79 protein-coding genes, 4 pseudogenes and 1 riboswitch are annotated in these 98673 nt (G+C 39.9%); of the genes and pseudogenes, 68 read left to right on the forward strand and 15 right to left on the reverse strand.

What is annotated here, in order from left to right; genetic code table 11:
* Positions 1–320 precede the first annotated feature (320 nt).
* From OTG27_RS19990 to OTG27_RS20025, 8 genes are all read left to right on the forward strand, one after another.
* Positions 321–1733: an amino acid permease gene (locus tag OTG27_RS19990; RefSeq protein WP_057276002.1), complete on the forward strand. Its 1413-nt coding sequence runs from the start codon at positions 321–323 to the stop codon at positions 1731–1733.
* Positions 1734–1900: 167 nt separating this feature from the next.
* Positions 1901–2356 carry a hypothetical protein gene (locus OTG27_RS19995; protein WP_268937880.1) on the forward strand — a complete coding sequence of 152 codons (456 nt, stop codon included), beginning with the start codon at positions 1901–1903 and terminating at the stop codon, positions 2354–2356.
* Between the two features lie 70 nt (positions 2357–2426).
* Positions 2427–3257, forward strand: coding sequence for a phosphonoacetaldehyde hydrolase (gene phnX / locus OTG27_RS20000; protein ID WP_268937881.1), 831 nt, complete (start codon positions 2427–2429; stop codon positions 3255–3257).
* A 175-nt stretch (positions 3258–3432) separates the two neighbouring features.
* On the forward strand, positions 3433–5196 hold the full coding sequence (gene xsc / locus OTG27_RS20005; RefSeq protein ID WP_268937882.1) for a sulfoacetaldehyde acetyltransferase: 1764 nt from the start codon (positions 3433–3435) through the stop codon (positions 5194–5196).
* 144 nt (positions 5197–5340) lie between these two features.
* Positions 5341–6693 (forward strand): aminotransferase, encoded by a 1353-nt coding sequence (locus tag OTG27_RS20010; protein ID WP_218013328.1) that lies wholly within the window; start codon positions 5341–5343, stop codon positions 6691–6693.
* A gap of 151 nt (positions 6694–6844) precedes the next feature.
* Positions 6845–7573 (forward strand): PIG-L family deacetylase, encoded by a 729-nt coding sequence (locus OTG27_RS20015; RefSeq protein ID WP_268937883.1) that lies wholly within the window; start codon positions 6845–6847, stop codon positions 7571–7573.
* Between the two features lie 54 nt (positions 7574–7627).
* Entirely contained in the window at positions 7628–8680 is a 1053-nt protein-coding gene (locus tag OTG27_RS20020; RefSeq protein ID WP_268937884.1) for a YeiH family protein, read from the forward strand.
* 250 nt (positions 8681–8930) lie between these two features.
* Positions 8931–9638, forward strand: coding sequence for a GntR family transcriptional regulator (locus tag OTG27_RS20025; protein ID WP_106028207.1), 708 nt, complete (start codon positions 8931–8933; stop codon positions 9636–9638).
* A 202-nt stretch (positions 9639–9840) separates the two neighbouring features.
* Here OTG27_RS20025 and OTG27_RS20030 read toward each other — a convergent pair whose 3' ends face one another.
* Positions 9841–10329, reverse strand: a complete 489-nt coding sequence (locus tag OTG27_RS20030) for a divergent PAP2 family protein (RefSeq protein ID WP_034312708.1) — start codon at positions 10327–10329, stop codon at positions 9841–9843.
* Between the two features lie 304 nt (positions 10330–10633).
* On the opposite strand from OTG27_RS20030, the gene OTG27_RS20035 reads away from it, so the two are divergent.
* Positions 10634–10987, forward strand: coding sequence for a hypothetical protein (locus tag OTG27_RS20035; protein WP_268937922.1), 354 nt, complete (start codon positions 10634–10636; stop codon positions 10985–10987).
* Positions 10988–11058: 71 nt separating this feature from the next.
* The gene (locus tag OTG27_RS20040) at positions 11059–12285 is read left to right on the forward strand and encodes an erythromycin esterase family protein (RefSeq protein WP_307730133.1); all 1227 of its coding nucleotides are present in this window, start codon (positions 11059–11061) and stop codon (positions 12283–12285) included.
* 680 nt (positions 12286–12965) lie between these two features.
* Here the strand turns inward: OTG27_RS20040 and OTG27_RS20045 are convergent.
* Positions 12966–13406 (reverse strand): GNAT family N-acetyltransferase, encoded by a 441-nt coding sequence (locus tag OTG27_RS20045; protein WP_095390216.1) that lies wholly within the window; start codon positions 13404–13406, stop codon positions 12966–12968.
* Positions 13407–13529: 123 nt separating this feature from the next.
* Between OTG27_RS20045 and OTG27_RS20050 the strand changes: the two are divergent.
* Positions 13530–13983: pseudogene (locus OTG27_RS20050) on the forward strand (MarR family winged helix-turn-helix transcriptional regulator).
* Positions 13984–14034: 51 nt separating this feature from the next.
* On the opposite strand, the gene OTG27_RS20055 reads toward OTG27_RS20050, so the two are convergent.
* The 3 genes from OTG27_RS20055 to OTG27_RS20065 are packed head-to-tail and all read right to left on the reverse strand — an operon-like array spanning position 14035 to position 18091.
* Positions 14035–15894 (reverse strand): ABC transporter ATP-binding protein, encoded by a 1860-nt coding sequence (locus tag OTG27_RS20055; RefSeq protein ID WP_098185435.1) that lies wholly within the window; start codon positions 15892–15894, stop codon positions 14035–14037.
* Positions 15891–17615 (reverse strand): ABC transporter ATP-binding protein, encoded by a 1725-nt coding sequence (locus OTG27_RS20060; protein ID WP_268937886.1) that lies wholly within the window; start codon positions 17613–17615, stop codon positions 15891–15893. The genes OTG27_RS20055 and OTG27_RS20060 overlap by 4 nt, the downstream gene beginning before the upstream one ends.
* A complete protein-coding gene (locus OTG27_RS20065; protein WP_268937887.1) occupies positions 17612–18091 on the reverse strand; it encodes a MarR family winged helix-turn-helix transcriptional regulator in 480 nt (159 codons plus the stop codon). Before OTG27_RS20065 ends, OTG27_RS20060 begins: the two co-directional genes overlap by 4 nt.
* A gap of 767 nt (positions 18092–18858) precedes the next feature.
* Here OTG27_RS20065 and OTG27_RS20070 point away from each other — a divergent pair.
* The 3 genes from OTG27_RS20070 to OTG27_RS20080 all read left to right on the forward strand — a co-directional run bounded on the left by OTG27_RS20070 (position 18859) and on the right by OTG27_RS20080 (position 21618).
* Positions 18859–19854: a thiamine pyrophosphate-dependent dehydrogenase E1 component subunit alpha gene (locus OTG27_RS20070; RefSeq protein WP_268937888.1), complete on the forward strand. Its 996-nt coding sequence runs from the start codon at positions 18859–18861 to the stop codon at positions 19852–19854.
* A gap of 12 nt (positions 19855–19866) precedes the next feature.
* Complete coding sequence (locus OTG27_RS20075; RefSeq protein ID WP_095679607.1) at positions 19867–20850, forward strand: alpha-ketoacid dehydrogenase subunit beta; 984 nt, start codon at positions 19867–19869, stop codon at positions 20848–20850.
* A 507-nt stretch (positions 20851–21357) separates the two neighbouring features.
* The gene (locus tag OTG27_RS20080; protein ID WP_057275989.1) at positions 21358–21618 is read left to right on the forward strand and encodes a hypothetical protein; all 261 of its coding nucleotides are present in this window, start codon (positions 21358–21360) and stop codon (positions 21616–21618) included.
* Positions 21619–21727: 109 nt separating this feature from the next.
* Here OTG27_RS20080 and OTG27_RS20085 read toward each other — a convergent pair whose 3' ends face one another.
* A complete protein-coding gene (locus OTG27_RS20085) occupies positions 21728–22078 on the reverse strand; it encodes a c-type cytochrome (RefSeq protein ID WP_268937889.1) in 351 nt (116 codons plus the stop codon).
* Positions 22079–22630: 552 nt separating this feature from the next.
* Here OTG27_RS20085 and OTG27_RS20090 point away from each other — a divergent pair.
* From OTG27_RS20090 to OTG27_RS20125, 8 genes and pseudogenes are all read left to right on the forward strand, one after another.
* Entirely contained in the window at positions 22631–22849 is a 219-nt protein-coding gene (locus OTG27_RS20090) for a twin-arginine translocase TatA/TatE family subunit (RefSeq protein WP_063576533.1), read from the forward strand.
* A 13-nt stretch (positions 22850–22862) separates the two neighbouring features.
* Positions 22863–23471, forward strand: a pseudogene (gene tatC, locus OTG27_RS20095) (twin-arginine translocase subunit TatC).
* A 42-nt stretch (positions 23472–23513) separates the two neighbouring features.
* On the forward strand, positions 23514–24278 hold the full coding sequence (locus tag OTG27_RS20100) for a gluconate 2-dehydrogenase subunit 3 family protein (RefSeq protein WP_268937890.1): 765 nt from the start codon (positions 23514–23516) through the stop codon (positions 24276–24278).
* 18 nt (positions 24279–24296) lie between these two features.
* Complete coding sequence (locus OTG27_RS20105; protein ID WP_268937891.1) at positions 24297–26012, forward strand: GMC family oxidoreductase; 1716 nt, start codon at positions 24297–24299, stop codon at positions 26010–26012.
* Positions 26013–26191: 179 nt separating this feature from the next.
* On the forward strand, positions 26192–26455 hold the full coding sequence (locus OTG27_RS20110; protein WP_268937892.1) for a hypothetical protein: 264 nt from the start codon (positions 26192–26194) through the stop codon (positions 26453–26455).
* 129 nt (positions 26456–26584) lie between these two features.
* Positions 26585–27985, forward strand: a complete 1401-nt coding sequence (locus OTG27_RS20115) for an MFS transporter (RefSeq protein WP_268937893.1) — start codon at positions 26585–26587, stop codon at positions 27983–27985.
* A gap of 794 nt (positions 27986–28779) precedes the next feature.
* On the forward strand, positions 28780–29757 hold the full coding sequence (locus OTG27_RS20120; protein WP_063576529.1) for a ring-cleaving dioxygenase: 978 nt from the start codon (positions 28780–28782) through the stop codon (positions 29755–29757).
* Positions 29758–29856: 99 nt separating this feature from the next.
* Positions 29857–30456: a nitroreductase family protein gene (locus tag OTG27_RS20125; RefSeq protein WP_268937894.1), complete on the forward strand. Its 600-nt coding sequence runs from the start codon at positions 29857–29859 to the stop codon at positions 30454–30456.
* Between the two features lie 159 nt (positions 30457–30615).
* Here the strand turns inward: OTG27_RS20125 and OTG27_RS20130 are convergent.
* A pseudogene (locus tag OTG27_RS20130) lies at positions 30616–31896 on the reverse strand (transposase).
* 372 nt (positions 31897–32268) lie between these two features.
* Positions 32269–33612: an aminotransferase-like domain-containing protein gene (locus tag OTG27_RS20135; protein ID WP_268937895.1), complete on the reverse strand. Its 1344-nt coding sequence runs from the start codon at positions 33610–33612 to the stop codon at positions 32269–32271.
* Positions 33613–33727: 115 nt separating this feature from the next.
* Here OTG27_RS20135 and OTG27_RS20140 point away from each other — a divergent pair, with 115 nt between their 5' ends.
* From OTG27_RS20140 to OTG27_RS20270, 27 genes are all read left to right on the forward strand, one after another.
* Positions 33728–34684, forward strand: coding sequence for a DMT family transporter (locus tag OTG27_RS20140; protein ID WP_268937896.1), 957 nt, complete (start codon positions 33728–33730; stop codon positions 34682–34684).
* Positions 34684–35568 (forward strand): DMT family transporter, encoded by an 885-nt coding sequence (locus OTG27_RS20145; protein ID WP_268937897.1) that lies wholly within the window; start codon positions 34684–34686, stop codon positions 35566–35568. Before OTG27_RS20140 ends, OTG27_RS20145 begins: the two co-directional genes overlap by 1 nt.
* A 460-nt stretch (positions 35569–36028) precedes the next feature.
* Positions 36029–37498: a helix-turn-helix transcriptional regulator gene (locus tag OTG27_RS20150; protein ID WP_268937898.1), complete on the forward strand. Its 1470-nt coding sequence runs from the start codon at positions 36029–36031 to the stop codon at positions 37496–37498.
* 1222 nt (positions 37499–38720) lie between these two features.
* Positions 38721–40397, forward strand: coding sequence for a urocanate hydratase (gene hutU / locus OTG27_RS20155; RefSeq protein WP_063576521.1), 1677 nt, complete (start codon positions 38721–38723; stop codon positions 40395–40397).
* Positions 40394–41692, forward strand: a complete 1299-nt coding sequence (gene hutI, locus OTG27_RS20160; protein ID WP_063576520.1) for an imidazolonepropionase — start codon at positions 40394–40396, stop codon at positions 41690–41692. Before hutU ends, hutI begins: the two co-directional genes overlap by 4 nt.
* Before the next feature lie 440 nt (positions 41693–42132).
* Positions 42133–43455: an MFS transporter gene (locus OTG27_RS20165; RefSeq protein ID WP_187049260.1), complete on the forward strand. Its 1323-nt coding sequence runs from the start codon at positions 42133–42135 to the stop codon at positions 43453–43455.
* 442 nt (positions 43456–43897) lie between these two features.
* Entirely contained in the window at positions 43898–44050 is a 153-nt protein-coding gene (locus OTG27_RS20170) for a hypothetical protein (RefSeq protein WP_268565452.1), read from the forward strand.
* A 214-nt stretch (positions 44051–44264) separates the two neighbouring features.
* The gene (locus OTG27_RS20175; protein ID WP_268937899.1) at positions 44265–45650 is read left to right on the forward strand and encodes an MFS transporter; all 1386 of its coding nucleotides are present in this window, start codon (positions 44265–44267) and stop codon (positions 45648–45650) included.
* An 81-nt stretch (positions 45651–45731) separates the two neighbouring features.
* The gene (hutH, locus tag OTG27_RS20180) at positions 45732–47291 is read left to right on the forward strand and encodes a histidine ammonia-lyase (RefSeq protein WP_268565450.1); all 1560 of its coding nucleotides are present in this window, start codon (positions 45732–45734) and stop codon (positions 47289–47291) included.
* 92 nt (positions 47292–47383) lie between these two features.
* Positions 47384–48508, forward strand: coding sequence for an N-methyl-L-tryptophan oxidase (gene solA / locus OTG27_RS20185; RefSeq protein WP_268937900.1), 1125 nt, complete (start codon positions 47384–47386; stop codon positions 48506–48508).
* 261 nt (positions 48509–48769) lie between these two features.
* On the forward strand, positions 48770–49528 hold the full coding sequence (pxpA, locus tag OTG27_RS20190) for a 5-oxoprolinase subunit PxpA (RefSeq protein ID WP_063593195.1): 759 nt from the start codon (positions 48770–48772) through the stop codon (positions 49526–49528).
* Positions 49529–49649: 121 nt separating this feature from the next.
* The gene (locus OTG27_RS20195) at positions 49650–50789 is read left to right on the forward strand and encodes an NRAMP family divalent metal transporter (protein WP_268937923.1); all 1140 of its coding nucleotides are present in this window, start codon (positions 49650–49652) and stop codon (positions 50787–50789) included.
* Positions 50790–50879: 90 nt separating this feature from the next.
* On the forward strand, positions 50880–51671 hold the full coding sequence (locus tag OTG27_RS20200) for a putative hydro-lyase (protein WP_268937901.1): 792 nt from the start codon (positions 50880–50882) through the stop codon (positions 51669–51671).
* A 22-nt stretch (positions 51672–51693) separates the two neighbouring features.
* Positions 51694–52452 carry a 5-oxoprolinase subunit PxpB gene (pxpB, locus tag OTG27_RS20205; protein ID WP_187049262.1) on the forward strand — a complete coding sequence of 253 codons (759 nt, stop codon included), beginning with the start codon at positions 51694–51696 and terminating at the stop codon, positions 52450–52452.
* Positions 52449–53444, forward strand: coding sequence for a 5-oxoprolinase subunit C family protein (locus OTG27_RS20210; protein WP_308789445.1), 996 nt, complete (start codon positions 52449–52451; stop codon positions 53442–53444). The genes pxpB and OTG27_RS20210 overlap by 4 nt, the downstream gene beginning before the upstream one ends.
* Positions 53445–54395: 951 nt before the next feature.
* A complete protein-coding gene (locus tag OTG27_RS20215; protein ID WP_268937902.1) occupies positions 54396–55478 on the forward strand; it encodes a hypothetical protein in 1083 nt (360 codons plus the stop codon).
* A complete protein-coding gene (locus OTG27_RS20220; RefSeq protein WP_268937903.1) occupies positions 55465–57633 on the forward strand; it encodes a molybdopterin oxidoreductase family protein in 2169 nt (722 codons plus the stop codon). Before OTG27_RS20215 ends, OTG27_RS20220 begins: the two co-directional genes overlap by 14 nt.
* A complete protein-coding gene (locus OTG27_RS20225; RefSeq protein ID WP_268937904.1) occupies positions 57634–58194 on the forward strand; it encodes a 4Fe-4S dicluster domain-containing protein in 561 nt (186 codons plus the stop codon).
* Between the two features lie 11 nt (positions 58195–58205).
* Complete coding sequence (locus tag OTG27_RS20230; RefSeq protein WP_268937905.1) at positions 58206–58733, forward strand: Rieske (2Fe-2S) protein; 528 nt, start codon at positions 58206–58208, stop codon at positions 58731–58733.
* Between the two features lie 186 nt (positions 58734–58919).
* Positions 58920–59231 (forward strand): hypothetical protein, encoded by a 312-nt coding sequence (locus OTG27_RS20235; RefSeq protein ID WP_054396283.1) that lies wholly within the window; start codon positions 58920–58922, stop codon positions 59229–59231.
* Positions 59218–59505, forward strand: coding sequence for a hypothetical protein (locus OTG27_RS20240; RefSeq protein ID WP_268937906.1), 288 nt, complete (start codon positions 59218–59220; stop codon positions 59503–59505). The genes OTG27_RS20235 and OTG27_RS20240 overlap by 14 nt, the downstream gene beginning before the upstream one ends.
* A complete protein-coding gene (locus tag OTG27_RS20245; protein ID WP_098864609.1) occupies positions 59498–61003 on the forward strand; it encodes a nitrate/nitrite transporter in 1506 nt (501 codons plus the stop codon). The genes OTG27_RS20240 and OTG27_RS20245 overlap by 8 nt, the downstream gene beginning before the upstream one ends.
* Before the next feature lie 196 nt (positions 61004–61199).
* Complete coding sequence (locus OTG27_RS20250; RefSeq protein ID WP_098864610.1) at positions 61200–61850, forward strand: sensor histidine kinase; 651 nt, start codon at positions 61200–61202, stop codon at positions 61848–61850.
* 89 nt (positions 61851–61939) lie between these two features.
* Positions 61940–62593, forward strand: coding sequence for a response regulator transcription factor (locus OTG27_RS20255; protein WP_034312606.1), 654 nt, complete (start codon positions 61940–61942; stop codon positions 62591–62593).
* Complete coding sequence (locus OTG27_RS20260; protein WP_034312603.1) at positions 62583–63044, forward strand: GAF domain-containing protein; 462 nt, start codon at positions 62583–62585, stop codon at positions 63042–63044. Before OTG27_RS20255 ends, OTG27_RS20260 begins: the two co-directional genes overlap by 11 nt.
* 23 nt (positions 63045–63067) lie before the next feature.
* Positions 63068–64795 (forward strand): sensor histidine kinase, encoded by a 1728-nt coding sequence (locus OTG27_RS20265; protein ID WP_268937907.1) that lies wholly within the window; start codon positions 63068–63070, stop codon positions 64793–64795.
* Positions 64796–65051: 256 nt separating this feature from the next.
* Positions 65052–65807, forward strand: coding sequence for an IclR family transcriptional regulator (locus tag OTG27_RS20270; RefSeq protein ID WP_034312598.1), 756 nt, complete (start codon positions 65052–65054; stop codon positions 65805–65807).
* 217 nt (positions 65808–66024) lie between these two features.
* Here the strand turns inward: OTG27_RS20270 and OTG27_RS20275 are convergent, their stop codons facing one another.
* Positions 66025–67047: an NAD(P)H-dependent amine dehydrogenase family protein gene (locus OTG27_RS20275; RefSeq protein WP_268937908.1), complete on the reverse strand. Its 1023-nt coding sequence runs from the start codon at positions 67045–67047 to the stop codon at positions 66025–66027.
* 705 nt (positions 67048–67752) lie between these two features.
* Between OTG27_RS20275 and OTG27_RS20280 the strand changes: the two genes are divergently transcribed.
* From OTG27_RS20280 to OTG27_RS20300, 5 genes are all read left to right on the forward strand, one after another.
* Positions 67753–69033, forward strand: a complete 1281-nt coding sequence (locus tag OTG27_RS20280; RefSeq protein WP_098936549.1) for an MFS transporter — start codon at positions 67753–67755, stop codon at positions 69031–69033.
* A 363-nt stretch (positions 69034–69396) separates the two neighbouring features.
* On the forward strand, positions 69397–70185 hold the full coding sequence (locus OTG27_RS20285) for an SDR family NAD(P)-dependent oxidoreductase (RefSeq protein WP_268937909.1): 789 nt from the start codon (positions 69397–69399) through the stop codon (positions 70183–70185).
* A 175-nt stretch (positions 70186–70360) separates the two neighbouring features.
* Positions 70361–71155 carry an alpha/beta fold hydrolase gene (locus OTG27_RS20290; protein ID WP_268937910.1) on the forward strand — a complete coding sequence of 265 codons (795 nt, stop codon included), beginning with the start codon at positions 70361–70363 and terminating at the stop codon, positions 71153–71155.
* 67 nt (positions 71156–71222) lie between these two features.
* Complete coding sequence (locus OTG27_RS20295) at positions 71223–71471, forward strand: ferredoxin (RefSeq protein WP_034312590.1); 249 nt, start codon at positions 71223–71225, stop codon at positions 71469–71471.
* 222 nt (positions 71472–71693) lie between these two features.
* Positions 71694–72686, forward strand: a complete 993-nt coding sequence (locus OTG27_RS20300) for an NAD(P)/FAD-dependent oxidoreductase (RefSeq protein WP_034312587.1) — start codon at positions 71694–71696, stop codon at positions 72684–72686.
* A gap of 307 nt (positions 72687–72993) precedes the next feature.
* On the opposite strand, the gene iadA is transcribed toward OTG27_RS20300, so the two are convergent.
* Positions 72994–74166, reverse strand: coding sequence for a beta-aspartyl-peptidase (iadA, locus tag OTG27_RS20305; protein WP_268937911.1), 1173 nt, complete (start codon positions 74164–74166; stop codon positions 72994–72996).
* Between the two features lie 36 nt (positions 74167–74202).
* Positions 74203–75624 carry a YfcC family protein gene (locus OTG27_RS20310; protein ID WP_268937912.1) on the reverse strand — a complete coding sequence of 474 codons (1422 nt, stop codon included), beginning with the start codon at positions 75622–75624 and terminating at the stop codon, positions 74203–74205.
* A gap of 284 nt (positions 75625–75908) precedes the next feature.
* Between OTG27_RS20310 and OTG27_RS20315 the strand changes: the two genes are divergently transcribed.
* Positions 75909–77951, forward strand: coding sequence for a sigma-54 interaction domain-containing protein (locus OTG27_RS20315; RefSeq protein WP_268937913.1), 2043 nt, complete (start codon positions 75909–75911; stop codon positions 77949–77951).
* Positions 77952–78173: 222 nt separating this feature from the next.
* Here OTG27_RS20315 and OTG27_RS20320 read toward each other — a convergent pair whose 3' ends face one another.
* Positions 78174–79085 (reverse strand): LysR family transcriptional regulator, encoded by a 912-nt coding sequence (locus OTG27_RS20320; protein ID WP_268937914.1) that lies wholly within the window; start codon positions 79083–79085, stop codon positions 78174–78176.
* 387 nt (positions 79086–79472) lie between these two features.
* On the opposite strand from OTG27_RS20320, the gene OTG27_RS20325 reads away from it, so the two are divergent.
* From OTG27_RS20325 to ggt, 4 genes are all read left to right on the forward strand, one after another.
* Positions 79473–80447: a TAXI family TRAP transporter solute-binding subunit gene (locus OTG27_RS20325; protein ID WP_095678319.1), complete on the forward strand. Its 975-nt coding sequence runs from the start codon at positions 79473–79475 to the stop codon at positions 80445–80447.
* Between the two features lie 84 nt (positions 80448–80531).
* Entirely contained in the window at positions 80532–81038 is a 507-nt protein-coding gene (locus OTG27_RS20330; RefSeq protein WP_268937915.1) for a DUF1850 domain-containing protein, read from the forward strand.
* Positions 81031–83025, forward strand: a complete 1995-nt coding sequence (locus tag OTG27_RS20335) for a TRAP transporter permease (RefSeq protein WP_268937916.1) — start codon at positions 81031–81033, stop codon at positions 83023–83025. The genes OTG27_RS20330 and OTG27_RS20335 overlap by 8 nt, the downstream gene beginning before the upstream one ends.
* A gap of 218 nt (positions 83026–83243) precedes the next feature.
* A complete protein-coding gene (ggt, locus tag OTG27_RS20340) occupies positions 83244–85319 on the forward strand; it encodes a gamma-glutamyltransferase (RefSeq protein WP_268937917.1) in 2076 nt (691 codons plus the stop codon).
* A 97-nt stretch (positions 85320–85416) separates the two neighbouring features.
* On the opposite strand, the gene OTG27_RS20345 is transcribed toward ggt, so the two are convergent.
* Entirely contained in the window at positions 85417–85764 is a 348-nt protein-coding gene (locus tag OTG27_RS20345; RefSeq protein ID WP_308789446.1) for an SRPBCC family protein, read from the reverse strand.
* Positions 85765–86606: 842 nt separating this feature from the next.
* On the opposite strand from OTG27_RS20345, the gene OTG27_RS20350 reads away from it, so the two are divergent.
* The 6 genes from OTG27_RS20350 to OTG27_RS20375 all read left to right on the forward strand — a co-directional run bounded on the left by OTG27_RS20350 (position 86607) and on the right by OTG27_RS20375 (position 94727).
* Positions 86607–87011, forward strand: coding sequence for a VOC family protein (locus OTG27_RS20350; protein WP_057275944.1), 405 nt, complete (start codon positions 86607–86609; stop codon positions 87009–87011).
* Positions 87012–87558: 547 nt separating this feature from the next.
* Entirely contained in the window at positions 87559–90174 is a 2616-nt protein-coding gene (gene ppsA, locus OTG27_RS20355; RefSeq protein WP_268937918.1) for a phosphoenolpyruvate synthase, read from the forward strand.
* Positions 90175–90612: 438 nt separating this feature from the next.
* Positions 90613–91569 carry a formimidoylglutamase gene (gene hutG / locus OTG27_RS20360; RefSeq protein ID WP_098936544.1) on the forward strand — a complete coding sequence of 319 codons (957 nt, stop codon included), beginning with the start codon at positions 90613–90615 and terminating at the stop codon, positions 91567–91569.
* 321 nt (positions 91570–91890) lie between these two features.
* The gene (locus OTG27_RS20365) at positions 91891–92046 is read left to right on the forward strand and encodes a hypothetical protein (RefSeq protein WP_153246094.1); all 156 of its coding nucleotides are present in this window, start codon (positions 91891–91893) and stop codon (positions 92044–92046) included.
* Between the two features lie 59 nt (positions 92047–92105).
* Entirely contained in the window at positions 92106–92777 is a 672-nt protein-coding gene (locus OTG27_RS20370) for an SOS response-associated peptidase (RefSeq protein WP_268937919.1), read from the forward strand.
* 335 nt (positions 92778–93112) lie between these two features.
* Positions 93113–93220: riboswitch (SAM riboswitch) on the forward strand.
* 190 nt (positions 93221–93410) lie between these two features.
* Positions 93411–94727 (forward strand): Na+/H+ antiporter NhaC family protein, encoded by a 1317-nt coding sequence (locus OTG27_RS20375; protein WP_095678326.1) that lies wholly within the window; start codon positions 93411–93413, stop codon positions 94725–94727.
* Between the two features lie 146 nt (positions 94728–94873).
* On the opposite strand, the gene OTG27_RS20380 is transcribed toward OTG27_RS20375, so the two are convergent.
* Both OTG27_RS20380 and OTG27_RS20385 read right to left on the reverse strand, forming a co-directional pair.
* Positions 94874–95419 (reverse strand): chromate transporter, encoded by a 546-nt coding sequence (locus OTG27_RS20380; RefSeq protein ID WP_226990396.1) that lies wholly within the window; start codon positions 95417–95419, stop codon positions 94874–94876.
* 48 nt (positions 95420–95467) lie between these two features.
* Positions 95468–96097 (reverse strand): chromate transporter, encoded by a 630-nt coding sequence (locus OTG27_RS20385; RefSeq protein WP_240520656.1) that lies wholly within the window; start codon positions 96095–96097, stop codon positions 95468–95470.
* Between the two features lie 244 nt (positions 96098–96341).
* Between OTG27_RS20385 and OTG27_RS20390 the strand changes: the two genes are divergently transcribed.
* The 3 genes and pseudogenes from OTG27_RS20390 (at position 96342) to OTG27_RS20400 (ending at position 98472) form a co-directional block, all read left to right on the forward strand.
* The gene (locus tag OTG27_RS20390) at positions 96342–97220 is read left to right on the forward strand and encodes a LysR family transcriptional regulator (RefSeq protein ID WP_053534783.1); all 879 of its coding nucleotides are present in this window, start codon (positions 96342–96344) and stop codon (positions 97218–97220) included.
* A gap of 238 nt (positions 97221–97458) precedes the next feature.
* Positions 97459–97772 (forward strand): annotated as a pseudogene (locus OTG27_RS26595) (transposase); the annotation flags it as partial.
* A gap of 214 nt (positions 97773–97986) precedes the next feature.
* On the forward strand, positions 97987–98472 hold the full coding sequence (locus tag OTG27_RS20400) for a DUF2975 domain-containing protein (protein WP_268937920.1): 486 nt from the start codon (positions 97987–97989) through the stop codon (positions 98470–98472).
* Positions 98473–98673 lie beyond the last annotated feature (201 nt).

Here is a 98673-nt window from a genome sequence, read left to right on the forward strand (position 1 = left end):
TTTTGTTATTTAAATATTCTGATTTTTAAATTGACTTTAAAAAAATCAGAGTGTATTATACACATAGAAAGTGGTACTGACATCATGACGTTGTGATGTTAGATTCGCTTCGTTTTTCAAAATAGCCTTAAGGAAGGAGGACTAGTGTTATAGAATCTTAAGTTCATAGCGTCATACCCTGTGTTGTTTGAAAATGCCATGTTTCCAGTTCCCACTATCTTTGTGAAAATGTAAAGGACAGGCAGCTGAAAAGCCTGCTTTACATTCAAGTAGCGATTATCTTAGTTGATTCCCCAAATTATTGAAAGTTGGTGGAGGGTATGAAACATCAACAGGAAGAACTGAAACCAGGTCTGAAACAAAGACATTTAACGATGATATCTTTGAGTGGTGTCATAGGCGCTGGTTTATTCGTAGGAAGCGGTATCATTATTGGTCAAACGGGCCCCGGGGCGATATTATCATATGTTTTGGCAGGCTTGATCGTTGTTTTAGTCATGAGAATGCTTGGGGAAATGGCCACAGTGAATCCTAATACTGGATCTTTTGCGGTTTATGCAAGAGAAGGGATAGGTGAATGGGCCGGTTTTACAACAGGTTGGTTATATTGGTTCTTTTGGGTTATCGTAATTGCTTTGGAGGCAACGGCTGGAGCAGCAATCATTCACAGCTGGCTTCCTTCCGTTCCCGTCTGGGTCATAAGTCTATCATTGATCATCCTATTGAAAATGACGAATATTTTTTCCGTGAAATCGTTTGGTGAGTTCGAATACTGGTTTTCAATCATTAAAATAATCAGTATCATACTATTCCTGTGCCTGGGGGTGGCCGTGATATTAGGGTTTATCCCAACGATAAAACCACCTGGCACTTCCAATCTTTTAAACTTTGGCGGGTTTATTCCAAATGGTCTAAGTTCTGTGCTTGTTGGTGTTGCAATCGTTTTTCATGCATTTGTTGGAGTGGAGATACCAGCGATTGCTGCGGGTGAAACCAGTGATCCGGTCAAATCAGTTAGAAGTGCATTGAATAGTGTGGTTTGGCGAATCCTGATTTTCTATATCGGGTCCATCGCCATACTGGTGACGCTATTACCTTGGAATTCGGCTTCTTTGCTGAAAAGTCCATTTGTCGCCGTACTTGAAATGCTGGGAATCCCTTCTGCTGCCTTGATCATGAATATAGTGATTCTCATTGCATTGCTATCCTGTTTGAATTCGGGATTATATACGAGTTCACGCATGTTATTTTCACTTGCACAAAAGGGTGACGCCCCAAAGCTATTTTCTAAAGTGAGCAAGAACGGTGTCCCTATATTTGCTGTAGTCGGCTCTACTATATTCGCCTTTATCAGCACCATTTTCAGTTATGTTTCACCTGATAAAATCTTTTTCTTTTTAGTGAATTCCTCGGGCGGAGTCGGAATTCTTGTTTATCTGGCCATTGCGGTTTCCCATCTCCGATTAAGGAAGAGAATGGAGAAGGAGAATCCTGGAATATTCAAGATCAAGATGTGGTTATTCCCGTATTTGACTTATGCAACCATCATTTCCATGATTTCCGTGTTAATATTAATGGCTTTTATCGATTCGCAGCGTCCGCAGTTCATATTTACCATGCTATTTAGCTTGATCGTTATTTGTTCATTCTTTTTCATTCGGCGAAAAAAAGCGAAGTATTTGGAGAATGAATTAAATATTGCTTCTGGTTCCCCTAATTCTGAAAAGTTTTAGCTTTGGCTCTACACCATTGGTTTAATTTAAGGTTACTTCTATGGAATTCCTCAGACAAAATTCTTCAATTCACTAATCAGCTAGAATATGATTCCAATAGAAAAAGAGAATTGTGCCAATAAGTGCTTGGTGCCATCTGTCTTATAGATCATGAAGGAGGGGTTATATTGAATGTTTACCGTGTAATAACCAGTGGAGTTTTCCTTGGAGCCATATTGCTGTCAGGCTGCGGCAATTCAGCTGAACCGGACGAGGCTCAACAGGAAAAAAGTCCAATCATGAATGAAAATCCGGAATCAAATACGGGTGAAACCCAAAATGCGGAGGTCATTAAAAAAGGTGTCGGCGATGTGATTCATTCCATAAAAGAATTGGAATCAGAATTAAGTGCGGAAGCGGATCCAGAGAGAATTCAAGAAATGGGAAAAGATATGAGTTCTATTTGGGATTCGATAGAAAAGCAAGTGGAAGATGAATACCCGGATTGGTATGAAAGGATTGAGAAAAACCTTTACCCATTAATTGGGGAGTCAGGGAATCCGGAAAAGGACCTTGAAAAGATTAAACGACTCTCTGAAGCTACAAAGGAAGATTTACAGTTATTTTTGGAAGAAGTTAATTGAATTCTCTTTATACCCTGGTTTAGCAAGTTTGGTGATTTTGGAGGAGGTAAGATGAGGAGGGGAGCATAGATTGGAAAGGGCAAAAGAATGCAAAGAGGTTCAAGCAGTGATATTCGATTGGGCAGGAACGACGGTGGATTATGGTTGTTTTGCACCTGTCCAAGCATTTGTCGAGATATTCAGGATAAGGGGGATTGATATTACCGTTAAGGAAGCAAGGGAACCTATGGGTTTATTGAAAATGGATCATATTATGGAACTCCTGAAAATGAAACGAATCTCTAATTTGTGGAGTGCTAAATTCGGGAAAGAACCGGACGAAAGAGATTTAAATTCTTTATATAAAGACTTTGAGGCTTTGCTTTTTAAAGTTCTAAAGGATAACGCCAAGCCAATACCCGGCGTAATTGAATTAGTCAGCCGTTTAAGGCAGCAAGGAATAAAAATCGGTTCGACAACGGGGTATACTCGTGAAATGATTGATGTTGTTAAAGAAGAGGCGGAAAAATGGGGCTATCAACCCGATTCCATCGTTGCTTCCACCGAAGTGCCTACAGGTAGGCCTGCTCCTTGGATGTGCTTTAAGACGGCGATGAATCTCCAAGTGTATCCACTCAGCAAAATCGTTAAAGTGGGTGATACGATCAGTGATATCAAAGAAGGAATTTCTGCGGGAATGTGGACTGTTGCCGTATTGAAAGGCGGCAGTGAAATCGGACTTTCAGAAGCAGAAATCAGTGAAATGGACCCTTATGATCTGCAAAAACGGATGAAAACTGCAGAAAACCGTTTTTTGAATGCAGGTGCCGATTTCGTAATTGATGAAATAGGTGATTTATTGGAGATCATCGATAGAATCAACTACAGATTGACTGAAAAAAAGGATATATTTATTGGTTAAAAAAGAGTCAAATACATGTGTTAGTGCCTATGCTGGACAGAGATTTTAAATTAATTCAAAATATTCAAATTATTTATTGACTGTTAATCATAATGGTAGTATTATACATCTTATAACTGGTACGGACGTCGCAACGTCATTATCAGAAATAAATTTTAATTAAGGAGAATGTGCTATGGTCGAAACAAAAATGTTAAGAGGTACGAAAGTAAAAATGACACCAAGTGAAGCCATCGTTGAGACATTAGTGGCCGAGGGAGTTAAACATATCTCGGGAATTTTGGGATCTGCTTTCATGGATATGCTTGATTTATTGCCAACTGCAGGCATTCGTTTCATTGGTGTCCGCCATGAACAAAGTGCAGCACATATGGAAGATGCTTATTGTCGTGTCTCTGGTGTTGCTGGAGTTGTCATCGGGCAAAACGGACCTGGAATGACGAATATGGTCACCTCTGTCGCAGCGGCCAATCAAGCTCATACTCCAATGGTGGTCATATCACCTTCAGCTGGTACACCAACAGTTGGATGGGATGGTTTTCAGGAATGCGATCAGGTTTCCATCTTCAAGGCAATCACGAAAGAAACAGTTAGAGTGACACACCCAGGCCGGGTCGCTGATTGCCTAAGGACAGCATTTCGGATTGCCTATGCCGAGAGGGGACCGGTTTTATTCGATATCCCTCGTGATTACTTCTATGGTGAAGTGGAAGATCAAATCCTTCAACCACATCAATATCGCGTGGATGAAAGGGGCTGCGGGTCTTCTGAATCCTTGGAGAGAGCGGCAGAAATTTTAGCCGAGGCGAAGTATCCGGTGATCATTTCCGGTAGGGGAACGGTTGATTCAGATGGCATTGAGGAAATTAAGAATATGGCGGAATATTTAACGGCTCCGGTAGCTGTCTCATATATGCATAATGATGCTTTTCCTGCTGATCATCCATTGTCAGTAGGCCCGATCGGTTACATGGGTTCAAAGGCTGCGATGAATACACTTAAGAAAGCGGACGTCATATTGGCGGTAGGCACAAGATTATCGGTATTTGGAACGTTACCATGCTATGACATTGATTATTTCCCGAAAGATGCGCAAATCATCCAAATTGATATTAACCCAAGGCAAATAGCGAGGACGCACCCTGTGGAAGTGGGGATAATCGGAGATGCACGCGAAGCGAGTCGTGAAATCTTGAAACGGTTGAAGGCTGATAAACCAAACCTAAAACAAGAAAAAGAGCGGATAGTAGAAGTTACGAATGAAAAACAAAAATGGGAAGAAGAATTGGTGAATCTTGCGATGATCGATGGAACCCCGATCAATCCGCGTCGGGCCCTATTGGAATTGACAAAAGTGTTGCCTGAAAATGCCATCGTTACTACAGATATCGGTAATGTATCTTCAACTGCAAACGCTTACTTGAAATTCAATCAGGGACGCAGGCATATCGCTGCGCTTACATTCGGAAATACTGGATTTGCTTACCCATCCGCACTAGGTGCCAAATTAGCTGAGCCGAATACGCCTGTTATAGCCATTGTTGGAGATGGCGCGTGGGGCATGAGCTTACATGAAGTGAGCACGGCCGTTGAAGAAAACATACCTGTCATAGCTTGTGTCTTCAATAATAATGCTTGGTGCGCTGAGAAAAAGAATCAGGTCGATTTTTATAATAACCGTTTTGTAGGGGCCGATATCCAAAATCCTGATTTTGCAGAAGTTGCCCGATCAATGGGTGCTGTAGGCATTAGGGTGGAAAAAGCAGACGAGTTAGGCGCTGTCATTGAAAAAGCAATAAAATCAAACAAACCGACTGTCATTGATATACAAGTGGATGGAACACAATTGGCTCCGCCATTTAGAAAAGATGCATTAAAAATGCCTACTAGATTATTGGAAAAATATTCTCATTTAGATCATAAAAACTGGGATAAATAAAAAAAGGTGATAGGACAGCTGCGATGCCCTGATGAACGATTGGGGTCATCGCACCATCACCAATTCGCATAAAAGGATCTGTAACAGCAGGGGAACTTAACTTAGTTGCATTCGATGAAAAATAAGGGGGTTTCAAAAGTGAAGATGGAAACTGAAACGAAAGACCTTGTTCAAATGGATAAAGACCATTTATGGCATGCGATGCATCGCTATAATGAGAAGGATGCTCCCATGATGGCTACAGAAGGATCCGGCTCATGGTTCACTGATACTAAAGGGGATAAATATTTAGATGGTGTCTCCGGATTATGGTGCTTGAACCTTGGTCACGGACGAAAAGAGATTGCCCAGGCAGCCTATGAACAAATGATTAACTTATCTTACTTCCCTTTAACATTAAGTCATAGGCCGGCAATCGAATTATCTGCAAAAATAAGTGAACATTTAAAGGGCCCTTATACAACTTTTTTTACGAACAGCGGCTCCGAGGCGAATGAGACAGCTTTTAAAATAGCCAGGCAATATCATTCCCAAAATGGAAATCAGGGTAAATACAAGTTCATCTCAAGGTATAGAGCTTATCATGGCAATACTTTTGGCGCGCTCAGCGCAACTGCACAGGCTAATCGGAGAGTGAAATATGATCCGGCGGTTCCAGGTTTCCTGCATGTTCCACCCCCGTACAGTTATCGAAGCCCGTTTGGGGAAAACGTTGAAAACTCCGATTTACTTGCAGCTGAATATATCGATCAGGTCATTAACTTTGAAGGAGCTGAAACGGTAGCGGGCGTTATCCTTGAACCATTCATCTCTGGTGGTGGGGTCCTTATTCCTTCAAAAGAATACTTAACGAGGGTTTCGGAAATCTGTAAGAAGCATGATGTTCTATTAATTGTGGATGAAGTGGTTTCAGGTTTTGGAAGAACAGGAAAAATGTTTGGGTTCATGCACTCAGATGGGGTTCAACCGGATATTGTTACGATGGCAAAGGGTTTGACCAGCGGTTATCTTCCACTTGGGGCAACGGCAGTGAATTCCAGGATTTATGAGAAGTTCAAAGACAACGGAAATTTAAATCATTTCAGGCATGTGTCAACATATGGAGGCCACCCTGCATCTTGCGCAGTTGCGCTAAAGAACATTGAAATCTTGGAAAATGAAAACATCGTTCAACGAGTATCTGAACTTAGTGAATCGACACTAAGCGCGCTCTTTGAATTGACAGCCCTGGATAAAGTAGGGGAGGTTCGGGGAGTTGGGTTTTTATATGGCATTGAATTAGTGGAAGATAAAAAGACAAAAACGCCTGTTTCCGAAGAGTTCATGGGTAAAATAATCGGGGCTTGCAAGGCAAAGGGTCTTATCATCGGACGTAATGGTGATACGGTTCCTGGATATGGTAATGTACTCATCATTGCACCGCCTTTATCTTCGACCGTTGAAGATTTACGCTTTGTCATAGAAACGGTTAAATCCGTTTTATGTGAATTATGCTAACCAAAAGATGATTAGCTTTAGGGTGCTATCTATATAGAAGAAAAAAATGAAGATGGGCATGATATGTCTAGCGGATTTGACATCCATGTCCATTTTTTCATATTAAGTCTAACAGTGTGGGAAAACTGGGGAATCCAAAACAGGAGGAAATATGCAATCACAACAAAGGTTATTGGTGGTTCTGGCACATCCCGATGATGAGTCATTCCTGTGTGGGGGAACCATTGCTAAAATGTCTGAGCGAGGTGTTCAGATAACTTTACTATGTGCGACAAAAGGCGAAATGGGCAGACGAATGGGAAATCCCATTGTAACAACAAGGGAGGCATTGCCAAAACTAAGGGTGGAGGAGTTAAAAAGAGCTTGTGAAGAATTGGGGATTAGTGATTTACGATTTTTAAACGTAAGGGATAAAACGGTTGAATTTGAAAGCTTCGATTTATTGGCCGAGAGAATCGTAAAGGTGATTCGTGAAGTTCAGCCGGATGCACTAATTACATTCCATGAGAAATACGGCGGGCATCCAGACCATTGTGCGATTGGCCGTGCTGCCGCATTTGCTTTCTTAAACTCCGGTGATCCCGATTTTTATCCAGATCCATTATTTCCAGCTATTAAGGTTCAGAGTTTGTACTTTGTCCTTTGGCATGCTTTTTATGATGAATGGTTAAAGGAAAACGGGCCGGCCAGTGTCACAGAAGTCAATATAGCAGGGACTTTAAAGAAAAAGATCCGTGCCTTAAGGTCACATCGTTCCCAGACTTTAGCGGTTCCTGAATTGTGGACGAATCAAAATCCAAGCTTGCCTTTTTTAAAGGAATCCGAGTATTTTATCAAAGGGAATTCACTTCCTAATCTAGAAGAAACCGATTTTTTTTAAACAATTGAAAGGATGGGATGATATTTAGTTTATCTGGAAAGGGGGAAGGAATGTATGGAATTAGAAAAATATGAGCCATTGGAAGAAGCACCTCAGGTGCAGCAAAACCCACTTCAAAATAAGGTGCTTTTGTGGCTGAGCGGTATCGCTTTCACTTTTTTCATTGCCATCTTAGGCTTGGGGCTGTCGAAGATTTCAGGATTCGATCGAATCGGTCCACTTGCATGCTCGATCATCATTGCCGTGATATATCGTCAAATTGCGGGATATCCAGAAAAGTTCCGGACGGGAATCGAATTTTCCGCAAAAAAACTTTTGCGTTTTGCCATTATTTTATACGGGTTGAAATTAAATATCGATGTAATTTTCAATCAGGGACTGCCATTATTGTTACGTGACATAGGGACAGTAACATTCGCCATAGTCGTGATGGTCCTGATTGCAAAGTGGATTAAGGCAGATGCTTCCATTTCCCTTCTTCTTGCTGTTGGAACCGGGATATGCGGTGCAGCAGCCATCGCGGCAATATCTCCAATCGTGAAAGCGAAGGAAGAGGATACAGCCATAGGCGTCGGGATAATCGCTTTAATGGGAACTCTTTTCTCCATTGTTTATACACTTTTACGTCCGATCCTTCCGCTATCTGCTTTGGATTATGGAATCTGGTCTGGGATCAGTCTTCATGAAATCGCCCATGTTGCTTTGGCAGGAGCACCGGCTGGTGAAGATGCGCTAGCGATTGCACTCCTCGCCAAATTGGGACGTGTCTTTTTACTCATCCCTTTATGTTTCATTTTTATGTATTGGATGAAAAAGCGAACATCCGGGAAAATGGGCCATGATGCCAAAATTGATTTTCCATGGTTCCTCGTTGGTTTTATAATCATGAGCCTAATAGGAAGTTATGTGTTTGGAAGTTATATTACGGTTTCACCTCTCGTAATGGATGGCATTTCCAAAGCGACTACATTTATATTGACTATGGCCATGATCGGTCTTGGACTGAATGTTAGCCTGCAGGCACTGCGAACAAAAGCCATGCGTCCCCTTTTAGCCATGACCATTACCTCTTTGCTGCTTTCCATAATTTCGTACTTTATCATTTAATATATAAGCTTTCATATATGCCTGAAATGTGATGAAGGTTGCATATAGGATAAGCCCTGAATACATAGAGCTATTCAGGTTTTTTTTATTCACTCGAAGAAAAACGGTATTTGAACGCTGGAAACTCAACATAATCCTAATTTAAGGAAAAAATTGAACGCTGGCATGTTTGAATATTATAACTATTTGGTTTACAATATAAGAACTGATACGAACATTACGATGTCTTTTTCTGTTTGGAGGAAATTTTATGGAGCTAGACTTTAAAAATCCAATCCCTTTACATGCTCAATTGAAAACCATATTGGAAAATCAGATTTTGGAAGGTTATTATAAAGACAAAATCCCGAGTGAAAGGGAACTGATGGATATGTATTCTGTCAGCAGGAGCACTGTACGGGAAGCCGTTTCCATCCTGGTTCGTGAGGGAATATTGGAAAAGAGACATGGGAAGGGAACGTTCGTCTCCCTTAAACCTGTGCAAGAATGGCTTAAGATGATAAGTTTTACGGAAACCACTAAAAGCATGGGGATTAAACTACTAGATCACGGCCGTGTAATGACACCTGAAAATATAGCTGATGCAAATGGGTTTGAGGATGAATCTTACCATATTAAAAGGCTGCGGTTACAGGGGGATGTCCCAATAGCCATTGAATTGCATTATTATTCTTTGGACCTAGGAAAAAAATTGACGAAATTCGATTTAAGTACAACCGTATTGTATGATGCACTCGAAGGTGAATTAAACATTGACTTTTGTGAAGCGGAACAAATCATAACCTGCGGCTTTCCAACAAAAGAAGATGCAGAACATTTGGGTATAGCTGAAACGATGTGCTTACTGATCACAGAACGAATGATTTTTGATTCTGATGGTAACTTAGTAGAATATTATAAAGGGTTATTCCGATCGGATATGTATTCATTCGCAATGAAAATGTCCCGGAAGAGTTGAATTCCACATAAAGTGACCTAAGCCTTTCTAAGAAGAAGAGAGGCTTAGGTCATTTTCAAATCTACCGGGATCCAATAATACGATTTTTATTGGAGAGTATGCCGATGTTAATAACATAGGCATGTTTTAAAATAACCTATTGTTATATTCAAATTATTTAACTTACCTCAAGAGCTAAAGGGTCAAGGCTTGCCCACCTTTTTCAGCCGTTCGGTTTTGAGGGCTTACCATCCTCCAATTTAGCCGAAATAAGCCCAAGGGCAACTCCCAGCAACGCACCTGCTCCCACTTCCACAGGCTGATGTCCGAGCAGTTCATTCAGTTCCTTCTCACGCTCAACATACTCAAAGCTCGGAAACTCTCCGGAAAACTTGGCCATATTATCTTCAAGATCATTCACGAGCTTAGCGATTTCGCCTGTATGGCGGCGAATCCCCTGAGCATCATACATCACAATCACGCCAAACACTGTCGCAAGCGATGTTTCCGTATGCAGCCATCCTTTATTCGCTGCTACATACGCTGCCAGGGCGGCCACCCCCGCAGAGTGCGAACTGGGCATGCCACCCGTTGTGAAAGCCTGCTTCGAGTCCCACTTTCCCGTCAGCTTATAATGCGTTAAAATTTTCAGCCCTTGCGCAATGCCAATCGCCGACAGCGCCGTTAAAATTCCCCGATTCATCTTTTCCATGAGCAACTCCTCCACTCCAGACCAGTCCAACCCAACCCAATCCGGGAATTTATCTTCCCTCTTTTGATACCCCAAAAATATTTTTTATATGCAGCAGTTCATGACGAATGAATCATGATATCACTTTTTGCTGTGTCCGAGTTCAGCTGAAGCATCCTATCCTAGGTGGGTTCAGGCTAATTTTCTTCGGAAAAGGTCACTATTTCATAATAATATTTATAGGATGGGAAGCTTAAGGAAAATATATAACGGAAGATAATTAACATGGTTTTAAGGTGGCAATGGAATGAACAAGATCAAGGATATGAATCCGAAAGAGTTAAAAAAGATCATGACGGTAACCGAGAGAATGTCTTTCACAAAAAACTTCAGGTCCGCTACTGCAGAAGAATGGTTCGTATTCATACCAGGCTTAAATGATCCTGGTACAGGGGGAGCTGCTGGAAAGGCTATCGTTCACTACAACCTATATGGAAACAAAGATATGTTCATTAACACAACGGTCATACTGGATGACCCTGTTCTATTTGAGGAAGAAAATTTTCAGCTGGTTTACTCTATTTGTGATGAACTTATAAATCGTCTAGTGGGATACGCTGATACTTTACTGTCCGTACACGCAGGTTCCAATTCTTATAATGCCGAGTACAAACGATAATGTTCGTAAGATAACAAGGAGGAAAAACGGTGAAACATAATCTTGTTCAGTCAATAGTCGAACAATCAGTCATGCTTACAAGTGAAGCAGATTGGGATAAGCTCATTCAACAAGTTAATAATGCAAAATTTGTTTTGCTGGGTGAGGCATCACATGGGACATCCGAGTTTTACACGGCCCGAGTTGAAATAACAAAAAAGCTGATTCAAGAAAAAGGGTTCACCTTTGTAGCCGTTGAAGGCGATTGGCCCGCTTGCCAGGCAATAAATAGGTATGTTAAAGGCTATGACCTAGTGACTAAATCCGCAAAGGATGTGCTAAAAAGTTTTGACCGCTGGCCGACCTGGATGTGGGCAAACGAGGAAATGATCGACCTGATTGAATGGATGAAAGAATACAATGAGTCTGGGCAAAATCAAACGAAAGTTGGATTTTATGGGATAGATATCTACAGTCTTTGGGAATCCATGGATGAAGTTATCCGTTACTTAAAACAAATTGATTCAACTGACCTTGAAGCTGCCAGACAGGCGTTCACTTGTTTTGAGCCATTCAATCGGAATAACGAGGAGTACGCAGTTTCTGCAGGTATTTTTTCGGAAGACTGTATAGAGGAAGTAGCCAAATTACTGACGACTATTCAACGAAAAAAAGAAAAATACCCCCATCACGAAGAATTGAATTTGAATCTTCAAGTGAATGCATTGGTAGCATACAATGCCGAAAATTATTACAGGACCATGGTCGTCCATGATGATAGATCATGGAATATTCGGGATATGCATATGGTTGATGCACTTAATGAAATTATGGATTTTTACGGCTCTGAAGGCAAGGCGATTGTATGGGAACATAATACCCATGTTGGTGACGCCAGCGCTACTGATATGAAAGATTCCGGGATGATTAATGTCGGCCAGGTCATTCGAGAGCAAAACCCCACTGAAGATGTATTTATCACAGGTTTCGGAACCTACAGAGGAACTGTTATAGCAGCAGAGGAGTGGGGCGTGGATTTCGAAATTAAAACAGTACCCCCGGCAATGAAGGGAAGTTGGGAGGAGGCGATGCACCTTTCGGGGGCTTATGATAAGTTGCTAATTTTCACTGATGAAAATCGTCAGCTATTCCAAGGGAGGATTGGACATCGGGCGATTGGGGTTGTATACAGACCGGAATATGAACAATATGGTAACTATGTACCTTCTGTAATGTCGGATAGATATGATGCTTTTATTTATATTGATGAAACCCAGGCCCTTCACCCGCTCGTTCAAGAAAAAGCACCCGTTCGGTAACAAAAAGACGAAGCCGTTTATGTTATAAACGGCTTCGTCTTTTTGTTCGTGCTTATTCTTAATGCTACCCAATGTTGGTATCGCGACGGAAACCAAATTTATTGGTTTGATCATTTCTATTTTTATTTGAGATTAATGAAAATCTAATGAATCGTTACGTGCAAAGCGATTTAATTTTTAAATTAAAAACCATTTCATAAAGAATGGTTCAGTTAGACAAAAGGGTTCTTTCTAAAAGTAAAATAAAGTTGTTGGAGCGGGTGTTCGAGACTCCTGCGGGAAAAGCGCGTCCAGGGGAGACCCCGTAGGCGCAAAGGCGCCGAGGAGGCTCCCGGACCGCCCGCGGAAAGCGAGTGCCTGGAGTGGAAATCAACGTTCAAATTATACAATCCCCAAAAAAAATCAATTTTCACTGATTTTGTCTACAGTCTGAAACCATTCTATAAGATGGTTTTTATCTTGATATCTATTTACGGATGGACTGGTTTTTTATATAAACTGCCAATTAATAATATGAAGTAATTAAGAATCGGGCCTCCTAAACAGACGGTTAATAAAGTTCCGATACCTATTGTCCACTGTAAGTGATTGCCAAAACCAAGAAGAAAGATAAATGAAGGTTTTTGAATATAGTGTATTCATTCCAGTTTGTTAATGTTTGTTTTACTCACATTTAACACTTATTCGTTAACCAGTTCCTTTATCATTAATAGATGTGGACCGCCATCTTCCATAAAGACATCGGATGAAGTCCGATAGCCGAGTTTTTTATAAAAGCCCTCTGCCTGTGTTTGCCCATGTAATTTAACCTGAGTAATCCCTTGTTCCTTTGCAATGTCTTCCAACGTTTTAAGTATTATTTTACCGAGACCAAATTTACGGTAAGGCTCCAAGATGCAAATTCTCTCCAATTTACCTAACCCATCAACAACTCTCAATCTTCCAGTTCCGACTGGCTTTTCATTATAATAGACTAATATGTGTTCAGATAAAGCATTAAGTGTATCAAATTCATCAAATTCAAATTCTAATAGGAAACCTTGTTCCTCGACAAATACTTCTTTTCTGATATGAAAGGCTATTTTTAAATCATTTTCAGTAGTTATTCTTTTTGAATCCAATGTTCTTCATCCCTTTTCTAGATTTATATAAAAAGACAAGTCATAATAAATGTATATCCTATTTTAGTATAAATGAAATTATTTTTGTTGTAAATACAACAAAAAAAGTCAGGGGCTTTTTGAATGAAGGAAATACTCCGTGAAATTGGAATGATAGCAAGAGCATTGGACTCTATAAGTAATATCGAATTTAAAGAATTTGACCTTACAAAAGGGCAGTATTTGTATCTTGTTCGAATATGTGAAAACCCAGGTATCATTCAGGAAAAGTTAGCAGAAATGATAAAGGTTGACCGAACGACAGCAGCTCGTGCCATTAAAAAACTTGAAATACAAGGGTTAATCGAGAAGAAAAATGATGAGGAAAACAAAAAAATTAAAAAGCTATATGCAACCGATAAAGGTGAAAAAGGTCTATCCTTTTTTGAAAAAAGAAGGGGAGTATACTGACAAGGTTGCGTTATCTGGATTTTCTTTGGACGAAGCGGAAACGATGCTTCATCTTCTTCAAAGAGTCAGAAAAAATATTGAGGTAGATTGGGAGTTTGTGAAAAAGGGAAATAAAAGGGGGTATTGATAATTATAAGAAAGAGGCTCGATTCCGTTTCGGAATCGAGCCTCTTTCTAATTATCCAGCTACATTTTCAGTGAACTGACTATTGTATAGCTCTGCGTAGAAACCATTCTCCCTTAAAAGGTCTGAATGCGTTCCTTTCTCTATCACTTTTCCTTGTTCCATAACAAGAATCAAATCTGCATCCTTAATCGTTGAGAGACGATGGGCAATGACAAAGCTGGTTCGTCCTTCCATCAGTCGGTTCATGGCCTTTTGGATAAAGACTTCTGTCCGAGTGTCCACACTAGACGTCGCTTCATCCAATATCATGATTGGCGGATCTGCTAGAACAGCCCGGGCGATTGTCAAAAGCTGCTTTTGGCCTTGTGAGATGTTCGAAGCTTCTTCGTTTAAGATTGTCTCATAACCATCTGGCAGTGTCCGAATGAAATGGTCGGCATGTGCCGTCCGAGCAGCTGCAAAAATTTCTTCATCAGTTGCTCCATTTTTGCCATAAGCGATATTTTCTTTAATCGTACCATTAAAGAGCCAGGTATCTTGAAGTACCATACCAAAATTCTTTCGAAGATCATTACGTGACATATTCCGTGTATCAAGACCATCAATCGTAATCTTTCCGCCATTGAGTTCATAAAATCTCATCAAGAGATTTATCATGGTCGTTTTTCCAGCACCAGTCGGTCCAACAATTGCGACCGTCTGTCCAGGCAAGACATCGATGTTCATATCTTCAATTAACATTTCTTCCCCATATCCAAAGTCCACATGTTCAAAAGAGACAGCACCATTTGCCCTTTTTATATTAACTGTGGTTTGTTCTTTCATTTCCTCTTCTTCATCAAGTAGTTCAAAAACACGCTCAGCGGCTGCAACCGTCGACTGAATAATGTTAGCGATGTTAGCCGTTTGTGTGATTGGCTGGGTGAACTGCTTTGAATATGTGATGAATGCTTGAATGTCACCAATTGAAATCGAACGTTGCGTTACCAATATTCCGCCAACAACGCTGATGAGGACATAGCTCAAATTTCCGATAAAGAACATTACGGGCATGATGATACCTGATATAAACTGGGCTTTGCTTCCCGCTTTATACAATTCTTCATTAACTTCAGTAAACTGGGCACTCGCCTTTTTTTCATATCCGAATGCTTTAACGACTTGATGGCCGGTATATATTTCTTCAATGTGACCATTTAATTGTCCGAGTTTACGCTGTTGATCGGCAAAATGTTTTTGGGATCTTTTTAAAATAGGCCGGATTGCAAATATTGACAAAGGTAAGCTGATTATCGAGATTAATGTCAATAATGGGCTTATCGAAAGCATCATGATGATAATTCCCACAATCGTTACGATTGATGTGATGAATTGCGTTAAGCTTTGCTGAAGGGTGCTCCCGATTGTATCAATATCATTTGTCATTCGGCTAAGTGTTTCACCGTTTGGACGTCCTTCAAAATATTTGAGTGGAAGTTTCTCGAGCTTTTTGTTCACATCTTCTCGAAGGTCATATACCGTGTCTTGTGCAACACTTGACATAATGTATTGTTGTACATAGCTGAAAAGGCTGCTTAAAGCATAAAGTCCGGCAAGGAGTAGAAGAATCTGGCCAATTTTATCAAAGTTAATAGCTGCTCCTGGTATTCCCTGGAATTTCCCGTAAGCTCCTTCGAATAATTCTGTAATTGCATTTCCCATGATCTTCGGTCCTACAATCATAAAAATCGTACTCATGATTGCAGCTAAGAACACGGAAATCAATCTGTTGCGCCTCGGTTTTAAATAGGTCAATAGACGTTTTAATGTTCCTTTAAAATCTTTTGCTTTTTGACCCATCATCATCATGTTACCGCCACCAGGGCCATGCCCGACCTGACCGCCGCCTTGAGGTTTTTTTTGATTACTCATGCAATTTCCTCCTCTGTGAGCTGTGATAAGGCAATTTCACGGTAAATGTCGTTTGTGCTAAGCAACTCTTGGTGTGTTCCAATGCCTACAATGCGGCCTTCGTCTAACACAATGATTCGGTCAGCGTCAACGACGGTACTGACACGCTGTGCAACGAGAAGTACCGTCGAATTTTTCGTTTCATCTTTCAGGGCTGCGCGAAGGTTGGCATCCGTCTTGTAGTCCAGTGCCGAAAAACTATCATCGAATATATAAATATCCGGTTTTCGAATGAGTGCCCTTGCAATCGAAAGCCGTTGTTTTTGCCCTCCTGATAGGTTTGAACCGCCTTGATCGATTTCTGCCTCATAGCCGCCTTTCATATTGCTGATAAAATCCTCCGCTTGTGCGATCCGAGCCGCATGCTCAACTTCATCTTGTGTGGCTGTTTGTTTTCCAAAGCGAATGTTTTCAGAGATAGTACCTGTAAAGAGGGAGGCCTTTTGTGGTACAAAGCCAATTTTTGAACGGACTTCATCTTGTGATGACTTCCGAATATCAACACCATTGACGCGAATCGTTCCGCTTGAAATATCATAGAAGCGAGGGATCAAATTGATAAGAGTTGTTTTCCCGGAACCTGTTCCACCGATTATTGCTGTGATTTCACCAGGATTTGCTGAAAAACTAATATCCGATAATGCAGGTTCTTCTGCTCCTGGGTAACTGAACGTAACATGTTCAAATTCAAGGGTACCGTGTACACGGTCTGCCTTTTCTGTCCCCTCATCCAGGAATGAAGGTTTCATGTCAAGGACTTCGTTTATCCTTGTTGCCGACACGGCAGCTCGTGGAACCATAACGAACATCATGGAAGCCATAACGAGAGCGAACATAATTTGCATAACATATTGGATAAATGCCATTAAGTCCCCGATCTGCATGCCGCCGTTATCAATACGGACTCCACCAAACCAAATGATACCAACAACCGTCAAGTTCATGACAAGCATCATTACAGGCATCATGAAGGCCATGATTTTATTGACTTTGATTGAGACATCCGTTAATTCTTTATTCGCTTTCTTTAGACGTTCTTTCTCTTGTGTTTCACGATTGAAGGCACGAATGACGCGAATGCCAGTTAAATTTTCTCGTAATACAAGGTTCAACCGGTCTAATCGTTTTTGAACCGTTTGAAAGAGCGGCACACCTTTATATAGAATAAGCAAGATTGACCCAATCAAAAAAGGCATTGTGACAACAATGACAAGTGATAATTTTGCATCCATGGATACAGCCATGATTACGCCGCCGATTAACATGATTGGTGCACTGATAACCATACGAAGCATCATGATAACCACTTGCTGGACCTGTGTTATATCATTGGTCGTACGTGTAATCAATGACGCCGTACCGACTTCATCAAATTCTTGTAACGAAAATTTTTCAACGTGATTAAAGACCTTCAGGCGGAGATCGCGTCCCATTCCCATTGCCGCTTTGGACGAATAGTAACTTGCGATTATGGATGCACAAGCGCCAAGTGCGGAAACCAACAGCATAAAACCGCCGATTTTCCAAATATAAGAAGTGTCTCCTCGAACAACGCCTTTGTCAATAATATCAGCCATTAGTGTAGGCAAAAAGAGGTCCGACATGGACTGAATAAACACCAGACCGATAACTGCTAAAATAATCCACTTATAAACGGATAAATTTTTCAGTATTTTTATCATTTTGTACACTCTCCTTGTTCGGTTGCTTGTGCTTCTAAAAAGTTTGTAATTTGAAGATGTGTTTTTAGCAACTCTTCAAACTGTTCTTCGGAAAGCATTTCAATGGCCGTTTGAAAGACTTGGTGAATGCTTCCTTCGTGAAAATGAATCGTTTTTAATAAATTTTCGCCCTTATCGGTGATTGACAATTGAATCTCACGCCGGTTGCCCTCCATAGGCTCACGATGGAGCAAACCTCCGCGAACCAGACCATCGACCGCTTGGCTCAAGGTGCTTTTTGGAAGAAATGTTTTCTCCCCGACATTTTTTTGGGAGGTCTCTTTGTAAAGGGTAATGGTCATCAAAATGGAATATTGAGGAACTGTTAATCCATTTTCTGCGGCTGTCTTTTGAACGAACCGCATGATATTTTTCTGTACGTTCCAAAATGAACGCAATAGTTGTACGGAACGCATTAATTGTTTTTCATTCTCCACTCAACATCACCATTCTTTCTGTATTGAACTGTTCCATTTCGAACATTTAATTTTATGAATCATTTTAATTTACAGCTATTCTTCCGCTTAGTCAACAAATAAATAAATTCAACACCCCGGCTTTTATCTAGTCTTGGTGCGTATATGGAAATGAGTTAAAGTCAGGTCAGGCCAAAACTGTTAAACCCATTGTATTTTTGTTAAGGCTGTTTTCGCAGACTTTGTTGCTATTTACGAAGTAGTGCAGTGTGGTTGATTTCCCCTCCAGGTGCTCGCTTTCCTTGGTGCGGACGGTGAGCCTCCTCGGCGTAAACGCCTGTGGGGTCTCACCTGTCCCGCAGCTCCCGCAGGAGTCTCGCACTTCCGCTCCAATCAACCTAAAATAGTTTCGTTTTAAAAACAACATTCTTTACGAAAAGAGCCTTTGTTAAAGAAAGGTTTTCTCGTGAAAACAACGATACAAAGTGAAATTAACTTGAAAATGTGAGATGAAAAGTGGTAGGATAATATTGCATTGAGTTAGTACCAGGTAATAATAGTAGATGATAACGCATTTGAGGGTTTTAAATGGCAAGCATGCATACATATAAGAGCTTTCCCTTCCTTAGATACATAACAGGATATAAGTTTGCGAGACAAACAAACAGCTAAAAGAAAGGTTAGTAATTTGTGATATAAAGACCCATATTTATATTGGGTGACAGCGTGAGGAGAACATTCTGGTTTTAACAGAAAACCGTTTTAATTATTAGGAGGGATGATGACATATGGTTGAAAACCGCCATCTACAGGCAGGTCTGAGTGATGAGCAGGTGCTTGAGATGTATAGAATTATGTTGTTGGCAAGAAGAGTGGATGAACGGATGTGGCTGTTGAACAGATCTGGAAAAATTCCATTTGTCGTTTCCTGTCAAGGGCAAGAAGCAGCTCAAGTGGGTGCAGCATTTGCGTTGAATCGTGAAAATGATTATGTCCTTCCTTATTATAGGGATCTAGGAGTGGTGCTCGCGTTTGGGATGACCGCCAGGGATTTAATGTTATCCAGTTTTGCCAAGGCAGAAGATCCAAATTCAGGCGGACGTCAAATGCCTGGGCATTTTGGGCAAAAAAAGAATCGAATCGTGACGGGATCTTCGCCGGTTACGACTCAAGTGCCACATGCAGTGGGGATTGCACTCGCTGCAAAAATGGAAGGAAAAGATATTGTTTCATTCGTTACATTTGGTGAGGGTTCATCTAACCAAGGTGATTTTCATGAAGGAGCGAATTTCGCAGGTGTACATAAACTTCCGGTCATCTTGATGTGTGAAAATAATCAGTATGCCATTTCCGTCCCTATTGAAAAGCAATTGGCTTGCGGGAAAGTGTCCGACCGGGCCATTGGTTACGGCATGCCAGGGGTGACGGTTGATGGAAATGATCCGATCGAAGTATACCGGGTGGTGAAAGAAGCTGCTGAGAGAGGAAGGCGCGGTGAGGGCCCAAGCTTAATCGAAACGGTTTCATACAGGCTTACACCACATTCAAGCGATGATGATGATAGTCAATACAGGTCGCCTGAGGAAGTATCGGAGGCAAAAAAAATAGATTCAATCATTACTTTTGGTGCCTATTTAAAAGCAGTGGGAATCATGGATGATCAAATGGAAAAACAATTGAACGAGGAAATAATGAAAATTGTGAACGAAGCGACGGATTATGCGGAAAATGCTCCATTTGCAAATGAAGACACGCTCTCAAAATACGTTTACGCAGAAAGGTAAGGAGGAAAGAAGATGGCAGTGATATCTTATATAGATGCCGTGATAATGGCGATGCGGGAAGAAATGGAACGTGATTCCCGTGTATTTGTATTAGGCGAGGACGTTGGGGTAAAGGGCGGCGTGTTTAAAGCGACTTCAGGGTTATACGAACAATTCGGTGAACAGCGTGTCATTGATACACCGCTTGCTGAATCCGCAATCGCAGGAGTCGGCATCGGCGCGGCGATGTATGGAATGAGGCCGATTGCGGAAATGCAATTCGCTGATTTCATCATGCCAGCCATCAACCAAATCATTTCGGAGGCTGCAAAAATCCGTTATCGCTCCAATAATGACTGGCATTGTCCTATCGTCATCAGAGCTCCATACGGCGGAGGTGTACATGGGGCGTTATACCATTCACAATCCGTTGAAGCCATTTTTGCGAATCAACCGGGACTTAAAATTGTCATGCCCTCTACACCCTATGACGTGAAAGGATTATTGAAAGCTGCCATTCGCGATGATGACCCGGTCCTTTTCTTTGAACATAAAAGAGCCTATCGCTTAATTAAAGAAGAAGTGCCGGATGATGATTATGTTTTACCGATTGGTAAAGCGGATGTAAAACGTGAAGGCGAGGACGTTACAGTGATCACTTATGGCCTTTGTGTTCATTTTGCGCTTCAGGCAGCTGAAAGGCTGGCCAGTGATGGCATATCCGTCCATATACTTGATTTACGTACCGTTTATCCATTAGATCAAGAAGCCATAATGGAAGCTGCATCTAAAACAGGAAAAGTCCTATTGATTACTGAAGATAATAAGGAAGGAAGCATCATTAGTGAAGTATCGGCGATCATTGCAGAAAACTGCCTCTTCGATCTTGATGCCCCAATCATGAGACTCGCTGGCCCGGATGTTCCTGCCATGCCATATTCACCATCATTAGAGAAATCATTCATGGTGAATCCTGAAAAAGTGGAAAAGGCACTGCGGGACCTGGTTGCCTATTAAATGGTCTGCATGAAGGAACGAACTCTTCGTATCCGTTTAAATTGTTGTTTATATTTGGATTGATCTTAAAAATGAACATAAGTCTAGCAACTATAAAATAGGTTGCCAGGCTTTTTTTTGCGCTGAATAAATCATCTATAGTTAAAAAATAATCCGTTTGATTACGCTAGAGGGAGCATATAAAACCTGTGATTTTTTTGGAATTTTCACTACATGAATATATACTATTGAAAAGAATTCTGGACAATTATCTAATAATAAACTATTGGTATGGTGTTTCAAAGTACATATTATGGAATTGTAATTGTTAATATTAAAGCAAATTTCAGTATATTAGCGATAAATATTGTGTATTTTTAAATGTTGAACGCAGTACAGTGATTGGTGAACATTGAAACTAGCAAGGGACTATTATCTTTTGAAATCTACGGGCGCAGGTAATTTCGTATAAAAAAATCATCATGAAGTATTATATGAAGATAATATATATTTCGAAGGAGGAAAAAATTGAGCGATCATATTAGAAGCGAATTATCATTATTCACCGAGTACCTTGTATCATTATTATTCACAGCTTGCCTTGCGGTTTTTCTCACAAAGTTCACTGATTCATTTCCATGGCTTTCCTTTATTGGTGTTTCCATTGGTCTTGCCCTCATGATTTCCTGTTGGGAACAAAAGAAAAACCAATGGTCTCTTTTTATTACAGGCTTATTATTGAACACTGCTGTTTGGTCTATTGTTTTGAATTGGTCCTCATTTTTTTAAATATATTTATTCCTGAAAATTACAAAACAGCCTGATCCATTTTGATTGGATTTGGCTGTTTTATTTTACGTTTAATTAAGGCCATCGATATAGTTGAAAAATTGCCTCTTCACTTTTTCTGTGCTAACCACTCTGCCACGATTGCAGCTTCTTCGTTTGAAATAACGCCTGCTGGCATTCCATTTTTACCATTTTTAATAATATCCTCTATATCATTTTGTGTATATTTCGCACCAATTTTATTTAAAGCTGGACCAGCTCCTCCTTGTAAATTTTCCCCATGACAAGATATACAACTATTACTCACAATTTCTTCAGGATTACCAGCTGAAGTATCCTGTGTTCCCCCATTTGAATTTGGGGAGGGTGAGGGTTGATGGCCTCTGTAAAAAAACAGTAAAAATATTAAACATCCAGCAAGAACGATACTGGCTCCAGAAGTAAACCAAATTTTTTTCATAAATACCTCCGTATTTAATGTAGCGTGGAGTGAAAATCTTTTTGATAAAAGAACAAAGAACGTTTCTAATATATCTTCTGCATAATAATAGAATCCGTGGAAAATACATAAACCTCTAAGGTCTTATTTTACTCTTCCAAAGTATTTAAGCATTATTATTAATTTATATCTTTCCCCAAAGTTTATTTTTGCATGAATACATTTTAATAAAAGGTAAGATTCTTTTACTCTAACCTCGGGTACCAAAAATTCCTTTATAACATTTCCAACTTTCTGCAAGGTTATTTAATAAAAGTTTATACATATAGTCGAATTACTGAAAAACCCATATGAACTATTTAGAAAGATGAGGAATTTGAATATTGAAAATGTAAACAAAACAGGCATGTCTAAATGTAAGCTAGGTATAAAATGGAGCTGTTTTGTGAATATATGTAAAAGGAATAAAAAAGGCACTTAAACATCCTTTAGTGTGAATAATAACGTTTACTGTAAAGGTTACAAACGGTTTTTAGTAAATGTAACTGATGTTTTTTATGGAGGATTGACGTGATGTTTCAGAATATTGGGATTCCAGGCTTGGTCGTAATACTTATCATTGCGCTTGTAATTTTCGGTCCGAAAAAACTACCTGAAATTGGTCGAGCATTTGGACGGACATTAACGGAATTCAAGGGTGCAACAAATGGATTAATTTCTGATGAAGATAAACAGGAAGAGAAAAAACATGAGTTATCGATTGCTGAAAAGAAGATGCTGGATAAACAGTAGCGTCCATAGTGGTATGCAGGTGGGCATTTTTCATATAACTGGAGGTGGCCACCTTGGAAAACAAAGATATCTCATTGAACATCTTGATGAAACTCGGCAACGAATGATTTCGTTGGTGCGATAGTTTTTGTTGAAGACATAATTAAAGATCTTGGGAGCGATTTAGCTATCCTGGGACCAAGTGATATTTTATGGGTGTATACGATTATTTCGTGTGTTTTTGCCATTGCGGCTACGATTCCTGTAGTTGCCTATCAGACTTGGGAATTTATAGCATCTGCCCTGACAAAAGAAGAACGCAAAGTGACTCAAAACGTTTATCCCAGGATTATTCATTTGTTTATTGTCGGAATCTCTTTTGGATACTTTTTGTTATTATCCATTGTGCTGGAATTTTCAACAAATATGTCAGCAGTGATTAGGAATTCTCAATCCAGTAAGGTTGGCAAAAGCGTGGAGATTATCCTATTTTTTTCTGGTAGTCGTATCAATTATGATTACTCCTCCGGATTTCATATTGGATATACTCGTCATTATTCCTTTACTGGTTCTTTACTTATTAAGTGTCACCATATCCAAGATTGCTTATAAGAAAAAGGTAGTAAGCGATGCATCAATGTGATAAGAAAATTCACACCTTGATTATGAAATAGGAGGTTTTTTTTTGTCGGACAAAGAGAAAAGTCAAATAGAAAGACAAGGTAGTACGAGACGTACCTTTTTAAAGAATTCCGGTTTAGCTGTTGGAGGGCTTATTTTAGGTGGAGCAGTTGGAAGCATGTTTGATAGAAATTCGGAAAGTGGTGTGAAAACAGAACAGAAGAGTCAAACTCAAGCTAATAATCCGAATGAAGCCCTGATGTTTTTTTATCCAGAAGAATATCAGACGACAGCGGCAGCTGCAGAACGCATTTTCCCAAAGGACGATCTTGGACCAGGTGCTATGGAATTAAATGCGGCGATTTATATTGACCATCAACTCAACAGTGGGTGGGGCGTAAATGAAAAGGATTATAAACTTGGACCCTATTATAAGCCAGAGCCAACACAAGGTGAACAGAATAAACTTTACCGAAAAGATTTGTTCCGGCTAGGCTTAAAAGAATTGAATACATATAGCTACAAAAACTATAAAAAGAAATTTACAGAATTAGAGGCTAATGAACAGGATGAAGTGTTAGCTGCGTTCGAGAAAGGTAAAGCAAGTTCGCTTTCTGGTGCATCTTCATCGGCATTTTTCCAATTGTTAAGAACTTTGACCATTGAAGGTGTTTATGCAGATCCATTGTACGGAGGAAACAAGGAAATGCTAGGCTGGCAGATGCGAAAGTATCCTGGTTCCCGGATGAGTTATACAAAAGAAATCCAAAGTAAAGAATTTTTAAAGCTAGATCCAAATAGCCTTCAAAGTCATATGAAACATTCATGATAGAAAGGGATGAAAAACATGGCAAAAAAACTACCTAAGGTACCCGTCGTTGTTGTCGGGATGGGCTGGGCTGGAGGTATTATTGCCTCGGAATTAACAAAAGCAGGAATCAAAGTCGTTGGACTAGAGCGCGGGAAAGAACGGGATATGAGTGATTATTTAATGGTGCATGACGAACTGCGTTTCCAACATCGTGAAGAGTTAATGCAAGATTTATCAAAAGAAACTATTACTCATCGTAATAACCAAAAAATGAGAGCACTCCCTATGCGTAATTATGGAACTTTTATCGTAGGTGAAGGTCTTGGAGGAGCTGGTAGTCACTGGAATGGACAGACCTACCGTTTTCTTCCATATGATTTTGAAATTAAATCACTAACTGAAAAAAGGTATGGTAAAAATAAAATTAAATCAGACTATCCGATTCAAGACTGGGGCATTACATATGACCAAATCGAACCATATTATGATACTTTTGAAAAAATGGCAGGAATATCTGGGGAAACTGTTAAGTTATATGGAAAACGCTCAAATCCTTATCCAACAGGACCGATGATAAAAACACCTGTATTAGCGGAATTTGAACAAGCAGCGAAGAAGCTTGGCTACAAACCATATATGATCCCATCTGCAAATCTATCAGAGAATTACGAAAACCCTGATGGTATTTCACGTTCAGCCTGTCAATATTGTGCATTTTGTGAAAACTTCGGTTGTGAGTATGGTGCAAAAGCAGATCCAGTTGTTACGGTCATTCCTGTTGCCAAAAAAACTGGTAACCTTGACCTGCGGACATACTCAAACGTCACCCGTATTTTAAATGATGGTACGAAAGCGACAGGTGTTATTTATGTAGATACCTTCACGGGTGAAGAATTCGAACAACCGGCAGAAGTAGTGGTCTTAGCGAGTTATGTATTTAATAATGTTAGACTTTTACTTAATTCAAATCTTGGAGTACCCTATGATCCAAAAACCAGAAATGGTGTAATTGGTAAAAACTATTGCTACCAAGTGAGTTCAGGATATTCAAGCCTTTATTATAATGACCGTGAATTCAATATATATGGAGGTGCAGGTGCATTAGGCATTGAGATTGCAGAATTTACAGGTGATAATTTTGACCATTCGGATGTAAACTTCCTTCACGGAGCAGGAATTCGTACAACCCAGTATGGGAATAGACCTATAGCTAATAATAACTCACCAATCGGAACACCTTCATGGGGTGCGGAATTTAAAAAGCAATCAATCAAATATGCCAATAGCATCCTGCAAGTCAAATCACAGGGTGCAAGTATGCCACACATACAAAACTACCTTGATCTGGATCCTACTTATAAAGATGTATACGGTATGCCTTTATTACGGATGACATATGATTATACTGCCCAAGACCGTGAGTTAGTAAAATACATGGCGAAAGTAACAAGATCGATTGCTAAAAAAATGGGTCCTGATCATATTGATACGGTTGCTGAACAAGCAGATTTTAACGTAAACACAGATACGAATACGCATAACACAGGCGGCGTCATCATGGGGGCTGATCCAAAAAATTCAGCAGTTAACACTTACCTGCAAATGTGGGACGCTGAAAATGTATTTGTTGCGGGTTCTTCAGCATTTCCTCATAATAGTTCGTTCAACCCAACTGGTACTTTAGGTGCCTTTTCATATAGAGCAGCAGAAGGGATTGTAAAGTACCTTAAAAAAGGTGGTTCCCTCGTATAAGACAGCTTTTCCTTTGACCTAAAAATAACATGACCTGTTCCCACAATAATTGGGGGCAGTTTTTTAATTTTAGGATGCTAAAAAAACAAACATGCATGGGCTCCATTTAAGACTAAGGGTATCGTTTAAGGTACATATTAAACTTAATACCAAAAACTTAAGATAAGGGGGTTTATAAAATGAAAGGCAAATGGAAAATCACTATTTTATCCGCATTACTTTCGGTAAGTTTTCTGTCAGCATGTAACGCCGGTAATAACGACTTTAATGATCAAGAGGAAGTAGATTATCGTCCTGTTCGAAATGACACGGACACGAATCCAAATAATAATGATGATGATGATAATCGATCATTCAAGCACGATGAAAACCCTGATCAAACGGATAAACAAATGGAAAAAGGCAATAACCTTGAATTTAATAAAACGAGAGGCGATTTATAGAACCTCTAATAAGAAGACAATATTTTATTTGGGATACCATTGGAAAAACGCCCAAAATCCGATTTTCCTCCCGTTTGACTTTACTTCTCATTCTTGCATAAATGTATTCCATGGAGTTGACATGATAAAATGAAATTTAACAAGAAAAAAATCAACGTTGTAGATATTCAAAAAGCGAAGAAAAGCGTGTTTGCTACAGGGGTAGGAAATGCTATGGAGTGGTTTGATTTTGGCTTATATTCCTATTTGGCTGTTATCATTAGTCAAAACTTTTTTAGTGCTGTTGAGAATGATGAGCTAAAATTAGTGTTCACCTTTGCAACGTTTGCGATTGCCTTTTTAATGCGCCCAGTAGGGGGTATCATATTTGGTAAAATCGGAGATAAATTAGGTAGAAAAGTCGTTTTAACAACCACGATTATTTTGATGGCTTTTTCAACATTACTAATCGGTTTATTACCTACATATGATCAAATCGGTATATGGGCACCTATACTCTTATTAATAGCTAGAATTATTCAGGGTTTTTCAACAGGTGGCGAATACGCTGGTGCAATGGTTTATATTGCAGAATCTTCTCCAGACAATAAACGCAATTTGCTTGGAAGTGGATTGGAAATTGGTACGCTAATTGGTTATATATTAGCTTCATTACTTGCCAGTACACTCTTTATCACTCTTTCCGATCAACAGATGGCCTCATGGGGTTGGAGAATACCGTTCCTACTGGGCTTACCTTTAGGGCTTATTGGATTGTACTTAAGAAAAAGTTTAGAAGAATCACCGATTTTTGAAAATGAACTTTCTGATGATGAAGGCCAAGATGAAAGCTTTGTATCTATTTTCAAAAATCACAAAAAGGATATTCTTGTATGTTTTGTAGCTGTTGCATTCTTTAATATTACAAGCTATATGCTATTATCATACATGCCTTCTTATTTAGATGAGATTATTGGATTATCCAGTACAGTAGGAACCCTATTAATTACGATACTAATGATTATTATGGTGCCACTTACTTTAATGTTTGGAAAGCTCAGTGATAAAATTGGAAATAAGACTGTTTTCTTAATCGGTTTAGGCGGTTTAAGTCTATTGTCTGCACTTGCTTTTTATTTAATAAACTTGAATGCTTTAGTATTTATTTCGTTAGGTGTTCTAATTCTAGGTGTTCTGCTTTCAATTTATGAAGGCACAATGCCTGGATCGTTACCAACCATGTTCTATACTGATATTCGATATCGAACATTATCGGTGACCTTTAATGTCTCGGTTTCAATATTTGGTGGAACTACCCCTTTAGTTTCCACATGGTTAGTTCACAAAACGGGGAATAACTTAGCACCTGGTTTCTATCTAACAGCCGTGAATATTATCGGGTTTTTAGTGATATTATTCTTGTTCAATAGTACTTCAGGAAAATCGCTAAAAGGATCTTACCCAACAGTAGCTTCAAAATCTGAATTTCAAGAAGCTGTTGAAAATCCAAAAGATTCCCTATGGTGGAAAACGGAACAAAGAGAAAAATAAAAAAAGCACACATCCAATGGGAGGACTACTCGAAATACAGGCACTCAAACATGAGCGTCTGTATTTCGGGTTTTGTGCTACTCACGAATAATAAAGTTGTTTAAAAATAGAAAGAAGAAGGAAAGCGATAGAGTTATTTAAAGAAATGGGTTACGAATAAGTTTCCTTTTCTCTTAGGGAACTGCTGGACAATTACCCAATTATCACCTGGGGCACATTGATGCTAATAAGGTAGAAGAGGTAGCGGGATTTTAACAGCTCCTATTATGCTTTTGCTGATGGATCAAAAGGAATTTTTACAAGAGGTTCGCTTTGATCATTTAAAGGATGAACAGATTTACGAGATGTATACTCGATAAACCCTTAATTTATGAAAAGATGTGAAAGGATATTTTGAAAATTAGGGAATGATGCCATAAAACAACGGTTCTATACCTTAAGCTTATTGGTACGGAACTAGAAATAATAGATATACAAAATACTGTCTTTGTTTATAGCTATAGACAGTAACCCATATACAGAATGGTCTATATTTTAAGGAAAATTGACTGTGGGTTTTTTTGCCCTGTAATTATTTCGACATTGAGATATATTGATTTGAGACAATGTTGTTGACAGTGAATAGTATTCATGATAAATTATCTTTAAGTAAAGATATATTAATTCAAGATAATGAGAAATACCTAATCAAACCCCTATAATGAATAGCCACTCTTTTTGAAGGAAAAATATAGGGGATTAAGGAAAACGTTAAATATCCAAAAATTGAATCGTTTTAATGGGAGGAATAATGTATGAATGGTTTAAAAGGTATACACCACGTAACGGCCATAACAAGTAGTGCTGAAAAAAATTATGAATTTTTCACAAATATATTAGGCATGCGTTTAGTCAAGAAAACCGTTAACCAAGATGATATCCAAACCTATCACCTGTTTTTTGCCGACGATGTTGGCGGTGCGGGTACTGACATGACATTCTTCGATTTTCCTGGAATTCCAAAAGGGGTGCATGGGACTAATGAGATCTCTAAAACATCCTTCCGTGTACCGAATGATGCGGCATTGGAGTATTGGGTTAATCGCTTCGACCGTTTAGAAGTAAGTAATACAGGAATCCAAGAACAATTTGGTAAAAAAACCATTTCGTTTGTGGATTTTGATGATCAGCAATATCAATTGATCTCAGATGAAAATAATGAAGGGGTTGCAGCTGGAATTCCTTGGCAAAAAGGACCGATTCCTCTGGAACACGCTATTACAGGATTAGGACCAATTTTCATTCGTATCGCCAACTTTGATTACTTTAAAGAAATGATGGAAAAAGTCCTATTATTCAAAGAAATAGACAATGAAGGGTCATTTCACCTATTTGAAGTAGGGGAAGGCGGGAATGGTGCACAAGTGATCGTCGAGCATAATTCGACCCTTCCTCAGGCTCGGCAGGGTTTTGGGACTGTTCACCATACAGCCTTCCGTGTTGAAGACCGTTCCGTTCTGGAAGAATGGATCAAACGAATGGAAAGCTTCCAATTTCATACGTCCGGTTATGTCGATCGTCACTTTTTTGAGTCGCTTTACGTACGAGTGGCACCGCAAATTTTATTCGAGTTTGCCACGGATGGTCCTGGATTTATGGGGGATGAGCCGTATGAAACGCTTGGGGAAAAGTTATCCTTACCACCGTTCTTGGAACCGAAAAGGGATCAAATCGAAAAGTTGGTCCGTCCCATTGATACAGTAAGAAGCACCAAGGAATTCATTAAAGAATAATTGCGAATGATATATTGGTTTATGCCCATACTAAAATAGGTAGAAATAAAAAATGGAATAATCATTTGAAATAGAAAAAATGTTCTGGAGGAATGAATCATGACAAAAGACTTTTACACGGCCATTAAAGAAAGACGTTCATATTATGCAATCAATAAAGAAGTCCAAGTATCGGATGAGAAAATTAAAGAAATAGTTGAATTTGCGGTAAAACACACGCCATCGGCTTTTAATTCCCAATCCTCCCGCCTTGTTGTTTTAACAGGATCGGCACATGATAAATTATGGGATATTACGACGCAGGCTTTAAGGAAAGCGGTTGGTGAGGGGGATTTCTCTGGCACTCAACAAAAAATGGATTCCTTCAAAGCCGGATATGGGTCAATATTATTCTTTGAAGATGAATCTGTAGTGAAATCACTTCAAGAACAATTTGCAACGTATGCCGATAACTTCCCAATCTGGTCACAACAAACATCAGGCATGCATCAATTAGTTGTTTGGACGGCACTTGAAGCAGAAGGATTGGGAGCAACTTTACAGCATTATAATCCTCTAATTGATGATGAAGTGAAAAAAGAATGGAATGTTCCAAGCAATTGGAAATTGATTGCGCAAATGCCATTTGGAAATCCAACAGCTCAACCGGGTGATAAAGAATTCAAACCACTTGAGGATCGTATCAAATTTTATAAATAAAGAGTACCGATAAGAGAAACTTTGTTGAGAGCCAATTCTAATTGGCTCTTCAGTTTGTAGACAAAAGGGGTTCGGAATTAAAATATTCTGAACCCCTTTTGAAATCCCCTTTGAATTTTCGCCTAAAGTTAAGAGATTGCGGCTCTACAAGCCCACATGTTAGGCCATTTTTGGACCTCGCCATGTCCAATTGGCCATCTTCTTTAAATGAATGGCAGTGAAAGTTAGTGTCGCCTGCACTGACAATTTTTTAAGTCCCCTTAAAGTAGTCCAACGCATACCATGCTTTTCTTTTGCATCTGCGAATATACGCTCAATCGTTTCTATACGTTTTGCATATATAGGTTTTACATCTTGATGATGACGCAGATGATCTGCTTCTTCCACATGTGTTTGCCAGATATGCCATGTCACCACTTTTTGACAGTCTTTGCTTTCTGTACACCGAGATAAAAATGTGCATGTTGTACAAATATGTTTTGGCGATTTGTACTCGCAATAGCCCTCTTTATTTGTTGTTGAGTACTTTAAAGTTTCGCCCGAAGGGCAAAGGTAACAATCAAAGTGTTCATCGTATACATTGTCCTGTTTGCGGAAAAACCCTTCTTTGGTGCGAGGACGTGTATAAGGTAAAGCCGGTATGATTTCTTTGTTAAATAGGTAGCTTATAATCGCTGGTGTTTTATAAGCTGCATCTGCGGCAAAGGCTTACGATTTTCCAACTTTCTCAATCACTTGTTCAACTAGTGGCTCTAAGGTCTGGACTGTCATGTGTATTTCCAGGTGTTACGATCATTCCCAATACAAAACCGTTGCGGTCTGCGGCCGCTTGGAATGAATAGTCAAACTTTTTTGTTCGGAAATTTATCTGGTGGAAAAGACTTTTTTCCATGGTTTTCACGATCTTGATTGATTTGAAGACTTCCTTGATACGCTTGAGTTTCTTTACGAACGATTTTCTTTTCAAATTTCCGTTTATTCGCACTGGCTTTCACATGTGTGGAATCCACGAAAACGTGTTCAGCACTTATTAACTTTTTATTAGCAGCTGTTATTAAAATGCGATAGAAAATCTTCAAACAGGTCTGTATCTTTAAAGCGTCGCTCATAATTTTTCCCGAACGTGGAGTAGGAGGTACTTTATCATGGAAACCATAGCCTAAGAACCAACGGTAAGCCATATTGGTTTCAACTTCTTCAATCGTTTTACGCATGAAACGCATACCGAAGGTATATTGAATGAAAGTCAGTTTAACTAAAATAACTGTATCAATACTTGGGCGTCTTAACTCTGAATACCATATCTTTCACCAAGTCATAAATGAAAGTGAAGTCAATGGGAGCCTCCATTTTACGAACCAAATGGTTCGGTGGCACCAGTTGATCTAAAGTAAACATTTCAAGTTGATCTCGCTGAATAGAATCATGTTTAGAAAGCATCCTCATCACCTCAAGTTTTAATACTTCTATTTTAAAACAAAAATGAATCCAGGCAAAAGTGTTCTAGCTAAAAGGTAAGACAAAGTTGATTGGAGCGGGTGTTCGAGACTCCTGCGGGGAAAGCGCGTCTAGGGGAGACCCCGCAGGCGAAAGCCGAGGAGGCTCCCCGACCGCCCGCGGAAAGCGAGTGCCTGGAGTGGAAATCAACGTCCAAATTGTACAAGCCATAAAAATAGACAAACTCGATTTTCATCGAGTTTGTCTCCAGTCTGGAGAGCCAATTCTAATTGGCTCTTTTTTGTTTGAGCTCATTTGCCCATATTTTTTGTTTATTGCCGTGTGTGGAAAGTGACTATACCTAATATAAAAGTTTTATAAGTAATAATTCTCCTTTTTATTCAATTCATTGAAAATAAGAGCAATTCCTTGCTCAAGTTTTTGTATATTTGTATTGGACACGTTTAGTTTTAATATTTTTTCCTGGTGAAAGCCATCTATATAATTTTGACCCATCGTCTCTACCAGTACTTGTTGATTCTGTAAGTTATTGATGAGGTGAGCACTATTTAAACGATAAGGCAGTACGATATGAGCGTTCATACATATAGATGCTGGGCGATAAAAGTCTGAAGCAGAGTGCTTTTCTAGAGCATCATATAGCAAGTTTGCACGCAATGAATAGGAAAGGCGCACTTGGTTTCTATGGTGTTTAAACATACCGCTTTTTATGTAGATTTCCAATGCTGCTTGTGAAATCATGGAACTATCAATATCAGACGTTCTTTTATATAGTTGGAAGCTCTCCGTTAATGGTTTAGGCAATACGGCAACACCTATGCGTAATCCTGGAAACATTATTTTTGAGAAGCTTTTTAAATAAATGACCATGCTATCGGTATCCTCGGAAAAAATAGGGTCTACCTTCATATTTTCTTCGAAATCTGCTAAATAATCATCTTCTACAATATAGACTCCATACTTTACTGCAAGTTTTAGTATCTCTACTCTTTCCATTTTAGAATAAGAAGTCCCTAACGGATTATGAAAACGAGGCATCGTATAAAAGAATTTGATTTCCTGATCACTAAAAATCCGTTCTAACTCCCCTAAATCAATACCTTCTGCTGTTCGTTCGATTCCTAGCACGGAAATCTTGTACGCTTTCAATTGCTCCACAAATAGATGATAACTAGGCTGCTCAACAAGTATATGAGTACGTTCATTTGGAAAGGGGATTAACGTTAATAAGGAAAGTGCTTGCTGCACGCCAGAAGTAATGAAAATCTGTTCTTCTTTTGCGAAGACCTGATACTGCTCTAATTGTTTTTGTATCACTTTAATTAAAGAGGGCAGTCCTTTTGGAGTGCCATAGATAAACAATTCTTGCTGATAGGTATCGATGGCTTTGTTAATGCAATGTTGAAAGTCATGATACGGAAATTGATGCCAAGCGGGAGCGGAGGTAACAAAGTCGATGTCCGTTGTGGGTTCGCTTTTACCATCAAATTCTTTTTGTACGACATAATATCCGCTTTTAGGAACGGCGTAGATTAAATGCCTCTTTTCCAATTCTTGCAGGGCTTTCAAGACTGTACTTTTACTACATTGATGTTGATCGCTTAATTGACGGATAGATGGGAGTTTAAAGCCCGCTTTGAGCCGTCCATTCCGGATGAGAGATTCAAATTCATTAAACAAAGCTACGTATTTTAGCATGAATACCTCCTAAAACTGTACCGTTACAGATGCTTCATATTTGTATTGTATCGTAGTGGAACTTTTAATACGATACTAACAACCGGCCGGGTGTTGAAAAGGAGGATTACTCAATATGCCAGAAAATAAAAAAGCCTATCTTGCGGCGATACTTTATGCCATTATTATTGGATTTTCATTTTTCTTTACAAAAATATCATTAATGGAAGCTAGTCCGCTAGATACATTGGCACATCGATTTACGATGGCTTTCTTGATCGCCATAATTATTAAGCTATTAAGGAGGACATCAGTGAAAATGAGTGCAAAGGATTCTGTGAAAATTCTTCCGTTGGTGTTCCTTTATCCAATTTTATTTTTTACATTTCAAGTGTTTGGTCTCATTTATACCTCATCTTCAGAAGCGGGTATTATCCAAGCGACCATACCAATTTTTACGTTATTATCAGCTTCATTATTTTTGAAAGAATACGCAGGTAGAGCTCAGAAATTTTTTCTTTATTTATCTGTTACGGGGGTTATCTTTATCTTTGTCATGAATGACTTGCAACATGCGGCTCACAGTTGGATAGGAACGATCCTGATCTTATTATCCTCGATTGCCGCCGCTCTTTATAATGTGATAGCGAGGAAGGTAACAAAGCAATATTCACTATTTGCGTTAACGTATGTGATGACTTTCTTTGGTTTTGTGACTTTTAATAGTATGGCCGTCATTAACCATATAATTAACCATTCCATCAGTAGCTTTTTATTACCCTTCACAAGTAGTGCATTCCTCATTTCAATCGTATATCTTGGGGTATTATCGTCTTTGCTTACTGCTTTTTTATCAAACTATACATTATCTATATTACCAGCATCTAAAATGAGCGTTTTTAGTAATTTAGCGACATTGATTACGATAATGGCAGGGGTGATTTTCTTACATGAATCGATTCATTATTATCATGTAATAGGTGCAATAATCATTCTTGCTGGGGTAATCGGCACGAATTATTTTGGTGGAATTCAATCCAAACATAATAGTAAGACTTTTGCCGACCCATTGCCAAAAAGGGAGGTAAAGTAATGAATAAATATGTATTGTTACTCTTGATTAGTGGTATATGGGGATCTCAATTTTTCTTTATTGCATTAGTCATAGAAAATGTTGGGGTTATTACATTATCAGCCATCAAAGCATGCATCGGGGGTATCTGTTTACTCTTCTTTGGTTTGTTTTTATCAAAAGAAGAGCGAAAAGTACCCAGGGGTTATTATAAATGGTATATTATCATTGCTTTTTTCGAGGTTGTACTCCCATTCGTTTTTATTGCACAAGGCCAGAAATGGGTGCCTAGCAGCATCGCAGCGGTGCTGATTGGAATGGTTCCCATCTTTACCATCCTTTTTTTACTAGCATTTTTCAAAAGAAAAAGCACAGGGCCGCAGATTACAAGTATCCTATTCGGATTTGCAGGTATTGTCTTCCTTTCATGGCCGACACAAGGAATCCAAGACCTTTCTAACAGTATTCAGGGGAACATCCTCATGATATTGGCTGCTATGAGTTTTGGATTATCATTGATTTTCATGGAGAAATTAAACGAGGGTTCTTCCGTCATTCATATGAGAAATGTATTACTGATTGCCAGTGCATTGCTCATACCCATGTCCCTTTTGTTTGAGCAATCTTTCAAATTGGATATAGCACGATCTCAATCCATCTACTTAGCGATTTTAGGCATTTTCCATGCAGGTGTTGTTTATGCATTATTTAATAGGCTGATTCGGCAAGAAGGCGCATTATTTACTTCATATAGTAATTATATAGTGCCAGTAATCGGAATGATTTTAGGGTTTTTCTTTTTACATGAAGCGTTGTCCATTCATCAATTGATTGGAATGGGTATAATAATGATGTCATTAGTTTTTTTAGACGAAAAAATAATTATCAAATTGAAACGAAAGTAGTATTCTCGGAACTGAAGCATTTACTCAAGGAATGTTTATTTTTTCTGGATTGCTTATAATAGGTGTCATCACCCTATTATCATTAAAATTGGCGGATGCTTCAGGTGAAAACATAGGTAAAGAAGTAGAAGTCAATATTAATCGATAATAAAGGTTCTAAATGTATGGAAAATTAAAAGTGACTAAAAAAGAAACATCATTGGTAATCATAAGGTTTCCATGATGTTTCTTTTTTTATTTTCATATAGGAAATACATATATATGGGATGGAAATACCGGTTGAGCATGTCATCATTCAATCTAAATCGAAGGTTCTGGCCAATAAGACTTGTTTGTAGTTTTCGGCGGGATTAGAATGGAGATACAAGTGCTTTCGAAAAGACAAGGGGTTCCTTTTCTTTTCATGTACAGACATCATATTTATTCATTATAGGAATAACAGCAGAAATGAGGTGATGATGTGGAAATTCATTTGGTGGCAAAAGATGAGATTGAGGCTCAAGGAATTCGTTGGATCGTGGAGTCCCACCTAACGGGAGTTAGACTGATTTTATGGAAAACGATTGAAGAATTTGAAAAGGGCATACGCAATCAGCAACCTGAATTCGTTATTTTGGATATGGATATTTGGACGGATGAAAGTGAGGCGATGGGTGTTTCGTTAAAGCGGAGAGGAATTCGTTGGTTAGGGATTTCATCTGAGCGAATCTTTCAAACGGCTTATCGAGCCTTACGTTTTCGTGCTGAAGATGTTTTATTCCGTCCTTTTTCTTCGGCGGATTTGGTAAAACATATCCAACAATTACGTTTTCAATTGAGAAATGGTCCAGGTCATATCTCGTCAAACACCATGGATGATGAGAATGCTCTGGATATTGGGTATCCAGATTTCTTCTTGACAGACCGGAAGCATGAAAGCCGTATAACCATGGTCGCTTTCTTGACACCTGATAACAAGACCCTTCCATTAGTTTATGATGAACTGCAACGATATTCTTTTACTGGGAAGAATCAAATCTTCGCTTTATCGGATTTTATTTTATGTGTCCAGGAAACAAAGGAAATGGAGATATATAAGGAAGAGTATCAGGCCTTCCTTGCCCATTGGAAAGAAAGAATGGATGAGCCCCTTGCCATCATAATAAAGGCGGCAACATCAGATGAGTCTTTAAAAAGGATGTATCAGCAAACTCGTGAATTTACGAGACAAATCTTTTTTGATGGATATGATATCATCTTAGCCGAAAGTCAACAGACTTCCCCTCGAGAGATGGATCCCTTCCTCACTCCTCTTGAACAAAGACTATGGATAGAAATGCTCGAGCGACGGGATGCGAAGGCCATCAGGAACTGGATTGAGCGTGAATTCCTTACTTTCGAACGACCATACCCCGACCCGGAAATCGTTCGTATCCGCCTTACAAGCGTACTTGCACAGATTCGCAGGCATATGAAATCATACAACTTGCAGAATGCTTCACTGGAAGCCATATACTATGATGTATTTCAGCAAATTGTACATAAACCTGTCATCCATCAAATAGTGAAAGAGCTGCATGCGTTCACCACCCATATGCTTCTGCAGGATCATGGACAATTACAGGAAGGGGCACGCACAATCAGCGAAAAGGCAAGGGAACTGATCGAGTCCAACTATTGGGACGCACAGTGGAATCTAGCGAGTTGTGCAGATACTCTGCGAATCAATAAAAGTACACTCAGCCGTCGATTTGCGGCCGAATCAGGCGAGTCTTTTCGAAATACGCTGCACCAAGTTCGAATTAGGGAAGCTAAACGTTTATTAAAGGAAACGGATTTATCATTGGAGGAAATCTCACAATTGGCCGGCTATTCACATCAAACCTATTTCAATGCCAAATTCAAACTGCTTGAAGGTTATACACCATCAGCATATCGGTCTGGCTTATAAAAAGGACGATTCAATAAATGAATCGTCCTTTCAGTTTGTAGACAAAAGGGGTTCGGATTAAAAAATTCCAGTTGACCTTATTAAAAAGAATCATGTTAAGAAAGCATCCTCATCACTTCAAGTTTTATTAATGCTATATTAAAACAATGAAGACTTTAGGCAAAAGGGTTATATCTAAATGTTAAAACAAGTTGATTGGAGCGGATGTTCGAGACTCCTGCGGGAAAAGCGAGTCCAGGGGAGACCCCGCAGGCGCAAAGGCGCCGAGGAGGCCCCCGGACCGCCCGCGGAAAGCGAGTGCCTGGAGAGGAAATCAAAGTTATAGTTTGTCTACAGTCTAAAAAAGGACGATTCAATAAATGAATCGTCCTTTCAGTTTGTAGACAAAAGGGGTTCGGATTAAAAAATTCCAGTTGACCTTATTAAAAAGAATCATGTTAAGAAAGCATCCTCATCACTTCAAGTTTTATTAATGCTATATTAAAACAATGAAGACTCTAGGCAAAAGGGTTATATCTAAATGTTAAAACAAGTTGATTGGAGCGGATGTTCGAGACTCCTGCGGGAAAAGCGAGTCCAGGCGAGACCCCGCAGGCGCAAAGGCGCCGAGGAGGCTCCCGGACCGCCCACGGAAAGCGAGTGCCTGGAGAGGAAATCAAAGTTATAGTTTGTCTACAGTCTAAAAAAGGACGATTCAATAAAATGAATCGTCCTTTCAGTTTGTAGACAAAAAGGGTTCGGATTAAAAAATTCTAGTTGACCTTATTAAAAAGAATCATGTTAAGAAAGCATCCTCATCACTTCAAGTTTTATTAATGCGATATTAAAACAATGAAGACTTTAGGCAAAAGGGTTATATCTATTTGTTAAAACAAGTTGATTGGAACGGAGGGTACGAGACTCCTGCGGGAAAAGCGAGTCCAGGGGAGACCCCGCAGGCGCAAAGGCGCCGAGGAGGCTCCCGGACCGCCCGCGGAAAGCGAGTACCTGGAGAGGAAATCAAAGTTATAGTTTGTCTACAGTCTAAAAAAGGACGATTCAATAAATGAATCGTCCTTTTTTATTTATTTCATAACAATGTAATTATTGAAATTATTCATAAAATAATAAAGTTAACTACAAAAATGTAAAATAGATTATAAAATAATCATTAAACTATAATTAATTATTCTGAATTTTTCTTATAGAATGAATATATAACAAAAACAAGGGGGAAATGAAAATGAACACGATTACAAATAAGGTTATCCGATATACTGGAACAGAATTGCATACTAAAGGATGGCAACAAGAAGCAGTGCTAAGAATGCTTATGAATAATTTGGATCCTGAAGTTGCTGAACGTCCAGAAGATTTGGTGGTATACGGAGGGATTGGGAAAGCAGCTCGTAACTGGGAATGCTTTGATGCAATCGTCAAATCACTAAAAGAGCTTGAAGAAGATGAAACTTTACTTGTCCAATCAGGGAAACCGGTGGCCATTTTTAAAACGCATTCGGATGCACCACGTGTCCTGCTTGCAAATTCAAATATCGTCCCTGCATACGCGAACTGGGAAACATTCCATGAACTTGATAAAAAGGGATTGATGATGTATGGGCAGATGACAGCAGGCAGCTGGATATATATCGGATCTCAAGGGATCGTACAAGGTACATACGAGACCTTTGCCGAGCTTGCAAAACAACATTTTAATAACTCGTTAAAAGGCACCATCACTCTAACGGCAGGTTTAGGCGGAATGGGAGGGGCACAGCCGCTGGCAGTTACGATGAACGGTGGAGTCTGTATCGGGATCGATGTAGATGAGACAAGAATTGACAGGAGGATTGAGACTCGTTATACCGATGTGAAAACGGATTCATTGGATGAAGCCATTCGTTTAGCGAATGAAGCTAAACTTGCAGGGAAAGCATTATCGATTGGTTTGATTGGGAATGCTTCAGATATTCTTCCGGAAATGATCGCAAGGAACTTCATTCCTGATGTCTTGACGGATCAAACTTCGGCCCATGATCCGCTAAATGGATATACTCCTTCAGGTCTGTCAATGGTGGAGGCTGCAGAATTACGGAATGCAAATCCAGAAGAGTATATTAAACTCTCTAAAGCTTCAATGGCCAAACATGTAAGGGCGATGCTTGAAATGATGGAAAAAGGAGCTGTGACGTTTGATTATGGCAACAATATCCGTCAAGTTGCGAAAGATGAAGGGGTAGAGAATGCTTTTGACTTCCCGGGCTTCGTTCCAGCTTATATCCGTCCGCAATTCTGTGAAGGTAAAGGTCCATTCCGTTGGGTCGCTTTATCTGGAGATCCAGAAGATATTTATAAAACAGACCAAGCCATTTTACGTGAATTCGCTGATAATGAACATCTATGTAACTGGATTAGAATGGCTCAAGACAAAATCCAGTTCCAAGGTCTTCCTTCCCGTATTTGCTGGCTTGGTTATGGGGAGCGCGCCCGTTTTGGTAAAATCCTCAATGATATGGTTGCAAGCGGTGAATTGAAGGCCCCGATCGTGATTGGGCGTGACCATTTGGATTCTGGCTCTGTCGCTTCGCCGAATCGTGAAACGGAAGCCATGAAGGATGGTTCCGATGTAGTGGCTGACTGGCCGATCTTAAATGCAATGGTGAATGCTGTGGGCGGTGCAACCTGGGTTTCCGTACATCATGGTGGCGGCGTAGGAATGGGTTACTCCATGCATGCAGGCGTTGTAATTGTGGCAGATGGCACAAAAGAAGCAGCAGCCAGGATTGAGCGAGTGTTGACAACGGACCCTGGGATGGGTGTAGTACGCCATGTTGATGCAGGATATGAACTTGCAGAGGAAACAGCCCGTGAAAGAGGTATTAATATCCCGATGCTTGATAAAGGAATTGATAAAAAATGACAAAGCCAATTTGGATAAAACATGCCGCTCAACTTGCTACCCTTACCTCTGAAAGGAAAGGTCCGCGTTCCAAAGAGGCAATGTCGGAGCTTGGTTTGATAGAGGATGGAAGTATATGGATGGAATCAGGGTTGATCCAAGCCGTCGGGACAACCAAGGAATTGGAAAAACTCTATGCTGATAGAATGCATGAAGCTGAAGTCTTTGATGCAACTGGCCATTTGGTGACACCTGGGTTAGTTGATCCACATACGCATGTTGTATATGGCGGGAGTCGGGAACGTGAATTTGAAATGCGGCTTGAAGGCGCAACATATATGGACATTATGAACGCAGGTGGGGGCATTCATGCTACCACCCGCATGACAAGGGAAGCAAGTGAAGAAGAATTGATGGAGCAAACCACGCGACGACTTGATTCGTTTCTCGCTCATGGCGTGACTACAGTAGAAGGTAAAAGCGGCTATGGAATGAATTTGGAAACCGAATTAAAGCAGTTGCGGGTGATGAAGAAGCTACAGGAAGAGCATCCGATTGATCTGGTTCCTACTTTTATGGGTGCCCATGCGGTTCCAAAGGATTATAAAGGCCGCGAGGATGAATTTGTCGATCATCTGATTAATGATATGCTTCCAATCGTCTCTGAAGAAAAGCTTGCAGAATTCAATGATGTCTTTTGTGAAAAGGGGGTTTTTACCCCTGAACAATCAGAGCGGATTTTAAAGGCGGGGAAAAAGTACGGCTTGATCCCTAAAATTCATGCTGATGAAATTGAGCCATACGGTGGAGCTGAATTAGCTGCGAAGATAGGAGCCATTTCAGCTGAGCATTTGTTAAAAGCTTCCGATGAGGGGATTACTGCTATGGCGAAGTCAGGCACGATTGCTTGCTTGCTTCCAGCCACTGCCTTGTATTTACGGGAAGAAGCGGCCCCTGGACGACGAATGGTTGATGAAGGAGTGGCTGTTGCCATTTCGACCGATTGCAATCCCGGATCTTCACCGACGACATCCATGCCGCTTGTCATGAATCTGGCATGCATTTCGATGCGGCTTACCCCTGCAGAAGCTCTTACGGCGGCGACATACAATGCTGCTTGTGCAATCAACAGGCAAGAAAGGGTCGGATCCCTTGAAGTCGGAAAACAAGCGGATGTCGTTTTATGGAATGTTGAAAACTATCAGGAGTTGCAATATTTATTTGGGGTCAATCACGTTAAGTCTGTATGGAAAAATGGAGTGCAAGTAGTGAATGATAAAGTGAAGACTGATACCAAAAGCCTGACTGGTCTATAAAATTCACTAATAGAAGAGAGTCTATACCCATCGAACCATAATTAGGTTGACCGGATCTCTCATGAAACGCCAATTTAATGAACCTTTAATCTATGTATCAGGAGCCTCTTTATATCCGCTGGAATTTTGGCGGATGTAAAAAGGCTTTGATACGTACAACATGATCTAACAGTATTCCGAATTGCCAAAGCAAGAGATGTATCTGATATTTCAGTTGCACGGGTATACATGCTTCTATCCATGGTGGAATGCCTATTAATGTGTTTTTTTATATTTTACTAGAACTTGGCCAGTATCCGATTATCATGTTTTTTTGTCTTGATCTGAGCTTCTCTAAGACCAGGATATTCATGGCTTTAAATTTATTACAGGCTGCATAATGCTGATGTTTAAAATCATTCAGTATTGCTGCTCTCTACCAAACATCAAGGAGTGATTACATGTTGAGAAATAACTATCGTTATTTTATCATTTTTATGATTATTGTTATTACAATCATAAATTATATTGATAGAGGTGCACTTTCATATGCCCAAGCTGAAATAATCAAGGAGTTCAATTTAGATCCAGTAAGTTGGGGAGCCATACTGGGGTATTTTGGATATGGTTATATATTCGGTGCACTATTTGGTGGTGCTTTAGCAGATAAGAAAGGTCCTAAATTCATGTGGATCATTGCCGGAACTACGTGGTCTATTTTTGAAATTGGGACAATCTTCGCAGGTCACATAGGTGCAGCATTATTTGGAGGCTCTGCCTTGGCAGGATTTGCGGTGTTTCGTGTTTTATTTGGTTTAGCTGAAGGACCTACCTTATCAACGATGAACCGAACGATGGCAAACTGGGTATCTCCTAAAGAAAAAGGGTTTGCTGTAGCACTTGGATTAGTTGGAACGCCAATTGGAGCATTAATTACTGCACCCATCGTAGTAGGTCTTCTAACATTCACTAACTGGAAAGTAACATTTGTTATTCTCGGTATATTAGGCTTTATTTGGGTAGCAATCTGGAACAAAGTATTTACAAACTTACCTGAAGATCATCCAAGAGTCTCGAAAACCGAACTCGAAGAAATTCGAAGAGCAGATATTTTAATAAAAGGTGAGACGAAATTAGACGAACAAATAAATGTACCATGGTACCATTTTTTTAAGAACCCTACGTTAGTATTTAATGCAATTGGATATTTTGCCTTTTTATATGTAAATATTTTATTACTTACATGGACCCCAAAATATCTGCAAGATGAATTTAATTATTCCCTTTCTTCTCTTTCATATATTGGTATGATTCCCTGGGTAGGAGCTATTATCACTGGATTATTAGGTGGTAAAATCTCAGATATATTACGCAGGAAAACAGGGAATTTACGTATTGCCAGATCTTGGTTCACAGTAGTCTCCTTATTTTGTACTGCTGTATGTTTTATGTTGATTCCGACTGTCGAGAGTGCGGCGGCCGTACTTGCTTTAATGTGTATAGGAAATGCCTTTAATTATTTACCTAATTCCATTTATTGGATCGTGGTTCTGGATACAGAACCGAATAAAGCTGGTACATTTGGCGGGGTAACTCATTTCATTGCCAATCTGGCTACCATTATTGCCCCTACCTTAACAGGAAGTCTTGTCGCCATATATGGATATAATGCCATGTTTATTGCAGCATCTATAGCCGTCACGATTGGCATGATAGCCATGGTTTTCGTGAAGCCTGGCAAACAAGGTAACTCATCGGAAACCACCAATAATATGGTTAGCTAAGATAAGGCATAAATGGATGTATATTGATTACGGATTATGTATTTCACTTTCAGAAGAAGTTTACAAGAGGAGCATCCGATTGATCTAGTTCCTACTTTTATGAGAGCCCATGCGGTTCAAAGGATAAAATAATGGCCATGAGCATGAATTTGTCGAGTAAAAACCCCTTTAACGCCATTTTTGAAGAGTGATTCTAAAAACTGGCCTTTAAGAATAACTAAAAAAGATCAGGCCTTGATCTTCAGTCAATATCTACCCATTTCAGCAGATGAATTGGGCTTTTTAGAAGTATTTATCCATATGTAATGGTGTTGAATAGTAGGATGGTGGTTTATCATCCTACCCATTGGCAGCATTAAACACTTTACCACTTTACAGTGAGATTAAATGAAAGTGTTTTAAGGAATTCGTGGAAATGAATCTTCCATGTAGAGGGAGTTTTATGTGGATAATCACTATCCATTCGAAAAATGGCATAAAAATGTTTGAGTTTAGCACAGAAAAGGAAGAAAGGGATAAATTTGAGGTAATGGAAGGCTGTAAAATCCTTAGTGAAGTCATTTATTTCAATGATAAACAATTGATTGAATCTTAAACTATATTTTCATATATTAAATAGAAATTAAAAGGTAGAATGATTTGATATAGTTTATAAAAAGAGTATATTTTTATAATATTCTTTGCTCAATTTTTTTATAGTATTAAGCTTAATCGTGCCATTCAATTTCTTCGCCACTCACGGCGTGTTACAGTTCTGGTGTTTTTTTTGAATCAATATATCTGATAAATCAAAAAATGGAGGAGATTCTTTGAACGAACAAAAATTCACGATTGACGATGCCCCGTTTAATAGGTTTCATTTTCGAATTGCAGGACTCACATTCGGTTCCAGTTTTTGTGATGGCTATTCTCTAGGGATCATTGCGATGGCCCTGACAGTATTCGGCCCTCAGATGAATATGAATTCATTGTGGACAGGGCTTATCGGCAGCTCTGCTTTAATCGGTCTGTTTGCGGGATCTCTAATACTCGGAAGACTTTCTGACCGTGTAGGCCGACAGAAAATCTTTCTCGTAAACTTTTTACTCATCACGGTAGCTACCATTTTACAATTTTTTGTTAGCAGCCCAGAAGAGCTTTTTATTTTACGGTTGTTGATTGGTTTTGGACTTGGAGGGGATTACGCTGTAGGTACGACTTTGCTTGCCGAGTTTTCTCCCAAAAAGTATCGCTCCTCGCTCCTCGCGTCTATAAACGTAGTGTGGACGCTTGGATATGTTGCATCAAACTTTGTTGGTCATTACTTGGGCCAGGTTGGTTCAGACTCATGGCGTTGGATGCTTGTCAGCGCAGCCATTCCGGCAATTGTGGTTTTAATCTTAAGAATAGGAACGCCTGAATCACCAAGGTGGCTTGTCAGCATGGGACGTGTCGAAGAAGCTCGCCAAATCGTAAAAAAACACCTTGGAGCGAACGTTGAAATGGGAGAAACGGCGACTGGCACAGAAAATCAAAAGACTCTGGGGTTTCGTGGGCTTTTCAGTAAAAGGCTTCGTAAGCGGTTGGCTTTTGGTGGAATATTCAAATTGACTCTCGTTATTCCATACTTTGCCATTTATACTTTCCTGCCTTCAATCCTTAGTTCAATGGGGTTTGAACAGAACTTTTTTGCCGATACCATGTTAAATCTATTCTTGCTTGTTGGGGCAATTATTGGTCTTTGGCTGCTAGCAAAATTTTCTCGTAGAGGATTTACCATCGGGGCTTTCACGATACTTACTGTTTCATTGTTTTCACTCAGCTTCTTACACAATGGTTCTCAATTCTTAATGTTGGTAGCCTTCTTGATCTTTACTTTTTTCATGTCAGCAGCATCGAACCTTACACTAGTATACCCAGCAGAGCTTTTTCCAACTGAAATCCGTGGCTCGGGAATAGGTATGGTTACGGCAATTAGTCGGATTGGTTCTGCGATTGGAACATTTCTGCTGCCTGTTTCTTTAAGTTCATTCGGATTAAGTGCCTCAATGGCAGGAATGGCAGCCATTCTGCTGGTGGGATTGATCGTATCGATAGCCTGGGCACCTGAAACAAAGAATCTTTCATTACATGAAGCAAGTGACCCATTGCTGGAAACGGAGAATTCTCCGAAAGGAACAGAAATTCCCTTTACAAAAAATGAAAAAATAACATAAGATAACTTCCAGTAAATAAATGAGAAGGACCAAAACTTTTTTCTCCTTCTTGATAAGTCATAGGAGAGGAGATGTATAAGGATGACAACTGCCGATTGTTTACAACCGAAGGATATTAAAGAGGTTGTACTAGGTGATGGTGAAATCTCAATCGAAGAGGTAATTGCGGTTGCAAGATATGGGGCGATGGTTTCCTTTACACAAACATATTGTGATAGGGTGAATAAATCACGTAGCTTAATAGACAAGTTTTTAGATGAAAATCGATTGATTTATGGTGTAACTACTGGTTTTGGCAGTAATATGACCGAGGTGATTTCTCCAAAGGACGCAGAAACCCTTCAACGGAATATTGTTCGTTCACATGCCGTTTCTGTTGGGGAAACTCTTGAAAAAGAAGTCGTAAGGGCCATTCAGTTGATGATACTAGTGAATTTAGGCCAAGGGTATTCAGGAGTTCGTTTAAAGGTATTAAATCTAATTGCTTCACTATTAAATCACGATATCATTCCGTTTGTTCCAGGTGATGGGTCAGTGGGGTATCTTTCTCCAGAAGCTCACATGGCCTTAGTGGTGATGGGTGAAGGGGAGGCATGGTATGAAGATGAGCTCATACCTGGCATGGAAGCTTTAAGGAAAGCGGGATTAGCACCTGTTACGTTAGGTGCTAAAGAAGGATTGGCACTTACAAGCGGGACTACTTCCGTCACCGCGATTGCTGTCCTGGCTTTATACAATAGCATGCAAGCCGCGAAAACCGCCGACATTACGGGAGCCATGTCCTTAGAAGTGCTGAAGGGTACTATAAAAGCATTTGATCCCCGTCCCCACTCATTGAAAAAACATGAGGAACAGGCTAAGACAGCCAGAAATGTATCAAGGATTCTTGAAGGCAGCCAAATCATCGATACATACAAGGAACATAGATTACAAGATGCACTTAGCTTACGATGCATTCCACAAGTACATGGAGCCATAAAAAGAGTATTGAAAGACGCTGCTGTATCAATCGAGAATGAAATGAACTCTGTAAGTGACAATCCTCTGATTTTTCCTGAAGAGGAAGATGGAATTGGCCTGATGGCTGGGAATTTTGATGGTTCATTTGTTGGGATTTATGCGGATGCGATATCCATAGCGTTAGCAAACTTAGCAAAAATAGCAGAACGCAGAATAGATCGCCTTGTAAACCATCACCTTAGTGAATTACCTAATTTCTTAGTGGTTAATCCAGGTTTAAATAGCGGCTACATGATTCCGCAATATACAGCTGCCGGGCTATTAAATGAAATCAGGGTGCTCTCGCATCCAGCGACAATAGATAATATCCCTACATGTGCAAATCAAGAAGACGTGATAAGTTTTGCCTATTTTGCTTCGAGGAAAGCATATCGGATTTCGAAGAAACTTGAATATATTTTAGCCATTGAATTGATGACGGCAACACAAGCAATGGATTTTCATCTACCTTTGAAACCGTCACCGGTTACGGAGGAGGTATATCATTTAGTTCGGAGCGAAGTCCCGATGGTTGAAGAAGATCGCTTTTTTCATCCTGACATTGAAGCGATTTATAGGCAAATTCATGAAGGGGAAATAGTGAAGCTCGTTGAAAGGGAGATCGGGGAAATAGAGTTCTAAAACCATGTGGAAGCTGTTTTACTTTATTTTAAGGTAAAATGGCTTCCTTTTTTTAAAATGAAGGACCATATTTAAAGGAGGAGGGATGAAAGATGCATTATGATGTAATTGTAATTGGAGCTGGATCCATGGGAATGTCTTCAGGTTATTATCTATCAAAAAAAGGACAAAAAGTATTATTATTGGATTCCTTTGCTCCTCCTCATAATAAGGGGAGCCATCACGGGGAAACAAGAATTATTAGGCATGCTTATGGTGAAGGCAGGGAGTATGTTTCCTTGGCACTTAAATCACAAAAGCTTTGGGGTGAATTGGAAAGAATTTCAGGTCAACCATTATTTCTTCCAACGGGGGTCCTGAATGCTGGAAGCCAGAATTCCACTTTCATTAAACAAGTGAATGCAGGATCAAAGGAATATGGTTTACCTATGAAAATATTGGATTACCATGAAATTCATGAGAGGTGGCCAGGAATAACACTGCCGGAAGACTACATTGGGTGCTATGAATCGACTTCGGGTGTGTTGAAAAGTGAAGAGTGCTTAAGGGCGTATCAACAACTTGCGAAATCCCATGGTGCCGACATCATTGTAAACAGTGAAGTAAGGAAGATAGTTGCTCATGGTAACGGGGTCACGGTTATAACGGATGAACAGACATTCCACTCGGAGTCTTTAGTGGTTACAGTTGGGGCGTGGGCACCGAAAATATTGGCGATGTTAGATTTGAATCTCCCGCTGGAACCCATCAGAAAAACATTTGCCTGGTTTCATGCAAATGAAAAATTATATAATCATAATGATTTTCCGGCTTTTACTTTTGATACTTCAGTTGGTACATATTATGGCTTTCCTAGTATAAATGGTTCTGGACTGAAAATAGGGAGACATGATGGAGGACAGCGGATCAATCCTGATGGCTGTATTAAGGGTTTTGGTGAATTGGATGAGGATGAAGGAGATTTGATGAGGTTTTTAGGGCAATATATGCCTGCTGATCAAAAAATGAAATATGGGAAAACTTGCATCTATACCATGACCCCTGATGAGCATTTTATAGTGGATAAACATCCTTATTATCCACATATTGCTATAGCCGCAGGTTTCTCTGGACACGGTTTTAAATTCAGCAGTGTCATGGGAGAAATTTTGAGTGACTTGATTATCTCCGGTACGACAAAGGAAGATATTTCATTGTTTTCGATTAACCGATTTTGAATTAATAGACTCCAAACTTAAAAGCTGTAATCATGGCCGTTGCTTCCTTACAAAGGAAACAACGGCTTTTTTGTATCAAACTGTAATGTTAGGTTTTCTAACAAAATATTGTCGAAATAATTAAAATATGCTAGAATGAGAATATTCCGAAATATGAAACTGAAGTTCCGAATTACGGAACTTACGCATGTGAATGATTGAAAGAGTACTTACATATTTTTATGGTTTACTAAAATTTCCGTTATTAAAGGAGAGGGTAGTATGAACAAGGTTGATTTGAATTGTGATTTAGGAGAAAGTTTTGGCGCTTACCGGATGGGTAATGATCAAGAGATTTTAGATTATGTAACATCTGTTAATGTAGCTTGTGGATTCCACGCTGGTGATCCGACAGTCATGAGAAAAACGGTTCAGCTTGCTTTAGGAAAAGAAGTCAAAATCGGAGCCCACCCAGGTTTACAGGATTTAATAGGATTTGGCAGACGCAATATGAATATTTCTCCACAGGAAGCTTATGATATTGTCGTCTATCAAATTGGAGCATTAAATGGCTTCCTGCAATCCGAAGGCGGAAGCATGCAGCATGTGAAACCGCATGGGGCTTTGTACAATATGGCCGCAAAGAACAAGGAGTTATCCATGGCCATTGCCGAAGCGGTATATAAAGTGAATCCCGAGCTTATTTTATTTGGTTTGTCGGGCAGTGAATTAATACGCGCCGGACAGGCTATCGGATTACAAACAGGGAGTGAAGTATTTGCCGATCGCACCTACCAACATGATGGTTCATTGACTTCCCGATTGGAAAAGGACGCACTGATTGAAAACGATGATGTTGCGGTTGCCCAAGTCATTCGCATGGTGAAGGAAGGGAAGGTACTGTCCCAGCAAGGCTCAGATGTGGCTTTGAAAGCAGATACCATTTGTATTCACGGGGACGGGGCACATGCTTTATCCTTTGCACGGCATGTTAGGGAATCCTTGCAATTATCTGAAATAACAGTCAAGTCCTTTTCTTGAAAAAAACTAAACAATCAGGAGGCAGATTCCATTGGAGCCAATCAAAAATACAACAGCACAGAAAAAGAATTTGACTAAGCCAAAAACGAACCGCACTTTATTGTTAGGTGCAGCATTCCTAATGGCAACTTCGGCAATTGGACCAGGTTTTTTAATGCAAACGACCGTTTATACCCAAAGTCTTGCGGCAAGTTTCGGTTTCGTTATCCTAATTTCGGTCATTCTTGATATATTTGCCCAAACCAATGTATGGCGGATTATTGCTGTATCCGAAAAACGGGGTCAAGAGATTGCAAACATGGTCCTTCCTGGGCTGGGTTATGTACTGGCAGCACTGATCGTCATGGGCGGGCTGGCATTTAATATTGGAAATATCGCAGGAGCCGGATTAGGTCTGAATGCGATGACGGGAATATCCCCAACTACGGGGGCGGCAATAAGCGCAGTCATCGCCGTACTGATTTTTATAGTGAAAGAAGCAGGAAAAGCGATGGACCGTTTTACGCAAATCGCTGGATTTTTCATGATTTGTTTGATGATTTACGTTGCTTGGACAACCTCTCCTCCTGTAGGGGAAGCGGTAGTGAAGACCTTTGCTCCTGATAAAATCGATATTATCGCCATCGTTACATTAGTGGGCGGATCTGTAGGCGGCTATATTACTTTTGCGGGGGGCCATCGTCTATTGGATGCAGGAGTGAAGGGCGTTGACTCGTTACCTCAGGTCACGAAGAGCTCGGTAATGGGGATATTAATCACGACAGTCATGCGCGTTGCCTTATTTCTGGCAGTACTGGGTGTTGTATCGAAAGGATTACAAATTAATCCGGATAACCCTGCAGCTTCCGTTTTTCAGCTAGCTGCCGGTAATATAGGATATAAAATCTTTGGCGTCGTCATGTGGGCAGCAGCGATCACGTCTGTAGTTGGAGCTGCATATACCTCGGTTTCATTTATCAGAACTTTCAGCGAAAAGATAAATAAGAAGGCTAACTGGATAATCATTGGCTTTATAGCGGTATCGACCATTTGCTTCCTATTGATTGGCCAACCGGTTAAAGTATTGCTTATAGTTGGGGCCATTAATGGACTGATTTTACCAATTGCTCTTGGAACATTGTTAATTGCCGCATATAAGAAAAATATCGTGGGTGATTATAAGCATCCTTTATGGTTAACGATTTCCGGTGTATTCGTGGTTGTCATCATGGCGTTGATGGGCGTATATACATTAATGAAACAACTGCCAGCACTTTTTTAATGATCAATGAATGAAAATCCAATAAATAAAAGTGGATGTGGCGTGCCGGTTTGTCACTTTCTGCCACTTTGTAATAGGAGATGAATACTAATGATCGATCTTTCTCAAGCTACCCCGGCTGAGTTGCGTTCAATGATTCGAAACAACGAATTGATAAAACCGACCGCTGGCATGGCTAACGGTTATGCACAAGCGAACTTAGCCATCTTAAAAAAAGAGCATGCTTTTGATTTCTTATTATTCTGTCAGCGTAACCCTAAATCCTGTCCATTGCTGGATGTTACGGAAATAGGTTCACCCATTCCCGCATTTGCAGCGAGGTCTGGGGATATCCGCACCGATATTCCGAAATATAGGGTATATAAATATGGAGAATTAGTTGAAGAAGTAACGGATATCTCAAACTACTGGGAAGAGGATATGGTTGGATTTTTAATTGGGTGCAGCTTTACATTCGAACACGCCCTTTTAAACAATGAAATATCGATTCGTCATATTGAAGAGGGATGCAATGTACCAATGTATAAAACCAATATCCCTTGTATTGAAGCAGGGATTTTTCATGGGAAAATGGTGGCTAGCATGAGGCCTATTCCACAAAAGGATGTGGTGAGGGCAGCTCAAGTGACATCGCGGTTTCCGGCCGTTCATGGCGCTCCAATCCATATTGGCGACCCTGAAGCGATTGGTGTTTCCAGCATTCAGCATCCGGATTTTGGTGATCCAGTAACGATGCGTGAAGGGGAAGTCCCAGTATTTTGGGCATGTGGTGTAACACCTCAATCCATTGCTATGGAAACTAAACCGGAGATCATGATCACGCATGCACCTGGATATATGTTCATAACGGACATTCGTGATGAAAAATTAGGAGTTTTATAACTGACAGAAAGAGATGATTCCTATGCCGGAAAAGCTTTTGAATAAAACTGCATGTACACTTTCTCCATTAGGCGATTCCGCAATCGTGATAACATTCGGGAATGGAATGGAATACAGCGTTCACAAAAAAATAAAATTGTTAAAGGATTTGCTGGAAGATGAACCTTTTGCAGGGTTTATAGAATGTGTACCGGCTTATACCAATTTGACGGTTTTTTATGATCCACTGGTTATTTATAAGGAACAAAATAAAAGCAATGGTAATGAAACCATATCTCCCTTTGAAGTGGTCCGTTCCATCTTGGAAATGAAATTACAGGATTTAAAAGAAGATAAGAAACTGATACATCGAACGGTTACCATTCCCGTGTGCTATGGGTATGAATATGGACCCGATTTGGAATATGTTGCACGCTATAATGATTTGACTACTGATGAAGTCATTCATATTCATTCAACCGGTGAATATTTGGCTTATATGATCGGGTTCGCACCGGGTTTCCCGTTTCTTGGCGGACTTTCAGAGCACATCGCGACACCTAGGCGTTCCTCTCCCCGAATGACCATTCCGGCAGGGGCAGTAGGGATTGCCGGTATGCAAACGGGAGTATATCCCATATCAACGCCTGGTGGATGGCAATTGATCGGACAAACGCCAACCAAACTATTTTTACCGAATGTAAATCCTCCAAGTCTATTACAAGCAGGGGACATTGTGAAGTTCCATCCGATTACGGATCAAGAATATAAAGAAATGATTCTTAAGGAGGGGATACAGTGAGCCTGCGCGTAATCAAACCGGGTTTATTGACCAGTATACAGGATCTTGGAAGAAAAGGATTCAAGCAACATGGGGTGATTGTAAGCGGCGCGATGGATGCACATTCTTTACGAATTGCCAATATGTTGGTTGGCAATGAAGAAGGAGAAGCGGCCTTAGAAATTACTTTAATGGGTCCGACCATTAAAGTAGAGAAAAATTGCCTGATTTCGATAACAGGTGGAAATTTATCACCTACACTTGATAATAAGGTGGTACCGATGTGGAAGCCCATTCTTGTGAAAAATGGATCGATTCTTCGATTTGAAGGGTGTAAATCAGGTTGCAGGGCGTACTTAACTGTAGCGGGAGGCTTTGCTATTCCTGAAATTATGGAGAGTAAAAGCACATATCTAAGGGCTGGGATTGGCGGCTATATGGGGAGGGCATTAAAGGCTGACGATGTCTTGCAGTTTAATGAACCTTCGATGAATCTTGATGATCGAACGTTTAAAGGTTCATTTACCTTCCCAAAGTGGTTTGTCAATGAGAAGGAGTTCATGCCAGGAGGAAAACCTCACATCCGTTTCATCGATGGAAGCCAATATGAATATTTCACAGATTCAAGTAAAGATAGTTTTGTAGAGAGGTTATTTAAAGTTTCCAATCAATCCGACCGCATGGGATATAGAATATCGGGCCCTGTACTGAAATTAAAGGATAATGGGGAGTTATTATCTGAAGCGGTTACAAATGGGTCCGTTCAGGTTCCTCCAGATGGAAATCCGATCATCCTCCTTTCAGATAGCCAAACAACGGGCGGATATCCTAAGATAGCTCAGGTGATTACGGCGGATTTACCAATTATCGCTCAGGTTAAACCAGGGGAATCGATTCAGTTCTCACGGGTGAATTTAAAGGAGGCTGAACGGCTGTTCCTTCAAAAAGAACGGCAATTGAAGGAATTGAAAGTTTCAATTTCATTGGCCTTGAAAAAATGGCTGGATATATAATGCTTCTACAATTAACAGACTGTAGGCAAACTCGATGAAAATCGAGTTTGTCTACATTTTTTTTATAGCTTGTACAATTTGACGTTGATTGGAACGTAAGGCTCGCTTTCCGCGGGCGGTCCGGGAGCCTTCTCGGCTTTCGCCTGCGGGGTCTCCCCTGGACACGCTTTTCTAAGCTGGAGTCTCGAACACCCGCTCCAATCAATTTTGTTTTACCTTTTAGATAGAACACTTTTGCCTAGAGTCATTTTTGTTTTAAAATAGGTCTATTAAAACTTGAGGTAAAGAGGATGCTTTCTATACATGATTCTATTCAGCGAGATCAACTTGAAATGATTACTTTAGATCAACTGGTGCCACCGAACCATATTGGTTGGTAAAATGGAGGCTTCCTTGACTTCACTTTCATTTATGACTTGGTGAAAGATATGTATTCAGAGGTAGGACGCTTATTTTTCATTCATTATACCTTCGATATTCGTTCTATGTGTAAAACGATTGAAGAAGCTGAAACACATATGGATTACCGTTGACCTTATGTCTGCAAACTGGAGAAAGTACTCTTAAAGAGTGCTTTCTTTTTTGTTTCTTTAAACAAAGTTCATGATAAAGAAGGTCCCTTTCTTCCACTATGTCCAATAATGTCTTCCAAAACCGTTTTGCAATTCGAAAGTGAGGAGAGGTTGACATGCATTTTTTCTTCAAAAAAATCTTGAACCCAACATCCTCATACGTACTTATTTACATTATTACCCCAATCCCAAATAAGAAGTTATGAAATTAGAGTGAAGGAAATATGGACTAATCACCATTCTGACGTCTGAATTTCTGTTTATTTTCAAAAGTTAAGGGGATTTTTCCAAAAGGATGGGGAAGTTCCCCGATATCGAACAATCAGACAAGATTTTACAATAAGGGTATGGTAATTGTTTGTAATGAGGAGGAATAATAATGCAGGCAAAAGTCGCCGTAAATCAAAAAACAGGAAAATCGATTGATGATGCTTTTGCATCACATTTTGCAAAGTCTATGTTTCTAGCAGTTTGCGGACTTGTATTCTTATCGTTTATAGGTACGAGAATGTTTACACACGTGGATTTAAACCTTTATGGCTATATGGTGGGGACGTTTATTTTTATTGGGGGTTTCTTTTACAGATTTATCGCTTGGGGGGAAAGGCCGCCAACAAAGGTTTTTATAAAAAAAGGAATCAAAATTCACTTAAGAAGATCAACGCCCAAAACAACAGTTGAACATTTAGCAACATACAATTTCATCTGGAACAGGGGAATTTACCGATGGACACAGCACGTTCTTATGGGCTGGGGCTGCATTCTTTCCTGCTTCGTGACCTTTCCTCTAGTATTTGGATGGATGTACTTCACAATGGACGAGAACGGTTACTACAACATCATCGCAATGGGGACCCAAGTAATGACAGTGCCAGCTGATGGGCTCATTGCGAAGTTATCATATAACGCACTGAACATAACAGCAGTGATGGTCATTTCCGGAGTATGCATGGCCCTTTATCGCCGTTTGAAAAATATGCAGGCAAGGGCAGAGCAACAATTCATGTATGACTTCCTTCCATTATTCATGCTGTTATTGGTCAGCGTTACAGGATTGGCACTAACGTTCATGAACATTTTTATGCATGGTGCAGGACAGCCGGCCATGTCACTGATTCACCAATGGTCAGTCATCATTACATTGATTTATCTTCCGTTTGGAAAACTTGCGCACATACCTTTCCGCCCAATGAGTGTATTTGCAAGAAACTACAGAGAACATTATGCGGAACAATCCATGAAAGGATGCAAAGTATGCGGTAATGAGTTTGTTTCAACAGAACAATCAAAAGATGTCATAGAGGTACTCGGCAGGAATGATATAGAATTCCAAGCGAAAGAAGGCCACCATCTCGCTGAAATGTGCCTTCCTTGTCGAAGAAAATACAGGATTGCCCAATTTTCTGGGTTCCCCATCCATGAAGTAAAAGTTAAGGAGGCAAACCAGGATGCAAAAGGATAAGTTTTTTAAAGCAGAAAGTAATGTGGTACACCCGAATGAAACATTGGTCAAAACCCATTGTGCTTATTGCGGAATGCAGTGCGGAATGAATTTAAGGGTAAATGTAGCGACGAATAAAATCATTGGGGTTGAGCCCCGTTATGACTGGCCTGTAACCGTTGGGAAAATGTGTCCAAAAGGGGTTACAGCTTACCAGCAGACGAATCATGATGATCGTATTTTAAAACCGCTTATTCGTGATGATGCTTCATTAAAGGGAACAAAGGAAGGTTTCCGTAAAGCAAGCTGGAATGAGGCGTATGATTTAATCGCAAATAAGTTCAGGGAACTTCAAGTTAAATATGGAAAAGATTCATTATCCGTTTTCAGCGGGGTATCAATGACAAATGAAAAATGCTATTTAACAGGGAAATTTGCACGTGTGGCTCTTGGAACTCGCTACATTGATTATAATGGCCGATTTTGCATGTCGAGTGCAGCGGGGGGATTCCTTCGTTCTTTTGGAGTTGATAGAGGTTCAACATTACCTTGGACTGATATTCATGAAACAGATTGCTTATTTATCGCAGGAAGCAACACAGCAGAATGCCATCCAACTTCTATGTTCCGTGTTTGGAACGTACAAGAAAGAGGAGGGTACATTATCGTGGCAGATCCCCGTGAAACTCCTATTGCGAGAAGAGCAGATGTTCATCTTGACTTGAAACCGGGAACGGATCTTGCCCTTGCTAATGGAATCTTAAATCTATTAATTCAAAACGGTTATGCAGACGAAGAATTCATTAATAATCATACGAACGGGTTTGAAGAAACAAAAGAACTTGTAAAAGAATTTACACCGGAATATACGAGTGAGCTTACAGGTGTGGCATCGAAAAAAATCATTCGTGCAGCAGAAATTTATGGGAAATCACCAAATGCAGTTGTCATGTTCGCACGTGGAATCGAACAGCAGCATAAGGGTGTTGACAATGTATCTGGATATACAAACTTGGCGCTTGTGACAGGTAAAATCGGACGGCCAAAGTCTGGTGTAGCGACATTCACCGGTCAAGGAAACGGGCAAGGGGGACGGGAGCATGGTCAGAAAGCCGATTTATTGCCAGGATACCGTAAAATTACAAACCCTGAACATGTAGCAGAGGTTTGTAAAGTATGGAAAATCACTCCTGAAGAAATGCCCCAGCCGGGTGTATCTGCATATGAAATGTTTGAGTTGATGGAACAAAAAACGATTCGCGGACTGTATCTGCTATGTTCTAATCCTGCAGTATCTGCTCCGAATCTGAATTTCGTCAGAACTTCGATGAAAAATCTTGATTTTATGGTGTGTTCGGATTTCTATCTTTCTGAATCAGCGGAGTTTGCGGATGTGATCCTGCCATCTGTAACGTGGTCAGAAGATGAAGGAACAGTTACTAACCTTGAAGGAAGAATTATTAAGATAAATAAGGCACAAGAACCAATCGGTGAATCTAAGCCCGACTGGCAAATCCAAGTAGAACTTGCAGAACGTCTTGGAAAAGGAAAATACTTTTCCCATTTGAAAACAGCAAAAGATATAGCTGATGAATTCAGACTGGCCAGTAAAGGAGGATATGCCGATTATTATGGTGCTACATGGGATAAAATCGACAAACAGGACGGAGTTTTTTGGCCTTGTAAGGATGAAAATGATATGGGAACGCCGCATATGTTCCTGGATAAAAAATTCTATCACGCAGACGGGAAAGCGAAAATTTGTGCGCTTCCTTACCGTCCCCCTGCTGAAGAGCCAGATGAAAAATATCCACTTCGTTTAACAACCGGTCGTGTCGTTTACCACTACTTATCTGGAAACCAGACGAGAAGAATCCAGTTTCTGCGTGATATGTGCCCGGAGCCATACGTCGAAGTGCATCCGGAAACAGCAAAAAAATACAATATGGACCATGAGGATAAGGTCCGCCTGTACACCCGGAGAGGCGAGGCATTCTATAAAGTGAAAATTACAGAAGCAATTCGTAAGGACACTGTATTTGTTCCATACCACTTTGGGCACGAGCAATCTATCAACCTATTAACGATTGCAGCGCTTGACCCAATATCCCGTATGCCGGAGTTTAAGGTCTGTGCGGCTCAAATGGAAAAAGTCGAAATAAAGAAGGTGAAATAAATGAAAAAGAGGCTCTATTTAGAACTTGAAAACTGCATAGGATGCCGGTCATGCCTTGCTGCTTGTACACAATGCGGAGGTCATGAAGAGCGGAACAGGAACTACGTTTATGATGTAAACCCTCTGATCAATCGGCAGACGATGCCTCTAATGTGCCTCCATTGTGTGAATCCGGCCTGTGCAAGAAGTTGTCCTGCCCAGGCAATCCAAATACATGAGACAGGGGCCGTCTTATCAGCTTTAGTTGAAAAATGTATTGGCTGCCAAAACTGTACGATCGCTTGTCCGTATGGGATACCAAAATTTGACACAGAGCAAAACTTAATGTATAAATGCGATTTATGTATTGACCGGACAAAAAACGGTATCCCGCCAATGTGTGCAAGTGTTTGTCCATCCAACACACTTCAGTGGCTCACCGATGAGGAAATTGGAAAGAGAAAAAAACAATTTAATCTAGATAATGGAAAATGGGTGAGTAGCCTGCCTTATCTTGAAAGTGAAACGAACGTTAAGGTAAATTTGCCTGGTATTTTACAAGGAATTGAAAAGCTATTTTAGGAGGGATTTATATGCCGTCGGATAAAAATAATAAAATCCCCTTTAATGAAGATAATTACACCCATAATATTGAACGGGATAATGAAAGAATGCTCGACAGACGAGGGTTCATGAAAACACTAGTGGGAGCTGCAGGAGTATTCGCGATTTCATCCCTTCCTTGGGGAGCGATTGCGGCTAAAGAATTGATGGGTCTTCGGGAAAAGGAGTATCCTCACAAAAAAATAACTAATGTAAGCGGACTGCCAATTGGTGACGCAGTGGAGTTTAAATTTCCAGGGGATCATGATGATGCCATTTTGATCAGATTGTCTGAAACGAAATACGTAGCATACCAAAATGCATGCACACATCTTCGTTGCCCGGTATTTTGGGTGAAAGAAGAAGGTGAAATGATCTGTCCTTGTCATCATGGGAAATTTGATGTTGAAACAGGTGCTCCAACTGCCGGACCTCCAAGGAGGCCCCTGCCTGAAATTCAAGTGAAAGTTGAAAATGGCGCAGTATACGCTGTAAGGGTGAAGCGTTATGAAGTTTAAGTACATCGGTGTCGCGTTGCTTTGTGCTTTCTTGATGATGAATATTGTATTTACCCAATTTATGGTTCACCAATTTTATTATGAAAATTATATAAATGTACTAATATTTGGGGGATTAAACATAGTGGTGTTTCCCTTAGCGTTATTTACTTATAAAAAAACGAAAAACGAAAAGGCGTGAATCAAATGAACAGTGAAACATACTTTGATTTTTGTTTCGTAAAAGAAGCAACTGGAAATTTTGCTGCTGAAATCGATAAGCTCCTTTCAGACCTTTTTAAAGATGTCCGTCTTAACTGGTATTTAGATGAAAAGTCAATAGATGGGGCCGATATTGTAGTTGCCGAAGTAAAGGGAATGAGCAATTGGGAGTCTGTAGTGGAAACAATTGAATTTATCGAGAATCATGCAGAAGATACATTCTGGGAATATTTGCAGGGTTTTCAAATGAATGTATACAGTGCAAAGAGAGGGTGCAATACATGTGGGACACATTAATTTGGACGGTTTACAATCATTAGTCTCGGAAAAAGCCAGAGTGGCAATCTTGGATGATGATGGGCAGGATAAAGCGCCTTTTGTTACTAAAAAGATAGATAGGGTGGAGATTTGTCCTGACATGACCCATTTACGCATTTATTTTGATCACCTGAATTTTTTCGCTGTTCCCCTGACATGCAATATGGTTCGAAATAAAAATGAGTGGTCAGCTTTTGACGCAAACACGGGTTTACAATATGTAATTAGAAGAGAGAGTGATCAGAATGATTAAGAAAATACAGCTTCCATTACAGACTTTAAACTTAATAGTCGGATTTATGGTATGGGTATTAATTTCTTCCCTGATGCCCTTTATTAAAGAAGATATTGCTATACCAGAGAGTCAGCTTGCCCTGGTGACAGCCGTTCCTGTCATTTTGGGATCTGTACTGCGTATCCCCCTTGGCTTTTACGCCAATCAGTTCGGAGCCAGGAAAATTTTTCTGATTAGCTTTATGTTACTATTGTTCCCTGTTTATTATATCAGCATTGCCGATTCCCTTGTCGATTTGTTGATTGGAGGACTTTTCCTTGGTATTGGAGGAGCCGTATTCTCTGTTGGAGTAACCTCTTTACCTAAGTATTATCCAAAGGAACGTCATGGCTTTATAAACGGAATTTACGGTGCAGGAAACCTGGGCACGGCAGTATCGGCATTTGCAGCACCCGTTGTAGCTGAGAATTTTGGTTGGTCAACAACTGTACAGCTTTATCTTGTGATCTTGGCGGTCTTTATCGCAGGTAACTTTCTGTTAGGGGATAAAAAAGAGCTGAAAGTAAAAACACCGCTTTTAGAACAAGTGAAGAGTGTCTACAAAAATGAAAAACTATGGCTGCTAAGTTTATTTTACTTTATAACATTCGGTTCTTTTGTTGCATTTACTATCTATCTGCCAAATTTTCTTGTAGCTAACTTTGGATTGGATAAGGTTGATGCTGGTCTAAGGACAGCGGGCTTTATTGTACTTGCTACCCTTATGAGACCAATTGGCGGATGGCTTGCAGATCGTTTTCATTCCCTCATTTTGCTCATGTTCGTTTTTGGAGTGTATACAGTTTCAGCGATGATCCTATCCTTTGCTCCATCAATTGGCTGGTACACCATTGGCTGTTTGAGTATTGCCCTATGTGCCGGAATGGGAAATGGTGTTATTTTTAAACTGGTGCCGATGTATTTCCAAAAGCAGGCTGGTATTGTGAATGGGATCGTTTCCGCTATGGGCGGTTTGGGAGGTTTTTTTCCGCCATTAATTTTATCCTTGTTATTCAATATCACAGGACATTATGCAATCGGGTTCATGGCGTTGTCGGAAGTTGCCCTTGCAAGTTTGATTTTAGTTGTTTGGATGTATTTCCAAGGCAAAATGGGGCTTGCCAAAGAAGTGATCGATCATACAATAGAAGGGATTCTAATTACCGATACCACCGGTAAGATCATTTCAGTAAACCCGTCGTTTTGCAGTATTACGGGTTATCAGGAAAATGAAGTAATTGGTAAGAACCCTAGTATACTTAAGTCGGGTAAACAGTCTCGAACTTTTTATGAGGATTTGTGGAAATCCATTGAGATAAATGGATTTTGGCAAGGTGAAATCTGGAATAGCCGAAAGGATGGACAGCAATATCTGCAATGGCTGACCATTAGTTCGATAAAGAATGATGCGGGGGATGTCGTTCAATATGCTGGTATGTTTAGTGACATTTCAAGTCATAGAGTGAAAAAAGCATAAAATGAACTGGCGCATGAAATGATTGATTTGAAGGCTGAATTGGAGTTTTCAAGAACTAGGAGTTCTAATGCTAGGTTTCAGGTGGGAAAAAAGGTATACGTCAGTTTTCTCACCACTCTGCCGAAAGTGTAATTGGGGGAGCATGCCGCATTTTGAATGGCCAATAATCAGCGACAATTAAAAAAGGAGGGTGGGAATGAATACTCAGCCACTTAAAAACAACATCAGTTCTTATATCATACAAACACATGAAGAAGAGATTAAAAGAATTGCGATGGAGCTTCATGAAGGTGTGGGGCAGTCCCTTTCCAGTCTCTTTTCCGGAATGCAGCTCATTGAAACGGCAATCGAACAGCCTGCCATGAGAATTTATGCAGGTGATATGAAACAGCTATTGGAGAAGGCAATTCAAGAAATCAGGCTTTTGGCTGTAGAATTGCATCCTCCTACCCTTACGACTTTTGGGCTTATTTCAGCTATTAAAAGCTACATGAAAATATACACCTCAACCTATGGTATTGAGGTTGAGATGGAGAATCTGGGAATTGAATCGCAAATCTCTGATAGAGATAGCATTACACTTTTCAGGGTCTGCCAAGAAGCATTGGTGAATATAGCAAGGTATGCTGATACAACAAAAGCAAGTATACTATTCAAATGGGAAAAAGGCATGTTATTAATCATGATAAAAGATTCAGGGAAAGGATTTGAGGTTGAAGCCGCCATGAATAAGCTGAGCGGGCTTGCCGCCATGTGTGAAAGAATGCATTTGATTGGCGGGAATTGTACCATTTTTTCAAAAGTAGATCATGGGACTTCAATAGAGATTTCTCTGCCATTATATTAAAATGCTAAACAAGGGGTTTGCGAATTGTGCAATCCCCCTTGTTGTTTCATATAACGATACAAACACGAACAAACCTAGGGGGAGCTGCTTTGATAAAAATTTTGCTTTGCGATGATCACGCCGTTGTAAGAATGGGCTTAAAGATGCTACTAAACAATCATCCCGATATGGAAGTCATTGGGGAAGCTTCAGAGGGGAATGAAGGAATACAACGAGCACTAGAGCTTCAGCCTAATGTGGTAGTCATGGATTTAAGCATGCCACATGGAAAAGATGGCTTATCCGCTACTTCAGAACTGAAGAAACTCATGCCCGAGGTAGCCATATTGATACTTACCATGCATGATGATGATGAATATTTGTTCAGAACCATTCAAGCCGGGGCTTCAGGCTGTATTTTAAAAAGTGCACCCCATGAAGAACTATTGGTAGCCATCCGATCTTTATCAAACGGAAATGCTTACCTTCATCCATCTGCAACAAAAAGGGTAATGGAAGAATATTTAGGCAGTGTGAAGCAGGGAACCGCTGATTCTATCAATCTGTTGTCTGACCGTGAAAAAGAGGTACTTACGTTGATTGCGAAAGGGTTTTCCAATAAAGAAATTGCCGGACAGCTTGTCATAAGCGTGAAAACGGTTGAAAGCCATAAAGGAAACCTAATGGAAAAGCTCAAGATGAAAACAAGGCATGAACTTGTTGCATTCGCTTTAAAAAAGGGGTTATTAGGGTATGGAATTTAACTTGGACAGTAAATCGAAAGAGGAACAACCATTTAAAAAAGCGTGTGAATATGTATTAGATGAAATGAACGGTGATTTTGTAGGACTTGCCTTACAAAACAGAAAAGGTCCTGATATAAGCTGGCATTATGCCGCCGGCAACAGAAATGATAAGTACAAAAGGATAACTGTTCGATATGGAAAAGGAATTGCAGGCAGGGTCATATCAACGGGGACGCCGATGAAGATTGAGGGTTTCCCCAATAATATCCACGGCAAAGCTTTAGATTATCCCATCATGCTTGCGGAAAATCTCCGTTGCGCCTTCGCGGTTCCGATTCAATTTAAAGGTGTTCCCAAAGGGGTATTATTAGTAGGTAAACGAACAGTTCAGCCCATTTCTGAAAGTGACCAGCATAAGATCCTTGATGCAGCGAAAAAACTGGAAAAGGAATTGAACAGCTTAATTTAACATGGCAACAAGGAGGATTATGTATGGACTTGAATAAACATTTGGAAATGGAAAAAGGGGTAACGCCTGGATCCAGCGATGCGACAATCCTTGTCAATGAATCTGGAGTCATCTCTTTTGCGAATCAACAGGTATATGACAACTTTGGTTATGAACATCATGAATTGAACGGGGAAAAGCTTCTGAATCTTATACCAGGGGCAAACCTGCAACACAGCGGAGCAGGGGAGATTATCCACCAGTTGGGGATCCACCGGGATGGTCATGCTTTTTCGCTTTTTTTCAGGGTGAACTCCTTTCAGCTTGCGAAAGAGCTTTATTACTTAATTGTAGTCCATAAAGTGAAAGACCAATCACGGATTAACCAGCAGCAATCCTACCCGATCAATGAACTGGTTGATTTAATTTACGCACTCGATGAATCCACGATTGTTGCATTTACTGATGAAAAGGGCAAGATAATAAACTTTAATAAGAAATTTTGTGAGGTATCCAAATATTCAGCAACAGAGCTTATCGGGAAGGACCACCGAATTATCAATTCAGGTCATCATTCAAAGGAATTTATGCAAGAACTTTGGCGGACAATTTCATCAGGGAGTGTTTGGCGGGGTGAAATCAAGAATAAAGCGAAGGATGGAACTCATTATTGGGTCGATACCACAATTGTCCCTTTCTTAAATGAAAAAGGGAACCCATATAAATACCTGGCAATTCGCAAGGAAATTACCGAATATAAACGAGTTTTAGAGGAGTTGGGGAAATTTGTAAATAAAATGGCCGATTTCCAATTTGCTTTGGATGCTTCCTCGATTGTAGCAATAACCGATCAAAGAGGGACGATTAAATATGTCAATGATCAATTTTGCCGGATTTCAAAGTTTTCAAAAGAAGAGCTGATCGGACAGGATCATCGGATCATTAACTCGGGATTTCATTCGAAAGAGTTTTTCAACAATCTTTGGAAAACAATATCATCAGGGGAAGTATGGAAAGGCGAGATTAAAAATAAGACCAAGGATAATACTTATTATTGGGTGGATACGACAATCGTTCCATTTCTTGATGAGTTCCAGAAACCTTATCAATATTTAGCGATTCGTCATGAAGTGACCCAGCGTAAGCTTGCGGAAGAAGAGATTCAGAAAATGACCGGGAAAATCATTGATGTGCAGGAAGAAGAAAGAAAACGCATTTCCCGAGAGCTTCATGATGATATCGGACAAAACTTATACAGCCATCTCATAACGATTAACAGACTTCAGACAGAAATGGATCATCCCCTGTTAGATCAAATGCAAGATGAAGCGACCGAAATTATCGAATCACTCCGGCATCTATCCTGGGAATTAAGGCCATCGGTACTTGATGATCTTGGACTGTTCCCTGCCATACGCTCTTTAGTGGCGCAATTTTTAGAGCATCATCATATCAAGGTACATTTTGAATGCTATTTGAACTGCCGTCTGAATGCAAACAAAGAAATTACCATTTACCGTATTATTCAAGAGGCATTAACAAATATTAGGAAATATGCCTATGCAGAGGAAGCTACAGTGACGATCCAGGAAATAGAGGAAGAAGTTCGTGTAGAAATAGAAGATCAAGGAAAGGGCTTTGATATCAAAAAAGTTACCAGAGGAGTAGGCTTATTCAGTATGGAGGAAAGAGCCAGAGTTTGCGGAGGAAACCTTATCCTTCATTCTCGTGAAGGGAAAGGGACAAAAGTAATCTTGAAAATGCCTTTGTAGTGGATGGGTTTTCGTAATGATCAAGTAACTTAATCAGCTAAACGCTTCAGCATTTCACATTATTACTCGTTCCATGGGGCTTCGGGATAATAAAAGGATTCGATCAAATATTAAAAAGTGCCGGTAAATCAAATGAGAATACAAACAGAGCATTTCGAAAAACAATCAATACGGTTATTTTCATTACATCCTTTCTTCCATGTTTTATAATAGAATGATAGTTAAGGAAAACATGTATCGTGAAAGGAGACATTGTATGCAGGCACATAACAAAACGGTCGTGAAATCCATGCAAATCCTAACCCTTTTCATAAATCATCCAAAACTGACCTTTAATGAAATGATGGAACTTTCCAATTTGCCGAAAACGTCGTTACACCGTATGGTGGGATCTTTGGAGGAAATGGGGTTTTTGACAAAGGACGATGATGGCCGCTATTCACTTGGATTGATATTCTTGCAGTTTGGTCAACTGGTAGGGGAGCGTTTGGATATCAGGTCAATCGCCTATCCGATCATGAAAGACCTACGGGATGATGTTGAAGAAGCAGTGAATTTAATTGTAAGGGATAAGGATGAAGCGATGTATATTGAAAAGGTGGACACCCTGCAGCCTGTTCGACTTTATACATCCATTGGAAGGCGTTCGCCATTGTACGCTGGCGATTCTCGAATCATCCTAGCGTTTTTGCCAGAAGAAGAGCGTGAAAATTATTTGGAAAACATCCAATTAAAACCAATCGCCATGGGAACGATTACGGATAAAACTAAACTCCGTCATGCAATGGATGAAGCGAGATCAAATGGGTACACGATAACTTCATCAGAACTGGAGGATTATACAAAAGCGGTGAGTGCGCCGATACTCAATGGTAAAGGTGAAATAGTAGCCGGTATTAGTGTCGCTGGGATTGAAGCAAGATTTCAGGAAGATCGCTTGCCTGAATTGATTGACAAAGTAACGAAAGCTGCCAAAGCCATTTCCGTGAAACTTGGTTCTCGAACACATTAATGAAAATAGAAAAGTCATTTCATTTTCGGAATATATTTTTCTGAAATAAGATAACTTATTTAAGTTAGTCGAAACCTGCATTCTACATATAGGAAGTAAAGCCACCGCTTATGGTGGTTTTTTGTCATGTCACATGCCCAGTTGAACCAAAACGAAAAGGTGAACCATTAGGGGTTCACCTTTTCCTATATCGTAATACTTTATCGCAAGTCAGCCATTAAATACGCACAAAGTGTGATTGATTTATATTTCTTGGCACCCCGATGTCAGCCATTGTAAGTAAACCTGGTTTACGGAGGGCATCAATTTGCTTAGCGGTATTGATGATCATTGCTGCGGTTGCAGTATCTCCAAAAATGCCGTTTGGAACAATCAACCTTTGGGTTTCGTTCCCCTCAATAACGATTTCATCTTCCTGTTTAATACCTGCAGACATCGTTAAATCCAAGGAAATTTCCTTTCCGTCCACAGTCTTGCCTGTGGAAATTTGATGGAGCCCCATAACACCCCCTCGTTTTAAGGTAGTTAGCGGAACGGTCATAGTTTCGCTTGCAATCGTTGGTTCAATGGTATTGATAACATTTGAAAGTTCCCAATTCAGCCCATAAGCGATTAACCTTACAGACTCCTCAAGACCTACATGCCCAATTTCATTCCGTTGGGCCAAAAATTCAAACTCTTCTCTGGTCATCCCGATTCCGACCTTTTTTTGTAAAGGGAGGCGCCTTTTCGAAACATCGACTTTACGGATGACCTTAATTTGGTTAACGGTGGTCAATACTGTTGTAAAAGAAATGGCCATAGTATCCATGATATACCCTGGATTGATTCCGGTCCCGATGACACTAAGTCCTTTTGCTTTAGCATAATCATCTATTTCCTTTGAAAGTAAAGGGTAGCGATGCCAAGGGAAGGAAAGCTGTTCACAGGTGGAAACCACTGAAAAACCGTGATCTAGCAGCTCTTTGATTTGGGGCCATACTTGTTGTGCATTGGAACCGGTTGCATGTAGGGCGATAGGGTGGTCAGCTTCAGTATTTACTTCCTGGATATGGGGAACTACACACTTGTTCGTTTCCTTTTCATCGATCAGGAAGCCAATATCTTTCCCTACCTTATCGGGGTCAATATCGACAACACCGATAATAGATTGAGGATTCGTTTGATAAGCACTGCGTAGAATTTCAATTCCGATGGGACCGAGCCCGAATACTGCGAATTCAGAATATTGGATAGTCATTCATCTATCATCCTTTCAAATAACTTATAACAAAATGCTAACATTGAATGATAAATAATAAAAATAGTTAATTTTTATATATTTATAAAGAATCGTTATAAAAGGAAGACGGCAACCGAATGAGCGGAAGAAGAATCATTCTTCAATTTTGGGTTTACCTATCTAAGGTAACGTTGGTTGGCGGTTCACGAATTGTATGCCTTATTCACCTCAAGCTGCAGCATAAGTTGGGGTGATGGACAGAAAACCGTCATACTATTCCCGGTTAAAACTCTTTACTTGAACGGAACTAGACTAAGAATCGCTTCAGTCACATGATGGACATTTTATTGCTGCAGATCATGATGTTTCAAATAATTATGGAGATGCATTACCTAAGGTACGAGGATTTGCAGAAACATTAGCTGGTTTTATGTGATAGATGGGTAAGGTATTGTTTCGGGTTCTTTTTATCGAAACTCTACCTTATTTAGTTTTGTATATAAAACTACTTTTTTCTGCTAAAAAATATTATTCGTAATATTATTGACTATTAAGAAAATTCAATATAACATTAAATATCGGTAACAATGTTTTTTATATGAAACAAAAGTTGCTGCTATCTTTTGAAAGGGGGAGTTGGTGAAGTTTGATAGCATGATAGCCATTTTGTATCGAAAATCATGAAAGCGCATTCAAACGAGCCTATTATAAGGGGGAAATAACATGTTACAAGGTCAAAAAAGATGGTTGTACATTGCGATTCCTATTTTTTTCTTCTGGTTTTTCGGTCAGATTGATAAAGTAGGTATCTCTGTTATCCAAACCGATCCGGGATTTTTAAGTGATCTTGGTCTGACTGGCCCGGATAAAAATGCGAAAATTGGCTTGATTTCCTTTATATTCATGATTTCATACTCCTGTTCCAACATTTTTTGGGGTGTTATTATCGACAAGTTAGGGGCGCGGAAAACAGCTGTTTTAGGTTTACTGGTATGGACTGCGACAATGGTCATGGGAGGACTGTCCACTTCTTACGAAATGTTTTTAATTAGTAGGGTCATCCTCGGAATCGGGGAAGGAATGATGATCCCGATATCGGGTAAATTTATATCGAATTGGTTTAATAAAAGAGAGCTTGGCAGGGCACAGTCATTCTGGATTACTGGAAACTACCTTGGCCCGGCAGTGGGTACCGTTATGCTCATCCTCATTATTTCAACATTTCATTGGCAGGCCGCGTTCTTTGCTCTCGCCGCCTTTAACTTGTTTATAAATATTCCAATGTTCCTGTATTTGGCTCGTAATACGCCTGAAGAACATCCACGCATGAGTAATGAGGAAGTCTCCTATATTCGCCAAAAGGACGAAGCGCATGATGTGCAGTTGAAGCAATTCTTCGCAAAGGATTATCGTTATTGGATTGTCTGGTTTGGCAATTTGATGTCGTCCTTTCTGTTCTTTGGAATCAGTATTTGGCTTCCTACCTATCTCGTGGAGGCCAAAGGCTTTGAAAGAGATGCAATGACTGGGATTACCTCATTATCATGGCTATTCGCGCTAGGATTTGTCCTGGCTGGCGGATTTCTGGCGGACAAAACAAAACGCCCGAGCTTGCTTGCGACGATTCTTTTCATACTAACAGCTGTATTTTTGACAATCGCTGTCATTGCACCTAGTCCTATTATGGCCGGGGTTTCAATGGGGCTCGCCATGGGAACTCAGGGAGGAATGTTTCATCTAACCAATTTCTTCATCATCAAATTTTCAACACCTGAAACAGCGGGACGCGCGGCCGGTTTAATGGGATTCACGAATATTATGGGTGGATTTTCAAGCTATATCATGGGGTGGAGCCGCGATATGTCTGGCGGTGATTTTGGTCCCTCCATTGCCATGCTGATAGTAGCAGCCACTCTGGGGTTTGTCGCGTACTTGTTTATGATTAAACAAGAAGTTGCCGAAAATCACCTAAGTAATACAACAGGAAACAAAGTAACTTTATAGAGAGCAAAAAAAGTAATATCATACGTTTTTTAGAAAGGGTCTCTCAGTAAGAAGGAACGCTAGGTTCTTACTGAGAACCACAATAAATCTTGAATACTCATTGACGTGTACACAGGAATAAGGATTACCACAGCTTGATATAGTACAAGGCACATATTCCCGAACGATGGTTTCAGTTTTTTTTACAGCTTACATTGACAATGAAGCGATTACATTTTAGAATTGTTTATATAAAAAAACATAGTTTTATATATGAAACACATATAAGGATTATGTCCTCGCTACAAGACCGTATATATGAATGGAAACGATCTTTGGATAACCGTTCATTATGTTTGAAAGATATCAGAAGGGGTGGAGACAATGGGCATGGCCTTAAAAGATAAAGTCGTTTTGATTACAGGGGGAGCTTCTGGAATAGGAGAAGCTGTCACACGCCGTTTTATACAAGAAGGAGCAAAAGTGAGCATTATCGGCCGCTCTAAAGAGACATTAGCGAAAATGAAAAGGGAATTTGGTGAAAACATCCTTACTTATCAGGGAGATGTAAGCAAATACGAAGACAATGAGCAAGCGGTCCAAGCTACTGTTGAGCAATTCGGAAAGTTAGATGTCTTCGTTGCGAATGCAGGCGTGTTCGATGGATTTGCCAAATTTGCCGATGTGACTCCCGAGGCGCTTTCCGAAGCGTATGATTTTCTATTCAATATTAACGTAAAAGGCTCTTTTTTCGGAGCTAAAGCTGCTCTTGAAGAACTGAAAAAAACGAATGGCAATATTATTTTTACCGTGTCCGGTGCAAGTTTTTATCCAGATGGCGGCGGTGTTTGGTATACAGCGAGCAAACACGCCCAAATTGGATTGATGCGCCAGCTTGCGTTCGAACTATCGCCTTCCATCCGGGTAAATGCCGTAGCCCCAGGAGGTACATTGACAGCACTCACGGTGATTCCACCGCTGCGTCCATTTGTGAAAATCGTCGATAATGATACGAAAGCAAGCAGCATTAAAAAACGGAATATTCTTCAACTTGCCCAGATGCCGGAAGATCACGTTGCGGCTTATGTACTGTTAGCTTCTGACGAATCACGCGCAATCACCGGTGAAGTCATTTCCAGCGACGGCGGATTGTCAGTGCGGGGCCTTGGCTAAGCTGGAGAGGTATTTGAATACGTTAGCTGAATTGTAAGACGGGTAAGGAAGCACTTTCTTTATAGGGTTTCAAGCAAAATATAAAAATAGTAAATCATTCTCTAATTTAAGAAAGTTATATCAAGTTTGGGGGCTTTAAGAGTTAGAGACTTACCTTTAGAAGGGGACTGATCGTATGCCATTCGTAAAAGTAGAAGATTTAAGCATTCATTATGAAATAGAAGGTAATGGAGAACCTCTAGTATTATTACATGGTATGAGCAATAATTCACAGTCATGGAAGGAACAAATCCAGGAATTAAAGGAGCATTATACAGTAATCGCATGGGATGCTCCGGGTTATGGGAAAAGCTCAGATCCAGCAGAAGAATATAGACATTTTAAAGAGTTCGCACGTATTCTGAACGGCATGCTAGATCAGCTAAAGCTGGAAAATATCCATCTGCTCGGCCATTCAATGGGAGCGGCAATTGCGATAGAGTACTGTAGCCTGTACCCTAATAAGGTTAATAAACTCATATTAGCAGATTCGACAAGAGGGGCTGCTGCTCTATCAGCAGAAGAGAACGAGACGAAATTGAAAAATCGATTATTTTCAATTGAAAACCTTTCTACTAAGGAGATAGCGGAAAAGAGGATACAAGCACTGCTATCTCCCCATGCTTCAGAAAATGTCCATGCACGAGTCAAAGAGATTATGACACAGATAAGACCGGCAGGATATCGTTCGGTAGCATATTCACTTTATCATCTAAATCAAATGAGTATGTTATCTCATATAGCTGTTCCTGTTCTTGTGATTTGTGGTGAGTTGGATACTGTAACTCCCATTAAGGAATCAGAAGCCATTCATGAAAAGCTAATCAACTCCCGGCTAGTGATTATTCCAGAAGGCGGTCATTTGTGTTACCAGGAAAATCCAAGGAAGTTTAATTCGAGCATTTTGGAATTTTTGAAAGGTATTGAGTAGGAAAAGGCTTCTGCAAATACTTTAGTAAAACCAGGGCCTAGATTAGAGAGAGGAATGAATAGGAAAAATGGCTAATTATACAATCGTTGATAAAGAAACGTGTATTGCTTGCGGAGCTTGTGGTGCTTCAGCTCCGGATATTTATGATTATGATGAAGAAGGGATTGCGTTCGTTATATTGGATAATAATGTTGGGGCAGCGATTATACCTGATGAACTCGAGGAAGATATGATAGATGCTTCAGAAGGATGTCCAACAGATTCTATAAAAGTGGCTCAAACATCCTTTGATGGTAACCCTAATAAATTTGAATAATAATTTTAGGTGCGTTTGTGACCAGTAGCTTTATAGATTTTTAATGTGGTGACATATCCAGATTGTCTTTGAAAGGGTGGATATTCTATTGCTTTTATCCATCATTTCTGAAAAAAAGGAAAAGGAAGAATTACTTGTGGAAACATTACAAGTTTATCGCTTACAACCAGTAAATCATGTTCAGTATGAACAACCAACCTAGAAGAACAAGGAGTGATTGCATTGACAGAAGAAAAAAAGGTCTATGACATAACTATTATTGGCGGCGGCCCAGTTGGCTTGTTTACTGCGTTCTATGGCGGAATGAGGCAAGCAAAGGTGAAAATCCTCGAAAGTCTTCCTCAACTGGGTGGACAGCTTTCGGCTCTTTATCCCGAAAAATTCATTTATGATATAGCTGGTTTTCCAAAAGTAAGGGCACAGGAATTGATAGAGAATTTAATAGAACAAATGAAAGTATTCGAACCAACAATTTGTCTTGAAGAAGCAGTTGAACAAATGGAAAAGCAAGCAGACGGAACATTTAAGATCACTACAAACCTCGATACTCATTTCTCTAAATCAGTGATCATTACTGCTGGAAATGGAGCCTTTCAGCCTCGTAAACTAGAATTGGAAGATTCAACACAGTTCGAGGATAAGAATTTGCATTATTTCGTGAATGATATGAACCGATTTAAAGGAAGAAAAGTGGCGATTCTGGGCGGTGGGGATTCTGCTGTCGATTGGGCCCTTATGTTAGAGCCGATTGCTGAAAAGGTAACATTGATACACAGAAGAGATAAATTCCGTGCCCATGAGCATAGTGTAGAAAAATTAGTGAATTCCTCTGTTGAGGTCAAAACACCTTATATTCCCTCCGAATTGGTAGGAACAGATCACATTACGCAAATAGTTTTAGAACACACTAAGACTCAACAAAAAGAAGTGGTTGACGTAGATGATTTAATTATTAATTACGGCTTTGTCTCTTCTCTTGGGGCGATTAAAGAATGGGGTCTAAACATCAATAAAAATGCAATTATCGTTAATTCCAAGCAAGAAACAAATATTTCAGGCATATACGCAGCCGGGGATATTTGTACGTACGATGGAAAGGTCAAATTAATTGCTTCCGGATTCGGTGAAGGTCCTACGGCAGTTAATAATGCCAAAGCCTATATTGATCCTTTGGCGAAAGTTCAGCCGCTCCATAGTACTTCATTATTTGGATGACCTTTTTCTGACAACAAGACTTTTCTGAAGACTAAAGTACATAGGCTGGGTCCCTGAGATAAAAGTGATGGATAGGGGGTCTCGATTTTCCAGGTTTAAAATCGAAAAAAAGTTAAGTTTGATATATTCGAGGCTTTACATGTTTTGTTACTTAACAAGGGAACAGGTTAATATGACTGTTATAATTAAAAGTCGAATTCCTTCACAGTTAGGAATTCGACTTTTTTGGTATCGCCCCTTTAGCGATTCTTCACAATATTAATGCGAGACGTGAAAATTTTTTCGAAATCTGGTATCCTGTCTAAACTCATTCAAATGTCCCTTTTATCAACGGAATACCCTTTTCTACCATAACTTTTCCTTTTGCCATTACAGTGACGATTGCCAAAGTTTCCTTTTGCAATAGCACAATATCAGCATCATTGCCGGTTTGGATACTGCCCTTGGTTGATAGTTTCAGCACTTGTGCGGGATTCGTGGTGATGACCTTCAGTGCCGTTTCAAGAGGGATTCCTACTTCTAAAACAGAATCACGCACTTCGTGATATAGCGAAGATACTTTTCCTACTTGAAGGCCTGCATACTCCCCATGGTTGTTGAAAAATGGGAGACTTGCCTGGCCGTCTGAGGAGAAGGTGATTTGTTCTACCGGAATCCCTTCTTCCAGCATCATGCGCAAGGCAATGCTGCATTTTACTTCGCCATCATCCAGAAACTGAGGAATGGTGCTTGTTGTAAAGTCTACGAACCCGCCCCGTTTTGCGTAATTGATTCCCGCCTTGAATAATTTTTCATTTCGGTTGATATGTGTCGGATGGAGCTGCCGAATCGGAATGCTGGTTTTATCAGCGATTGCATGTAACAACGAGAGCTCGCCATCACCGTCTCCTACATGAACTTCTAATATTCCTGCTTTTCCTGACAGAATACCCCCGTTACGTGCGGCTGCGACGATTTTGGTCAATTCCTCAAAAGTGGGATCTGATGATCTATGGTCGGAGATGGCAATTTCCCCGACACCGATGATTTTGTCAATGAAAATAAGGTCATCTTCAATTTTTCCTGTCAATGTTTTTACTGGTACTTGGTAGGAGCCTGTATGAATGAAACAGGAAATACCCTCTTCTTCAAGTGCCCGGGCCTTGGCAAGCAGGCTTTCCATTCTACGCGTAGTTCCGTCCGTACCAAGCAATCCGACAAGCGTTGTAATACCTGAAGTCGTAATGTCCGTAAGCATCAGCTCAGGGGTGCGGGTTTTGAATCCTCCCTCACCGCCTCCGCCAATAATATGAACATGTGAATCTATGAAACCTGGAACAACTAAAAGATTGGTCGCATCAATGATATGAATAGGAGCAAAGTTGTCAGGAATCTCGATTCTGTCATTTATGAATGCAATTTTTTCATCTGTAATCAAAATGTCTTTCCGTCCTAAGTAATTGGGTGAGTATATCTCGCCATTTTTAATTAAAGTAAGCAATTCGTTTTTCCTCCTGTAATGAATTAGTGATTTTTATCAAAATGGACCATATCCGATGAAGTGAGCCGTTATGACGGCTATTAATCCAATGAGATATTGAATAAGTACCAGCGGCAGAATCCACTTCGCCCATTTTGTCCAAGGTATGCCTGCAATTGCCAAGCCCGCCATTAAGGTGGTAGCGGTTGGGAAAATCATATTTCCGATTCCGTCCGCAAAAGAGAAAGTCAACACCGCAGTTTGGCGTGTAATATCCAATAAGTCTGCGAGCGGAATCATAATTGGCATGGTCAACATCGCATGACCGGTTCCGGATGCTAGAATAAAATGAATAAGAGTTTGGAAGCTGTACATGCCGGCAACACTTAAATAGGCCGGAATATGCTGGATAGCTTCAGATACTTGATGCAGCATAGGGTCGACGATATGCCCATCATTCAATACAACAAGAATGGCGCGTGATACGCCAATAATCAAAGCACCGCCTAGCAAGGCGGCAGATCCATTGGTAAAGGAGCTGACAATTTGATCCGCGGATAATTTACCGAATACTCCAATTACTATTGTCAAAATAATGAATAAGGCTGTAATTTCTGTAATGTACCATTGGAATTTGATGACACCAAATGCCAACACGATATAGTTAATTAAAAAAGAGATTAAGATGAATTTATGTCTTGCAGTTAATTTCGCACTTGATTGGAGCAGTTTTTTTGCTTCTTCCTTTGTATATTTTCCGTAGATTCCTATAGAAGGATTTTTCTTGACCTTCATCGCATAACGATAGATATAAAGAACGGAAACAAGGTAGACGATAATAAATAAGATAAGGCGTAACCCTATTCCTGAGAACATCGGCAATTCAGCAATTCCTTGTGCAAGTCCTACAGTGAAGGGATTCATGATAGCAGTCGTGAACCCTGACAATGCCCCTACTATGACGATGGCAGTACCTGTAATTGTATCGAATCCCAGGGCCAGCGCCAGCGGAATGATAAGAGGAAGATAAGCTAGTGTTTCTTCTGCCATTCCCATTAAGGAGCCTCCTACAGCAAAAAATAGCATCACGACAGGGATTAATAGCTTTTCACGTGTCGCCAGCTTCCGGGCCATTGTGGCGATGAGCACATCAACCGTCCCTGTAGCTCTTAAAACACCGAAAAACCCTCCAATAATCAATAAGAAAAAGATAATATTGCCGGCTTCAACCATCCCTGTGTGAATAGCTTTTATCATATCGAACAATTCCACCGGTGCAGATTCTATCCATTTGAAAGAATTGGCGTCAACAGTAGTCCGTCCATTTGCTTCTATCCGTGTATATTCCCCGGCAGGCAAAATGTAAGTAAATAGAGTTGCTATTGCGAGAATGCAGAGCAGCAATACAAAAACATTGATTTTTCTCTCTTTTTCTCCCGCTGTTTCAAGCGAAACAGCCTTCTCTTCTACCTGGCTCATAAGTGTCTCTCCTTTGTATTTAAAATTAGTACATGGAACTAATACGCTAACAAAAATTTTCCAGCCTATCGACTATCATTGTTTTCTAATATTCTGCTGTTTCCCTCCTTTTCAAATCCATGGGCACGTCAACTCAATCACGACAATTCATATATAAGCAAATTCTGTGCCAATAAGGGGTAATTGATTTTAATGAGAACTTATTGGGTGGATTGAAGTTAAAGGTCATTATTGGTTCTTTTTGGTGATATAATAAAACCAATTAAAGACAGGTAGGTGCTTTTATGTCAAAATCCTCACTTACACTTATAGCGGGAAGCTCAAAAACAAAGGAAGCCTTGCAGGAGCAACTGGAACAACTGCTTGGAGATTACGTTCATGTCAACAGCCATGCTACCGATGAGGGAATACCTCGTTCTTTGGGAGAGGGAATTATCTTGTATTCATCAGATGCAGCTTATGAAAAGAAAATGGGAATGGATGGCGTAAATGCCCAGAAAATAATTGTGGGAAAGAGAACTGTTAATCATGAATACATTGACAAGCTATTAAGAATACCAGAGGGTTCGACAGTGCTTTTGGTGAATGATGATGACGATGCAACTATAAGCCTTATTGAATCCTTATATCAGCTTGGTGTCGATCATGTTCAATTTATCCCTTTCAGGAAGGGGATTTTATTTTATGAGAATGTCCAAATAGCTGTATCGCCAGGAGAAACTCATCTGTGCCCCTCTTACATAAAAGAAGTAATCGATATAGGCGTGCGTCTTTTTGATATAACAACAATTCTGGAAGTTGTAGAATGCTGTGGTTTACACAAGGATATATCCTCTAAGATTTCTGAAAGGTATATTAGTAATATAATTGAATTACAACGTAAGCTGTTACATGCGGAGTGGGATGCCAAGCAGATGAGTAATCATATCCAAAATGTGTTGTGTACTGTCGATGACGGAATATTGGTCGTTAACGAGGAAGGGCTGATAACGGTATTCAATGACCAGCTTGCGGCATTGTTCCAGGTTGATGCAAAAGATGTGGTTAATCAGTATCTAGAGCATGTAATGAATCGCTGTGATATTATCGATTTCATCATGGAAAGTAACGATGAAAGCAAGTTCTTCAACATATACGGCGTGGATGTCGTGATTTTCCGGTTGCAAATGATGAAAGAAAATACAATTGTCGCAACCTTCAAAAGTGTACATCAAGCCTTTGAAATAGAAAAGACTGCACAAAGAGAAATGCGCAATCAAGGATTTTATTCAAAATACTGCTTTGACGATATTATCGGGGAGAATGAAGTAATGAAAGAGCGTAAGCAGATTGCCAAGAAGCTTGCCTTGTCGGAGCATCCAATTTTGATTCAGGGAGAGACGGGTACAGGAAAAGAGCTGTTTGCTCATGCGATTCATAAGCATTCATTGCGAAAGAACGGGCCATTTCTAGCGGTTAACTGTAGTGCTTTAACAGAAACTTTACTTGAAAGTGAATTGTTCGGCTACGAAGAAGGGGCATTTACAGGAGCACAAAGGGGAGGAAAGAAAGGACTGTTTGAAATGGCGGATAAAGGGACTATCTTTTTGGATGAAATTGGTGACATAAGTCTCACAGTTCAATCCCATCTGCTTCGAGTTCTTCAGGAGGGGGAAATCCGCAGAATTGGCGGCAAGAGAATCATTCCCGTTAATGTCAGGGTGATTACCGCGACGAATAAAAATCTTCATGATAAAATGCGGGACGGTTCATTCAGAACAGACTTGTTTTACCGGCTGAATGTGCTCAATCTTTACATACCGTCACTCAAAGAGAGAAGAGCGGATATTCCACTTTTGATAAAGCACCTCATCACAAAAAGCGGGAAGTGGGTAAAAGTAGAGGAAGACGTACTGGATTATTTCATGCAATATGAATGGCCCGGCAACATACGGGAACTTAAAAGTACAATCGATTACATGTTGACGATTTGTGAGGGGAATGTCGTGACGAAAAGTGACCTTCCGTTCATGCACGGGAATAAGGAAGACAGTGTGACGGCTGATTATCCCGTCTGTGAAAGTGTGTTGGAGAATCAGGAGCGCGCTTTCATCTTGGAAGTAATTAAGCAATACAACGATAAAGGAAAAGCGGCAAGCAGAGAACTGATTTCCAGTCAAAGTAAAGAATCGGACTTTGTCTTGTCCCCTCAGCAGATTCGTCGCCGTTTGGATATTTTAGAAATCGAAGGGTTTGTCGTCAAAGGCAGAGGAAGGGCCGGCACTAAGATTACCGCTGAAGGAATAGAGTATTTATATTTTCTGAAGTCAAAGCATGCTATGCGTTGATATACTTAGTCACTGCCAATAAGGGGAGTTTGCTAATTTAAGGTTTTCATAAGTTATATAAGGGGGAACGCCCCATCGCCAAAAAGAAGTTTAAAAGGTGAAATGATCCTATATTAATAGCCCCGTATCTCAGTGTCATAAAAGAGAAATGGGGCTTTTTAACACCGATAAGTATCATTCATTTTACTATAATTACCTCGCTTCACAGCAATTACCCAACCCTTACATATTGTTAAAATCATCATCATTTTCTAACGTTTTCAAAATATGCTTAGTCAGAATGGAGGCATCCGTGTTTTTCCATACTGCCGATATCGAACTGGTTAATTCCGAGTTATCGATGTTCAAGGCTTTTACTTGGCTTTTTCCCAACAAACTCACCATATCTTCCGGCATGAGGGCTACGCCTAAGTTATTGGATATTAGATTGGCAATCGTCAGTAATTCAGAGCCTTTACATAATTCTTTAGGTGAAAATCCAGCCGTCAGACAAGCCTTTTCCAAAAGGAATTGAAGGGAATGCGCTTGAACGGCATCATAATGGATAAAAGGTTCGTCTTTTGCTTCGTATAAATGTATGGCCTCTTTTTGGGCTAGTGGATGCTCCATGGAGACGACTAATTGTAAAGGGAATTTCATGAATTCAATCATGCTTAATCCTTCATTGGCGATGATGTCACTGTGGATGGGCGTTCGGATGAAACCGATGTGATAATTTTGTTGGTTTACGAGTTTTACTGCTCTTGAAGATGTTGTTTCATGCACGTAAAACTCTGTATCCGGGTATTGCCCCACAATCTTTTTCAATAACTTTGGGATATATATACTAGCTGCAGAGGGTACGGTAGCAATCTTCAGTTTAGGCTTGGGGATGGTTTTGTTTTCAACTATGTAATTCACTGTTTTCTCGATATCTTCAAAGGAAGGCGCAAGCTTTTTATAGATGTATTCTCCTTCTTCTGTCAATGTAATTTTTCTTGTCGTTCGATTCAATAATTTAAAGCCTAATTGTTTTTCGAGGGATAAAATCTGTTGGCTAAGTCCGGGCTGGGATATATGCAGGGTTTTGGAAGCCTCACTGAAACTAAGATGGTTAGAAACCTCTATGAAATAGCGGAGGGATAGGTAATTCAAACAATCACCCACTTCAGTCGGATTTGAAAATACAAGGTTAAGAAAAGTTCCTCTCAAACAAAAGCTGAAATTTTATAACATCTACTTATAAGTTTATAACAATAATATATTTCTAAAATGGAAGAGTCAATATTATCCTTAAAGAAAGGAAGAATAGGTAATAAAAGGTAGAATATTACTATTGGATAGCGGATTTTCCTTGTTTTTAATAGGTGTTTATACATATTTGTGCTTGTTATTCTGATTTCTTTAAAAAAATTCAAATCAATTACTAGTCCTTTTTGATTATATGTCTAATTTTGTAAAAAAAGGGAAAGTGAGTCGGTCGGTAGAATAATAACATTATCATCTTTTGCAGATGATGAATATGCATGAGGGGGGATTTTTATGAAAAAATTTCATAAGTGCTTTTTATTGGTCATGATTTTGACAGTCACCGGTATTATCACGGCTTGTAAAGACAGTAATGAAGGTGCCTCAGGAAGCGGTAAACAAAACTTGAGCCTGTTGACAGGTGGAACGGGAGGTACATACTATCCGCTTGGAGGACAAATTGGAAAAATCATTTCCGATAAAACAAAAGCAAATATAACACCTCAGACATCTGGCGCCTCAGCTGAAAACATGGAAACATTAAGGGTTGGAGAGGCTGAAATCGCCTTTTCGCAAACGGATATCGCGGCATATGCACTTGAAGGAACAGAAATGTTCGACGGGAAACCCATTGACAATATAATGGCGATCAGCTCCTTATATCCTGAAACTGTTCAAATTGTAACGACTGCGAAAAGCGGAATTAAATCAATCGAGGATTTAAAGGGTAAAAAGGTATCGGTAGGTGCTCCGGGTTCTGGTGCATACATTAATGCCATGCAAATCCTGGAGATTCATGGTTTGTCCGAAAAAGATATAAAAGGTCAAAATCTATCTTTTGATGAGTCGACGGAAGGAATCCAGGCAGGCAATATTGACGCAGCTTTCATTACGGCAGGCACGCCAACTGGTGCAGTCGAGGCGCTATCCGTCCAAAATGATCTTATGGTCCTGCCTATTGCAGATGACAAAATTAAAGCATTGGTTAAAAAGTATCCATACTATGCTGAAGATACAATTCCAAGTGGAACGTACAAAATCAAATCCGATGTGAAAACAGTTGCTGTTAAAGCGATGTTAGTGGTTACTAAGGATCTTGATGAAGATTTAGTTTATGAAATGACAAAAGCTGTTTATGAAAACACAGATCAAATCACACATGCAAAAGGCAAGTTCATTACAGCAGAAACTGCACTTGAAGGATTAGGGGATATGGAAGTGCATCCTGGAGCAGCAAAATACTTTAAAGAAAAAGGTGTTTCCAAGTAATGCAATTGGGTCGATAGCTCGCTTTATGTGGCCTATCGGCTTCGTTTTTTTCTAAATGGGACACTGGTTTTGAAAGGGGTACCTATGATATTCAAGAAATTCATGGCTTTTCTCATACCTCTGCTCATCACTTTTTTATTCTTTTTTCCTTATAAGCATGTAATAGCCTTTTCCTTCGAGGACCAAGGGAAATTAGTCGCATACTTTCCTTTGAAAAAAGAAAAAGAATTCAAGATTAAATATACACACTCCATCCACCTCACAGATGTTTTGGAATCATATCGGTTATCGGATAAGCAAATCGAACAAACCGAACTTGCCTATGATGACTTTGCTGTCGGTATGCCTTCCAATGCAGAGGGTGAGGAAGTTTTTGAAGTAAAAGACGGTACCTACTTCATAAAAAATATGCAACGTACATTCACATTTATAGATTTACGGGTAGGACAAGTTAAAGCCAATCATCGATTAATTTATGATGGAAAAACATACACATTGGCAGACTTCATGGAACCAGGCACATGGGTCAGGATTTCATCGGAAAGAATTTCATTGTGGGAACAGTTGAAGGGAGTGAAGATTAGTGGCTGATAAAGAAAAAATCAAATATTTAACCGAAGCAGAGCAGCAGGAGTTATTGGAAAAATATGATCCAGAAGCCGGGACAAGGAAATTAACTGGTGTCTTGGGCCACATTGCGTTTTTTGGACTCCTGGCTTTTTCGCTATTCCAATTATATACTGCCATATTTGGTGTTTTTACAGCCCAAATCCAACGGACGATACATTTAGGGTTTGCACTCTCCTTAGTATTTTTACTATTTCCTGCAAACCGGAAGAAGCGTGAAAAAGGAAAGTTTCAAATTGCCTGGTACGATATCATATTAGCAATCCTTAGTATTGGGGTAGGTGCATATTGGCCCTTATTTTTCGAAGATATCGTCATGAATGTAGGGCGTTTAGGTGTATTGGATTTTGCTGTCGGTTTTATGGCCATTCTGCTGGTTTTGGAAGCAACCAGGCGTGCAGTTGGTCTTCCTATCATGGTCATTGCTATATTATTCATTTTCTATGGGATTTTTGGACAGTATATGCCAGGATTCCTTGCTCATCGCGGTTTGACTCTGGAGCGTCTGGTGCAAACGATGTTCTTCTCGACAGAGGGCATTTTGGGTACTCCGTTAGCGGTGTCATCGACATTCATCTTCCTATTTTTACTGTTTGGATCATTTCTGGTGCGAACAGGCGTCGGTCAATACTTTAATGATCTCTCTACCGCCATTGCCGGCAGAAGGATAGGGGGACCTGCAAAGGTTGCGATTTTTTCAAGTGCTCTTCAAGGAACGATTAGCGGAAGCTCTGTGGCTAATGTGGTCACATCAGGAGCATTTACGATACCTATGATGAAAAATCTTGGATATAAGAAGGAATTTGCTGGGGCAGTGGAGGCGGCTGCTTCAACAGGCGGGCAATTGATGCCTCCGGTAATGGGGGCAGCGGCATTCTTAATGGTTGAGTTCATTGGGAATGGAATTACGTATTGGGATATAGCAAAGGCGGCTGCGATTCCAGCTATCCTTTATTTTTCAGGAATTTGGATCATGACTCATTTTGAAGCGAAACGACTTGGACTGCGAGGGTTAACGCAAGAAGAGATGCCAAGTAAAAAGGAAGTGTTCGGCAAGCTTTATTTACTAATACCGATCCTTGCCATTATTTTATTGCTCATGATGAATATCACGGTTACACATGCAGCACTGTATTCCATCGCCATCTCGGTTCTTGTAGGTTTCATAAACAAGGATGTACGCATGAAATTCATCGATATCATTTATGCATTGGTGGATGGGGCCCGAACAGCTCTTGCAGTGGCCGCTGCAACAGCAGCAGCAGGCATTATTGTCGGTATCGTCACGAAAACTGGGCTAGGACTTAAGCTTGCTAATGGCTTGATTGATTTAGCTGGTGGATATTTGATTCCAACTCTGATGCTCACTATGGTAGCGGCACTTATATTAGGAATGGGTTCACCTACGACCGCCAATTATGTAATCACATCGACGATTGCAGCGCCTGCGATAATTTTGCTTGGTGTTCCCGATCTATCTGCACATTTATTCGTTTTCTATTTTGGCATTATAGCAGATATAACTCCTCCAGTTGCTTTAGCGGCATTTGCAGCGGCAGGGGTAGCGGGAGGCGAGCCGATAAAAACGGGGATTGAGTCATCGAAACTTGCCATCGCTGCATTCATCATTCCATATATTTTTGTTCTCTCCCCGCAAATGCTAATGATCGATACAACTTGGATGGAGGTTGCATGGGTCGTACTTACAGCAATGGCAGGCATGATTGCAATTGGGGCGGGTGTCATAGGTTACTGGATGAGGGGAATGAACTGGTTAGAAAGAGTCCTCGCCGTAATCGTAGGTTTACTATTGATCTACCCTGAAACGGTATCGGACATCATTGGGATATCCGCTTTTATCGTGTTGTTGGCTTTACAATATCTTTGGAAAAATGACAATCACGACAGCTCCAAGATCTTGGAAAATAACCAAAGTATTGAGAAAAGTTGACCCTGCGAATATCAATCCGGAAGTAAAGGGTAGAGCTTAACCATTCGGGGGGGTGATTTTTTGAAGTGAAGCATCATTGAGAATGCAACGAAAAATGGGAATGTGCTTACTGTTTTTTATCGAGACAACCAGCATATTCCTACAAGAGAATTCTGCTCGTATATCCACTTGCCTTATGATAAAACCCAATTTGTTTTATTTTGAAAGGAGACTAATTCATGAAATTTTTAAAAAGTTTTATTTTAGTTACTTTCAGTTTCTTTTGTATGATCACACCGGCTTTTGCAAGTGTTCCTGGAGTGGATGGGTCAATGGGAAAGGGTTTTACAAATGGAATCGTATCAGTTTCTCATCCGTTAGCAGCTGAAGCGGGTATAGAGATACTAAAACAAGGCGGAAATGCAGTCGATGCAGCGGCAGCCATTCAATTATCGTTAAATGTGGTTGAACCAATGATGTCTGGAATCGGCGGCGGTGGTTTTATCATGATTTATAATAAAAAGGAAAATAAAATAACGATGATCGAAAATCGCGAAATGGCACCTCAAAATGTTACGCCTAAACTTTTTTTAGATGAAAAGGGAAAACCTATTCCTTTTAGTAAGCGGCATACATCCGGGAAAGCGGTTGCAGTTCCTGGGACTCTTATGGGGGTGGAGACTTCTCTTGAGAAATATGGAACATTGAAATTATCACAAGTCATAGGCCCGGCCATTAAACAAGCTGAAGAAGGGGTAAAAGTCAATTGGGCAACAGCGCAATATATCGATGAAAATGTAACGAAGCTTAAAAATAACCAATCGGCTGCAAAAGTTTTTGTACCAGACGGCAAGCCGTTGGAAGAGGGAGACACCCTCGTTCAGCCAGATCTGGCAAAGACTCTTAAGTTAATAAAAAAACAAGGTTCTGACGTTTTTTATAAAGGTGAAATCGGGGAAGCGCTTACCGAAGAAGTTCAAAAGCGTGAAGGAACGATGACAACTGAGGATTTGGAAAACTATGAAGTGAAAGAAAGAGAGCCGATTAAATCGGAATATAGGGGGTTTGAAGTGGTAGGGGCAGCTTCACCAAGCTCAGGCAGTCTGACTGTTCTGCAAATCCTGGAGCTTATGGAAGGATACGATGTGGAAAAGATGGGGGCTAACTCACCTGAGTATCTTCATCATCTAACCGAAGCTATGCATCTTGCTTTTGCCGATCGCGCTGCTTATATGGCGGATGAAGATTTTTATGATGTACCAACAGAGGGACTATTAGATGAAGATTATATTAAAGAAAGAAGAAAACTCATCAATCCAAATAGATCAACAGCTGATGTCAAAGCGGGCGATCCATGGAAGTATGAGGGCAAAGAACCCACTGGAATGAAGATGGTAAAAGAAGAGAAAACCCCAATCGGACAAACGACTCACTTTTCTGTAATGGATAAGTGGGGGAATATGGTTGCTTATACGACTACAATCGAGCAAGTATTCGGATCTGGTATCATGGTACCAGATTATGGGTTCATGCTAAATAATGAAATGACGGATTTTGATGCCATACCGGGTGGAGTTAACCAGGTGGAACCAGGAAAAAGACCAAGAAGCAGTATGTCCCCGACCTTCGTATTAAAAGATGGCAATCCCTTCATGGCTATTGGTTCACCAGGAGGAGCGACGATAATCGCATCGGTATCTGAAACGATCATGAACGTGCTTGATCATAAAATGCCCATTCAAGATGCCATATATGCGCCACGTATTTATTCTGCTGGTTATCCGACAGTAAGATGGGAACCGGGAATTGAACAAAATACAAGGCTTGAGTTAATGGCTAAAGGCCATGTTTATGAAGAAAAACCGCAACATATCGGAAATGTGCAAGCTGTTATTTATGATTATGAAAAGGGAAAAATGTTTGGAGGAGCCGATAATACGAGAGAAGGAACTGTTCAAGGTGTGTATGATGTTTCCCATAAATCGAAAAAGCCGAAAGAAATAAAAGAAGAAAAAAAGGGACCGTTTACCTTAAAAGTGAATGGAGCCGTTTATCCTTATACAGCTGATCAAATGAAACTGATCGATGATAAACCCTATATCCAATCAGATAAATTGCTACTAGGTTTGGGTGTAATCCAAACAAGGGATTTAGAAACATTTAAACCAGATAGAAAATCGTATCTACCTGTGTTAGGAGTAGCGAAATCATTAGGGTATAAAACAAAATGGAACGAAAAAGACAAAGAGGCACTATTGGAAAAAAATCCGGCGGATATTGAGGATCCGGACGAAGATGGCAGTGTCACGAATTGATTGCTTTTCTAAGTCCGCTCGGGAACTTGATTACTAAATGAACCTAAACTTGACAACCCCGGAATTCTCTATGTAAAGAGAGGTCTGGGGTTGTTTTTTAGTCATATGAAATAGTGGAGAGGTAGTCAGCCAATTGAACGAAGGTTCCTGAAAAGCCCTCCTGAACCGTTTCCTCCTCGGTTGGGGATACAGGTGCCCCAATCACCGTAAGTATTGTTTTACCTCCATGCTCGGTGAATGTAAAAGTATTGAGACTTTCCAATGGCAAGTTGTCGTTAAAAGGAGCACGTACGATGTTACCCATTTCATCAGAAAAGAAAGAGGGGTAAACGAGTTTATCTGGGGCATTTACATGATAAACAAATTTGACCCACATTACATTACCATCAGGAGATGACTGGCTGTAATGGAAAACACCTTCCTGGCGAAGCTCAAACTTAGAAATATCAAAAGCCCATCCTTTTGGGCCCTACCAGTTCTGCAGATGTTCTGATTCGGTAAAAGCCTTAAATGCAAGCTCGCGAGGAGTATTGAAACTGCGGGTGATTTCGTTCTTTGGGAACATTTTATTCCTCTAATATTTCAGTTAATGTTCCAAGCTGTCGAGTCTTTCTTCCCATATTTCACAATACTGTTCAAACCAAATGTTTAATGCTAAAGGGCTCGGACGAAGCCTGTAAATTCGACGAATTGCTTCCGTATAAATTCCATCACTCCTGATTTATGAAGCCTGCTTATATATTTGGATGCCAATGGGTGCCGAATCTGAAGTCGTTCTGCATATTTTCCCGCGGTGAAAGGGCCGTTTCTATTGAGTTCACCATTCCCACCCGAAGAGTAATTAATAATGTGGTATTCATCTTTACCCCACGATTTATTAGAATGATAGTCCTTTGTGTGAGATATAAACAAACAGGATATTCCCGTCAAATAATATTAAAGAAATGTAATGTTGTCCTACACGAGGCGGTACCAAAAATATCCTTCCCCTAAAATGAAAAATGAGCGCTGATCCTTGTTCCGGGATAGTGCTGCATTGTGGATATCATTATAAGTTTTGTTGATGAAATCACGTTCTATTTTTGGAAACCGTTTACCATGCTGTACGTCGAGAATATAACAATGCTATTTTTGTGCATAATGATATAGGTTTAAGTTTTATTAAAAAAGAACGATCAGAAGTTTTTATTTGAAAACAGAACTGACGTTCGTGTATGCTTGTAACGATGATAATCTTGGTACCGGTTATTATTAAGGAATCCAATCTTGATTCAAAGGAGAATGAAAATGATTAAACCATATTTAATGTTTAACAGAGAATGTGAAGAGGCTTTCAAATTTTATATCGAGGCTTTTGGCGGGGAACTTATTGCTATGCAAAAATATAGTGAGATCCCATCAAGTCCAGACTTTCCTGTTGAAGAAAGTGATAAAGACCTTGTTCTTTACTCACAATTAAGATTAACAGAAGATGGAGTTATAATGGGTTCTGATTCAAACCGTGAATTGAATGATAGTGACAAAGTGGTTGTAAGTGTGGAGCTGAACTCGGTGGAACAAGCTAGAAAGGCATGGAACACATTAAAAGAAGAGGGATCTATACATATGGATCTTCATGAAACATTCTTTGCGAAACTTCACGGTTCGTTGAAGGATAAATTTGGTGTTTCATGGATGTTTACTGTCAATTAATCTAAACCAGAAGACATCCTTCTTTGTAAAGTCGTTACTATTATTTGGGAAGGTGAAAATTTTAAAAATTCTCAATAAAGCTCGGACGCTTTAATGGAGTATCTAAAAAATCCCGATTTCTTAATACTAAGAAACCGGGATTTTTACTATTGGAGTTTATTAAGGTTGTACATCCGTATTTTCCCTTAAGCTGCAATAAATGATTGGATATTTGGAAATCATTTATGTGAGTTGTCTTGTAAAATGGGGTTTTCTGACTTTGCATTTACTACAATTGTGGTCATGAAATTACATTGAAAAAAATGAGAAACTGTGTTAAATTTATATAGATACACCAATTTAGTATTTTGTATAAATTATACCCTATTATAATTATACAACATAATTTCCTTCTCAGTCAAACCTTTTTTATTTTTTTAAAGGAGTGTTTGATAGGAACATGGAACTTCAGTAGGAGCAAGAACGACCGGACAGCGTTAATGGTTGATCACATGAACAATTTTCATATGATTGTCTTGGTATTAAGCGATAAATGGGAGGGAAAGAAATGAAACCATATGTACTGGAGTTTCGGGAGATCGATAAAACGAAACAAATGGTGGTCGGTGGCAAAGGGATGAATTTGGGCGAATGCTCGAGGATTGATGGAATTCTTGTACCAGAAGGATTTTGTGTTACTACTGAGGCATTTAAAAGAGTCATTGGGGAAAATGATGAGCTTCATCAATTACTCGATCAGCTTGCAGTACAAAAAGTGGACGAACGAAAAAGAATAAGTGAAATTAGCAGGAAGATTCGTGATCTGATTGAGGGAATCGAGATCGACAAGGGGATCGAAGAAGATATCGACCGATGTCTCTTAACTTTTGGCTTCGAGCATGCATATGCTGTTCGTTCTAGCGCTACAGCCGAAGATCTTCCATTTGCCTCCTTTGCAGGTCAACAGGATACCTATCTAAACATCAAAGGAAAAGATGCAATTTTACAACATATTAGTAAGTGCTGGGCTTCACTATTTACTGATCGTGCCGTGATTTACCGAATGCAAAACGGATTTGACCATCGCAAGGTTTATCTGTCTGTTGTTATTCAAAGGATGATTTTTCCACAAGCTTCAGGAATACTATTTACAGCTGATCCAGTTTCCTCAAACCGCAAGGTGCTTTCGATCGATGCTAGCTTTGGGCTGGGTGAGGCACTTGTCTCTGGCTTAGTGTCTGCGGACAATTATAAAGTGCAAGAAGGTAGGATTGTGGAGAAGAAGATTTCTGCCAAAAAGTTGGCTATATATGCACGAAAAGAAGGCGGAACGGTGGAAAAGGAAATTGAGCCGGGGCAGCAGGTTTTATCGACCCTATCAGATGAGCAAGTGTTGGGGCTTGAAAGGATCGGCAGAAAGCTTGAAGCGCATTTTGGCTGTCCGCAAGATATCGAATGGTGTTTGGTTGATGATACAATTTATATTGTCCAGAGCCGTCCAATCACTACTTTATACCCCATCCCAGAAGCGAATGATCAAGAGAATCACGTTTATGTATCTGTCGGTCATCAACAAATGATGACGGACGCCATGAAACCATTGGGATTATCTTTTTGGCTGTTAACGACTCCTGCACCCATGCGTATAGCTGGCGGAAGGTTGTTTGTTGATGTCACACATATGGTGGCTTCACCTGAAAGCAGAAAAATGTTAGTAGAGGCCATGGGACAACACGACCCGCTCATGAAAGACGCACTCATTAACATAATAGAGCGAGGGGATTTCATAAAATCTGTACCAAATGATAAGCAAGAACAGAGTTCCGGTAAAAGCAATAAAAGTGTGCCGTCTGCGGATTCTAGGGCGCAAATTGAAAACGACCCGACAATCGTTTCTGATTTGATTAAACGTAGTCAAACATCGATAGAAAAATTAAAACAAAACATCCAAACGAAATCAGGTTCGGAGTTATTTGATTTCATTCTGGAAGATATCCAGATATTAAAGAAGATTTTATTTGACCCACAAAGTTCAGCTGTGTTTATGGCTGCTATAGATGCATCATCATGGATCAATGAAAAAATGAATAAGTGGTTAGGTGAAAAAAACGCAGCCGACACGCTTTCTCAATCTGTACCAAACAATATAACTTCAGAAATGGGTCTGGCCCTAATGGATGTCGCAGATGTGATACGTCCTTATCCAAAAGTAATTGATTATTTACAACAAGTAAAAGATGATAATTTTATGGATGAACTAGTTAAGTTTGATGGTGGTCAGGAAACTCAGGATGCTATCCATGATTATCTCGGCAAATACGGAATGCGATGTGCTGGAGAAATCGATATTACTAAAACCCGTTGGAGCGAAAAACCAACTACACTTGTCCCCGTGATTCTAAGTAATATCAAAAACTTTGAGCCTAATGCCAGCAATCTGAAATTTGAGCAAGGGCGACAGGAAGCTTTGAAAAAAGAACTAGAGATATTAGATCGATTGAAGCAATTACCGGATGGTGAACAAAAAGCCAAAGAAACAAAACGAATGATCAGTCTAATCCGGAATTTCATCGGTTATCGGGAATATCCAAAATACGGCATGGTTAACCGCTACTTCGTTTATAAGCAGTCTTTACTCAAGGAAGCCGAACAACTCGTACAAGCCAACGTTATTCATGAAAAAGAAGATATATATTATCTCACTTTTGAAGAACTTCATGAAGTCGTACGAACAAATAAACTAGATTACCAGATGATCAGCAAACGAAAAGACGAGTACAGATTATATGAAAAACTTACTCCACCACGTGTTATCACGTCTGATGGTGAAATCATTGTAGGGGAGTATAAACGAGACAATCTCATGGCCGATGCTATTGTAGGTCTACCGGTTTCTTCCGGAATTATAGAGGGCAGAGCACGCGTCATCCTAAACATGGAAGATGTAGATCTAGAAGATGGAGATATACTGGTTACAACCTTCACCGATCCTAGCTGGACACCATTATTTGTATCCATAAAAGGACTCGTCACCGAAGTTGGCGGGCTGATGACCCATGGAGCAGTCATCGCACGTGAATATGGCTTACCTGCCGTTGTCGGTGTGGTAAATGCCACCAAGCTGATAAAAGATGGGCAACGTATTCGAGTAAATGGAACAGAAGGTTATATAGAAATACTATAATTCTTTACATTTCTATCATAAAGAAGAACATTCGAATTAGGAGAATCATTGAAATCATGATGCTTTGCGGTTTTTTGGCAAAGCCCCCTGTCACTAGGTCATATAAGGGGGCAGTAACTGAAAATTGATAGGCCTTCTGTTAAAGGTCGCTTTTATATGATGCCAAAGCCCAATTTCTCGCTTACAACACCGAGAAATTGGGCTTTTTGTGGATTTTATTTATAGGCAAAATCGATACTCCCTTGCTAAATCTACTGGCTTGAGCAGCAATGTCAAACGGATACAAGGAGATATTCTCCAACAGATATATCTGTCAATATCATAAATGTACGTTGACCTTCTATAGAAATATTAAATTTTTGTATTGGTAATTATACATTATCTCTATTATAATTTTTAAGAAAGATATTTCGGAATTTTTAAAATAAAGGAGAAATTATGTATACTCACCCGACTTTAAAATATTGGAATGGAAGAATTGATTCCCAAACTGACCTGGACAGCTTCAGATACCACCAAAGAGTGCGCTTGGCACCCATTTCGGAATTAGCCACCTCTTCCAATGCATCACGAACTTTTGGACTGATTGGCTTTAAATGTGATGAAGGCGTCAAAAGGAATAAAGGCAGGGTTGGTGCTGCCGAGGGTCCTGATCATATTAGGCAATCGTTGGCAAAATTACCTTGTCATTTACCTTCCCAAACCGAGCTGGTGGATGCTGGCGATGTAATATGTGAAAGTACAGAGATGGAAGCCGCCCAATCTCAACTGGGATCAGCTGTTGCCCGGATTTTGGAGAGTAAAGCGATTCCTATCATACTTGGGGGAGGTCACGAAACCCTGTATGGCCATTATCTTGGGATTAGGAAATCCATTGGACCAAAAGCTAGACTAGGGATTATTAATATTGACGCTCACTTTGATATGAGACCTTATGAAAATGAAACTTCATCTGGCACGATGTTTAAGCAGATTTTGGACGAAGATCAAAGTTGTGGCTATTTATGTGTCGGAATTCAGAAGCAGGGGAATACGAAGGCACTGTTTGAAACTGCAGAGAAGAGTAATGTCAACTACATATTGGAAGAAGATTTGTCATTATACGAAATGGATGAAACGAAGCGGAGGATAAATGAATTCGCTAAGGAAAATGACTATATCATGCTTACATTATGTACGGATGTTATTGATTCAGCCTACGCACCTGGGGTAAGTGCACCATCGCCGTTTGGACTGGATCCGAAATTGGTCCGTGCCATTATTAGGCATATCGTATCGAATGAAAAGATCCTCTCATTTGATATCTCTGAAGTGAACCCTTCATTGGACGAAAATAATAAGACCGTTACATTGGCAGGGCATTTAATAAATGAGGTTTTGCTGCATTTTAAATAATGGACATGGGATGGCGGCAAATCCAATTCGGTCTTCCCAGAAAGAGCGTTTCTTTTCGTATCGACTGTTGGGGCCTTCCTTAATGTTATCTCCCAATTTTGAAGCGAAAAACCTTTAAAGCCCCCAGACTGTCCATGAATATTCATGGACAGTTTTTTGCGCCTCCTTCACAAGGATTCATGGTCCTTGCATTGCTTCGTTCAACTAACCATTTAAAGTATAAAGGCATGTGGATTTCCATGCCTCTGCTAAGTTCAATACTGATACTTGTGGGTTTTTGGTTTATAATAACAACCATCTAGCCTTTTGAGGAGGGATTCCATGAATGAATATAAAGTAACGGTCAGGAATGGCAGTACCTTAATCTTGTCGGAAATCATTAAAGCTGAAGATGAAAGAGAAGTCCTTGGCACCCTTTTGATTTCCAGCGAATTATTTAATCAACCATTTACTGATATCAGGATTTTAGAACGCTGATTTGTGACTGCCCGTTCCATTTGATACACTGTAATAAATCTTAATACGGTGGCGATATTATGTGTGGACGTTTCACTCTTTTCACTGACATAGAAGAAATAAAAGAACGGTTTGATATTCAAGGGTCATTTGATGAGGAATACCAATTCAGCTACAATATTGCTCCCTCCCAATCCGTGCTCTCCGTCATTAATGACGGGGTAAGGAACCGGCTTGGATTTCTTCGGTGGGGACTCATTCCTTTCTGGGCAAAAGACGAAAAAGCGGGCTACAAAATGATCAATGCCAGAGCGGAAACCATTGCTGAGAAAGCAAGCTTCAGGAATGCGTATAGGAAGAAGAGATGCATGATAATCGCTGACTCTTTTTATGAATGGAAGAAGACACCAGAAAGAAAAATACCGATGCGTATAAAACTGAAGAATCATGCTCCATTTGGAATGGCCGGCCTCTGGGAATCCTGGAAATCTCCTGAAGGCATCAGCATCTATTCGTGCTCCGTTATAACAACTGTGCCAAATGAGCTAATGACCAGCATTCATGACCGCATGCCTGTCATCCTAAAACCAGAAGATGAAAAAGATTGGTTGAATCCTTCCATTAATGATCCTGCATATCTGCAAAAGTATTTAAAATCATTCGATTCGGAACAGATGGAAGCATTTGAAGTATCGACTGATGTGAACTCGACTAAAAATAATTCACCTAACCTAATCCAACAAATTTGCTGAGAAGTCATTAGACCTCTCAGAATGTAGACAACTCGATGAAGATCGAGTTTGTCTGCATTTTTTTTATGGTTTTTACAATTTGAACGTTGCCTCCAGGCACTCGCTTTTCCCCCAGGAGCCTCGCACACCCGCTCCAATCAACTTAGATCTCTTTATAAACAGTAAGGAGTGCATGTGAAACACTTTAAAAATTAACCCTTGCGAAAATAGACAAAATGCTGTACTGTTATATTTGCTTTTCAAAACGACTTTCGATGTCACGAACTCAGGCAAGTTTCCAGCGTGGTACTTTTCTGGCAGGCATCGTAATTTTTAAATAATTATATAATGTAATCTTCTTATCAAGAGAGACGGAGGGACTGGCCCGAAGATGTCTCGGCAGCGGACTTAAATGGAGTGCTGTGCCAAATCCAGCAGGTTGATTTTCGCCTGAAAGATAAGGAGGGTGTTTTTTATAAATTAAAAGACCTCTTCTTGTTATTAAATAGAAGGGGTCTTTTTTTATGCCAGTTTTTTGCTACAGCTCCATGACTGAAAAATCAGGTAGGTTCAAATTGGAGTTATTTGCGAAAACTGTTAATAGAATAAGAGCTGTGACACATGTCGCGGGAAAAATAAAAAGAGGTGTACATCATGAGTGCAAACAATAAAGGGAATCCATGGGCATTGATCCCATTTGTCGTATTTTTAATTTTATTTATTGGATCCGGAATCATCACTAAAGATTTTTATTCATTTCCGGTGATTGTAGCGATTTCCATTGCATCGGCAGCTGCATTGGCGATGAATCGGAAAGAGACATTCAATGAAAAGGTTGATATCTTCTGTAAAGGTGCCGGTGACGCCAATATTATGTTAATGGTAATCATTTTCCTTTTAGCAGGCGCTTTTTCTGAAGTTGCCAATGGTATGGGGGCAGTTGAATCAACAGTCAATCTTGCCTTAGCTGTTTTTCCCCAAAATCTATTAATGGTAGGGATTTTCATCATCGCTTGTTTCATTTCACTATCCATGGGGACAAGCATGGGAACGATTGTTGCCCTGGCACCTATCGGGGTTGGAATTAGTGAACAAACTGATATTTCACTTGCCCTTTCAATGGCAGCCGTTATTGGTGGTGCGATGTTTGGGGATAACCTTTCATTCATTTCAGATACGACAATCGCTGCTGTTCGAACTCAGGGAACGAAAATGAAGGATAAGTTTAAAGTGAATTTTTTCATCGTTTTACCTGCAGCCATCATCACATGTGCCATCCTAGGAATTTTAACGATGGGTGAACAAGCTGACATTTCCCAACAGTCTTATGATTGGGTGAAGATTCTTCCGTATCTTTGCGTATTGGTCACTGCATTGGCAGGAGTCAATGTGTTCTTGGTCCTTTCCATCGGAATCGTATTTGCAGGAATCATCGGCTTGGCAGATGGTAGTTATCAACCGTTGGGTGTCATTCAAAAAGTTGGAGAAGGAATGGCGGGAATGTATGAAATCTCCTTCCTTGCCATTTTAATTGCAGGTATGGTAGCTGTAATCAAACATAATGGTGGTATCGATTTTCTACTCCACCTTGTGACACGAAATAGCAAATCGAAAAAAGGGGCGGAATTCAGCATTGCGGGGCTTGTTGGTTTGACAAATCTTTCAACGGCAAATAACACGATTTCGATTATCATTGCCGGGCCACTTGCCAAAAATATTGCTGAAAAATATGGGATTGATCCGCGGAAATCGGCGAGCGTCCTTGACATTTTTGCATGTTGTATCCAAGGGTTGATCCCATATGGAGCACAACTGCTTGTTGCAGCAGGGGTAGCAAAGATTTCACCGATAAGCATCTTGCCATATTCATATTACCCAATCCTGATTGGAATTTGTGGCGTCATTGCCATCCTGATTGGTTTTCCACGGTTTCAGCCGGGAAATGATGAAATGAAGAAACGTACCTCTTAAAAAGAGAATATAATAATAAAACACCCTGAATCATTGGATTCAGGGTGTTTTCTGTATGGTAAATACATTTATATAGTTTCAATCATTTTTCAATTTTTCTGCTTAATTCCGGTCCAAATTAGTGATGGTAGTGTGTGCGACACCTGTCATGAATAGAGGACAACACCAACTAAACCGGAAAGAATAATTACATAGGCTGGATGCCAGCGTAATTTCATTAGGGCAAATAACGATAAACCAAATACGAGTAATAAGCTTATCGTATGCCATGAAAAGTTCACGGCTATCATATGATTGGAAAGTGCTAAACTGATCGCTGCAAAGATGATCAAACTAGTGACAATCGGTCTTAATCCATAAAACATGGATTGAACCACAGGATAATGATTCAATTTGCTGAAAAATGTGGCTATAACGGTTACGAATATAATGGCAGGAAGCAAGATTCCTAGAGCAGATGATATGGCTCCTGCTAACCCAGCAGTCGAATAGCCAACGAGAATGGCACTATTGGCGGTGACAGGTCCTGGGGACATCCCGGAAATGGCGATTATATCGGTGAATTCCTGCGTTGTCATCCATCCATGCTGTGAGACTTCCGATTCTATTACGGGAATCATGGCGTATCCGCCTCCGAAAGATACAAAGCCGATAATAAAGAAGGTGCTAAACAACTCCCACAATTCCATCATTCCATCACATGCTTTCTTAAAAATTAGTTAGTCCCTATTTTGTGTTACCTATATGCCAGCACCCATGAAAGGTTCGAAATCATTTTCTTCTATTTTCCTATCTTTTTTGTCCATCTTGACATCGTAACCTAATTTTCTCTTAATGGAGATGGTCACAATACCGGCTAGGGCTCCTGCTAATATAACCATCACAGGGTGAAGAAAGAAGAGGACGGGAATTCCTGCTATTAAAATACAGAAAGTTGATTTGTCTACAACTGCGGTTTTTCCTATCTTGATAGCCGCATAGGCGATGATGGCTACTATGGAAACTCTGATCGATATGAATGCGGATTCTACCTTCGGATTATCCTGAATGAAAAAATACACAATGCCCAGGAGCAGAACAATTAAAAAGGTAGGTAATGAAACACCGATCATGGCTGCCATTGCCCCCTTCATTCCGGCAATTCGATGGCCGATAAAGGTGGCGGAGTTAATGGCGACAGCTCCCGGTACGGACTGAGATAAAGCAAAAACATCCGTAACTTCTTCGCTTTTCATCCATTTTCTCTTTTCGACCACTTCATTTTCGATTAAAGGGATCATCGCAAACCCGCCTCCGAATGTGACAGGTGCTATTTTAAAAAAGGTCCAAAATAATTGGAATAGAGTTTTCCATTGTCCTTTCATTGACATCAGTCACTTCCTTTGCATGCTTTGTTAATTCTTATCATTAACATATCAAAGAAAAAGGGCTGGGTAAATTGCAACAAAATCATCGGGTATAACAAAACGTTATACCCAGAAGATTTATCCGTTTTATAAAGAATGCCGCCAAAAATTGAATAGCCTTAGAATGTATCTCACTATTTTCATTTCACCATTTACCTAATGATGCTATCATTTTAATAAACTATCTAAAAACATGGAGGTCGTTTTCTTGAAATTGGAAAATCTGAAAATGTTTTGTTTAGTGGTGGATGAAGGAAGCATAAGCCAGGCAGCGAGGTTAAGTTTCTTATCACAGCCCGCTGTAACACGGCAGATCCATCAACTGGAAAATTATTATAACACTTTGTTATTCGACCGTGAGGAAGGAAGGCTTAGAGTTACAGAAGCAGGAAAGCTGTTATACCCTTTTGCTAAAGCCATAGTAAATGACTTCAACCATTCAAAAGAAGTGATTCAGCAATCGACGGGGAAGTACAATGCAAATCTCATAGTAGGGGCTTCCTTGACTATCGGCGAGTATTTGTTGCCGAGCTTGCTTGGGAGATTCAAAAAACAACAGCCAGAAATAAAAGTGACATTGACGATTAAAAATACGCCCCGGGTTCTGGAGGATCTTTCAAACGATGTCATTGATTTGGCCTTGGTGGAAGGACTTGTGGAAAACACCGATTTTATTGTAGACAAGTTCGCCGAAGACGAATTGATATTGGTATGTCCATCCGACCACCCATGGAAAGACAGAAAAGAAATTCAGCTAGAGGAATTGGGAAATGAAAGGATGATTTGGCGTGAATCTATTTCCGGAACACGGCTTATCGTAGAAAATATGCTACGGGAGCATGGGGTTTTAGAAAAAATTGAAAGCTACATGGAGATTGGCAGTACACAAGCGATAAAAAGTGCGGTTGAAGCCGGACTTGGAATCAGCATTTTGCCAAGGTTGACAGTGGCCAGAGAATTGGAGCAGGGCTTTTTGCGGGAAGTGGATATATACAGAATAAATATGGCAAGAAATTTATGGCTAGTCAGGAAAAACAAGCGTTTTAATAAAATAGGGGTGTCTAAATTTGTTGATTTTCTTCAATAAGGATGGGACGCTGCCTTTGTTCACTTATACAATTGGCAGCGTTTTCAGTTTCGTGATTAACGGCGTGGCCCCGGCAGCTAGCAAAAGTCATGGTAAATTGAATATACAGCATTGATTATAAAAGCTCTTCTCTATCGGGAAGGGCATTTTGTATTTGGTTGTTCAGTCTTCGGTTAGACAAACAAAGGGATTAATGGGCATAATAAAAAATATAATGATGGTTCGGAGATGATATAGCGTGGAGTTAAAGGAAATAAAGAAGCTCGCCGAAGAATTAAATGAAAGCGGTAAACAGCAACTTGTATATTGCTTGCAGTCTCGAACGAAACCGATGTCGGCTCCTATTCGTGCAATTGATGAAATCCAGGTACAAAAGCATAAAGCTATTCTTGTCTGTCCACATTGCGATAGCCATTTTGTTGTGCGATTTGGTAAATACGTTATTAAAACATGTGCTGGAAAGGTGAAACAGCAGCGTTACCGCTGTAAGCCTGCCATCAAACCTTCAACGATCTCACAAACACGCCTCTTCAGTGCACCAGAAGACCACATAAATCTAAACGGGCAGTTTTGTTGAACAAGTTGTAAATTTAACATTTTAAAGTAAGAGCATTTCTTTGTAATGAGAAGTGCTTTTTATTTTTGTTAAAATTAAAAAGATATTTCAATAACAATAATAATATAAATAAAAACAATATAAATTTACTGTTATACGATAAATAATATGCTAAAATCAAGTTGTCATTAAATAGGTGAGGTGTTTTAAATGAATGTTAAACAAGGTTCAACGACTTTCTTAAAGGTATTTATTTTTCTGGCTGGAATTGCAATGCTTGCTTTGTGTATCTGGTTGCCTGACATAGCCGTTAGAGATGCAAGGTTACATCCAGATACGGCATACTTCCTAATCCCCTTTTTAGTATGTGCATACGGATTCTCTATTGCGTTTTCTGTTGCGTTGTATCAAGCATATAAACTATTAACCTACATCGAACAGAACAATGCTTTCTCTGAATTATCCCTTAAATCTTTGAAGATTATAAAGAAATGTGCTTTTACAGTCATTTTCCTCATTTTGTTAGGAATAGTAAGCTTAAGGGTGCTTGCTAAAGTTACAAGTAGTGATGATGCAGCGGGTCCTACATCATTATGTCTAATGGGTATTTTAGCAACAAGTATCATCGCAGCTATTGTGGACGCACTTCAAAAGCCATTAAAAAATGCCCTAGATATAATGTCAAAAAATGAATGATTAACGGATATGTAAGACTTTGAATGGAAGCCTCAATTTTAAGAACTAAATGATTCGCAGGCACCAGTTGATCTAAAGTAATCATTTCAAGTTGATCTCGCTGAATAGAATCTTGTTTCGAAAGCATCCTCATCACCTCAAGTTTTAATAGTTCTATTTTAAAACAAAAAAAACTGTAGACAAAACTCGATTTTCATCAAG

The organism is Peribacillus sp. AS_2 (assembly GCF_026891895.1).
GTDB classification, from domain to species: Bacteria; Bacillota; Bacilli; order Bacillales; family DSM-1321; genus Peribacillus; species Peribacillus frigoritolerans.

Excerpts from the sequence above, each read along its gene's own strand:
- hutG (WP_098936544.1), top strand. The coding sequence starts at position 90,613 with ATGTATACTCACCCGACTTTAAAATATTGGAATGGAAGAATTGATTCC.
- OTG27_RS20060 (WP_268937886.1), bottom strand. The coding sequence starts at position 17,615 with ATGATAAAAATACTGAAAAATTTATCCGTTTATAAGTGGATTATTTTA.
- pxpA (WP_063593195.1), top strand. The coding sequence starts at position 48,770 with ATGAACAAGGTTGATTTGAATTGTGATTTAGGAGAAAGTTTTGGCGCT.
- OTG27_RS20030 (WP_034312708.1), bottom strand. The coding sequence starts at position 10,329 with ATGGAAAAGATGAATCGGGGAATTTTAACGGCGCTGTCGGCGATTGGC.
- OTG27_RS20040 (WP_307730133.1), top strand. The coding sequence starts at position 11,059 with ATGCTTACAAGTGAAGCAGATTGGGATAAGCTCATTCAACAAGTTAAT.
- OTG27_RS20115 (WP_268937893.1), top strand. The coding sequence starts at position 26,585 with ATGAAATTTAACAAGAAAAAAATCAACGTTGTAGATATTCAAAAAGCG.
- OTG27_RS20265 (WP_268937907.1), top strand. The coding sequence starts at position 63,068 with ATGGACTTGAATAAACATTTGGAAATGGAAAAAGGGGTAACGCCTGGA.
- OTG27_RS20200 (WP_268937901.1), top strand. The coding sequence starts at position 50,880 with ATGATCGATCTTTCTCAAGCTACCCCGGCTGAGTTGCGTTCAATGATT.
- ggt (WP_268937917.1), top strand. The coding sequence starts at position 83,244 with ATGAAATTTTTAAAAAGTTTTATTTTAGTTACTTTCAGTTTCTTTTGT.
- OTG27_RS20225 (WP_268937904.1), top strand. The coding sequence starts at position 57,634 with ATGAAAAAGAGGCTCTATTTAGAACTTGAAAACTGCATAGGATGCCGG.
- OTG27_RS20295 (WP_034312590.1), top strand. The coding sequence starts at position 71,223 with ATGGCTAATTATACAATCGTTGATAAAGAAACGTGTATTGCTTGCGGA.
- OTG27_RS20275 (WP_268937908.1), bottom strand. The coding sequence starts at position 67,047 with ATGACTATCCAATATTCTGAATTCGCAGTATTCGGGCTCGGTCCCATC.
- OTG27_RS20385 (WP_240520656.1), bottom strand. The coding sequence starts at position 96,097 with ATGTCAATGAAAGGACAATGGAAAACTCTATTCCAATTATTTTGGACC.
- OTG27_RS20230 (WP_268937905.1), top strand. The coding sequence starts at position 58,206 with ATGCCGTCGGATAAAAATAATAAAATCCCCTTTAATGAAGATAATTAC.
- OTG27_RS19990 (WP_057276002.1), top strand. The coding sequence starts at position 321 with ATGAAACATCAACAGGAAGAACTGAAACCAGGTCTGAAACAAAGACAT.
- OTG27_RS20215 (WP_268937902.1), top strand. The coding sequence starts at position 54,396 with ATGCAGGCAAAAGTCGCCGTAAATCAAAAAACAGGAAAATCGATTGAT.
- solA (WP_268937900.1), top strand. The coding sequence starts at position 47,384 with ATGCATTATGATGTAATTGTAATTGGAGCTGGATCCATGGGAATGTCT.
- OTG27_RS20120 (WP_063576529.1), top strand. The coding sequence starts at position 28,780 with ATGAATGGTTTAAAAGGTATACACCACGTAACGGCCATAACAAGTAGT.
- OTG27_RS20075 (WP_095679607.1), top strand. The coding sequence starts at position 19,867 with ATGGCAGTGATATCTTATATAGATGCCGTGATAATGGCGATGCGGGAA.
- OTG27_RS20310 (WP_268937912.1), bottom strand. The coding sequence starts at position 75,624 with ATGAGCCAGGTAGAAGAGAAGGCTGTTTCGCTTGAAACAGCGGGAGAA.
- OTG27_RS20055 (WP_098185435.1), bottom strand. The coding sequence starts at position 15,894 with ATGAGTAATCAAAAAAAACCTCAAGGCGGCGGTCAGGTCGGGCATGGC.
- OTG27_RS20365 (WP_153246094.1), top strand. The coding sequence starts at position 91,891 with ATGAATGAATATAAAGTAACGGTCAGGAATGGCAGTACCTTAATCTTG.
- OTG27_RS20235 (WP_054396283.1), top strand. The coding sequence starts at position 58,920 with ATGAACAGTGAAACATACTTTGATTTTTGTTTCGTAAAAGAAGCAACT.
- OTG27_RS20170 (WP_268565452.1), top strand. The coding sequence starts at position 43,898 with ATGTGGATAATCACTATCCATTCGAAAAATGGCATAAAAATGTTTGAG.
- ppsA (WP_268937918.1), top strand. The coding sequence starts at position 87,559 with ATGAAACCATATGTACTGGAGTTTCGGGAGATCGATAAAACGAAACAA.
- OTG27_RS20020 (WP_268937884.1), top strand. The coding sequence starts at position 7,628 with ATGGAATTAGAAAAATATGAGCCATTGGAAGAAGCACCTCAGGTGCAG.
- OTG27_RS20090 (WP_063576533.1), top strand. The coding sequence starts at position 22,631 with ATGTTTCAGAATATTGGGATTCCAGGCTTGGTCGTAATACTTATCATT.
- OTG27_RS20085 (WP_268937889.1), bottom strand. The coding sequence starts at position 22,078 with ATGAAAAAAATTTGGTTTACTTCTGGAGCCAGTATCGTTCTTGCTGGA.
- OTG27_RS20270 (WP_034312598.1), top strand. The coding sequence starts at position 65,052 with ATGCAGGCACATAACAAAACGGTCGTGAAATCCATGCAAATCCTAACC.
- OTG27_RS20350 (WP_057275944.1), top strand. The coding sequence starts at position 86,607 with ATGATTAAACCATATTTAATGTTTAACAGAGAATGTGAAGAGGCTTTC.
- OTG27_RS20280 (WP_098936549.1), top strand. The coding sequence starts at position 67,753 with ATGTTACAAGGTCAAAAAAGATGGTTGTACATTGCGATTCCTATTTTT.
- OTG27_RS20025 (WP_106028207.1), top strand. The coding sequence starts at position 8,931 with ATGGAGCTAGACTTTAAAAATCCAATCCCTTTACATGCTCAATTGAAA.
- OTG27_RS20315 (WP_268937913.1), top strand. The coding sequence starts at position 75,909 with ATGTCAAAATCCTCACTTACACTTATAGCGGGAAGCTCAAAAACAAAG.
- OTG27_RS20035 (WP_268937922.1), top strand. The coding sequence starts at position 10,634 with ATGAATCCGAAAGAGTTAAAAAAGATCATGACGGTAACCGAGAGAATG.
- hutU (WP_063576521.1), top strand. The coding sequence starts at position 38,721 with ATGAACACGATTACAAATAAGGTTATCCGATATACTGGAACAGAATTG.
- hutH (WP_268565450.1), top strand. The coding sequence starts at position 45,732 with ATGACAACTGCCGATTGTTTACAACCGAAGGATATTAAAGAGGTTGTA.
- OTG27_RS20165 (WP_187049260.1), top strand. The coding sequence starts at position 42,133 with ATGTTGAGAAATAACTATCGTTATTTTATCATTTTTATGATTATTGTT.
- hutI (WP_063576520.1), top strand. The coding sequence starts at position 40,394 with ATGACAAAGCCAATTTGGATAAAACATGCCGCTCAACTTGCTACCCTT.
- OTG27_RS20015 (WP_268937883.1), top strand. The coding sequence starts at position 6,845 with ATGCAATCACAACAAAGGTTATTGGTGGTTCTGGCACATCCCGATGAT.
- OTG27_RS20010 (WP_218013328.1), top strand. The coding sequence starts at position 5,341 with ATGGAAACTGAAACGAAAGACCTTGTTCAAATGGATAAAGACCATTTA.
- OTG27_RS20370 (WP_268937919.1), top strand. The coding sequence starts at position 92,106 with ATGTGTGGACGTTTCACTCTTTTCACTGACATAGAAGAAATAAAAGAA.
- OTG27_RS20125 (WP_268937894.1), top strand. The coding sequence starts at position 29,857 with ATGACAAAAGACTTTTACACGGCCATTAAAGAAAGACGTTCATATTAT.
- OTG27_RS20260 (WP_034312603.1), top strand. The coding sequence starts at position 62,583 with ATGGAATTTAACTTGGACAGTAAATCGAAAGAGGAACAACCATTTAAA.
- OTG27_RS20285 (WP_268937909.1), top strand. The coding sequence starts at position 69,397 with ATGGGCATGGCCTTAAAAGATAAAGTCGTTTTGATTACAGGGGGAGCT.
- OTG27_RS20140 (WP_268937896.1), top strand. The coding sequence starts at position 33,728 with ATGCCAGAAAATAAAAAAGCCTATCTTGCGGCGATACTTTATGCCATT.
- OTG27_RS20220 (WP_268937903.1), top strand. The coding sequence starts at position 55,465 with ATGCAAAAGGATAAGTTTTTTAAAGCAGAAAGTAATGTGGTACACCCG.
- OTG27_RS20110 (WP_268937892.1), top strand. The coding sequence starts at position 26,192 with ATGAAAGGCAAATGGAAAATCACTATTTTATCCGCATTACTTTCGGTA.
- OTG27_RS20245 (WP_098864609.1), top strand. The coding sequence starts at position 59,498 with ATGATTAAGAAAATACAGCTTCCATTACAGACTTTAAACTTAATAGTC.
- OTG27_RS20290 (WP_268937910.1), top strand. The coding sequence starts at position 70,361 with ATGCCATTCGTAAAAGTAGAAGATTTAAGCATTCATTATGAAATAGAA.
- OTG27_RS20380 (WP_226990396.1), bottom strand. The coding sequence starts at position 95,419 with ATGATGGAATTGTGGGAGTTGTTTAGCACCTTCTTTATTATCGGCTTT.
- OTG27_RS20250 (WP_098864610.1), top strand. The coding sequence starts at position 61,200 with ATGAATACTCAGCCACTTAAAAACAACATCAGTTCTTATATCATACAA.
- xsc (WP_268937882.1), top strand. The coding sequence starts at position 3,433 with ATGGTCGAAACAAAAATGTTAAGAGGTACGAAAGTAAAAATGACACCA.
- OTG27_RS20145 (WP_268937897.1), top strand. The coding sequence starts at position 34,684 with ATGAATAAATATGTATTGTTACTCTTGATTAGTGGTATATGGGGATCT.
- OTG27_RS20070 (WP_268937888.1), top strand. The coding sequence starts at position 18,859 with ATGGTTGAAAACCGCCATCTACAGGCAGGTCTGAGTGATGAGCAGGTG.
- OTG27_RS20325 (WP_095678319.1), top strand. The coding sequence starts at position 79,473 with ATGAAAAAATTTCATAAGTGCTTTTTATTGGTCATGATTTTGACAGTC.
- OTG27_RS20375 (WP_095678326.1), top strand. The coding sequence starts at position 93,411 with ATGAGTGCAAACAATAAAGGGAATCCATGGGCATTGATCCCATTTGTC.
- OTG27_RS20330 (WP_268937915.1), top strand. The coding sequence starts at position 80,532 with ATGATATTCAAGAAATTCATGGCTTTTCTCATACCTCTGCTCATCACT.
- pxpB (WP_187049262.1), top strand. The coding sequence starts at position 51,694 with ATGCCGGAAAAGCTTTTGAATAAAACTGCATGTACACTTTCTCCATTA.
- OTG27_RS20105 (WP_268937891.1), top strand. The coding sequence starts at position 24,297 with ATGGCAAAAAAACTACCTAAGGTACCCGTCGTTGTTGTCGGGATGGGC.
- OTG27_RS20400 (WP_268937920.1), top strand. The coding sequence starts at position 97,987 with ATGAATGTTAAACAAGGTTCAACGACTTTCTTAAAGGTATTTATTTTT.
- OTG27_RS20195 (WP_268937923.1), top strand. The coding sequence starts at position 49,650 with ATGGCAACTTCGGCAATTGGACCAGGTTTTTTAATGCAAACGACCGTT.
- OTG27_RS20135 (WP_268937895.1), bottom strand. The coding sequence starts at position 33,612 with ATGCTAAAATACGTAGCTTTGTTTAATGAATTTGAATCTCTCATCCGG.